This window comes from Halomonas sp. 111 (assembly GCF_052379685.1).
In the GTDB taxonomy this organism is placed as follows: domain Bacteria; phylum Pseudomonadota; class Gammaproteobacteria; order Pseudomonadales; family Halomonadaceae; genus Vreelandella; species Vreelandella citrativorans.
Genome location: NZ_JBQSYV010000013.1, coordinates 1 through 115,343, shown reverse-complemented (window position 1 = coordinate 115,343; position 115,343 = coordinate 1). Strand labels below are relative to the sequence as shown.

General features: G+C 54.7%; 98 protein-coding genes and 3 tRNA genes (1 of these 101 running past the window's edge). 73 read left to right on the top strand and 28 right to left on the bottom strand.

The window, feature by feature from the left end; genetic code table 11:
* On the bottom strand, positions 1-118 hold the beginning of the coding sequence (locus ACT3T7_RS11445) for an E22 family MetX-like putative esterase (protein ID WP_444631115.1). Its footprint begins 1,037 nt before the window's first position; the window shows 118 of its 1,155 coding nt (coding positions 1-118); it begins with the start codon at positions 116-118; its stop codon lies off the left edge, out of view.
* Positions 119-403: 285 nt separating this feature from the next.
* Between ACT3T7_RS11445 and ACT3T7_RS11440 the strand changes: the two genes are divergently transcribed.
* Positions 404-1,381, top strand: a complete 978-nt coding sequence (locus ACT3T7_RS11440) for a ribonuclease Z (RefSeq protein ID WP_444631114.1) — start codon at positions 404-406, stop codon at positions 1,379-1,381.
* Here the strand turns inward: ACT3T7_RS11440 and ACT3T7_RS11435 are convergent.
* From ACT3T7_RS11435 to ACT3T7_RS11420, 4 genes are read right to left on the bottom strand one after another with little or no spacing between them, the layout of a single operon-like run.
* On the bottom strand, positions 1,364-2,224 hold the full coding sequence (locus ACT3T7_RS11435) for a hypothetical protein (RefSeq protein ID WP_444631113.1): 861 nt from the start codon (positions 2,222-2,224) through the stop codon (positions 1,364-1,366). The two genes, ACT3T7_RS11440 and ACT3T7_RS11435, sit on opposite strands and share 18 nt — an antisense overlap.
* Positions 2,221-3,822 (bottom strand): acyl-CoA synthetase, encoded by a 1,602-nt coding sequence (locus ACT3T7_RS11430; RefSeq protein WP_444631112.1) that lies wholly within the window; start codon positions 3,820-3,822, stop codon positions 2,221-2,223. Before ACT3T7_RS11430 ends, ACT3T7_RS11435 begins: the two co-directional genes overlap by 4 nt.
* Complete coding sequence (locus tag ACT3T7_RS11425; RefSeq protein ID WP_444631111.1) at positions 3,819-4,988, bottom strand: acetyl-CoA acetyltransferase; 1,170 nt, start codon at positions 4,986-4,988, stop codon at positions 3,819-3,821. Before ACT3T7_RS11425 ends, ACT3T7_RS11430 begins: the two co-directional genes overlap by 4 nt.
* Complete coding sequence (locus ACT3T7_RS11420; RefSeq protein WP_192526545.1) at positions 4,988-5,827, bottom strand: IclR family transcriptional regulator; 840 nt, start codon at positions 5,825-5,827, stop codon at positions 4,988-4,990. Before ACT3T7_RS11420 ends, ACT3T7_RS11425 begins: the two co-directional genes overlap by 1 nt.
* Positions 5,828-6,003: 176 nt before the next feature.
* Between ACT3T7_RS11420 and ACT3T7_RS11415 the strand changes: the two genes are divergently transcribed.
* From ACT3T7_RS11415 to ACT3T7_RS11400, 4 genes are all read left to right on the top strand, one after another.
* A complete protein-coding gene (locus ACT3T7_RS11415; RefSeq protein ID WP_192526546.1) occupies positions 6,004-7,014 on the top strand; it encodes a DctP family TRAP transporter solute-binding subunit in 1,011 nt (336 codons plus the stop codon).
* Positions 7,015-7,089: 75 nt separating this feature from the next.
* On the top strand, positions 7,090-7,581 hold the full coding sequence (locus tag ACT3T7_RS11410; RefSeq protein ID WP_192526547.1) for a TRAP transporter small permease: 492 nt from the start codon (positions 7,090-7,092) through the stop codon (positions 7,579-7,581).
* Positions 7,574-8,923, top strand: a complete 1,350-nt coding sequence (locus ACT3T7_RS11405; RefSeq protein ID WP_193055310.1) for a TRAP transporter large permease — start codon at positions 7,574-7,576, stop codon at positions 8,921-8,923. Before ACT3T7_RS11410 ends, ACT3T7_RS11405 begins: the two co-directional genes overlap by 8 nt.
* A 21-nt stretch (positions 8,924-8,944) precedes the next feature.
* Positions 8,945-9,718 (top strand): SDR family NAD(P)-dependent oxidoreductase, encoded by a 774-nt coding sequence (locus ACT3T7_RS11400; protein WP_193055311.1) that lies wholly within the window; start codon positions 8,945-8,947, stop codon positions 9,716-9,718.
* 68 nt (positions 9,719-9,786) lie between these two features.
* Here the strand turns inward: ACT3T7_RS11400 and ACT3T7_RS11395 are convergent, their stop codons facing one another.
* On the bottom strand, positions 9,787-10,959 hold the full coding sequence (locus tag ACT3T7_RS11395) for a UbiH/UbiF/VisC/COQ6 family ubiquinone biosynthesis hydroxylase (protein ID WP_444631110.1): 1,173 nt from the start codon (positions 10,957-10,959) through the stop codon (positions 9,787-9,789).
* Positions 10,960-11,114: 155 nt separating this feature from the next.
* Here ACT3T7_RS11395 and ACT3T7_RS11390 point away from each other — a divergent pair, with 155 nt between their 5' ends.
* Positions 11,115-12,017, top strand: coding sequence for an NAD-dependent protein deacetylase (locus ACT3T7_RS11390; protein ID WP_444631124.1), 903 nt, complete (start codon positions 11,115-11,117; stop codon positions 12,015-12,017).
* Here the strand turns inward: ACT3T7_RS11390 and ACT3T7_RS11385 are convergent.
* On the bottom strand, positions 11,951-12,562 hold the full coding sequence (locus tag ACT3T7_RS11385; protein ID WP_172118649.1) for a DNA-3-methyladenine glycosylase: 612 nt from the start codon (positions 12,560-12,562) through the stop codon (positions 11,951-11,953). The two genes, ACT3T7_RS11390 and ACT3T7_RS11385, sit on opposite strands and share 67 nt — an antisense overlap.
* Before the next feature lie 52 nt (positions 12,563-12,614).
* Here ACT3T7_RS11385 and ACT3T7_RS11380 point away from each other — a divergent pair, with 52 nt between their 5' ends.
* The 7 genes from ACT3T7_RS11380 (at position 12,615) to ACT3T7_RS11350 (ending at position 19,457) form a co-directional block, all read left to right on the top strand.
* Complete coding sequence (locus ACT3T7_RS11380) at positions 12,615-14,096, top strand: protein adenylyltransferase SelO (protein WP_444631109.1); 1,482 nt, start codon at positions 12,615-12,617, stop codon at positions 14,094-14,096.
* Between the two features lie 53 nt (positions 14,097-14,149).
* On the top strand, positions 14,150-15,196 hold the full coding sequence (dinB, locus tag ACT3T7_RS11375; protein ID WP_444631108.1) for a DNA polymerase IV: 1,047 nt from the start codon (positions 14,150-14,152) through the stop codon (positions 15,194-15,196).
* 178 nt (positions 15,197-15,374) lie between these two features.
* Positions 15,375-16,202: an alpha/beta fold hydrolase gene (locus tag ACT3T7_RS11370; protein ID WP_444631107.1), complete on the top strand. Its 828-nt coding sequence runs from the start codon at positions 15,375-15,377 to the stop codon at positions 16,200-16,202.
* 9 nt (positions 16,203-16,211) lie between these two features.
* The gene (locus tag ACT3T7_RS11365) at positions 16,212-16,463 is read left to right on the top strand and encodes a thiamine-binding protein (RefSeq protein ID WP_193055317.1); all 252 of its coding nucleotides are present in this window, start codon (positions 16,212-16,214) and stop codon (positions 16,461-16,463) included.
* 136 nt (positions 16,464-16,599) lie between these two features.
* Positions 16,600-17,619: a TRAP transporter substrate-binding protein gene (locus ACT3T7_RS11360; RefSeq protein ID WP_444631106.1), complete on the top strand. Its 1,020-nt coding sequence runs from the start codon at positions 16,600-16,602 to the stop codon at positions 17,617-17,619.
* A 29-nt stretch (positions 17,620-17,648) separates the two neighbouring features.
* Complete coding sequence (locus ACT3T7_RS11355; protein ID WP_444631105.1) at positions 17,649-18,128, top strand: TRAP transporter small permease; 480 nt, start codon at positions 17,649-17,651, stop codon at positions 18,126-18,128.
* Between the two features lie 24 nt (positions 18,129-18,152).
* The gene (locus ACT3T7_RS11350) at positions 18,153-19,457 is read left to right on the top strand and encodes a TRAP transporter large permease (RefSeq protein WP_444631104.1); all 1,305 of its coding nucleotides are present in this window, start codon (positions 18,153-18,155) and stop codon (positions 19,455-19,457) included.
* Between the two features lie 66 nt (positions 19,458-19,523).
* Here the strand turns inward: ACT3T7_RS11350 and gabT are convergent, their stop codons facing one another.
* The 4 genes from gabT to csiR form a co-directional block, all read right to left on the bottom strand.
* Positions 19,524-20,798, bottom strand: coding sequence for a 4-aminobutyrate--2-oxoglutarate transaminase (gene gabT / locus ACT3T7_RS11345; protein ID WP_444631103.1), 1,275 nt, complete (start codon positions 20,796-20,798; stop codon positions 19,524-19,526).
* An 81-nt stretch (positions 20,799-20,879) separates the two neighbouring features.
* Positions 20,880-22,094, bottom strand: a complete 1,215-nt coding sequence (locus ACT3T7_RS11340; protein WP_444631102.1) for a CaiB/BaiF CoA transferase family protein — start codon at positions 22,092-22,094, stop codon at positions 20,880-20,882.
* Positions 22,095-22,133: 39 nt separating this feature from the next.
* Entirely contained in the window at positions 22,134-23,312 is a 1,179-nt protein-coding gene (locus tag ACT3T7_RS11335; RefSeq protein WP_444628711.1) for an acyl-CoA dehydrogenase, read from the bottom strand.
* Between the two features lie 146 nt (positions 23,313-23,458).
* Entirely contained in the window at positions 23,459-24,148 is a 690-nt protein-coding gene (gene csiR, locus ACT3T7_RS11330; RefSeq protein ID WP_444631101.1) for a DNA-binding transcriptional regulator CsiR, read from the bottom strand.
* 118 nt (positions 24,149-24,266) lie between these two features.
* Between csiR and lhgO the strand changes: the two genes are divergently transcribed.
* The 4 genes from lhgO (at position 24,267) to ACT3T7_RS11310 (ending at position 29,114) form a co-directional block, all read left to right on the top strand.
* Entirely contained in the window at positions 24,267-25,463 is a 1,197-nt protein-coding gene (gene lhgO / locus ACT3T7_RS11325) for an L-2-hydroxyglutarate oxidase (RefSeq protein ID WP_444631100.1), read from the top strand.
* A gap of 120 nt (positions 25,464-25,583) precedes the next feature.
* The gene (locus ACT3T7_RS11320; RefSeq protein WP_444631099.1) at positions 25,584-26,543 is read left to right on the top strand and encodes a TAXI family TRAP transporter solute-binding subunit; all 960 of its coding nucleotides are present in this window, start codon (positions 25,584-25,586) and stop codon (positions 26,541-26,543) included.
* Positions 26,544-26,572: 29 nt separating this feature from the next.
* A complete protein-coding gene (locus tag ACT3T7_RS11315) occupies positions 26,573-27,070 on the top strand; it encodes a DUF1850 domain-containing protein (RefSeq protein WP_444631098.1) in 498 nt (165 codons plus the stop codon).
* 34 nt (positions 27,071-27,104) lie between these two features.
* Positions 27,105-29,114 carry a TRAP transporter permease gene (locus ACT3T7_RS11310; RefSeq protein ID WP_444631097.1) on the top strand — a complete coding sequence of 670 codons (2,010 nt, stop codon included), beginning with the start codon at positions 27,105-27,107 and terminating at the stop codon, positions 29,112-29,114.
* A gap of 103 nt (positions 29,115-29,217) precedes the next feature.
* On the opposite strand, the gene ACT3T7_RS11305 is transcribed toward ACT3T7_RS11310, so the two are convergent.
* The gene (locus ACT3T7_RS11305) at positions 29,218-31,743 is read right to left on the bottom strand and encodes a penicillin-binding protein 1A (protein WP_172118661.1); all 2,526 of its coding nucleotides are present in this window, start codon (positions 31,741-31,743) and stop codon (positions 29,218-29,220) included.
* A gap of 193 nt (positions 31,744-31,936) precedes the next feature.
* Here ACT3T7_RS11305 and pilM point away from each other — a divergent pair, with 193 nt between their 5' ends.
* The 13 genes from pilM (at position 31,937) to ACT3T7_RS11240 (ending at position 51,056) form a co-directional block, all read left to right on the top strand.
* The gene (pilM, locus tag ACT3T7_RS11300; protein WP_444631096.1) at positions 31,937-32,998 is read left to right on the top strand and encodes a type IV pilus assembly protein PilM; all 1,062 of its coding nucleotides are present in this window, start codon (positions 31,937-31,939) and stop codon (positions 32,996-32,998) included.
* Complete coding sequence (locus ACT3T7_RS11295) at positions 32,995-33,567, top strand: PilN domain-containing protein (RefSeq protein ID WP_444631095.1); 573 nt, start codon at positions 32,995-32,997, stop codon at positions 33,565-33,567. Before pilM ends, ACT3T7_RS11295 begins: the two co-directional genes overlap by 4 nt.
* Complete coding sequence (locus tag ACT3T7_RS11290; RefSeq protein ID WP_172118664.1) at positions 33,564-34,286, top strand: type 4a pilus biogenesis protein PilO; 723 nt, start codon at positions 33,564-33,566, stop codon at positions 34,284-34,286. The genes ACT3T7_RS11295 and ACT3T7_RS11290 overlap by 4 nt, the downstream gene beginning before the upstream one ends.
* Complete coding sequence (locus tag ACT3T7_RS11285) at positions 34,283-34,813, top strand: pilus assembly protein PilP (protein WP_172118665.1); 531 nt, start codon at positions 34,283-34,285, stop codon at positions 34,811-34,813. Before ACT3T7_RS11290 ends, ACT3T7_RS11285 begins: the two co-directional genes overlap by 4 nt.
* Positions 34,814-34,873: 60 nt before the next feature.
* A complete protein-coding gene (gene pilQ, locus ACT3T7_RS11280) occupies positions 34,874-36,913 on the top strand; it encodes a type IV pilus secretin PilQ (RefSeq protein WP_444631094.1) in 2,040 nt (679 codons plus the stop codon).
* Positions 36,913-37,479 carry a shikimate kinase AroK gene (gene aroK / locus ACT3T7_RS11275; RefSeq protein WP_192526567.1) on the top strand — a complete coding sequence of 189 codons (567 nt, stop codon included), beginning with the start codon at positions 36,913-36,915 and terminating at the stop codon, positions 37,477-37,479. Before pilQ ends, aroK begins: the two co-directional genes overlap by 1 nt.
* Complete coding sequence (gene aroB / locus ACT3T7_RS11270; RefSeq protein WP_172118668.1) at positions 37,476-38,582, top strand: 3-dehydroquinate synthase; 1,107 nt, start codon at positions 37,476-37,478, stop codon at positions 38,580-38,582. The genes aroK and aroB overlap by 4 nt, the downstream gene beginning before the upstream one ends.
* A 455-nt stretch (positions 38,583-39,037) precedes the next feature.
* Entirely contained in the window at positions 39,038-43,480 is a 4,443-nt protein-coding gene (gltB, locus tag ACT3T7_RS11265) for a glutamate synthase large subunit (protein WP_444631093.1), read from the top strand.
* Positions 43,481-43,513: 33 nt separating this feature from the next.
* Positions 43,514-44,932 carry an FAD-dependent oxidoreductase gene (locus ACT3T7_RS11260; protein WP_172118670.1) on the top strand — a complete coding sequence of 473 codons (1,419 nt, stop codon included), beginning with the start codon at positions 43,514-43,516 and terminating at the stop codon, positions 44,930-44,932.
* 212 nt (positions 44,933-45,144) lie between these two features.
* Entirely contained in the window at positions 45,145-46,800 is a 1,656-nt protein-coding gene (locus ACT3T7_RS11255) for a CTP synthase (protein ID WP_172118671.1), read from the top strand.
* 11 nt (positions 46,801-46,811) lie between these two features.
* Positions 46,812-47,675 carry a 3-deoxy-8-phosphooctulonate synthase gene (gene kdsA, locus ACT3T7_RS11250; RefSeq protein ID WP_087107934.1) on the top strand — a complete coding sequence of 288 codons (864 nt, stop codon included), beginning with the start codon at positions 46,812-46,814 and terminating at the stop codon, positions 47,673-47,675.
* A 57-nt stretch (positions 47,676-47,732) separates the two neighbouring features.
* The gene (eno, locus tag ACT3T7_RS11245; protein ID WP_444631092.1) at positions 47,733-49,022 is read left to right on the top strand and encodes a phosphopyruvate hydratase; all 1,290 of its coding nucleotides are present in this window, start codon (positions 47,733-47,735) and stop codon (positions 49,020-49,022) included.
* Between the two features lie 642 nt (positions 49,023-49,664).
* Positions 49,665-51,056, top strand: coding sequence for an L-cystine transporter (locus ACT3T7_RS11240; protein ID WP_444631091.1), 1,392 nt, complete (start codon positions 49,665-49,667; stop codon positions 51,054-51,056).
* A gap of 153 nt (positions 51,057-51,209) precedes the next feature.
* Here ACT3T7_RS11240 and fdxA read toward each other — a convergent pair whose 3' ends face one another.
* Positions 51,210-51,533: a ferredoxin FdxA gene (gene fdxA / locus ACT3T7_RS11235; protein ID WP_087107940.1), complete on the bottom strand. Its 324-nt coding sequence runs from the start codon at positions 51,531-51,533 to the stop codon at positions 51,210-51,212.
* Between the two features lie 157 nt (positions 51,534-51,690).
* Entirely contained in the window at positions 51,691-54,279 is a 2,589-nt protein-coding gene (gene mutS, locus ACT3T7_RS11230) for a DNA mismatch repair protein MutS (protein WP_193055334.1), read from the bottom strand.
* 148 nt (positions 54,280-54,427) lie between these two features.
* Between mutS and ACT3T7_RS11225 the strand changes: the two genes are divergently transcribed.
* The 9 genes from ACT3T7_RS11225 to ACT3T7_RS11185 all read left to right on the top strand — a co-directional run bounded on the left by ACT3T7_RS11225 (position 54,428) and on the right by ACT3T7_RS11185 (position 61,581).
* Positions 54,428-54,961, top strand: coding sequence for a CinA family protein (locus ACT3T7_RS11225; protein ID WP_444631090.1), 534 nt, complete (start codon positions 54,428-54,430; stop codon positions 54,959-54,961).
* An 88-nt stretch (positions 54,962-55,049) separates the two neighbouring features.
* The gene (recA, locus tag ACT3T7_RS11220) at positions 55,050-56,111 is read left to right on the top strand and encodes a recombinase RecA (RefSeq protein WP_087107947.1); all 1,062 of its coding nucleotides are present in this window, start codon (positions 55,050-55,052) and stop codon (positions 56,109-56,111) included.
* A gap of 5 nt (positions 56,112-56,116) precedes the next feature.
* Positions 56,117-56,578: a regulatory protein RecX gene (locus tag ACT3T7_RS11215; protein WP_172118675.1), complete on the top strand. Its 462-nt coding sequence runs from the start codon at positions 56,117-56,119 to the stop codon at positions 56,576-56,578.
* Positions 56,579-56,748: 170 nt separating this feature from the next.
* On the top strand, positions 56,749-59,358 hold the full coding sequence (alaS, locus tag ACT3T7_RS11210) for an alanine--tRNA ligase (RefSeq protein ID WP_444631089.1): 2,610 nt from the start codon (positions 56,749-56,751) through the stop codon (positions 59,356-59,358).
* A gap of 98 nt (positions 59,359-59,456) precedes the next feature.
* Complete coding sequence (locus ACT3T7_RS11205; protein WP_087107953.1) at positions 59,457-60,707, top strand: aspartate kinase; 1,251 nt, start codon at positions 59,457-59,459, stop codon at positions 60,705-60,707.
* A gap of 192 nt (positions 60,708-60,899) precedes the next feature.
* Positions 60,900-61,091 (top strand): carbon storage regulator CsrA, encoded by a 192-nt coding sequence (gene csrA, locus ACT3T7_RS11200; RefSeq protein WP_087107955.1) that lies wholly within the window; start codon positions 60,900-60,902, stop codon positions 61,089-61,091.
* Between the two features lie 124 nt (positions 61,092-61,215).
* Positions 61,216-61,308: transfer RNA gene (locus tag ACT3T7_RS11195), tRNA-Ser, on the top strand.
* Positions 61,309-61,325: 17 nt separating this feature from the next.
* Positions 61,326-61,402, top strand: a tRNA-Arg gene (locus tag ACT3T7_RS11190).
* Positions 61,403-61,504: 102 nt separating this feature from the next.
* Positions 61,505-61,581: transfer RNA gene (locus ACT3T7_RS11185), tRNA-Arg, on the top strand.
* Positions 61,582-61,716: 135 nt separating this feature from the next.
* On the opposite strand, the gene ACT3T7_RS11180 is transcribed toward ACT3T7_RS11185, so the two are convergent.
* Positions 61,717-62,724: a tRNA dihydrouridine synthase gene (locus ACT3T7_RS11180; protein WP_444631088.1), complete on the bottom strand. Its 1,008-nt coding sequence runs from the start codon at positions 62,722-62,724 to the stop codon at positions 61,717-61,719.
* A 126-nt stretch (positions 62,725-62,850) separates the two neighbouring features.
* Here ACT3T7_RS11180 and ACT3T7_RS11175 point away from each other — a divergent pair, with 126 nt between their 5' ends.
* The 3 genes from ACT3T7_RS11175 to ACT3T7_RS11165 all read left to right on the top strand — a co-directional run bounded on the left by ACT3T7_RS11175 (position 62,851) and on the right by ACT3T7_RS11165 (position 66,342).
* A complete protein-coding gene (locus ACT3T7_RS11175; RefSeq protein WP_193056492.1) occupies positions 62,851-63,108 on the top strand; it encodes an OadG family protein in 258 nt (85 codons plus the stop codon).
* A gap of 91 nt (positions 63,109-63,199) precedes the next feature.
* Complete coding sequence (oadA, locus tag ACT3T7_RS11170) at positions 63,200-65,008, top strand: sodium-extruding oxaloacetate decarboxylase subunit alpha (RefSeq protein ID WP_193055339.1); 1,809 nt, start codon at positions 63,200-63,202, stop codon at positions 65,006-65,008.
* A gap of 11 nt (positions 65,009-65,019) precedes the next feature.
* Complete coding sequence (locus tag ACT3T7_RS11165; RefSeq protein WP_087107962.1) at positions 65,020-66,342, top strand: sodium ion-translocating decarboxylase subunit beta; 1,323 nt, start codon at positions 65,020-65,022, stop codon at positions 66,340-66,342.
* 73 nt (positions 66,343-66,415) lie between these two features.
* Here ACT3T7_RS11165 and ACT3T7_RS11160 read toward each other — a convergent pair whose 3' ends face one another.
* Together ACT3T7_RS11160 and ACT3T7_RS11155 are read right to left on the bottom strand one after the other, a co-directional pair.
* Entirely contained in the window at positions 66,416-67,048 is a 633-nt protein-coding gene (locus ACT3T7_RS11160; RefSeq protein ID WP_172118679.1) for an IMPACT family protein, read from the bottom strand.
* Entirely contained in the window at positions 67,049-67,486 is a 438-nt protein-coding gene (locus ACT3T7_RS11155; protein ID WP_172118680.1) for a LexA family protein, read from the bottom strand.
* A 268-nt stretch (positions 67,487-67,754) separates the two neighbouring features.
* On the opposite strand from ACT3T7_RS11155, the gene ccmA reads away from it, so the two are divergent.
* The 10 genes from ccmA (at position 67,755) to smc (ending at position 78,046) form a co-directional block, all read left to right on the top strand.
* Complete coding sequence (gene ccmA / locus ACT3T7_RS11150; RefSeq protein WP_444631087.1) at positions 67,755-68,375, top strand: cytochrome c biogenesis heme-transporting ATPase CcmA; 621 nt, start codon at positions 67,755-67,757, stop codon at positions 68,373-68,375.
* A 3-nt stretch (positions 68,376-68,378) separates the two neighbouring features.
* Positions 68,379-69,107, top strand: a complete 729-nt coding sequence (gene ccmB / locus ACT3T7_RS11145) for a heme exporter protein CcmB (protein WP_444631086.1) — start codon at positions 68,379-68,381, stop codon at positions 69,105-69,107.
* Between the two features lie 14 nt (positions 69,108-69,121).
* Positions 69,122-69,868 (top strand): heme ABC transporter permease, encoded by a 747-nt coding sequence (locus ACT3T7_RS11140; protein ID WP_444631085.1) that lies wholly within the window; start codon positions 69,122-69,124, stop codon positions 69,866-69,868.
* Positions 69,868-70,077, top strand: a complete 210-nt coding sequence (ccmD, locus tag ACT3T7_RS11135) for a heme exporter protein CcmD (protein WP_193055343.1) — start codon at positions 69,868-69,870, stop codon at positions 70,075-70,077. The genes ACT3T7_RS11140 and ccmD overlap by 1 nt, the downstream gene beginning before the upstream one ends.
* Complete coding sequence (gene ccmE / locus ACT3T7_RS11130) at positions 70,067-70,543, top strand: cytochrome c maturation protein CcmE (RefSeq protein WP_193055344.1); 477 nt, start codon at positions 70,067-70,069, stop codon at positions 70,541-70,543. The genes ccmD and ccmE overlap by 11 nt, the downstream gene beginning before the upstream one ends.
* Before the next feature lie 49 nt (positions 70,544-70,592).
* A complete protein-coding gene (locus tag ACT3T7_RS11125; protein ID WP_444631084.1) occupies positions 70,593-72,596 on the top strand; it encodes a heme lyase CcmF/NrfE family subunit in 2,004 nt (667 codons plus the stop codon).
* Positions 72,593-73,120 (top strand): DsbE family thiol:disulfide interchange protein, encoded by a 528-nt coding sequence (locus ACT3T7_RS11120; protein WP_172118687.1) that lies wholly within the window; start codon positions 72,593-72,595, stop codon positions 73,118-73,120. Before ACT3T7_RS11125 ends, ACT3T7_RS11120 begins: the two co-directional genes overlap by 4 nt.
* Positions 73,111-73,581: a cytochrome c-type biogenesis protein gene (locus ACT3T7_RS11115; RefSeq protein ID WP_172118688.1), complete on the top strand. Its 471-nt coding sequence runs from the start codon at positions 73,111-73,113 to the stop codon at positions 73,579-73,581. The genes ACT3T7_RS11120 and ACT3T7_RS11115 overlap by 10 nt, the downstream gene beginning before the upstream one ends.
* Positions 73,578-74,468: a c-type cytochrome biogenesis protein CcmI gene (gene ccmI / locus ACT3T7_RS11110; RefSeq protein WP_444631083.1), complete on the top strand. Its 891-nt coding sequence runs from the start codon at positions 73,578-73,580 to the stop codon at positions 74,466-74,468. Before ACT3T7_RS11115 ends, ccmI begins: the two co-directional genes overlap by 4 nt.
* 83 nt (positions 74,469-74,551) lie before the next feature.
* Positions 74,552-78,046, top strand: a complete 3,495-nt coding sequence (smc, locus tag ACT3T7_RS11105; protein ID WP_444631082.1) for a chromosome segregation protein SMC — start codon at positions 74,552-74,554, stop codon at positions 78,044-78,046.
* 147 nt (positions 78,047-78,193) lie between these two features.
* Here smc and ACT3T7_RS11100 read toward each other — a convergent pair whose 3' ends face one another.
* On the bottom strand, positions 78,194-79,363 hold the full coding sequence (locus tag ACT3T7_RS11100; RefSeq protein WP_444631081.1) for a mandelate racemase/muconate lactonizing enzyme family protein: 1,170 nt from the start codon (positions 79,361-79,363) through the stop codon (positions 78,194-78,196).
* Positions 79,364-79,462: 99 nt separating this feature from the next.
* On the opposite strand from ACT3T7_RS11100, the gene ACT3T7_RS11095 reads away from it, so the two are divergent.
* From ACT3T7_RS11095 to ACT3T7_RS11080, 4 genes are all read left to right on the top strand, one after another.
* Positions 79,463-80,341: a LysR family transcriptional regulator gene (locus ACT3T7_RS11095; RefSeq protein WP_193055351.1), complete on the top strand. Its 879-nt coding sequence runs from the start codon at positions 79,463-79,465 to the stop codon at positions 80,339-80,341.
* A 512-nt stretch (positions 80,342-80,853) separates the two neighbouring features.
* A complete protein-coding gene (gene zipA / locus ACT3T7_RS11090) occupies positions 80,854-82,608 on the top strand; it encodes a cell division protein ZipA (protein WP_442353073.1) in 1,755 nt (584 codons plus the stop codon).
* Positions 82,609-82,717: 109 nt separating this feature from the next.
* Positions 82,718-84,754, top strand: a complete 2,037-nt coding sequence (gene ligA / locus ACT3T7_RS11085) for an NAD-dependent DNA ligase LigA (protein WP_444631080.1) — start codon at positions 82,718-82,720, stop codon at positions 84,752-84,754.
* Complete coding sequence (locus ACT3T7_RS11080; protein WP_172118191.1) at positions 84,751-85,023, top strand: YheU family protein; 273 nt, start codon at positions 84,751-84,753, stop codon at positions 85,021-85,023. The genes ligA and ACT3T7_RS11080 overlap by 4 nt, the downstream gene beginning before the upstream one ends.
* Here ACT3T7_RS11080 and mnmC read toward each other — a convergent pair.
* Together mnmC and ACT3T7_RS11070 are read right to left on the bottom strand one after the other, a co-directional pair.
* Positions 85,017-87,014, bottom strand: a complete 1,998-nt coding sequence (mnmC, locus tag ACT3T7_RS11075; RefSeq protein WP_444631079.1) for a bifunctional tRNA (5-methylaminomethyl-2-thiouridine)(34)-methyltransferase MnmD/FAD-dependent 5-carboxymethylaminomethyl-2-thiouridine(34) oxidoreductase MnmC — start codon at positions 87,012-87,014, stop codon at positions 85,017-85,019. The two genes, ACT3T7_RS11080 and mnmC, sit on opposite strands and share 7 nt — an antisense overlap.
* Positions 87,015-87,170: 156 nt before the next feature.
* Complete coding sequence (locus ACT3T7_RS11070) at positions 87,171-87,470, bottom strand: YciI family protein (RefSeq protein ID WP_172118189.1); 300 nt, start codon at positions 87,468-87,470, stop codon at positions 87,171-87,173.
* Between the two features lie 199 nt (positions 87,471-87,669).
* On the opposite strand from ACT3T7_RS11070, the gene ACT3T7_RS11065 reads away from it, so the two are divergent.
* From ACT3T7_RS11065 to ACT3T7_RS11055, 3 genes are all read left to right on the top strand, one after another.
* Entirely contained in the window at positions 87,670-88,611 is a 942-nt protein-coding gene (locus ACT3T7_RS11065) for a PHP domain-containing protein (RefSeq protein ID WP_444631078.1), read from the top strand.
* Between the two features lie 64 nt (positions 88,612-88,675).
* Positions 88,676-89,299: an L-threonylcarbamoyladenylate synthase gene (locus ACT3T7_RS11060; RefSeq protein WP_444631076.1), complete on the top strand. Its 624-nt coding sequence runs from the start codon at positions 88,676-88,678 to the stop codon at positions 89,297-89,299.
* Between the two features lie 229 nt (positions 89,300-89,528).
* A complete protein-coding gene (locus tag ACT3T7_RS11055) occupies positions 89,529-90,305 on the top strand; it encodes a 5'-nucleotidase, lipoprotein e(P4) family (protein ID WP_172118187.1) in 777 nt (258 codons plus the stop codon).
* Positions 90,306-90,359: 54 nt separating this feature from the next.
* Here the strand turns inward: ACT3T7_RS11055 and ACT3T7_RS11050 are convergent, their stop codons facing one another.
* Together ACT3T7_RS11050 and ACT3T7_RS11045 are read right to left on the bottom strand one after the other, a co-directional pair.
* Entirely contained in the window at positions 90,360-91,235 is an 876-nt protein-coding gene (locus tag ACT3T7_RS11050) for an ion transporter (RefSeq protein WP_444631075.1), read from the bottom strand.
* An 88-nt stretch (positions 91,236-91,323) separates the two neighbouring features.
* Positions 91,324-92,241: a CYTH domain-containing protein gene (locus ACT3T7_RS11045; protein ID WP_444631074.1), complete on the bottom strand. Its 918-nt coding sequence runs from the start codon at positions 92,239-92,241 to the stop codon at positions 91,324-91,326.
* 137 nt (positions 92,242-92,378) lie between these two features.
* Here ACT3T7_RS11045 and ACT3T7_RS11040 point away from each other — a divergent pair, with 137 nt between their 5' ends.
* A complete protein-coding gene (locus tag ACT3T7_RS11040) occupies positions 92,379-93,059 on the top strand; it encodes a TIGR00153 family protein (protein ID WP_193055358.1) in 681 nt (226 codons plus the stop codon).
* 9 nt (positions 93,060-93,068) lie between these two features.
* A complete protein-coding gene (locus tag ACT3T7_RS11035) occupies positions 93,069-94,334 on the top strand; it encodes an inorganic phosphate transporter (RefSeq protein WP_172118183.1) in 1,266 nt (421 codons plus the stop codon).
* Here the strand turns inward: ACT3T7_RS11035 and ACT3T7_RS11030 are convergent.
* The gene (locus ACT3T7_RS11030; protein ID WP_442353539.1) at positions 94,290-94,565 is read right to left on the bottom strand and encodes a hypothetical protein; all 276 of its coding nucleotides are present in this window, start codon (positions 94,563-94,565) and stop codon (positions 94,290-94,292) included. The two genes, ACT3T7_RS11035 and ACT3T7_RS11030, sit on opposite strands and share 45 nt — an antisense overlap.
* Here ACT3T7_RS11030 and argA point away from each other — a divergent pair.
* A complete protein-coding gene (gene argA, locus ACT3T7_RS11025) occupies positions 94,523-95,839 on the top strand; it encodes an amino-acid N-acetyltransferase (RefSeq protein ID WP_444631073.1) in 1,317 nt (438 codons plus the stop codon). The two genes, ACT3T7_RS11030 and argA, sit on opposite strands and share 43 nt — an antisense overlap.
* Before the next feature lie 169 nt (positions 95,840-96,008).
* Here argA and ACT3T7_RS11020 read toward each other — a convergent pair whose 3' ends face one another.
* Positions 96,009-96,863, bottom strand: a complete 855-nt coding sequence (locus tag ACT3T7_RS11020; protein ID WP_444631072.1) for an SDR family oxidoreductase — start codon at positions 96,861-96,863, stop codon at positions 96,009-96,011.
* Positions 96,864-97,588: 725 nt separating this feature from the next.
* Between ACT3T7_RS11020 and ACT3T7_RS11015 the strand changes: the two genes are divergently transcribed.
* The 3 genes from ACT3T7_RS11015 to ACT3T7_RS11005 all read left to right on the top strand — a co-directional run bounded on the left by ACT3T7_RS11015 (position 97,589) and on the right by ACT3T7_RS11005 (position 99,969).
* Positions 97,589-98,254 carry a hypothetical protein gene (locus tag ACT3T7_RS11015; RefSeq protein ID WP_444631071.1) on the top strand — a complete coding sequence of 222 codons (666 nt, stop codon included), beginning with the start codon at positions 97,589-97,591 and terminating at the stop codon, positions 98,252-98,254.
* Between the two features lie 93 nt (positions 98,255-98,347).
* The gene (locus tag ACT3T7_RS11010; protein ID WP_444631070.1) at positions 98,348-98,785 is read left to right on the top strand and encodes a phage holin family protein; all 438 of its coding nucleotides are present in this window, start codon (positions 98,348-98,350) and stop codon (positions 98,783-98,785) included.
* A complete protein-coding gene (locus ACT3T7_RS11005; protein WP_444631069.1) occupies positions 98,782-99,969 on the top strand; it encodes a DUF3618 domain-containing protein in 1,188 nt (395 codons plus the stop codon). The genes ACT3T7_RS11010 and ACT3T7_RS11005 overlap by 4 nt, the downstream gene beginning before the upstream one ends.
* A gap of 115 nt (positions 99,970-100,084) precedes the next feature.
* Here the strand turns inward: ACT3T7_RS11005 and ACT3T7_RS11000 are convergent, their stop codons facing one another.
* Positions 100,085-101,020: a MurR/RpiR family transcriptional regulator gene (locus ACT3T7_RS11000; RefSeq protein ID WP_444631068.1), complete on the bottom strand. Its 936-nt coding sequence runs from the start codon at positions 101,018-101,020 to the stop codon at positions 100,085-100,087.
* Positions 101,021-101,213: 193 nt separating this feature from the next.
* Between ACT3T7_RS11000 and ACT3T7_RS10995 the strand changes: the two genes are divergently transcribed.
* Both ACT3T7_RS10995 and ACT3T7_RS10990 read left to right on the top strand, forming a co-directional pair.
* Positions 101,214-102,539 (top strand): aspartate aminotransferase family protein, encoded by a 1,326-nt coding sequence (locus tag ACT3T7_RS10995; protein ID WP_444631067.1) that lies wholly within the window; start codon positions 101,214-101,216, stop codon positions 102,537-102,539.
* Between the two features lie 38 nt (positions 102,540-102,577).
* Positions 102,578-103,150: a carboxymuconolactone decarboxylase family protein gene (locus tag ACT3T7_RS10990; RefSeq protein WP_444631066.1), complete on the top strand. Its 573-nt coding sequence runs from the start codon at positions 102,578-102,580 to the stop codon at positions 103,148-103,150.
* Positions 103,151-103,344: 194 nt separating this feature from the next.
* Here ACT3T7_RS10990 and xseA read toward each other — a convergent pair whose 3' ends face one another.
* A complete protein-coding gene (xseA, locus tag ACT3T7_RS10985; protein WP_444631065.1) occupies positions 103,345-104,685 on the bottom strand; it encodes an exodeoxyribonuclease VII large subunit in 1,341 nt (446 codons plus the stop codon).
* 109 nt (positions 104,686-104,794) lie between these two features.
* On the opposite strand from xseA, the gene ACT3T7_RS10980 reads away from it, so the two are divergent.
* On the top strand, positions 104,795-105,307 hold the full coding sequence (locus ACT3T7_RS10980) for an opioid growth factor receptor-related protein (RefSeq protein WP_444631064.1): 513 nt from the start codon (positions 104,795-104,797) through the stop codon (positions 105,305-105,307).
* 20 nt (positions 105,308-105,327) lie between these two features.
* On the opposite strand, the gene ACT3T7_RS10975 is transcribed toward ACT3T7_RS10980, so the two are convergent.
* The gene (locus tag ACT3T7_RS10975) at positions 105,328-106,080 is read right to left on the bottom strand and encodes a hypothetical protein (RefSeq protein WP_444631063.1); all 753 of its coding nucleotides are present in this window, start codon (positions 106,078-106,080) and stop codon (positions 105,328-105,330) included.
* A 106-nt stretch (positions 106,081-106,186) separates the two neighbouring features.
* The gene (locus ACT3T7_RS10970) at positions 106,187-107,917 is read right to left on the bottom strand and encodes an SWIM zinc finger family protein (protein WP_444631062.1); all 1,731 of its coding nucleotides are present in this window, start codon (positions 107,915-107,917) and stop codon (positions 106,187-106,189) included.
* A gap of 216 nt (positions 107,918-108,133) precedes the next feature.
* Here ACT3T7_RS10970 and guaB point away from each other — a divergent pair, with 216 nt between their 5' ends.
* The 5 genes from guaB to ACT3T7_RS10945 all read left to right on the top strand — a co-directional run bounded on the left by guaB (position 108,134) and on the right by ACT3T7_RS10945 (position 115,265).
* The gene (guaB, locus tag ACT3T7_RS10965; RefSeq protein ID WP_172118172.1) at positions 108,134-109,603 is read left to right on the top strand and encodes an IMP dehydrogenase; all 1,470 of its coding nucleotides are present in this window, start codon (positions 108,134-108,136) and stop codon (positions 109,601-109,603) included.
* A 94-nt stretch (positions 109,604-109,697) separates the two neighbouring features.
* Positions 109,698-111,275 (top strand): glutamine-hydrolyzing GMP synthase, encoded by a 1,578-nt coding sequence (gene guaA / locus ACT3T7_RS10960; RefSeq protein WP_444631061.1) that lies wholly within the window; start codon positions 109,698-109,700, stop codon positions 111,273-111,275.
* 461 nt (positions 111,276-111,736) lie between these two features.
* A complete protein-coding gene (locus ACT3T7_RS10955) occupies positions 111,737-112,945 on the top strand; it encodes an ABC-three component system protein (protein WP_444631060.1) in 1,209 nt (402 codons plus the stop codon).
* Complete coding sequence (locus ACT3T7_RS10950; protein WP_444631059.1) at positions 112,942-113,412, top strand: three component ABC system middle component; 471 nt, start codon at positions 112,942-112,944, stop codon at positions 113,410-113,412. The genes ACT3T7_RS10955 and ACT3T7_RS10950 overlap by 4 nt, the downstream gene beginning before the upstream one ends.
* Positions 113,409-115,265 (top strand): DUF3732 domain-containing protein, encoded by a 1,857-nt coding sequence (locus ACT3T7_RS10945; RefSeq protein ID WP_444631058.1) that lies wholly within the window; start codon positions 113,409-113,411, stop codon positions 115,263-115,265. Before ACT3T7_RS10950 ends, ACT3T7_RS10945 begins: the two co-directional genes overlap by 4 nt.
* The last annotated feature ends 78 nt before the right edge of the window (positions 115,266-115,343 follow it).

The following is a 115,343-nucleotide window of genomic DNA, read 5'->3' as shown; positions in this document are numbered from 1 at the left end:
CTACTGTCACGTTGGGAATCGTCTCGCCGTTTTGAGCCGTGAAGCTGTCGATCTCAAAGGTTTGTTTCTCGACGACGCCGTCCCATGCCCATAGGGGGGGAAGATATAAGCAGGCCAAGGCCCGCTATCATGAAAGAGGATAGTTGTGTGCGGCGCATGGGGCTTCCTTTGCTGAGAGGTTGTGATTGTTATTGGCTGCTGGTGGCGACCCTACTCAGCATAGTCAGCGCTCGCGTATTTTGAACACATTTCATTTGCTAGCCTGCTGCTGCATCATGCGCTTGGTGACAGACAGGCGTTCGATCAGTTTTTGCTTAAAGCCTCAGGTACTGAAATGCCCATTTATTCAATGAATCCTTAGCCTTGGTTTCAAAGCTGGCGCACAAAAGAGAACTAACAAGATATGAAGTTACTATTCCTTGGCACCTCCGCCGGTGTGCCCACCAAAAGCCGAAATGTGACTGGCATTGCTTTGCGCGAGAGCAAGGGCAAAGGCTGGTACCTGATTGATTGTGGAGAGGGCACCCAGCATCAGGTTTTGCGTACGAAGCTGTCGTTTCATTCATTAAACGCCATTTTGATTACCCATGTGCACGGCGACCACTGCTACGGGCTGCCGGGCATACTGGCGAGCGCGGGAATGAACGGCCGAAAAGCGCCACTTACCATTGTCGCACCCGCAGGCATCAAAGCGTGGTGGGAGGCTACTTGCGAGGCGACGCAGCTAAGCTTGCCTTTCGCGCTGGAATTTATCTGCTCAGATGACCTGCCGAGCATTGAGTTTGAAAACATGGCGGTTGCCACGTTCAAACTCTCCCATGGGGTGGCGTCCTATGCCTATGCGTTGACAGAGAAAAACGTCGACGCTGCCTTGGATATCGAAAAGCTCATCCAGAAGGGGATTCCCAGAGGGCCGTTGTGGGGGCTGTTGAAAAAAGGGGTCGATATTGAGTTCGCGGGTGAGACATTAACAAGCCATGAATTCTTACTCCTCAAACACAGACCCAGAAAAGTGGTCATCGCGGGGGACAATGCCCAGCCTGAGCTGTTGTGGGAAGCGTGCGCAGGGGCGCAAGTGCTGGTGCATGAAGCCACGTATACTCAGGAAATGGCCCAGAAGGCGCTTGAAGTAGGGCATAGCTACGCCAGGCTTGTGGCTGATTTTGCCGAATCGGTAGCGCTGCCCAACCTGGTGCTGACGCACTTTAGCCCGCGTTATCAGCTCAACCCCCTAGCATCGCCCTCTATCGAGGATATCCGCAAAGAGGCCCAAAGCGCCTATTCGGGCGCGCTTTACCTTGCGCGGGATTTTCTCGAATTTAGCCTAGATAAAGCGGGCCACTTTGCTGAAGTGGCGAGCGAATTAAAAGCGCAGCAATAGCTCACAGGTAACGCAGATAGCGTTACGCCTAGGGGCAAGCGCTCCTTGATGTTGTTCGCCGCCGATACCGACAGAGACTGCTTGAAGTGAGGGTTGCCCATCTTTCAATGTTCCATCGAGTATCAGTATTTCATTCGCGTGGCTTTTAAGCTGGTGGCCGTCTGTAAAACAGGTTTGCACCAGGCTTCCAAGGCCCATGATCTGTGCCGTATCAATCCCGTAGCGTTTAGCGGTTGCTGCGATGGCGGCATTGAGGTCTTGATTGGGGCGTAACGTCAGTAAGAGGGCGTTGGGCTTAGCGGCACTGCTGGCGCTCTGGTAAGGCGCAAAAAGAGGAAATCGGGTTTCTTCATCAGCCGTGACGGCCAAATAGGCGCCTTCTATCGCGATACACGACACCTCAATGTCATTGGCTAATATCGACGCGGGCGCTAGCAGATGGCCAACCGCGGTATGCCCATCGCCTCGCTGCCATATCCCGTGGCAATGCAGAAAAGGTTCACCATCACGCAGGCCTACATGAATGCCTGCGGTGTGTATGTTTGCCGGTGGTGATAAACGGTGCGTTTCACTGTACCAGGCGGCATGTTGCCCACTTGGGTCATCGCCCGGGATGACATAGTGAAGCGTTTGCATCGCTGCATTATTGATCGTTAAGTACGCTGACGAGATGGCCTGCTTTTGAAGCGCTTGGACGATGGCGTCATGTAGCGTTTGGCCGCCTTCAAGCGTGAGTGATCGCTCTTGGGTATGGCAGAGCTGCGCCTGGTAGCGCGTTTGTGCAGGCGTGCCAGGGTGCTCGATATAGCCAAGCGTTGACGCATTGCTGGGTGGTGAACTCATGTTGCCTCCTGTAATTCACCACGCTCCGTTAATGTTTCACGAATGAGCTTTTTAGTGATTTTTCCGTAAGCCGTTTTGGGCATTTCTTCCCAGAATACGTAGCTTTTAGGCATCTTGTAGCGAGCAATGCGCTCACCCAGCCATGCATTCAAGGAGGCAGCATCCAGTGGCTGGCCGGGGTAAAGCACACACACGGCCATGCCGACTTCACCCCAAACAGGATCAGGTACGCCCAATACGGCTGTTTCAGAAATGGCAGGATGGCTAAGCAGCTTCTCTTCAATTTCGCGAGGATAAATGTTGGAGCCGCCCGATATATACATATCCGAAACGCGGCCGGTCAGGTAAATGAACCCTTCTTCATCCCGATGGCCCAGGTCGCCCGTTAAAAACCAGCCATCTCGAAAGCTCTTTTGATTGGCTTCGGCGTTATTGTAGTAGCCCGCAAAAACAGCTGGCCCGATGACGGCAATTTCTCCCGTCTCACCGGCGGCTACTTCAGCACCATTGCTATCCTGAATTTGCACCTGCATGCCGGTACGCGAAAAGCCACAGCTCCCTATTTTCATGTGGTTATCGTCAACGTGGTGAAACGCGGGGGGCAGCACCGTTATATTGCCGGTCACTTCTCCAAGCCCGAAATACTGAACCAGTACGGACCCTAATGTTTCCAGTGCTTTCACCTGGTCGGACCGGTACATGGGCGCGCCAGCGTAGACAACGTAGCGTAAGGAGGAGTGGTCATGCCGCTTTACACTGGAGTGCTCAATGAGCATTTTGACAATAGTGGGTACGGTGAATAGGTTGGTCACGTTCCACTTTTCAACAAGCTGCCAAATCGCCTCGGGGTCAAATTTCTCGTCTGCCGGGAGTATGGTTTTAACGCCGTGAGCGACTTGGGCAAGTTGATGAACGCCCGCGCCGTGCGACAGTGGCGCTACGACGATAGACGCGTCAGAGGCGCTGGTTCCTGGCATCAAGTCACATAAATGATTCGTGACAACGAAGGCCATTTGGCCATGGGTCAGTACGGCTGCCTTGGGGCGCCCGGTGGTGCCAGAGGTAAAGAAAAACCACGCAGGGTCATCGCGACTAACCGCGGCGGTTGGTAAGTGCTGGCCTGAAAAGCGTTCAACCAGCGCTTCGTAATCGACGGCGAAATCACTCTCTCCAATCGAGATCGTCACATCAACAAGAGGGGCGCAAGCGGCGGCGTGACGGGGAAAGCTGGCGCCACAAAGCAGGCCTTTTGCCCCAGAGGATTCGGCCAGGTAAGCCACCTCGTCGGGCGACTGACGATAGTTGGTCGGCACCCATACGGCGCCTATTCTCCAACAGGCAAACATCGCTTCAAACATTTGGTGGCAGTTGGAGGACTGAACCAGTAAACGGTCACCCTTTTGCAGGCCCATTTCATGACTGAGCGCGTACGCAAACGCTTGTGAGCGCTCTTCCATCTGTTTCCATGTCCAAGTCTTTTCGCCCCACACAAAGCCAATCTCGTTCGAGAAACGGCGCGAGCTTTCGGTGAGAAGGTGAGACAGGTTCATCACTCGGGTAGAAACAGGCATGACGCTGTTGTGTTCATTCAGGCTCATTTCACACGCTCCAGAATAGACACGTAATTAGTGACCGCCGCGCCGCCCATATTGAAAACACCTGCCAGGTGCGCATTGGGTATTTGCATCTGCTCCGCCTCACCCATTAGCTGCATGGCGGCCATTACATGCATGGAAACACCGGTAGCGCCGATAGGATGACCTTTGGCTTTTAGCCCGCCTGATGGATTGACGGGCAAGGCGCCATCTTTTTGCGTGATACCTTCCTGAATAACACGATAGCCTTCGCCCTTTTTGGCGAGCCCCATGGCTTCGTACTCAAGCAGCTCGGCAATAGTGAAACAGTCGTGTGTTTCGACGAGGGATAAATCCATAATATTGACGTCAGCGCTTGCGAGCGCTTTCTGCCAGGCCATTGACGCCCCACGAAACTCCAATACGTCTCGTCTTGAAAGCGCCATTAAGTCATTGGCTTGCGTTCGCGCTCGAAAGGCAATCGCACGCTTTAATTGAGCGGCCGTTTCGGCATCGGCAATAATCATGGCCGCTGCGCCATCCGAAATGAGCGAGCAGTCTGTGCGACGCAAAGGACCTGCGACCGTCGGGTTGCGCTCAGAAACGGTGGCGCAGAAATCGACGCCGATATCTTTGCGCATTTGGGCATAGGGGTTAAACACACCGTTCGCGTGGTTTTTGGCTGCGATCATGGCGAGTTCGTAGGAGCGGTCCCCATAGGTTTGGAAGTAACGGTCAGCAATTTCGCCGAACACCCCCGCAAACCCCCCCGCAATATGGGCTTCTTCACGGTGATAGCTGGCGCTTAGCAGAATGTTGCCCACTTCAGCAGTGGGCGTTGCCGTCATTTTTTCAGCGCCGATGACCAGGGCGATGCGCCCACGCCCAGACTCTATAAAGTCGAGCGCGCCATGCAGCGCTGCGCTGCCTGTTGCGCAGGCATTTTCGTAACGCGTGGCGGGCGTGTGCGCAAAGCGCTCGTCGCCCATCGCCACCAGGGCTGCTTGGAAGTCCTGAGCCGAGAAACCGTTGTTATAGACACCGACAAAAATGCCGTCGATAGCCTCATGATCGACGCCTGCATGAACGAGCGCATCCTGAACCACGCTTTGCATCAGCGCTTGGGTGTCGGGTTCGGGCAATTTTCCAAAAGGGGAGTGGGCCCAACCGACGATCTGTGCTTTTGTCATTATTTGCTCCTGGCGAGGGGAGTGGGAGATGTTTGATGTCTTGTAAATTCAGCGGCTAACAGATGCTCAATCGCTAACGCCTCTTCTTTTAATCTCGGCACAAGCGTTTGGGAACGACGTGGTTCCTGCATACGGCTCTCTATCGCTGCTAGCGAAAGTGAGCCGGCCAGTACGCCATCAGGCCAACGTAGGGCAATGCCGATTCCCCATGAATCCGCAAACACCAGCCCAGGGTTAACGGCATAGCCCTGCAACCGCGTTTCGTTCACCAGGTTTACCATATGCTCTGGAGCCAGTTGGGGGTACTGCTGTTCAAGGAGCGGGCGTTGTGCATCTAATACGTGGGTAATTTCAGCGTCAGGCAGCGCTGCCAACATGGCGAGTGAGCCTGCGCCTACTCCCAGAGGATGATAGGCGCCTTGCACAAGGGCATGGGTCCGAATGGGATAAACGCCGTCTTCACGATACAGACACAGCGAGAAGTGGCCTCGGCGGATAGAAAGACAGGCGGCATCTTCCGTTCGCTGCGCTAAACGAGCGACATTGCACGTAGCCAGTCGCGTCAGGTTATGTTGCTCGGAAGCTCTGTGGCCCAGCAAATAGGCTTCTGGGCCTAATTGATAATGATGATTAGCGGGCGATTGCTCTACCATTCCTGCATTAATAAGTGCCAGCAGCAATCGTCTTACCGTGGGCTTGTTTAAACCACTGTGCCTGGTTAAATCGGCCAGTGAGCTGCCTTCGGCTTGTCGAGCAATCAGGCTTAATAACCCCAGTGCACGGTCGACGCTTTGTGCACCAGCGGTTGTGCTCTCCGTTATTAAGGCTTTGTGTTCCATATTATGGACCGATTGTTGTTTTAATGGCGCGTGTATTGAGCTTATTTTGCTGATACTTTGACTTTCTGGAGTGCTTTTGGCAAATTTTTATTGTCGTATATATAACGAATGGTCCATATTGTGGATTATAACAATCAAGTGCGTTAGCACGGATACGCCACGAGGAATAGAACATAATGAAACGCCATGCTTTTTTAAAAACTGTCTGGGCCACCTCTGCTGCAAGCTTGCTTTTTGCCAGTGCGGCATCCGCTGAAACATTAAGGCTTTCTCATAACACCGGTGACACCACCACGTGGCATGAAGCCGCTGAACTCTTTAACGACTTGTTAAATGAAGCCTCAGAAGGCGAACTGTCGGTTCGTACGTTTCCTAACTCGCAGTTAGCGGGTGGCGACCAGATGCGCCAGTTTGAAATGGTGGGTAGGGGCGCTATTGATTTAGTGATGACCTCCGCCATTAATGTCACGCCGTTAATACCTGAAATGGCTGTTTTTTCACTGCCTTATCTCTACGACGGTTATGATCAGGTAGACGCCACCATGAACGGCGAGCCGGTTAAGTTGCTTGAAGAGATCATGGATGAAAAGGGCGTTAAGGTGCTGGCCTGGGGTGAAAGCGGTTTTCGTGAACTGACCAATAGTAAACGGCCGATTCGTAGCCCTGACGATATGCGCGGGTTAAATATGCGCGTGGCAGGTCCTATGTATGTTGATGTTATGGATGCATTGGGCGCCAACCCGCAGCAAATGCAGTGGGTCGAGACGATCTCGGCATTGCAGCAAGGCGTTGTTGACGGTCAGGAAAATGGAATTGGTGCCGTTATCATTCCCCAGCGTATTTATGAAGTGCAAGACTATATAACGCTCTGGCACTACTCGTATGACCCTATCTTTTTAGGCATTTCCAAGCAGCGTTGGGAAAGCTTCGATGCTGAAACGCAGGAGATGGTTCAGCAAGCGGCTGACCAGGCCATGGCGCATCAGCTCGCCATTACACGCGAAAATACGGCTGAGGGCGTCGACTTCCTTCGTGAACAAGGCATGGATATTACCGAATTGACCCCGGAAGAGATCGAGGTATTTAGGCAAGCAACGGCACCTGCCTTTGATATCTGGGCTGAAAGAGTCGGTCCTGACATCGTTTCCAGCTTTGTCGAAACGATAGAAAGTTCCAAGCAGCAATAACGAATAGCATTTACTGACAATAACTCTGACTAACCTTAGTCAGAGTTATTGGTGTCAGTATAGGGTCAATGCCTTATGAAATTTATAATTAACGAATTTGAAAAAATAGTATGCACTGGCCTCTTCTTGAGTATGGCGCTACTTGGCTTCGCTAATGTCGTTGTTCGATACGGTACTAACTACTCGCTTGCCGCGACAGAAGAACTTCTTACCAATGGGTTTTTGATATTAACTATTTTTGGCGCGGCGATTGCGGCAAGGCGGGGTGAACACTTGGCGGTAACTGTTCTCTATAACGTATTGCCAAGGCACGCTAAAACAGTCGTCTTTATGTTGTCTGTGCTGCTGTCTGTAACGTTACTATGCATGTCAGCCTATTTCTCCTGGGAAGTGTTAAGCAATCAGTTTAATAGTGGAACCCGCTCTTACGGCCTAGGGTTACCCGCCTGGTACTACCACGTTGCGATACCTTTTGGCTTTATTCTCATTGCTATTCGATTTTTGCAGCGTGCATGGCAAGAAATGAACGGCAACGTGGAACCCACGATCGGAGGCGCAGATGTTTGATATCTTCGGCACGCTTTCGACAGGTTCACAGATGATTAGCGTCTTTTTCCTGCTGCTTTTGTTGAGGGTGCCCGTCGCATTCTCACTCGGTCTGTCCGCTATTTATGCCATGTGGCACATGGGGTTTGGATTAGATCTCGCCGGTGATTTGATTGCGACAGGTATTACCAAATTTTCATTATTAGCGATTCCCTTCTTTATTCTTGCTGGAACGTTGATGGGAAGGCTTGGAATCGCTGACCGGATGATCCGATTTTTCAGAGTACTGGTGGGTGGTCTTCCCGGTGGAATGGGCATCGTCGGTACGGTCGTTTGTTTGTTTTGGGGTGCTGTTAGCGGTTCTGGCCCGGCATCGGTTGCCGCCATTGGGCCCATGATCATAAAAGGCATGGAAGAAGACGGCTACCGCAAGGCCTATGCTGCAGGTTTGGTGTGTACGGGCGCGGCCTTGTCGATCGTTATCCCGCCTTCTATCGGGTTGGTGATTTACGGCGTTATTGCTGAAACCTCAATATCGAAGCTGTTTATGGCTGCCATTTTACCTGGCCTGATGATGGGCGGTTTAATGATAGTGACCCTGCCGTGGGGGCGCGTGAAAAACGCGGGAGCTGCGGGATCATCGGGCCTGTCATCTGAACCTTCCGTTATGTCGATGGGCGATAACCCTTACCCGCAACTGGGCTATGCAGGTCGATTATGGGCTTCCTTTAAAGACTCTTTTTGGGGCTTGCTCACGCCGGTCGTTATTTTGGGAGGGATATACGCCGGTGTGTTTACCCCTACGGAAGCCGCATTAGTGGCCACTATCTATGCGTTGCTGGTGGGTGCGGTCATCTATAAAACATTAAGCATCAAAAAATTGTATGAATCCGTTAGTGATGCGGCGGCATCGTCTGCCGTCGTTATGCTGGTGGTTGCTTACGCAAGCCTGTTTGGTTGGGTGGTGACGGTTGATGACCTGGTAGGCACTTACTCTTCCATGTTGTTAGGCATGAGCAACAATGAGTGGGTTGTTTTATTGGTTATCATGCTGATCCTGCTGATTATTGGCATGTTTATGGATGCGGTAACGGTGATGTTTATTTCGTTACCGGTGTTTCTTCCTATTGTGCACCAGCTTGGCTGGGACCCTGTCTGGTTTGGTGTTTTGGTGATGATTAACCTCTCCATTGGCCTGATAACACCACCTGTGGGTATTAATCTTTATGTCGCTGCGAATGTGACAGGTCTTTCCATTGAAAAAATAGCGCGAGGCACCTTTATTTGTGTTGGCGCGTGTTTGGTAGGGCTCGCATTAGTGGCTTTTTTCCCGCAGATATCCATGCTTTTGGTCAGTCAATAATAACGAGAGAAGAGGTGCTTGATGGTCACTAAAAAAGTTGCCGTTGTAACCGGTGGTGCGCGGGGAATCGGGCTTGCTGCCGTAGAGATTTTTCTTGCAAAGGGTTATGACGTAGCCGTGGTGGACATGAGCTACACGGTTGCCAGCGAATTGGCCGAGACGTACAGCGGCGTATTGCCAGTCGAATGTGATGTTTCTAACCCTGATGATGTTAGCGCCATGGCTGCGGTCATCGAGCGCCAATATGGGCGTGTCGACGCGCTAGTCAATAACGCAGGAATAGCCGCTCTTCATCCGATAGAGGAGACTGGCTTTGATAGTTGGAAAAAAATCATGTCGGTGAACCTGGACGGCACCTTTCTTGTCACGCAGGCCCTGACGCCGCTGATGAAAAAGGTATCCGGAGCGATTGTTAACGTAGCTTCTATCGCGGGTTTGCGCGCCAGTACGTTAAGAACGGCTTATGGTACGTCCAAGGCGGCGGTTATTCATTTAACCAAGCAGCAGGCAATGGAGTTGGGCGAGCACGGTATAAGAGCCAACTGTGTGGCGCCTGGGCCCGTAGAGACGGAGCTATTGGCAAAACTGGTGGAAGCCGCGCCGGAAATGAAAGCAAGCTACCTTGAGACCATACCTCTTAACCGGTTTGGCCAAGAGAAAGAAATAGCCGAGGTGATTGCCTTTTTATGCTCCCCGGAGGGCGGGTATGTCACGGGGCAGACAATTGCGGTTGACGGTGGTTTTCAGTCAGCGGGAGTGGGGCTCACCGCCTTACGAAGTGCTAATAACCCGTAAGTAGCTGGCGCAAGCTCCACTCTTGGCAGCATGCGCCACTGCGTTTACCGACCGGTTATGAAATAAATCTATCCCTTCTTAAACGGATTCAACCCATTGGCCTGTTGCATCATCATGCGCTTGGCGAGTGGGAAGCGTTCGGCCAAATGCAGGCTTAGATCACCCAACTGGCGCAGCGGTTTGGCACCGGTGAACAGGTGGTGGAAGCTGTCGGTCGCGGCGATCATGGCCTGGTTTGCCACGCGGCGCTGGCACTCGAAACGGTGCAGGTTAATGTGGTCGCCCGGGTCGCGGCCTTTAATAACCATCTCGGCCAATGTATCGGCATCGTGCAGGCCAATATTTAACCCTTGGCCTGCCAGCGGATGAACCACATGGGCAGCATCGCCAATTAACGCCAAGCGCTTGCCGATATAGCGGCGGGCGTGCTGGCGTTTAATCGGGAAGCTGGCGCGAGCGACAATGCGGGTCAGTTTGCCCAGCCGCTTGGGGTACGCGTTTTCAATCGCCGCTTTAAGCGCGTCGTCATCCAGCGCTTCGCGGGCTTTGGTCGTCTCATCATGGTCGTACCATACTAACGATGCCCGATGGCCGGGTAGCGGCAGCATGGCGATGGGCCCGGTCGGCGTAAAGTATTGCCAACTCACATCCTGCTGAGGAAGCGCTGTTTCCACGTTCACAATCAGCGCCCGCTGATGGTAGTTATGGCTAGTAACCTCGATGCCCGCTAGCTGGCGTAGCGTTGAACGCGCGCCGTCGGCACCGACCACCAGGCGCGCGCTCAGCATCTTGCCGTTATCCAGTTCGACCACCCGCTTGTCGCCAGCAATCAGCGTATTGATAGGTGCGCAGTGGGTATAACAGGTAACGCTGGGCAGCTCTTGAAGGCGCTGCCAAAGGGTGTACTGAAGCGTTCGGTTTTCAATAAACAGGCCAAAATCGTCCATGCCGCTATCATTGGCAGAGAACACGCTATGCCCAGTGCCGTCCAGGTTGGAGACATCGATATGGCGGAAGGGGCAGCAGCGTTCCTGGGGCAGTTCTGTACCGCTAAGCTTAACAAACGCCAGCGAGCGGGCGTTTAACGATGAAATACGCAGGTCATAATCGCCGCTCATGGGGGTAGGCTCGGCACCTCGCTCGATCAGTCCGATAGCGTAGCCCGCGTTACCCAACCGGGCCGCCAGCGCGGCTCCCACCATACCGCCGCCAACAATAATAATATCGTGATCGCTCTGCATGAGGCGCTCCTTCAATGCGTAGTCAGGCATCGCTGCTAAGTACGCTGAGACCAGGTACGTTAAGACCAAGTACGTTGCATGTGCCCATAATGTCCTACAGTATCGTCGAGATAGGGGAAACTTGCCTAGGGCATCAATTGACGCAGGCCGTGGAAATGGAAAAAAGTGTGGCCCAAGCGGGGTTTGAACTTGCTCGCTTTATCGAGCAGCACCCCAGGTTGTGGGTAATTACCGGCGCGGGTGTGAGTACCGATAGCGGTATTCCCGACTACCGCGACGCTAACGGGCAGTGGAAACGGCCACCTCCTGTTCAGCACGGCGACTTTATGGCATCGCTCAGCGTGCGTCAGCGCTATTGGGCGCGTGCGCTGGTCGGATTTAAAGCGCTCCGCGAAGCCCAAATAAGTGGCGCTCACCAGGCGTTGGCAGCGCTGGAGGCGATGGGGTTTGTAGAGCTTTTGGTAACGCAGAACGTTGACCGCCTTCATCAGCGGGCAGGTTCAAAGCGTGTCATCGACCTGCACGGCCGGGCGGATCTGGTGACGTGCATGACCTGCCATTACCAGATGATGCGCCACGCCATGCATAGCGAAATGGCGCGCATGAACCCTGCCTTTGCGGTACTTAATGCCACGCACGCGCCGGATGGCGACGCTGACCTGGAAACCGATTTCAGTACGTTTCGCGTGCTTGATTGCCCGCGTTGCGGCGGTATTTTAAAGCCGGACGTGGTTTATTATGGCGACGTGGTGCCTGCAGAGCGTCGCCAAGCGGCGCAGGCTGGCTTGAACAAGGCGGATGCGGTGCTGGCCGTAGGCACGTCGTTAATGGTGTTTTCGGGCTACCGCTTCTGTCGTGATGCTCATTCCATGGGCTTGCCCATTGCCTCGCTGTCGCTGGGTGTTACCCGGGCAGATACGCTACTCAGCCATCAATGGCGCGCCCCATTAACGCCGGTATTAACCCATGCTGTTAAGCGGTTGACGCTGGGTCAGCGCGCTTTGGATACCCACGGGTTGCCTTCCAGCCAAAACCGCCAGGGCGCATCACGATCATGAGGCTCGGCGTAGTCGATGCCGACACGCGGACCGCTGGCAATGGGCGTCGAGTGGCTGCCTGCACATACCCACAACTGCTCGGCGCGCGTCATATCGTGGCCGTAAAGTGCTTTATCCACGCCAAGTGCCCGGGTGAGTTTGCCGGGCCCGTTACATAATTGCCTGCCCGGTATACTGCGCCGCTCGCGCATGGCGTGTTCGTTAAGTACGGGTTCAACAGCGCGGATCAGCACCGCACAAGGCGAGCCTTCAGGCTCGGTAACGATATTAAGCAGCCAGTGCATGCCATACACCAGGTACACGTAGGCGTGACCGGGCTGGCCGAACATCGCCGCCGTGCGAGGCGTTAATCCACGGTGGGCATGGCAGGCTGAGTCGTGGGCGCCGCAATAAGCTTCGGTTTCAACAATACGCACCGCCATTTGAACGCCGTCTATGACACGCACTAACCAGCAACCTAACAGGTCGTTGGCGACGGCGACGGTATCGCGTTGATAGAAGTCGCGTGCCACTGGAGGCAAAGGTAACCCGTGAAGAGAGGACATTATCTCACCGCCTGCTTGAGTGAACTGCTAGGGTATTAGGAGATAACGCCCAATGATAGAGGAGGTGACTGTGCTGACGTTTGAGCATTTTTACAAAACACTACCTGAGCCGCTGTGGATGGCGTGCCAGCCCACGCCGGTAAAAGCGCCCAGCTTAATTGCCTTTAATCACTCCCTTGCTCAAACCCTGGGGGCGAGTGAGGTGCCTGATAACGCCACGCTGGCGCAGTGGTTTAGCGGCAATACGCTGCCCCCAGGCGCGGACCCTATTGCGCTTGGCTATGCGGGCCACCAGTTTGGTAATTTTGTCTCTCAGTTGGGGGATGGCCGGGCACTTTTGCTGGGCGAAGTGGTAGACGAGCAGGGCCAGCGGCGGGATATACAGCTGAAGGGCAGCGGGCGAACTCCTTTTTCACGCGGCGGTGATGGCCGCTCGCCCTTGGGGCCTGTGCTGCGTGAGTACCTGGTCAGTGAATTTATGGCGGCGATTGGCGTACCCACTACGCGGGCGCTGGCCGCGGTAGCCAGCGGAGAGGTGGTTAGACGCCAACTACCTGAGCCAGGGGCTGTTTTTACCCGGGTGGCTCGCAGCCACGTGCGCGTTGGCACCTTTCAGTTTGCTGCGGTGCTGCGTAATGAACAGACCCTAAAAGCCCTGGCGGATTACGCGATTGAGCGCCACTACCCAGACGCGGCCCAAGCCGATGATCCTTACCTGGCACTGCTGGAGGCGGTTGTTGCCCGCCAAGCCGCGCTGGTGGCGCACTGGATGAGCGTAGGCTTTATCCACGGTGTGATGAATACTGATAACACCAGCATCACCGGGGAGACCATTGATTACGGTCCCTGTGCCTTTATGGAGCAGTTTGATCAGCAAAAGGTGTTTAGCTCTATTGACGAGGCCGGCCGCTACGCCTTTGGCAATCAGCCCGCGATTGCCCAATGGAACCTGGCCCGCCTGGCGGAAACGTTACTGCCGCTAATGCAGGCGCAGGGCGATGAGGCGGTGGAGCAGGCAACGCAAGCCATTCATCGTTTTACCGATATACATGCCGATGAGCAGCGCAAGCGTCAGGCGGATAAGCTAGGGCTTTCGTCTGATAGCGAGCAAGCCAATACGCTGATGGCGTCGCTTGAAATCCAAATGGCCCAAGGCAAGATGGATATGACGGCAACCTTTGACGCGCTGACCCAGTACGCCGCCTCACCGGGTGCCCAAACTCATGATGCCGTGCTTGCGTTAACCACTCAGCCTGACGCCTTGGGCGCGTGGATAGAAGCCTGGCAGGCCGAGTGTGTTGCTCATCAGGATGTAGCGCGTTGGGAGGCGATGCGGCACGCCAATCCGGTCGTTATTCCGCGTAATCACCGCGTTCAGGAAGTGATTAATGCCGCTTACGAGGGCGACTACGCACCTTTTCATACCTTGCTTGCAGCGGTGACTAAGCCCTTCGAGGATTCACCGGAAGCGCGCCGCCTGGCCGTTCCCGCCACCAGCAGCGAACAAGTATTGAGAACATTCTGCGGGACCTGAACAGGAAAAACCTGTGATAAACTGTGTTTTTTTACAGGTGAGAAGGGTGGCCAGTGCGCAAAATTATCCACTGCGACTGTGACTGCTTTTACGCGGCGGTAGAAATGCGCGACAACCCGGCGCTCAAGGATATTCCCATTGCCATTGGGGGGAGCGTCGAGCAGCGCGGGGTGGTCGCAACCTGCAATTATCCCGCCCGCGAATACGGCATTCATTCCGCCATGCCGATGGCTCAGGCACTGAAACGCTGCCCACATTTAACGCTTATCCGTGGTGATATGGCCAAGTACAAGGAAGTGGCGCGCCAGGTCTTTGCGATTTATCGCGAGGTGACCGATTTAATCGAACCGCTGTCGTTGGACGAGGCGTTTTTGGATGTCTCCGAAGTGACGCTGCACCAGGGCAGTGCCACGCGCATGGCGCAGGCGATCCGCGAGCGGGTTCGACGGGAGGTAGGCATCACCGTGTCGGCGGGGGTGGCACCCAACAAGTTCCTCGCCAAAATCGCCAGCGACTGGAACAAGCCGGACGGCCTGTGTGTGATTACGCCTGATGAAGTGGAGCACTTTGTGCAGGCGCTGCCGGTGAAAAAGATTCATGGAGTGGGCCCACGCACCGCTGAAAAGATGGCGCGGCTGGATATCCATACCTGCGCTGACCTGCGTGCTCGCCCACTTACAGAGCTAGTGGAACAGTTTGGCCGCTTTGGTAAACGCTTGCACGAGCTAAGCCTTGGCCATGACGAGCGGCCGGTTAAAACCCATCGTGAGCGTAAATCGGTAAGTACCGAGCAGACCTATGCCAAGGACCTGCCCACGCTTGCGGAGTGCCGCCAACAACTCCCTGTGCTGTTAGAAGATTTAGAGCGCCGCTATGCCCGCTTGGACCCACCGCCTGGCGTAAGAGGGTTAATGGTCAAGGTGAAGTTTAACGATTTTACCCAAACCACGGTGGAGCATGCCGACCCCGCGCCCAACCTTGAGCAGTTCGAGACGCTGTTGAATGTTGGTTGGGCGCGCGGCGAGCGCCCGGTGCGTCTGCTGGGGGTGGGGTATCGCCTGGCAGAAGCCGCACCGGCCGAGCAGCTCTCTCTGTTTTAGAAATCAGCGGCTACCGATATTTTGTTAGCCTGTTAAACCTTATGTCGATTGACGCTCTTTAGTCCGCACGTTAAAACGGTTGTATGAAAACGCTTGTATGAGAAAGATTGTATGAAAACGGTATTGCCACGTGTACTGGCGACCATAACGGCGGCGTTAAAGGCCCAAGAGTTTTTTTATGACAACAACCCCCGTACGGCCTCATCTGATGTTTGCCCATGCCAATGGGTTTCCTGGGCTGAGCTATAAAAGCCTGCTCGAACCCTTGGCCGATACCTTTGAGATCCACCCCGTAGATCGGCTAGGGCATCATCCGGACTACCCGGTGAACCACAATTGGGCCAACCTGGTGGATGAGCTATTAAGCTATCTGCCGGATACCGAAGCACCCCTGCTAGGCGTGGGGCATTCGCTGGGCGGCACGCTGATGGCCATGGCGGCCGACAAGCAGCCCGAGCGTTTTTGCGGGGTGATCCTGCTCGACCCGCCGTTGATGCTGGGAGCCGATGCCTGGGCCATGAAAGTGGCCAAGCGTTTTGGTTTTATAGATCGCATCACACCGGCAGGTAAGACCCAGGGCCGGCGCAGCGTATGGCCAAGCCGCGAGGTGATGGCTAAATCCTTAAGCCAGCGCGGCCTCTTTAGCCGCTTTACCCCGGCAGCGCTTAACGACTACATTGAAGCAGGTACCCGGCTTTTAGAGGATGGCAGCGCAGAATTGACGTTTGATCCGCGTGTCGAGGTGGAGATTTTTCGCCACTTGCCGGACCACCTTTCGCGCTTGCCGAGCCGGGTAGGCGTGCCGCTGGCGATTATTGCCGGTCAGGAGTCGGATTTGCTTACCGCAGCGCGTATCAAACGTTTGAAGCGGAAAGGCTTAACCGTGAGCGACACGCTAGGAACCCATATGTTTCCGATGGAGCACCCCGACGAAACACGGTTAGCCATTCTGGCCGCTTGGCAGCGCTTTTCGAGCGCAGCGGGTAGGCCACCACACACAGCGTAAGGAGGCGTTATGTATCTTTCTGTGCAGCTTAGCTACTACCCGCTGGGCAATGATGTTAAACCGCTGGTAAAAGACGTGGTCAAGCGCCTTGAGGCGACGGGGCTAGAGGTGTATCCCAACCGCATGAGCACTCAGATATTTGGTGAGTTCGATGCGGTGATGGCAGCCTTGAGCGATGTGATGAAATGGTCGTTTGAGACCTACGGCAAAGCGGTATTTACGGCCAATTTCCTGGAGGGCGATCGACGACCCCGTGATTGAGTTACGGCCTATCTTCCCAGATCCGTTATCACGCAGTGTCGCTATTTGACGCTTTTATGTCGCTATAGGAAACAGTTGGCTGGCCAATGAATGTAGTTTAAGAAATACCTTCAATAATAAATAGTAGGATCATTGAATGATTTCTAAAGCTGCTGCGAAAAAAAATGGGCTTAAGCCGGTAATAAACACATCTCTTCTATTAGGTTCGTTACTGGTGAGCGGCTACGCTTTTGCTCAGTCAGCTAATATGGACTTTTCCAATGAATATAATGCGAACTCCATACACGCCCAAGGCGATGCCTATTTTATTGATAAAGTAGGAGAGCTTACGGATGGCGATATCAATATTACGCTACATACGGGTGGTGCTTTAGGCTTTAATTCAGGTGACCACTTTTATGCCGTTGCCGATGGCGCCGTTGATATAGCCGATACGCTTTCGGGTACCATGAGTGGGATTGACTCTATCTTCCTGCTCTCTTCCTTGCCCTTTATTGTTGAAAACGTCGAAGATGCGCGACGTTTATATGAAATAGCGAAACCTCATTACGAAGAAGTCTTTGAAGATAATGGCCAGATACTGCTTTATGCATCACCTTGGCCGCCGAGCGGCGTCTGGTCCAAGACGGCAATAGAGAGTCCGGGTGACCTGGAAAGCTTAAAAATCCGCACCTTTGATCGCAGTGGAACGGAAACTTTCCGCAATGTAGGCGCTTCACCCGTCAGCCTGTCCTGGGGAGATGTAGTGCCTCAGTTGGCTACCGGTGGAATCAGTGCTGTATTAACCTCGGCAGAGGCGGGCGCGAATGGCAGTTTCTGGGAGCATCAGAACCATTTTGCGGGAGTTCAATATGCTATCCCGCTCAATATGGTACATATGAATAAAGGTGTATTTGAGGCATTGAGCGCTGAACAGCAAGATGCACTTCTTGAAGCCGCCAACCTCACTGACCAGCACAATTGGGCGGCTGTTGAGACCCGTACCGAAGAAAACTATCAAACGCTTGGTGAGCATGATGTAACCATCAATGATCCGGTGTCAGCTGAGTTGCTTAGCGCGCTTTCGGACGCATCAGCCAGCGTTATTGAGAATTGGCTACAAAACACTGGTGATGTGGGGCAATCAATCCTGGTTGAGTTTAGAGGCGAGCAATGATGTTTCTGAAGAGCATGGAGCGAGTCTCCATGCTGCTTAATAGAATCGGCGCTGTGATTGCCATCGTACTGATTATTTATATGCTGGCCCATATTCTTCTGGAGATAGCGCTGAGATTTTTTGGCCAATCCACCTATATCCTGGATGAGTATATTGGCTATGCCGTTGCCACCATGTCGTTTCTAGGCCTTCCTTACGTACTTGAGAAAGGTGGGCTGATCAGAGTCTCCCTTCTGCTTGAACGTATCCCTATGAATAAGCGGTGGCCGCTTGAGCTCTTCAGTAGCCTGGTAGCCGCTGGCTGCTTTCTATGGATATCTACGTTCTGGCTGCAGAACGTTCAGCGGAGTTTTAGCCGAGGGGTGGTCAGTGAGACGCTCGCTGAAACGCCTATCTGGATACCCGAGGGCGCGATACTGATTGGTATGTGGCTGATCTCTTTTTCGCTTCTTGTCAGAGCCCTGAAAATACTGATGTTGCGCTCTCAGTATTTGCCTGTAGCTGAATAAGATTTAACTGATGGGAAGTCATGCATGGATATTTTTTGGACGGCTATAGGCGTTGCGGTTCTACTGCTTTTCTTTCTGACCATGGGCATGTGGATTTTTGCTGCCATGATGGCAGTGTCTATCGGCTCTCTTTGGCTGTTTGGAGATTTTAGTGCAGATCGCATTGGCCTGATTTTTTCTCGGATTTTATATCGGGCTAGCAACAGCTGGGAATTATCTGCCATTCCGCTGTTTATCCTGATGGGAGAGTTGATATTTCGCTCGAATATCTCGGAGCGTTTGTTCAAGGGACTTGTACCGATTACCAGCCATTTGCCCGGCGGAATACTCCATACCAACGTTTTGGGCTGCACATTATTTGCAGCCGTGAGTGGCTCCAGCGCGGCTACAACGGCCACCATTGGTAAAATTACTACTCAGGAGCTGAAAGAGAGAGGCTATGACAGAAACCTTTCGATTGGTTCTCTGGCAGGCGCCGGTAGTCTCGGCCTGTTAATTCCTCCATCAATCGTGATGATTGTCTATGGAGTGCAAGCGGAGGTATCGATCAGTCAGCTGTTTATGGCAGGCGTGGTGCCTGGGCTTTTGATCGCTTTTCTCTACAGCTGCTATATCTGTTTCAGGTCCTGGATGTCGCCATCCTTAACGCCTAAAGCCGTGGTGTCTGAACAGACTATCTGGCAATCCTTTGTGTTGCTGTTGCCCATATTATTGCTGATCTCCATTGTGATTGGATCAATCTATAGCGGCATTGCAACACCATCAGAAGCAGCGGCAGTGGGCGTGGCAGCTACTCTGATACTATTGGGATTTGAAAGACAGCTAAACCTCAGGCTATTTGTTGAAGCATTTCGCGGGACGTTAATCACCACCATCATGGTGTGTAGCCTGCTGATCACAGCAACGCTTCTATCCACGGCGATGGGATATCTACATCTACCGCGCGAGTTGGCAGGTTGGATCGCTGAGCAGAACTTCAGTCCCATGGTGTTGCTGTTTGCGCTAGCCATTTTCTATATCGTGCTGGGGCTCTTCCTGGACGGTATTTCGATTACCGTAATGAGTTTGCCGATTACGCTCCCCATCGTTTTGCTGGCAGGGTTTGATCCAATCTGGTTTGGTATTTTTCTGATTATCATGATTGAACTTGGTCAGATTACCCCGCCTGTTGGCTTTAATCTCTTTGTACTGCAAAGCCTGACAGGTGAAAGCATCAGCCGTGTTGCATGGGCATCACTGCCGTTTTTCCTGCTCATGTGTGTTGCTGCCATGCTGGTGAGCATCTGGCCGCAAATTGCCCTTTGGTTGCCAAGATTTATGGCAGGGTGACGGCAGATAAACACCCAACGCGCCGCTCAATTTGAGCGGCGCGTTTGTTTTCCACACGTGGTCGTTCTAAACCAGCGATTCCAAACATGACTCGATAATATCCAGCCCTTCGTTCAAAACGTCGTCTTCGATGGTAATGGGCATTAAAAAGCGGATGGTATTGCCGTACATCCCGCAGGAAAGCAGAATCAAACCCTCTTCGCGGGCTTTTTTGCATAATGCGCTGGCAAGCTCTGCATTGGGTGCTCGGGTAGTTTTATCAGCAACGAGTTCAAAGGCGGCCATGGCGCCCATGTGGCGAACATTAGCGACGCTTTCGTAACGTGCCTGCCACTGATTAAAATGCTTGGCCAGCTTATCGCCGAGGGCTTGGCTTTTCTCCAGGATGTTCTCTTTCTCAAACACCTCCATAACGGCAAGTGCGGCAGCGCAGGCGGTTGGGCTGCCTGTGTAGGTGCCACCCAATGAGTTGGGGCCTGAGGCGTCCATTATTGTATCGGTGCCTACCACGGCTGAAATTGGCATGCCGTCGGCCATGCTTTTGGCCATGGTCATGATGTCGGGCTCAACACCGCTGTGCTCAATGGCGAACATCTTGCCTGTGCGCCCAAAGCCAGACTGCACCTCGTCAATAATCATCAGAATGCCGTGCTCATCACAGATGTCGCGGATCTTTTTAAGAAAGGAGGCCGGTGCCGGGTAAAAGCCGCCTTCGCCAAGCACTGGCTCCAGGATGATGGCGGCGGTATTGGACGGGCCCGCGTCGGTTTTAAGCGCCATCATCAGGCCGCGAAGGGCTTCATCTTCACTGACACCGTGATAATCGACCGGGTAGGGCGCCCGAAATACGGTGCCTGGCATGGGGCCAAAATCGGTTTGATAGGGCGCTACTTTGCCGTTCATCGCCATGGTGAAGAAGGTGCGGCCGTGGTAGCCGCCATCAAAGCAGATGACGTTAGCGCGTCCGGTCGCTGCGCGGGCAATCTTGACGGCATTTTCCAGCGCTTCGGCGCCGGAGTTGGCCAGCATTACCTTGGCGTGGCCACGAACCGGTACCAGGTGGCTAAGTTTTTCGGCTACGCGAACGTAGCCTTCATAGGGCATGACCGTTTGGCAGGTATGCATTACCTTGTCGAGCTGTGCCTTCACCGCGGCAACCACTTTAGGGTGGCGGTGGCCGATGTTCAGGACGCCTATTCCGCCAGCAAAATCGATAAATCGGTTGCCATCAGCATCCCACACTTCGGCGTTTTCGGCATGGTCGGCAAACGCTGTGGCAGGGCTCGCTGCGCCGTTGGCAACGTATCTCCGCTTTAGTTCGTTTAGCTCAGCATTGCTCATGGCTCAACTCCTATCTAATAAGGGATAGGCTTTCAGCATAGTGCGTAATTAATAGGCGTAAACACCGTATACGCCGAGCAATCAAATAATACCTGCCTCACGCAGTGCCTGTTGTTGGGCCGGGCTAATGCCGATGTCGTTTAACACACGTTCAGTATGCTCACCCAAGCCTGGCGGTGCTGTGCTGGCGCTTATGGAGTGACCATTGACGCGAATAGGGTTAGCCACCAGGTCCACCTGGCCCGACTGTGTGTGGGGCAGGGTCTGTTTTAAGCCGCGCGCTTTTACATGCGGGTCATCAAATACGCGGTCCAGCGTATTGATGGGGCCGCTGGGCACGCCTGCTGCTTCAAAGGCGGTGAGCCATGTATCCATGGTTCGCTGAGCAAGGGCCGCTTCGAGTAGGGGCACGAGTGTTTCACGGTGGTTAACGCGGGCACCGTTGGTGGCGAAACGCTCATCGAGCGGCAGATCGCTTAGCGAGAGCACCTCACAAAAGCGCGCAAACTGTGCGTCATTGCCTACGGCCACAATGATGTGTCCATCCGCGGTCGCAAACGCTTGATAGGGCACGATGTTAGGGTGCGCATTGCCCAAGCGTTGAGGCACGTTGCCGGAGGTTAAGTAGTTAAGCGCTTGGTTGGCCAGCACGCCTACCTGGACATCCATCAGCGCCATATCAATATGGCAGCCGACGCCGCTGTCACGGCGTTGATAAAGCGCTGCCAGCACAGCGTTGGCGGCATACAGGCCAGTAAAAATATCGGTAAACGCCACGCCGCTCTTCACCGGGCCGCCACCGAGTTCACTGTCGGGTTTGCCGGTCAAACTCATGATGCCGCCCATGGCTTGAATCATGAAGTCGTAGCCTGCGCGGTGGGCGTAGGGACTTTGCTGGCCAAAACCGGTAATCGAGCAGTAGATCAGTGCCGGGTTAAGCGCTTGCAGGCTGGCGTAATCCAGGCCGTATTTCTTCAGGCCGCCGACTTTAAAGTTCTCAAGCAGCACATCTGACTGGGCAACGAGCTGCTTGATCAGCGTTTGGCCTTCTGGCCTGGCCATATCAATCGTTACCGAGCGTTTCCCCCGGTTGGCGCACAGGTAATAAGCTGATTCTGCGGTGTTTTCAAGCCAGGGAGGTCCCCAGTGGCGCGTGTCGTCGCCGCTGCCTGGGCGCTCGACCTTCACTACATCAGCCCCCATGTCCGCGAGCATTTGGCCACACCAGGGCCCGGCCAGTACGCGAGAAATATCGAGTACCTTAATGCCCGCCAGCGGTTTGGTTACGTTGCTCATGATGATTCCTGTGGCCTATTGTGGTTTGTGCGCGGCAGCTTAGAAAAATGCCTGAATGCCGGTTTGAGAGCGGCCAAGAATCAATGCGTGAACATCGTGGGTACCTTCGTAGGTATTCACCGACTCCAGGTTCACCATATGGCGAATTACCCCATACTCGTCGGAAACGCCGTTACCGCCGTGCATATCTCGCGACATGCGCGCAATATCCAGCGCCTTGCCGCAGTTGTTGCGTTTGATCAGCGAAATCATTTCCGGCGCCCAGTTGCCGCTATCCATCAGACGACCCACCTGAAGCGCGGCCTGAAGGCCCAGGGTAATTTCCGTTTGCATATCGGCCAGCTTTTTCTGGATCAACTGGTTAGCCGCCAGCGGGCGGTTAAACTGCTTGCGGTCCAGGGTGTATTGGCGGGCGGCGTGCCAGCAGAATTCAGCAGTGCCCATTACACCCCATGCAATGCCATAACGCGCTTTGTTCAAACAGCCAAAAGGCCCTTTAAGGCCGCTGACGTTAGGCAGCAGGTTCTCTTCAGGGACAAAGGCGCCGTCCAGTACGATTTCACCGGTAATCGAGGCGCGAAGCGACACCTTGCCTTCAATTTTTGGGGTGGAGAAGCCTTCTGTGCCACGTTCAACGATAAAGCCTTTGATCTGGTTGTCGTGGGCAGCCGACTTGGCCCATACCACGGCGATATCGGCAATGGGGCTATTGGTAATCCACATTTTGGCGCCGGTTAACCGATAGCCGCCGTCGACTTTTTCCGCGCGGGTAATCATGTTGCCGGGGTCGGAGCCGTGGTCGGGTTCGGTAAGGCCAAAACAGCCGACCATTTCACCGCTGGCAAGCCTGGGCAGGTACTTTTGTTTCTGCTCTTCTGAGCCGTACGCTTCAATGGGATACATCACCAGCGACGACTGTACGCTCATGGCTGAGCGGTAGCCGGAATCGACACGCTCCACTTCTCGGGCTATCAAGCCGTACGCAACGTGGTTAACGCCTGCACCGCCGTACTCCGGGGAAACGGTCGCGCCCAGCAGGCCCAGTTCTCCCATTTCCGTCATGATCTCGCGGTCAAAGCGCTCTTCACGAAATGCACTTAATACACGGGGCTGCAGGTTGTTTTGGCAGTAGTCGTGGGCGGCATCGCGAATCTGGCGCTCTTCCTCTGTGAGCTGGTGCTCCAGCAATAGCGGGTCGTCCCAATTGAAGTGTGTCATTACGTAGTCTCCTGAGAATTCTTGAGGGGAAACAGGTTCGCGTCGACACATCTTAGCGCCCACGCCGATCCAGCGATCTACTTTGAAAGCCATTCCAATTTATCGCCGTTATTTAAAAATATCTACATTTTTTTGAAATGAAGAATTTATTGGATGCCGCGAGCCTTAAGCACTTGCGTAATGATGGGGACTGGTGTCATCAAGTGGTCGCGCATTAACGTGTCAGCCTGCTCGGCATTGCGGGCCAAAATAACCTCAACAAGGGCGGCGTGCTCTTGGCGCTTTTGCGCTAGTGCAGTGGGCGACATAACGGTTTCCTGTAGCCACAAGTGGCGGTAACGTTCTACCTGATCAAACAGAGTGTGGCGCATTTGCAGCAGGTGAGGGGAGTTGCAGCCACTGGCAATCGCGGTATGGAACGCCTTGTGACGTGCATCCCAGCCATCAAGTAGTTCATCGGGTGAGCTGATATCGGTTACCCTGGAAAGCCGGTGTGCCGTGGCTACCACCGAGGCTTCCCACTCATCGTCGCCCCGCTCGATGGCCAGGCGCAAAATAAGCCCTTCCAGCTGGGCACGTGCGTCGTAAATATCATTAAGCTCAGCAAGTGACATGGGCGCTACGCGGTATCCCCGCTGGCTAATAGCCACGACCAAGCGGTCGGCTACCAGTTGCGAAAGCGCCTCCCGTAGCGGCCCGGTGCTAACGCCGTAATGCTCCTTTAAGCGGCTCATAAGGAGCTTCTCTTCAGGCGCATAGCGGCCTCGGATAATGTCGTGCTTGAGCGTGCGGTAAGCGTTAATCGCTAAATTTTGACGCGGCGCATCTGGCTCCATGGCAATCTCCATTGCTATAACGTCGGCTCGCTGGTGAAAGGGTGGCAAACCGGCGAAGATATAAGAATAGCGGCTATTATTACTAAAAATTAACACTTTGGCATAAGAGGCGTGATTGATGTGGGATTTCATCATTATTGGCGGCGGAATCCTTGGGATGTCTACCGCAATGCAACTGCAGCAGACCTACCCTGATAAGCGTCTGCTGGTGCTTGAAAAAGAGCACGGCCCCGCTCAGCACCAATCCGGCCATAACAGCGGTGTTATTCATGCCGGGGTGTACTACACGCCAGGCAGTTTGAAGGCGCGGTTTTGTCTTGAGGGCAACCGAGCAACGCGGGCGTTTTGTGATCAGCATGGGGTCGATTACGCCATTTGCGGCAAGCTGCTGGTGGCTACCGATGCCCTTGAAATCCAGCGCATGCAAGCGCTTTGGGAACGTACTGCGGCCAATGGTCTGGAGCGTGAGTGGCTTAGCGCGGAGGCGCTTAAAGAGCGTGAGCCGAATATCCGTGGCGAGGCCGCTATTTACGTCCCTTCAAGCGGTATCGTCGACTATGCCCAGGTGACTCGTGCCATGGCCGCTGAATTTGAACGTCTTGGCGGGAAAATTCGCTATGGCGTTGAGGTGAAAGGGTTGGAAGAGCGCCGTGCCGAGGTGGTGGTCACCACTTCCAGCGATACGTTGAGCAGCCGCTATCTGGTGACCTGTGCCGGGTTAATGGCTGACCGGGTGATCCGCATGCTGGGTCAGAAACCAGGCTTTACCATCTGCCCGTTCCGGGGGGAGTACTACTTACTGCCCGAGCAGCATAATCATATCGTTAACCACTTGATTTACCCTATTCCGGACCCGGGCATGCCGTTTTTGGGCGTGCATTTAACCCGAATGATCGATGGCCGGGTAACGGTCGGCCCCAACGCGGTATTAGCGTTAAAGCGTGAAGGCTATCGAAAACAGGATATGTCGCTACGCGATATAGCTCAGATGTTGTCCCATCCCGGTACTTTAAAGGTATTGGGCAAGCACCTTAAGCCAGGAATCGGGGAGATGAAAAACTCGTTCTATAAGCGTGGCTACCTGGAGCTGGTCCGCAAATATTGCCCTGATATCACTATTGATAACCTTCAACCTTACCCCGCAGGCGTTCGCGCCCAGGCTGTATCCCGTGACGGTAAGTTGGTCGATGACTTTTTATTCGTCAATACACGGCGGACGGTGAACGTAGGCAATGCTCCTTCGCCAGCGGCAACGTCAGCGCTTCCTATTGGGGCACATATTACTCAGCAGGTCGTGGCACTATTGTCCCATTAACATCAACGCAACAGCCGTGCTAACGTCACGTGGCCGCCGCTGCGAATGCAGCGGCAAGCACAACAAATATTCTGATCGTCACGCATACTTATAAGTCCAAGCCGGACGGAGGCAACTCGCATGCAAACACTAAAATATGCAGCCGCAGCATCGCTGCTCGCCATAGCACTGCCCGCCAGCGCCCAACAGCTTTCTATCGCCACTGGCGGTACCGGGGGCGTTTACTACCCTATTGGCGGCGGCCTGGCTGAAATGATCAATAACCATATTGAAGGTGCTCAAGCGACGGCGGAAGTGACCGGCGCCTCGGTTGAAAATATGGGACTCATCATGCGCGGCGATGCCGACCTTGCCACTGCGCTTGCCGACACTGTGTATCAAGCCTATACCGGCACCGGTGACTTTGAGGGCCGACAGGTTGAAAATACCCGCGCGCTAGCATCTATCTACCCCAATGCGGTGCAGTTGGTGACGCTTGCCGAATCCGATATTCAAAGCATCAGTGACCTGGCGGGTAAGCGAGTTTCGGTTGGCGCACCGGGTAGCGGCACCGAGCTTAACGCTCGCGCCGTACTGGAATCCAATGGCATTAGCTACGAAGACTTTACTCCTCAGCGGCTCAATTTCAACGAAACGGCCGATGCCATCCGCGATGGCGATATTGATGCTGGTTTCTGGAGTGTTGGCCCGCCCACCAGCTCCATTCTTAACCTGGCCGCCACGCGCGACATTCGCTTGATCAGCCTGTCCGATGAAGAAATTGCCAACGCGCAGGAAGAGGAAGCGGTGTTTGCTCCCTATGAGCTTGCCGCTGGCATGTACGACGGCATGGACGAAGCCGTTCAGACCATCGGCATCCCCAATGTCCTGGTGGTTAACGCCGAGATGGATGAAGAGCTTGCCTACCAACTGACCCAACTGCTGTTTGAGCACACCGATGAGCTGATTGCCGTCCACCCCGCCGCCAACGACACCACGATTGAGTTCACCATGAACTCAACGCCCGTGCCGCTGCACCCGGGCGCAATTCGCTACTTTGAGGAAATGGATGTCGAAATTCCGGACCGTTTGCGTCCGTAACGACGCCTTCATCTAACGGAGCATTCGTCATGCAGTGGCAGCAAAAACTGATGGCGCTCCTGTTGGTCTGCTTACCGTTCGCCGAGGCTGGGGCTGCCCCCGCCTCGGCGTCTGCGTACCTTACGGTTACCACTGAAGATGGCGAAACGCTGTTGGAGGAAGCCGTTCCTGAAGGCGTGCGCTGGTGCATTCAGTGGCAGCATTCGGTTGAACACTTCACAGTGCTGGATTGCTATCGCAACGCCAACGGTGTCATGCAGCTTGAGCGCAGCCACCAGCCCGACTTTGCCGCAGGACTTGGGCATATTGTGGGTCGAGGTGAGCAAGTGTCTGATGGCCAGGGCGGCTACTGGATCAATGCGATTAACGAGCCTGTCATCAATAACCGGTATGTACTTCGAGTCGGTGCTAATGCGGTCAACCATCAAGTGGTATGGCCCGATGGCGAGCACCCTGACATTAGCCTGAGCGAGCAAGCGGCAGGGCAGCGAGTCATCATCCAACTGGGTGAGCCAGAGCGCTTCTAAAAGAAACAAGCGAGACAACACTTCCGAGGACTTCATGAACGAATCCACTCCACCGCCGGTATTAATGCCGGGCGGTAATGCGATTCAACCCCGCCTGGTGCTGCGGTGTATCACCATCGTGGCTGTCGGGCTTTCCCTGTTTCAGCTCTACTCCGCCGGTATTCAGCCGTTGGGGCTGTTTTACCAGCGCGGTATCCACCTAGCGCTGATTATGCTGTTAGCGTTTTTAATGTTCCCGGTTTTTGGGCCGAACCGTAAGCGAGGTGTACTTGGCTGGGGAATTGATCTTGTCTTTTTAGCGGGCGCGCTGATTACCGGCGGCTATCTTGTGCTGTTTTTAGACGAGATTATCAATCGTGCGGGTTTCTGGAGTGAAACCGATATTCTGGTGGCCTGCATTGCGACGGTCACGGTATTGGAAGCCAGCCGCCGTGCCGTGGGCTTCGGGATGACGATTATTGGCGTGCTGGCTATCATATACGCCTTTGCTGGGCCACGCGGTGAGCTGCCTTGGCTTGGAGAGTGGCTGCCCGGTATTTTAAATCATCGCGGCTATTCTCTGGACCGAGTAGCAGGCCAGCTGTACTTGGGTCAGGAAGGTATCTTTGGTTTGCCGTTAGGGGTTGCCGCGACCTACATCTTTATCTTTGTGCTGTTTGGGGCGTTTTTAGAGAGCACCGGGGCGGGAAAATTCTTTATCGATATGGCTTACGCTGCAACGGGCCGCCAGCGCGGCGGCCCGGCGAAGGCGGCTGTGCTGGCGTCGGCGGGCATGGGGTCTATCTCGGGTAGCGCGATTGCCAACGTGGTCACCACGGGCGCGTTTACTATCCCGCTGATGAAAAAGCTGGGCTATCAGCCCAGGCAGGCGGGAGGAATTGAAGCCGCTGCCTCCACTGGTGGGCAAATTATGCCGCCGTTGATGGGCGCAGGCGCCTTTTTGATAGCCGAGTACACCAATACGCCGTACCTGGATATTGTCAAAGTCAGTATTTTACCGGCGATCATGTACTTCGCGACGGTGTATCTGTTTGTACATATTATTGCCCTTAAACAGGGAATGCAGGGCATGCCGAGAAGCGAGCTGCCGAAAATGCGCCAGGTCATGAAGGATGGCTGGCATTTTCTGCTGCCGCTGGCCGTGCTGGTGTGGCTACTGGTAATGAACCTTTCGCCCATGCGGGTCGGCTACTACGCGGTGATTACCATGATTGCCGTGGCGGTTTTACGTTACGCGTTATGGTACTTCTTTGTCGCGCCTGGCCAAGGCCAGCCGGTGACATTCAGGCGGACCCAAGAGGTGGTTTGGATCGGCCTAGTGAAGTTGGTGCAGGGCCTTGAACTGGGCGCACGCAATGCCGTGGCGGTTTCCATGGCGTGTGCGGTGGCGGGTATTATCGTGGGTGTGGTTGGGTTAACCGGCCTAGGGCTTAAGTTCTCCTCCATGATGCTCGCTTTCTCGGGCGGCAATCTGGTACTTGCCTTGGTCATGGTGTTGTTGGCAAGTCTGATTCTGGGTATGGGCCTGCCGGTCACTGCAAGCTATATCGTGCTGATTGTTCTGGTGGGCCCGGCGCTTACGGCGGAGTTTGGCGTGCCGCTACTGGTGGCTCACCTGGTAGTATTCTGGTACTCCCAGGACTCTAACGTGACGCCGCCCATCGCCTTGGCAGGGTTTGCCGGGGCTGCAATCGCGGGCAGTAAACCGATGGAAACCGGCTTTCAGGCGTGGAAGTTTGCCAAGGGGCTTTATCTCATTCCGCTGTTTATGGTGTTCAATCCGGAGATTATTGTCGGCGGCCCGGTGCCGGTGGTGGTCTGGAATGCCGTCATTGCGATTTTTGCGTTGTGCGCCTTTGCCGCCGCCCTTGAAGGGTACTTGTTTACCCGTATGGGCTGGGTGCCGCGTCTTGCCATTGGCGCCGCTATTGTGGGGGTTTTCTACCCCAGCTTGATCACCGAGATTGCCGGTGTTGCCGTCATGATCGTTGCGATTGGCACAAACTGGCGAGCCAGTAAGCATGAAGCGCCGAGTGTTGCATAGCGCTTAAAACGATGGCGAAAGCTGGATGTAAAAAAGCCCGGAGACCATTAGGTTTCCGGGCTTTTGCGTTTCTTGAGTTAGCGGTTACTGGCTTCAGGCTTACTTAGAAGATGGATTCCGCTGTACCCGAGCCTTGTGAGCCGCTGGCCTCTTCCAGCTCGCGGCTAATTCCGCGCGGCTGGTAGTCGGGCAAGTGGTCGCGGTGGAAGAACTCGCTGATGCCTCCCGGCTGGTTGTCATGTAAGCGTCGGCCTGAGTTAGGGTCTATCCGCGCAGTCACCACCGTGTCAGGACGCTCAGGCACGGCGGAGGGTGTGCCTTCAAGCGCCTTGCCCATAAAGGCGTTCCAAATAGGCAGTGCAGCGTTGGCGCCATACTCGGCAATGGTTTCGTTGCTGTCTTTGCCCACCCAAACGGTCGTCACCAGGTCGGTGTTAAAGCCTGCAAACCATGCATCACGCTGGCTGTTGGTGGTGCCGGTTTTACCGACGATATCTTCACGGTTAAGACTCAGCGCCCCACGGCCAGTACCCGAGGTAATAACATCACGCAGCATATCGCGCAGAATGTAGGTGGCCGCTGCGTTGGCAACGCGTTTGGCAACCGGGTATTCACGGCCATCAATCTCAACAGTTTCCTGTCCCTCTGCACAGCTGGGGCAAGCCACTTGGGGTGTCGCTTCATCAATGAGCTCGTGATCATCATTGCGAGTTACGCGTTCAATAAACCACGGCGCCACCTGAAAGCCGCCATTGGCAATCACGGAGTAGGCGTTGGTCATTTCCATGGGCGTTAGACTTGCGCTGCCCAAGGCCAAAGAGAGGCCATGAGGCAGGCGGCCTGGCGCGAAGCCAAAACCTTCCAGATAGTTAATCGTATGATCAAGCCCCATTGCCTGTAGAACGCGAATAGTGACCAGGTTGCGCGAACGAGCAAGCGCCGGGCGCAAGCGCATTGGTCCTGCGAAGTCGCGGCTGGAGTTAACAGGGCGCCAGAGCGAGTTACTGCCGTCGTCCAATACAACAGGCGCGTCATTGATCACAGTGGAAGCGTTCATTTCGCCATCTTCAAGTGCCGCAAGGTAAATGAAGGGCTTGAAAATAGAACCCGACTGGCGCTGTGCCTGAACCGCGCGATTAAACTTGCTGGCGTTAAAATCAAACCCGCCCTGCAAGGCGAGAATAGCGCCGGTACGTGGGTCTTGAGCAACGAGCGAGCCTTCTGCATCTGGCCGCTGAGAAAGGCGTACGGTGCCATCCTGAGTTTCGAGAATGCGAACCAGGTCACCGCGTACGGCAATCTGGTCGGCAGAGCTTGGCTCAGCACCACGACTGCGCGGGCTGTTATAGGTACGTGCCCAGCTTAGGCCGTCCCAGTTAATGGTTTTCAGCTCGCCACCACGGGTAAGTACCTGCATTTCACGACCACCGCTTTCCACGACGATGGCGGGTTTTAGCAGACCATAGTTGGGGGTGCGCTCAAGCACCTGCAGCCAGTTACTGACATCACCTTCAACGCCGGCGATTTCCGTTTGGCTACGCTCGGCGGCCTGGCGGGCTGTCTGACGAATTTCAGGCGACTCGGCAAGCTCTTCTTCCAGCCCCTGTGTTGCTGTACGCTCTTGGGCTTCAACGAGACTGGGAGCTATATCGTGCTGTTCAGCGCCCCGCCAGCCGTGGCGTAAATCATACTCAAGCAGGCCATTGGCCAAGGCCTCGCGGGCAAACGGCTGAAGCTCACTGTCCAGCGTCGTATAAATGCGGTAGCCGCCGGTGTACGCCGCATCGCCAAAGCGCTCAATCGCATATTGACGCGCCATTTCTGCCACGTAAGAAGCATCTACTTCGGTTTGGGTGAAGTGACGACGTGCAGTAACCGGCTCCTGTACGGCAGCCTGATAAGTGGTGTCATCAATAAAGCCCAGCTCGCGCATACGGAACAGAATCCAGTTGCGACGAATCAGTGAGCGCTCGGAGTTGGCCAGCGGATTAAACGCGGAAGGCGCTTTAGGCAACCCGGCAATCATGGCCGTTTCTGCAAGCGTCAGTTCGGAAAGCGGCTTGTCGTAATAGGTATCGGCAGCGGCTGCAATGCCATACGCTCGATTTCCTAAGAAAATTTTGTTAACGTAAAGTTCGAATATCTCATGCTTGCTGAGCAGTTTTTCCATCTGCAGAGCCAGCAGAATTTCACGCAGCTTACGAGTAAAGGTTTGGTCAAGCGTCAGCATATAGTTACGCGCGACCTGCATAGTGATGGTGGAGCCGCCTGATTGAATGGCACCACTTCGGGCAAGCTCAACGGCCGCCCTTGCGAGTCCTCGAGGATCAACCCCCGAGTGCTCAAAGTAATTGGTGTCCTCGGCGGCCACCAGAGCGTTGACCATGTTCTGAGGTATTTCGTCGAAATCAACGACGATGCGCCGTTCCTCACCAAACTCACCGATTAACTTACCGTCATTGGTGAAAATTCGTAGAGGTGAGTGAAGCTCGAAGTCTTGCAACTGACGAACATCAGGTAAGCCAGGCGAAAAATAGATAGCCGCGCCCACCATGGCTAACGCGGCGGCCCCGACTAACGACACGATAAGAAAGAACAGCGACAGAATGAGGGTTCGCAAAAACGTCATGAACAGAGGGCACCCATGAAAAGGAGAATAGGATCGGCATCCAAGCGGCCGTATCGCGCAATTGGCTGCCATTATAGGAAGGCGAGGCAGCGGCCACCAGTGTTGATATGCCGTAAATATAACGGCGCGTTACCTGACTAGCGCGTTATGCCACTACTTCTTGGGCATGTCAGATGGCAGGAATAAACTCATAATGCGCCTGTTTAAAGCCAGTAAGGGATTGATCGGCATCGATATTACATCGACCGCCATCAAGCTGTTGGAGCTTAAAAAGAGTCACGACACCTACCAAGTGGAAAGCCATGCGGTTTGCTCACTTCGTGACGGTGCAGTGGCTGAACGGCGTATTCAGGACATTAATTACGTCACAGATAGTTTAAAACGTGCCATTGACCACGCCAAGCCCTCTACGCGTAATGCCGTGGTAGCACTTCCTGCCAGCATGGCGATTACTAAAATGCTCACGTTTGCTGCTGAGTTGAACGAGCAGGAAATCGAGGAGCGTTTGATGATCGAATCAGACCGTCATCTGCCTTTTCCGTTCAATGAAGTGGCGTTTGATTTTGCATGCATGGGGCCTGCTCCCTTGGCTGCGCATTTACAACAAGTAATGTTGGTGGCTTGTCGTCAACAGGATGTTTGGCAACTGACAGAACCCTTAGTACGCGCAGGGTTGGAACCCGTTGCGGTGGACGTCGAAACCTTTGCGATTGAACGTGCCTTTGCTGCGCTGCGCCCTCAGATATCAGCGGCGTATGACTCTGACGCAAGCGTTGCGTTGGTCGATATCGGGGCGCAGACAAGTACGTTTCGCGTTTTTCATAATGCACGCACCGTTTACGTCCGCGAAAACCTGCAGGGCAGCGAACCGTTAACCGCCGCGACTCAAGAGCGATACGCGCTCAGTCGAGAAGATGCCTTATGGGCTCGGCAGCATGGCGGCTTGCCAGATGATTTTCAGGACGTGGTCCTGAAGCCTTTTCTGGATGCATTCGCACAAAGCATTGCGCGAGCCTTGCAGCTTTATATCGCCACCAGCCGCCAATCGCCTGTGGGTCATATCGTGCTAGCCGGTGATATAAATGCGCTGCCGGAGTTAGCGACCTTTATGGCTGATGCTTGTCAGCTACCGGTGACGCCGCTAAATCCGCTGCAGACGATGCCGGTCAACAAACGCGTGGATAGGCAGGCGCTTACTCTGAATCTCCCCGGCTTGCTGACCGCAAGCGGCCTTGCGATGCGGGCACCTTTATGAGCATTACGATCAACCTGCTGGCTTGGCGGGAAGAGCGCCGAGAACAGTACACGCGACGCTTTTATACGGTCATGCTGTTGTTACTGATCGCCGGTATCGCGCTGGGTAGTGGGATTTCGCATGTCTATCAGAGGATGCTGGGCGCTCAGGAGCAGCGCAATGCGTATATCGCTGCTCATATAGAGCGTTATACACATGAAATTAGTGAAGCTGAACGCACTGTTCTGCAGGGAGAACAGCTGCGCCAGCAGTTAACCCGCTTCCAGCGCCTGCTTCAACAGCGGACACAGACGGCTCAGCTGTTTAACGACCTTGCCGCAAGTCTTGGCGAGGGCGTGGTCTTTCAGCACCTTGAACAGCGCCATAATCGGCTAAGCGTATCCGCAGTCGCAGAAGATGAGCGTCAGATAACCGAGCAGTTACGTCGTCTTGCTGAAATGCCGGGGTTTGATATTCCGGTACTCTCCGAAATGGCCAGTGATCCGCAGGGCAGCGGTAGAACCTTCCACTTTGAAGTAACCCTCACCCAGCCGAGCGTTTCTTTGGTCGATTCTGGAGTATCGCCATGAAATCAGGGGCGCCGCTATACCTGCTGCGATGGGGAAAAGTGTGGCAGCAAGAGTGGCAGCGTTTGCGTGCGCTTGACTGGCAGACGCTTGATTTACGTGATGCAGGCGCATGGCCCTGGTTATTAAAAGTGCTTAGCGGCGGGCTGGTGTTTCTAATGGCGTTAGTGGCGACTTGCGCATGGCTGGTGAGTGAGCATCGTGCGTCGCTGGCACAGGCGCAGCAACAAGAGATAAGGCTGTTAAGCGATTACCGCAGCAGCGTTCACGCCGCCGGTTTACTGAACGGTGCGCGTACCCAGCTGGCTGGCCTGGAGGAGCAAATGACCCGGATGCGTGCCCTGTTAACACCCCCGGCGGCGCTTTCATCTTTACGGGATAGCATTAGAGACGCTGCTGATGAGAACCAGCTCACCATCAATGATATTTATCTGCGTCCTGTCGTCAGCCAAGTGTCAGAACATCCTATTGAGATTCAGGTAGTAGGCGACTATCACCAGTTGGCGCAGTTTATTAATGATATTAGTCAGCTGGAATACCTTGTCACGCAGCATGACATTACGCTTGCGCCGATTGATCAAGCTGCGAGCAGATTGTCCCTGTCGTTTGTGGCTAAGGCCTATAGCGACGCTGATGCTGTTAGCCAGGATGAAAGCGAAGAGGCTGAAGGCGAAAAGGGTAGCGGCGAAAATAGCTTAAATCGGCGGGAGGAAGATCAGTGAAGTGGCTTGCCCGCGTGATGAGCTGCCTGGTCAGCGTCGTTTTGCTTTCTGGTTGTCATGGGCCTGAGCTTGATCAACTGGATGACACGCTCTCAAGGATTCGCCAAACCCCAGGCACTCCCTCCGCTTCGCGTATTGAGCCACTGGTTGTATATCCCGTAGAGGCGTATGGCTACTCAGACACGCGCAACCCTTTTCAGGCAGTGCAGTCGCCTTTGCAGATAGCTGACGTAAACCAGGATGCCCCGCTGGTGCCTGACGCACAGCGAACCCCCGGGCCGCTTGAGCGTTTCTCTATTTCGGAGCTTCGCCTGGTGGGCACGCTGGTTATGGGAGAGCGCCATGTCGCGTTGATAGAGACGCCGGATGGGCATGTAACCAGTGCTCGTACGGGAGACCATGCGGGTAGCAATGGCGGGCGTATCACGCATATTGAGGCGCACAAAGTTCGTATTACCGAGCGCATTACTACTCATCAGGGGTGGCAAGAGCAGCAGGTTCTCCTTTCGCTGACATTGCCGCCATGATCAATCCAGGCGACTCGGTGAGCTTACCGAAAGCCTCTTTTTTTCTTATCGGAGCACGCCATGGCCGTGGTTAGTCGAATCATTATGCTTGTGTGGGTGGTACTGCCTTGGCAGGCAGTGGCGTCGGTGCTGACCGATATTGACGTACATCCAGTTAGTGCTGGCGCCGTGGATATTGATCTGCACTTCAGCGGTGGCGTCGCCAACGTTCAGGGTTATAGCTTGGAGGCTCCGCCACGCCTGGCGCTGGACCTGGCCAATACACAAAATGGCTTGGGTCATCGCCACATTGAGGTAGCGCGTGCGGGTGTAGAGCACATTAAGGTATTGGAAGGCAGTGGCCGTACGCGGTTAGTTATCGGCCTGGCCAACTCGTCGAATTACACCTCCCGGGTAATGGGGGATCGGCTACGAATTTCCTTGCGTGAATCGACAACGCTTGAATCGCCAATAGAGGGCTCCATTGAAGCCCTCCAGGGCCCACAGATTAGCGCTATTGATTTTGAGCGTGGGGCTGGTCAGGCAGGTCGCTTGCTGGTGACGTTTGACCGCGAAGGCGTCGTTGCAAGCGTTCAGGAAAGCGGCCATTCGAATGTATCGGGCGGCGAGGTAATTGCCACGTTGCCTAACGTAACGCTGCCGGATGCGCTTAGCCAGATTTATGACGTTGCCGATTTTGCGACACCGGTGATGCGAATTACCCCTCACGTTGATGCGCAGGAAACGCGTTTGGCACTTACCATCGACGGCCCCTATGCCATGCTCTCTTCACAACATGGCCGTGTGCTGAGTATTGAAGTACAGCCTGCTGCCCAGCAACGCTTGGCCGATCATGAGCTCCCGCAAGACAGTTTTAGTGGTGAGCGGATAAGCCTGAACGTCCAGGATATGGAGGTACGTGCGGTGCTGGTAACGCTTGCTGAATTTACGGGGCTTAACCTGATTGCCAGCGAAAATGTGACTGGACGTATCACGCTGAACCTTAATGAGGTGCCCTGGGATCAAGCGCTTGCCTTGATGTTAAAAAGCCAAGGGCTTGCAAGTCGTGAGCATGGCAACGTTATCCTGGTGGCGCCTGTCGCCGAGCTTGCTGAGCTCGAACGCCAGGAAATGGAGGCTCACCGCTATCATGAAGCGCTGTCACCAACCATTGATGAATTTATCGAGGTTAAGTATGCGCGTGCTGAAGATCTTGCTCAGTTGCTGCAGGGTGAGGATGGCTTTGGGCTTCTGACCGAGAAAGGGCGAATCAGTGTCGACCCAAGAACCAATGCCTTATTGGTTCAGGACACGGCGAACCAGGTAAGTATTATCAAGCGTACTTTGGAGCGCCTGGATGTGCCGGTGCGTCAGGTGCAAATTGAAGCACGCATCGTTATCGCCCGGGATACCGCCTCTCGAGCGCTAGGCGTTAACTGGGGCGCTTCGACGACGCGAGGTTTTCAGGCGTTGGATAACGGCAATTTTGGCCCGCGCAATATCAACCCCGATGGCTTGAACCGTGCCCGCAGCGGTTTAGCGGTAGACCTGGGCGCGCCTTCAGGGCCAGGTACAGGATTTAGCTTTGGTTACTTGTCCGGCGACATTTTGCTGGACCTGGAGCTTCGTGCGCTGGAAAGTGAAGGCAAAAGCCAAACCATCTCGCAGCCAAGGGTCATCACGGCCAATCAGCGTACGGCAATTATTCGCCAAGGCGAGGAGCGCGCATTTCAGAGTGTCGATGCGCAGGGAAACCCCGATACTGAATTTAAAGAGGCCGAGCTTTCGTTGGAAGTGACACCGCAGATCACGCCGGATAATCGTATTATCATGGACCTGGTGGTGAAAAATGATAGTTTCAGGGAGTCGGGGTTTGGCGGAGAACCGCCCATCGATACCAATCAAATTGAAACGCAGGTGCTGGTCGATAATGGCCAAACGGTTGTATTGGGTGGCATTTTGACCACGGAACAATTAAACCAAATGACCAAAACCCCGCTTTTGGGTGATATTCCTTTGCTCGGACACCTGTTTCGCTATACCGAAGAGAGCAATGAAAAGGTAGAGTTGTTAGTCTTTATTACTCCACGACTACTTGACGATGGCTTGGCGGTTCGCTGATGCAGGATTTACCCAACCTTTTTTTGATCGGCCCCATGGGGGCTGGTAAAAGCACAATAGGTCGCTTGTTGGCGGCAGAGCTTACGCGCACATTTTATGATAGCGACCACGCCATACAGGATCGCTGCGGTGCGGATATCCCGTGGATCTTTGATGTAGAGGGTGAACCCGGTTTTCGCCAGCGTGAGCTGCAGATGATCGATGAGCTGACAAGGCTCTCCTGCGTGGTGATGGCAACAGGCGGCGGCGCCGTGCTGCACCAGGATAATCGCCGGATGCTGCGTGAGCGCGGAACGGTGATCTACCTGATGACCACGGTTGAACAGCAGCTTAAACGCACGGCGAAAGACCGTAATCGCCCGCTTCTTCAGTGCGCAAACCGGGAGCAGGTGCTCAACGATATGTTTGCTGCCCGCGACCCGCTTTATCGCGCCACCTCGGATATTTCAGTGCGCACGGATCGGCGTAGCCCGCGCGCCGTAGTCAATGAGATATTGCGCCGAGTGCGGCGTTTGACCGACCCGCTGGAAAATAGCGCCACGCTTAACTCAAAGGTATCCCAATGACACAGCCCGCCAGTGCTCAGCGTACACTTCATGTTGCGTTGGGTGATCGCAGTTATCCGATCCATATTGGCGCCGGCCTGCTGAGCGACCCAGAGGCGATAACGCCCTATCTGGCCGGTAAGCAGGTGATGGTGGTGACGAATGAAACCATCGCGCCCCTTTATCTGGAGGCGCTGTGCGCCAATCTTCCTGACGATGTGGAGGTGCGTACCGTCGTTCTACCTGACGGGGAGCAGTACAAGAGCATTGAGCAGGTTAGCCGCATTTGGGACGCGCTGTTGGAGGCAGGGTTTAACCGCCGCTGTACGCTGATTGCGTTAGGCGGCGGCGTAATTGGTGACATGGCTGGATATGCCGCCGCGTCGTACCAGCGTGGCGTGGCCTTCATTCAGGTGCCCACCACGCTGCTTTCCCAGGTGGACTCTTCTGTCGGAGGGAAAACGGGCGTTAATCACCCGCTTGGCAAAAACATGATTGGTGCTTTCTGGCAGCCGAAAGCGGTACTGATCGACATTGCAACGCTTGCGACGCTGCCCGAGCGAGAGCTTTCTGCCGGGCTTGCTGAAGTTATCAAGTATGGCTTTATTCGTGATGAAGCGTTTCTTGGCTGGCTTGAGGCCAATATGGCCGCGCTGCGTCATATTAGCCCCGACGCCATTGTCGAAGCCATCGCACGCAGTTGCCAGATTAAAGCCGACATTGTGGCCGATGACGAAACGGAGCAGGGCGTGCGCGCATTGCTCAATCTTGGTCATACCTTTGGTCACGCGATTGAGGCCCACCAAGGGTATGGCAACTGGCTGCACGGCGAAGCAGTCGGTGCAGGCATGGCCATGGCGGCTGCCCTTTCTCAGCAACTGGGGCGTATCAGTAGTGCGGATTTAACGCGTATCCAGGCGGTGATTGAAAGCGCTGGTCTTCCTCTTCATGCCCCAGCGGATATGCTAAGTGACGACTTTTTAGCCCGGATGCGTCTGGATAAGAAAAACGTGGATACCAGACTTCGGCTGGTGCTGCTAAACGCTACCGGCGATGCATGTGTTGATGACACGACGCCAGAGGCGTTAGTGCGTGCTTTGTTGGATAACTACCCACGGCTGTAACCCGCCTGTAAACGTATTTTGTGCTCACTAAGCCCACCGACAAGGTGGGTTTTTTTATGGCCCGATATTACCAGGCGATGCGCCGGATAATGTTATTAGCATGCCGTATGCACTATCGGCATGGCTATATTAGGGGTGCTTAGACTAAAGTTTAACGCTCGGCATCCTTCGTTGAAATATCGTTATATGGCTTTTTAAGTGTTTGAAGTGTATGCATTTTTCGTTGAGGGGTGGTTTGCAACTATAGGATTTGAAAAGACTTTTCGGGGTTTTGATGTTGGCGGTGATTGCGCTGGCGGGGAGCAAGTCGCTATGCTGAGCGACCATTTTCTTGCGGCAGTGAATCGGGGAAACACCCAGTTATAGGCGGGTAGAGGTTTTTGTGTGAAAAGAAAAACCGTCTATTAAATCATAATAACGCTGCTAATAAAATACCTTTAACTAGAGGCACGCCCATGAATAAAGGTCTTCACCAGCCCGGCGAGTTTCGCGATAACTGTGGCTTTGGCCTTATTGCCCATATGGAAGGGCAGGCCAGTCACGATTTGCTGAAAACCGCTATCGAATCACTCACCTGTATGACGCATCGGGGCGGGATTGCCGCTGACGGTAAAACCGGTGATGGCTGTGGGTTGCTGCTTAAAATGCCGACCCGTTTTATGCGCGAAGCCGCACAAGACGCGCTGGAGATTACGCTGGGCGACCAGTTCGCCGTGGGCGTTGTTTTTCTACCCAACGATGATGCCCGTGCCGAGGCTGCGCGCGAGACGTTTGCGCGCGAATTGGGTGCTCGTGGCCTAAATGTCGTCGGCTGGCGCGTTGTGCCCACTGATTCAAGCGTTTGTGGCCCCATGGCGCTTGACTGCCTGCCGCGTATCGAGCAGGTCTTTATCGAGCCCGGTGAGAGCGAGCAGTTCACTGTTGATCTGTTTATGGCGCGCCGTTATACCGAGCAGGCTTTACGGGCCGAAGAAGACTTTTATGTCGCATCGCTCTCCTCTGACGTGGTGTCGTATAAAGGCCTAGTCATGCCGGAAGATCTTCCGGCGTTTTATAAAGACTTAAACGACCCGCGTCTGGAAACCGCTATCTGTGTTTTCCACCAGCGCTTTTCAACCAATACGGCGCCGCGCTGGCCGCTGGCACAGCCGTTTCGACTGTTGGCGCACAACGGTGAAATCAATACGATCGAGGCTAACCGCGGTTGGGCGAACTCACGCAAGGCCAACTTCGTTAACGAGCGACTGCCCGATATCGCACAGCTGGATGAAATCGTTAACACCACGGGTTCCGACTCTTCCAGCATGGACAATATGCTGGAAGTACTTCTGACGGGAGGGATGGAGCTGCACCGTGCGGTGCGCATGATGGTGCCGCCTGCCTGGCAGAACGTTGAAACCATGGATGCTGAGCTGCGCGCCTTCTACGAGTACAACTCCATGCACATGGAGCCGTGGGATGGCCCGGCAGGTGTGGTCATGACTGATGGCCGCCAAGCGGTGTGTATGCTGGACCGTAACGGCCTGCGTCCCGCTCGTTGGGTCATCACCAAAAACGGCTATATCACCCTGGCATCTGAAATTGGTACTTACGGTTACAAGCCTGAGGACGTGGTCGCCAAAGGCCGCGTAGGCCCTGGTCAAATGCTGGCGGTTGATACCCAAACCGGCGAAGTGCTGCATACCCGGGATATTGATGACCGCCTGAAGTCTGCTTATCCCTATAAGCGCTGGCTCAAGCAGGAAGCCAACTATCTGGAATCCGCGCTCACCGAGCTTGCACGCTTCCAGACCATGGAGGCTGATGCGCTGAACGTGCACCAGAAGATGTTCCAGGTGACGTTTGAAGAGCGTGACCAGGTGCTGCGTCCGCTGGCCGAAAGTGGCCAGGAAGCCGTGGGTTCCATGGGTGATGACACCCCCATGGCGGTGCTTTCTAGCCGTCCGCGCCTGTTAACCGACTTCTTCCGCCAGAAGTTTGCTCAGGTAACCAACCCGCCGATTGATCCGCTGCGTGAAGCCATCGTGATGTCGCTGGAAACCTGCTGCGGTGCTGAGCTTAACGTTTTCAAGGCAACGCCTGAGCACGCGCATCGGTTGATCCTGACTACACCGGTACTTTCACCACGTAAATTTACCGCGCTGGTTAGCCAGGACGACCCGGCCTTTGCAAGCCACACGCTGTCAATGGGCTACGACCCGGAACAGCAGAGCTTAAAGCAGGCGCTGAATGCGCTCTGCCAAGAGGCCGAAGCCCAGGTGAAAGCGGGTAAGGTGATCCTGGTACTTACCGACGCGGAGCTGCCCAAGGGCATTATTCCTATTCAGGCGCCGCTCGCCGTTGGCGCGGTGCATACGCACCTGGGCCGCCTGGCATTGCGTCCCAACGCCAATATTATCGTTGAGACTGGCTACGCCCGGGATGCCCACCAGATGGCCGTGCTGTTTGGTATCGGTGCGACCGCCGTGTATCCGTGGCTTGCCTATCAGATTATGGCCGATATGCACCGTACGGGTGAGCTTACCGGCAACCCGGCCGACGACCGTGAGAACTATCGCAAAGGCTTGCAAAAAGGCCTGTTCAAGATTCTCTCTAAAATGGGCATCTCAACGCTGGCCTCCTATCGTGGCTCCATGCTGTTTGAAGCCGTAGGCCTTTCTGATGACGTGATGGATACCTGCTTTGCAGGCATGGCATCACGTATTCAGGGCGCGGGTTTTACCGAGCTGCAAATGCAGCAGGAGCTGTTGGCCAAGGATGCCTGGATTACCCGTAAAGGTATCTCCCAAGGCGGTATGTTCAAGTATGTGCATGGTCATGAGTACCATGCCTATAACCCTGATGTGGTGAAGTCGCTGCAGGCTGCCGTGCAGGAGGGCAGCTACGCCAAGTGGAAGGCGTTTGCTCAGCTGGTTAATGAGCGCCCTGTTGCCACTATTCGTGATTTGCTGACGCTAAAGCCTGCCGCGACGCCGTTGCCGCTTGAAGAGGTCGAGCCGGTTGAAGCGCTGCTGCCGCGCTTTGATAGTGCCGGGATGTCGCTGGGAGCGCTCTCTCCTGAAGCGCACGAGGCGCTGGCCCAGGCAATGAACGAGGCGGGCGGGCGCTCCAACTCGGGTGAGGGCGGCGAAGACCCGGCCCGTTACGGGACGATCCGCAGCTCTAAAATCAAGCAGATTGCCTCGGGGCGCTTTGGGGTAACGCCTGCTTACCTGGTCAATGCAGAAGTGCTACAGATTAAAGTCGCCCAGGGCGCGAAGCCGGGCGAAGGTGGCCAGCTACCTGGCGGCAAGGTCAACCAACTTATTGCGCGTCTGCGCCACGCGGTGCCTGGCGTCACGCTCATTTCACCGCCGCCGCACCACGATATTTACTCGATTGAAGACCTCGCGCAGTTGATCTTTGATCTTAAGCAGATCAATCCGGATGCGCAGGTGTCGGTCAAGCTGGTATCTGAGCCGGGGATCGGCACCATCGCCACCGGCGTTGCCAAGGCTTACGCCGACCTGATCACGGTGTCCGGTTACGATGGTGGCACCGCAGCAAGCCCGCTGACCTCTATCAAACATGCGGGCTCCCCTTGGGAGCTGGGCCTGCCTGAGGTGCATCAGGCACTGCGTATCAACGGCCTGCGCGACAAAATTCGCCTGCAAACCGACGGCGGCCTCAAAACCGGTCTGGACGTCATTAAGGCGGCCATTCTGGGGGCGGAAAGCTTTGGTTTTGGTACCGCACCGATGGTGGCGCTGGGCTGTAAGTTCCTGCGTATTTGCCACTTGAACAACTGCGCCACCGGGGTCGCTACTCAGGACGACTTCCTGCGCGGCGAGCATTTCCGCGGCACGGTGGATATGGTCAAAAACTACTTCCGCTTTATCGCTGAAGAAGTGCGTGAGCTGATGGCCATACTGGGCGTGCGCCAACTGACCGACCTGATCGGGCGTACTGACCTGCTGGCAGTGCTTGAAGGCAACACGGCAAGCCAGCGCAAGCTCGATCTGATGCCGTTATTGGCCAATGACTTTGTACCCGCCGAAGCGCCTCAGTTCTGTACGGTGAGCCGTAACGTGCCGCACGACCCGGGGGCCAAAAACCAGGAAGTGTTGGCGGCGCTGAAAGACGCTATTGAGCATCAAACCGGCGGTGAGTTCAGCTTTACGATCACCAACTGCGACCGCAGCGTTGGCGCACTTTCCTCCGGCGCTATCGCCAAGCGTTATGGGGAAGAGGGGCTGGAAAACGCGCCCGTTACTGCACACTTTACCGGTGTGGCAGGGCAGAGCTTCGGCGTCTGGAATGCCCGAGGCCTGAACCTGTACCTGGAAGGCGATGCCAACGACTACGTGGGTAAGGGCATGAACGGCGGCAAGATCGTCATCGTGCCACCCTGGGTCAGCCAGTTCGAAAGCTATAAAACCGCGATTATCGGTAACACCTGCCTGTATGGCGCAACCGGCGGCACGTTGATGGCTGCGGGCACCGCTGGCGAGCGTTTCGCGGTGCGTAACTCCGGCGCCACGGCGGTGATTGAGGGCGCAGGCGACCACTGCTGCGAATACATGACCGGCGGCCTGGTGTGCGTGCTGGGTGAGACGGGCGTTAACTTTGGCGCAGGCATGACCGGTGGGTTCGCTTACGTGCTGGATGAAGACCGTACCTTCGTGGACAAGTACAACCACGAGCTGGTCGAAATTCATCGCGTCAGCACCGAAGCCATGGAGGCCTATCGTCGCCACCTTCGCGAGCTGATTAGCACCTACGTCGAGGAGACGGGTTCTAGCCGTGGGGCAGCGATTTTAGAAGACTTTAGCGACTACTTGCGTCACTTCTGGCTGGTGAAGCCAAAAGCGGCGAGCCTGGGTAGCCTGCTGGATCAATCTCGGCGTCAGCCGCAATAAACCGCCTGTGTCTACGCTTCGAGGAGAAATATCATGGCTAACCGTTTAAACAACGATTTCCAGTTTGTTGATGTGGGTCGTCAGGACCCACAGAAAAAAGCCGCCCATACGCGTGCCAAAGAGTTCGCCGAGATTTACGAGCCGTTCAAACCCACGGATGCGGCAAGCCAGGCGCACCGCTGTCTGCACTGCGGCAACCCGTACTGCGAGTGGAAATGCCCGGTTCACAACTATATTCCCAACTGGCTGCAGTTGGTGGTGGAAGGCAACATCATTGAAGCTGCGGAGCTGTCGCACAAGACCAACTCGTTGCCGGAAGTGTGTGGCCGCGTCTGCCCGCAAGACCGGCTGTGTGAAGGCGACTGTACGCTTAACGACGGCTTTGGCGCGGTCACCATCGGCTCGGTTGAGAAGTACATTACCGATACCGCGTTTGCCATGGGCTGGCGCCCGGACATGTCCAAGGTCGTGTGGACAGATAAAAAAGTCGCCATTGTAGGCGCAGGCCCTGCCGGGCTTGGTTGCGCTGATATTCTGGCGCGCAACGGCGTTAAACCCGTGGTGTTTGATAAGTACCCGGAAATCGGTGGCCTGCTAACCTTCGGCATTCCTGAGTTCAAGCTTGAAAAGAACGTCATGGAGCGTCGCCGGGCGGTGTTCGAGGAAATGGGCATTGAATTTCGTCTGAACACTGAAATCGGCACGGATATCGAGTTCGACACGCTGCTTCAGGAGTACGACGCGGTTTTCCTGGGCATGGGAACCTATAAGTACATGGAAGGCGGCTTCCCCGGGGAAGACTTGCCCGGCGTATATAAAGCGCTCGATTTTCTGATCGCCAACGTCAACCGCTGCCTTGGGTTTGAAAAAGATCCCAGCGATTACATCTCAATGGAAGGCAAGCGCGTTGTGGTGCTTGGCGGTGGTGACACCGCCATGGATTGTAACCGCACCTCTATTCGTCAGGGCGCTGAGAGCGTTACTTGTGCTTATCGCCGTGATGAAGAGAACATGCCCGGTTCACGCCGTGAGGTGACCAACGCACGTGAAGAGGGCGTCGAGTTTCTGTTCAACCGCCAGCCGGTGGCGGTGGTGGGCGAAGATAAGGTCGAAGGCGTCAAAGTGGTGCGCACTCGCTTGGGCGAGCCTGATGAAAATGGCCGCCGCCGTCCTGAGGTGGTGCCGGGTTCTGAAGAGACTATTGTCGCCGATGCCGTGGTCGTGGCATTTGGTTTTCAGGCAAGCCCTGCGCCCTGGTTTGAAGGTTCGCGGATTGATCTGAATGAGCGTGACCTGGTGAAAGCCCCCGAGCACGGTCAGTACGCTTTCCAAACCAGCAATGAAAAAATCTTTGCCGGTGGCGATATGGTGCGCGGCTCCGACCTGGTCGTGACCGCTATCTATGAAGGGCGCCAAGCGGCAGAAGGCATCATGAACTACCTGGGCGTTTAAGCGATGAGCAGGCCGTGCTGCTACGGCCTGCTCATGGTGTATGGAAGCAGGCTTCAGCCAGCGATTGTTGGAGGCGGTGCTCAAAACAGAAGCTATGGCTTATCCGATATTGACAGTTCAAATTGAGCCTTGGGGCGTAGTCTGCTATTCTGTCGTCCCATCCTGGTGTGGCTTTCTGTTACGCCTTTTGATCACGTTTCGACAGGTTTTCCATGACACGATATATCTTCGTGACCGGCGGCGTTGTGTCCTCTCTTGGCAAGGGCATCGCGTCGGCCTCGCTGGCGGCGATTTTAGAGGCCCGCGGCCTTAAGGTCACCATGCTCAAGCTCGACCCGTACATCAACGTGGACCCGGGCACCATGAGCCCGTTCCAGCACGGCGAGGTGTTCGTCACTGAGGATGGCGCCGAAACCGATCTGGACCTTGGCCACTACGAACGCTTTATTCGTACCAAGATGACCCAGCGTAATAATTTCACCACTGGCCGTGTTTACGAGCACGTGCTGCGCAAAGAGCGCCGTGGTGATTACCTGGGCGGCACGGTGCAGGTAATTCCGCACATCACTGATGAAATCAAGCAGCGCGTTTATGCCGGCGGTGAAGGCTTTGACGTGGCGCTGGTGGAAATTGGTGGCACGGTCGGCGATATCGAATCGCTGCCGTTTTTGGAATCCATCCGTCAGATTCGCAGCGAGCTGGGCGCTAACCGCGCACTGTTTATGCATTTGACCTTGGTGCCCTATATCAAGACAGCCGGTGAGACGAAAACCAAACCGACTCAGCACAGCGTTAAAGAGCTGCGCTCCATCGGTATCCAGCCGGATATTCTGATTTGCCGTAGCGAAGTTGAGCTGGAAGAGAGCGAGCGTCGCAAAATCGCGTCGTTCACCAACGTTGAAGAGCGTGCGGTCGTTCCGCTTCAGGATGCCGATACGATCTATCGCATTCCGTTGATGCTCCACGAGCACGGCCTGGACGATATCGTGTGCGACAAGCTGCGTCTGGAAGCCGAGCCTGCTGATCTTTCCGAGTGGGTAAAAGTGCTGGATGCCAAGCTAAACCCGCTGAAGTCGGTCAGCATCGCCATGGTCGGTAAGTACATGGAGCTGCTGGATGCGTACAAGTCGCTTAATGAAGCGCTGATCCACGCTGGTATTCAAGGGCGTATCAAGGTCAACGTCGACTACATCGACGCTGAAGACATCGAGCGCCACGGCACTGAGCGTCTGGCAGGTAAAGATGCGATTCTGGTACCTGGCGGCTTTGGTGAGCGCGGCGTGGAAGGCAAAATTCTGACCGCCCAGTTTGCGCGTGAAAATAACGTGCCTTATCTGGGCATCTGCTTAGGTATGCAGGTAGCGGTGATTGAGTTTGCGCGTAACGTGGCGGGTTGGAAAGATGCCAACTCCACCGAGTTTACCCACGATACTCAGCACCCGGTGGTCGGCCTGATTACTGAATGGCTGAACGCTGAAGGTAAAATCGAGCTGCGTGATGCGGCGTCCGATTTGGGCGGCACCATGCGCCTGGGCGGCCAGGTATGCCACCTGACCTCGGGCAGTAAAGCACGCGAAGCCTACGGCTCTGATGAGATTGTCGAGCGCCACCGTCACCGCTTTGAAGTCAATAACCAGTTTATTGATGAGCTGGAAAAAACCGGCCTGGTGATTTCGGGTAAAAGTGTCGATCAGTCACTGGTCGAAATGGTTGAGCTTGCGGATCACCCCTGGTACGTGGCGTGTCAGTTCCATCCGGAGTTTACCTCCACCCCGCGTGACGGGCATCCGCTCTTCTCGGGTTTTGTGAACGCAGCGCTTGAGTACAAAACAGCGCGTACCAGAACTCACACGACACCTCAGGAATAAGGGGGAAGCCAATGTCTTCTCAAGCACCTTTCCAAGAGCGTCATATCAACATTGCCGGCCTAACCGCCGGCAATTCTTTGCCTCTCATGTTGCTGGGAGGCATGAATGTACTGGAGTCGGCAGAACTTGCCGATGAAGTCGCCCAAGCCTACGTTAGCGTGACGCAAAAGCTCGGCATGCCTTATGTGTTTAAGGCAAGCTTTGACAAAGCCAATCGCAGCTCGATTCATTCGTACCGTGGTCCAGGTATCGAGAAAGGCTTGCAGATACTCGCTGACATTAAGTCGCGTTACGGTGTGCCGATCATCACCGATGTCCACGAACCCTGGCAGGCGGCTCAAGCGGCAGAAGTGGCGGATATTATTCAGCTGCCTGCTTTCCTGGCACGTCAGACGGATCTCGTGGTAGCGATGGCCAAAACCGGTGCGGCGATCAATATCAAAAAGCCGCAGTTTCTGGCGCCTCATGAAATGCGCCATATTCTCAGCAAGTTTCAGGAAGCCGGTAATGATCGCCTGATGCTGTGCGAGCGCGGTTCAAGCTTTGGCTATAACAACCTGATTGTCGATATGCTTGGGTTTGGCGATATGAAGCAGACTGGCTACCCAGTGTTCTTCGACGTTACCCATGCGCTGCAACGCCCCGGCGGGCGTGCTGATAGTGCGGATGGGCGGCGTGCCCAGGTCGCCGAGCTTGCCCGTGCAGGCGTTGGCGTCGGGCTTGCGGGGCTGTTTTTAGAAGCGCATCCTGATCCGGATAACGCCAAGTGCGATGGTCCCTGTGCGTTGCCGCTTGACCAGCTTGAGCCATTTTTAACGCAGCTATCTCAGCTTGATTCATTGGTGAAAAATTTTGCGCCGTTGACCATTCGCTGATCACGGCCATCATGCGATACATAACCTTCTAATAGACCGCCAACCAAGGAGACTGTCATGACCAAAATTGTAGATATCAGTGCACTGGAAGTACTCGATTCACGCGGTAACCCGACGGTGCTAGCGCGTGTGCGCCTTGAAAGTGGGGCAACGGGTGAAGCCTGCGCACCCAGCGGTGCTTCGACCGGTTCGCGTGAAGCGCTTGAGCTACGTGACGGTGACAAAGCACGCTATCTCGGCAAAGGTGTACTGACAGCTGTCGATGCGGTCAATGGCAAAATCCGTGAGGCGCTGCTCGGTATGGACGCGCGCGATCAGCGCGGTCTGGACGATGCCATGCTGGCGCTGGATGGCACTGACAACAAAGCCACTCTGGGTGCGAATGCAATTCTCGCGGTATCGCTGGCGGCCGCTAAAGCCGCGGCTAACGCCAAGGGCGTGCCGCTTTATGCACACATTGCCGAGCTTTATGGTCAGCCAGGTCAGTACAGCATGCCCGTGCCGATGATGAACATCATCAACGGCGGCGAGCATGCGGATAACAACGTGGATATTCAGGAGTTTATGGTGCAGCCGGTCGGCGCCAAAAACTTCCGTGAAGGCCTGCGTATGGGCGCTGAAATTTTCCACGCGCTGAAGAAGGTACTGTCTGCCAAAGGCCTGTCTACCTCTGTGGGCGATGAGGGTGGCTTTGCCCCTGACCTGGCGTCCAATGCGGATGCCTTGGCTGTTATCAAGCAAGCGGTGGCGGATGCTGGTTATTCGCTAGGCAGTGATGTCACGCTGGCACTCGACTGCGCGTCGTCTGAGTTCTACAAGGATGGCCAGTACAATCTTTCCGGTGAAGGTAAAAGTTACGATGCACAAGGCTTTACTGACTACCTGGCAGGCTTGTGTGAAGACTATCCGATTGTCTCTATTGAAGACGGTATGGATGAGTCGGATTGGGATGGCTGGAAAGCCCTCACCGACAAGCTGGGCGATAGAGTGCAGCTGGTGGGCGACGATCTGTTCGTTACCAATACCAAAATTCTTAAGCGCGGTATCGACGAGCAGATTGGTAACTCGATTTTGATCAAGTTTAACCAAATCGGTTCGCTGTCTGAAACGCTGGACGCCATCAAGATGGCTCAGGATGCAGGCTTTACTGCGGTTATTTCGCACCGCTCCGGTGAAACAGAAGACACCACCATTGCTGATTTAGCGGTGGGCACCTGTGCAGGCCAGATTAAAACCGGCTCCTTATGCCGCTCTGACCGGGTTGCCAAATATAACCGCTTGTTGGTGATTGAGTCAGAACTTGGCGATGTCGCTTATCCCGGCTTGAAGGCTATCAAGGGCCAATAACGGGATTTGTTAGCTGTCTTGTAAGAAATGTCTCAAGATTTTGTAAGACATGTCCTACAAAAACCGACGAAAATCGCTCGACGTGGGTAGGAAAAGTAGAAAAATTTCGTCTAATTTAAGTTTATCTAATTGATTTTAAGTTGTTTTTTATTGAAGGGCAGGCCACTTAGGCTTGCCCTTTTTGTTATAGGCCGCCTTGAGATGACGTTGTTATCTGCCACAATGCATTCAGGACAGGGGAGGCAGGGATGCTTTAGACAGAATGCAACGCAATGGGGTGTAAACAGGCCCACCGAATGACACACTGAGGTGAATTTCGGTAGGGAAGCGGCCTGAGGAAGTTGACACATGGAGCGGTCAGAGGAAGTGTTTGGAGCGGGCGACCTAAGGGTCGCCTTTTTTTGTGTTTACGTTTTATACCTACTTACGTTGAATACCTGGCAAGAGGGTTGTCCCCGGTGTTTCTTGCAACCGGCCGACGCAACCAGCCAAATGATTCCTAGGTTATAAGTAAAATCCATTTTTATTCTTCTTCGCTATTACTTACCATGGCCCGCAGAATTAGCAGGCTATGTTTCTGCTGCGCTTGTCACACGGTACATCGTTGATGTGCCGTTTTTTGTTATTCAGGAGGTGCGTTACATGCATGGGTTGATTGCGATCAACGTGTTGGTCTTTATACTGGCGATTGCACTGCTGGCGCGCTGGCAGCGGCGTGGTGCCAGCCTGTCTCGCGTGGTGCTTGCAGGCCTGGTCGTTGGGGTGGTGCTTGGCGCGCTATTGCAATGGGGATACGCCGGTTCAGAGGTGCTTGAGGGCACCATCGACTGGGTAAACCTGGTGGGCGGTGGCTATGTCCAACTGTTAAAAATGATCATTATGCCGTTGGTGCTGGTGACCATTTTATCTGCTGTTACGCGCTTACATGATGCCAGTGCGCTGGGCAAGATTAGCCTGGGGGTACTTGGCATGCTCATGCTGACAACGGCGATTTCTGCGGTTATCGGCATTAGCATGACTCAACTGTTTGGATTGTCTGCCGAGGGGCTGGTACAAGGCGCTCGCGAGCTGGAGCGCGGCCAGGCGATTGTCGAGCGCAGTGTTCAGGTGGCAGACCTGACCATCCCACAGCTTCTGCTCTCGTTTATTCCCAGCAATCCGTTTCAGGATTTAGCGGGCGCACGACCCACCTCCATTATCAGTGTGGTGATCTTTGCAACGTTTCTCGGCTTGGCCGCTCTGGGCATCAAGCGTGAAAATGCAGTGATTGGCGACAAGCTTATCGAAGGCATCGATATTGTGCAGAAGTGGATCATGCGTTTGGTGCGCATGGTGATCCGCCTTACGCCCTACGGGGTACTGGCGTTAATGGCCAAAGTGGTTTCTACGTCGAACCTCAACGATATCTTTAATCTGCTCGGATTCGTCGTTGCCTCCTACGTTGGCTTGGCACTTATTCTGGTCATGCATGCGCTATTTTTGATGGGCGCTGGGGTTAACCCCAAACGCTATTTTCAGAAGGTCTGGCCGGTACTCACTTTTGCCTTTACCTCACGTTCAAGCGCGGCCACGATTCCTTTGAATATCGAGGCGCAGGTAGACCGGATTGGCGTACCCCCTGCGATTGCCAACTTTTCCGCCTCCTTCGGAGCGACCATCGGCCAAAACGGCTGCGCGGGGCTTTATCCGGCCATGCTGGCCATGATGATTGCGCCCACGGTGGGGATTGATCCGTTTTCACTGGAGTTTCTGGCAACGCTGGTACTGGTCGTGACGCTGGCCTCTTTCGGCATTGCCGGTGTTGGCGGCGGGGCAACCTTTGCCGCGATCATCGTGCTCTCAACGCTTGACCTACCGATTGCTTTGGCGGGGCTTCTCATCTCGATTGAGCCGTTGATTGATATGGGCCGCACCGCCATCAACGTCAATGGTTCAATGACGGCGGGTACGGTGACCAGCCGTTTGCTCAAGCAGCACGACGCGGCTATTTTTGCTTCCAACGATGACCAGTTGGACGAGCCGAAAGCAGCGTAATCCAACCGGCAAGTTAAGCAAACTACACAAAGCCGCCTTCGGGTGGCTTTTTGCGTTTGTCGAGTGCGTTATCCTTGAAGAGGAGGGACAAGCAGACATAAAAAAACCAGCGCGAACGCTGGTTTTTAAGCCGATGGCTAACGACACGGTGTGTTATCGCTCCAGCTTGTCGATCTTGCCGCTCTTGCCATCCCACTCTTCGGCATCTGGCAAGGCATCTTTCTTTTCAGCGATGTTGGGCCACACTTCGGCCAGCTCAGCGTTGATCTCGATAAACGGTTCTTGCCCATCCGGCAGCTCATCCTCTGAGAAGATGGCTTCGGCCGGGCACTCAGGCTCGCATAGCGCACAATCAATGCACTCATCCGGGTGAATCACCAGGAAGTTGGGGCCTTCATAAAAGCAATCGACCGGGCAAACCTCTACACAGTCGGTGTATTTGCATTGGATGCAGTTTTCGGTAACGACAAACGTCATCGCGCTATCCCTCTTGCGGGACCGGGGGAGGTCCCGGTCATAGGTCAATCATGAATGGTTATAAAACGGCTGTTTCTTATAAGCTAAAAAGTATGGGCGACATTCTAGTGGCGCCCATACCTCACGGCAAGCACTTGGCTATCTTCTCTTGCACCGGTTACAACAAATCTCGCCATTGATAGACCAACGCCAGTGCCTCGCGGGGCGATAAATCATCAATGTCGGCACGCTCCAGTGCTTCTAAAACCGGATGTGGCGCACTGGCAAATAGATCGTTTTGCTGGGGTGACGGGCTATTGGCAGGAGCCTGTTGTGCCGGGCCTGGGCGCGCCTGATGAGTGTCTACATCGCGCTGTTCCAGGGCAATCAACTTTTCACGGGCGCGCTTGATAACGTGGCTTGGAACACCGGCTAGTTGGGCGACCTGTAAGCCGTAGCTTTGGCTAGCCGGGCCTGCCTCAATGCGATGCATAAACACAATGCTATCGCCATGCTCTGTAGCGGTTAAATGAATGTTTTCCACGCCTTCGGCCTGCTCGGGAAGGGCGGTCATTTCAAAGTAGTGTGTAGCAAAGAGCGTCAGTGCCTGCGCCTGCGCCAAGTGCTCAGCGCTTGCCCAGGCCAGGGAAAGTCCGTCGAAAGTACTGGTGCCCCGGCCGATTTCATCCATCAGCACCAGGCTATGCTCTGTGGCATTGTGCAAAATATTAGCCGTTTCGGTCATCTCGACCATAAAGGTGGAGCGCCCACCGGCAAGGTCATCCGAGGAGCCTATGCGGGTGAATATCCGGTCGACAGGACCAATCTCAGCCGCATCGGCAGGCACAAAGCTACCGCTATGGGCTAGCAGCGCGATTAAGGCGGTCTGGCGCATATAGGTCGATTTACCGCCCATATTGGGGCCGGTAATAATCAGCATGTGACGATCAGGCGACAGCACAACGTCATTGGGCACAAACGGCTTGTCGCTGACTTGTTCTACCACTGGGTGGCGGCCAGCGGTAATGCTAATGCCGGTCGCGTCGCTCAGGGTCGGGCGCACCCAGTTAAGCGCATCGGCACGTTCGGCAAATGCACACAGTACATCAAGTTCGGCAAGCGCCCGGGAAGTGCTTTGTAGCGCCATGAGATGTTCGTTGAGTTCGCTTAGCAGGCGTTCATACAGCCACTTTTCACGGGTCAGTGCGCGTGACTTGGCGGAAAGCGCTTTGTCCTCAAACTCCTTGAGCTCGGGGATAATAAACCGCTCGGCATTTTTCAACGTTTGGCGGCGGATGTAATCAGCCGGTGCTTGCTGGGCCTGGGAGCGGGGGAGCTCTATAAAGTAGCCGTGCACCCGGTTGTAACCCACCTTGAGGTTGGCAAGGCCAGTACGCTCACGCTCACGTAACTCCAGTTGAACCAGGTAGCTGCCAGCGTTTTCGGCCATGCCGCGATGTTCGTCAAGCTCGGCATCATAGCCATCGGCAATCACACCGCCATCGCGGATCACCACCGGTGGGTTCTCGATCAACGCCCGGCTCAACTGGTCGGCGATATCTGGATAGGGGCGAATATGCGGACGCAAATTATCCAGCGTACTGCCGCTTTCTACGCCACCTAACTGCTGCTCAAGTGCTGGCAACGTATTAAGGGCGTCTCTTAAGCGGGCCAGGTCGCGTGGGCGGGCGCTATAGAGCGCGACGCGGGCCAAAATACGCTCTACATCACCCACATCATTGAGTGTGTCGCGTAGCGTCATGTATGCAGCATCGAGGCTTAAAAGTGCCACCCCCGCCTGGCGACCCTGCACGGTTTCACGCTGGCGTAGGGGGCGATTCAACCAGCGCTTTAAAAGCCGCGACCCCATGGCGGTGGTGCAGGTGTCCAGTACGCTGGCAAGCGTGTTGTCCGTGCTACCGCCAAGGTTGATATCGATCTCTAAATTACGCCGGCTGGCAGCATCAATGACCACCGCATCATCACGGTTTTCAACGCTGAGTGCCGTTACGTGGGGCAAGCGCGAACGTTGAGTATCACGGGCATAATCAATCAGTACCCCGGCGGCCACCAGGGCGGTGGTAAGGTGGGCGCAGCCAAACCCACGTAGGTCCTGAACTTCAAATTGGTCGCACAGGCTGCGATTGGCGCTTTCCAAATCAAACAGCCACTCGCCCTGGCGACGCAAGCTGCGCTTCTGCGACCACACGTCGGGTAGTGTCAGGCTCTCAGGAACCAGTAGTTCGGCAGGTGAAAGGCGGGTCAGCTCGGCAAGCATTTCGGCTTCGCTCTCGACTTCCAGCACGCTAAAACGCCCGCTGGATAGCTCAAGCCACGCAAGCCCCCAGCGGTCACTGCCGGGTGCCAACGCAACCAGCACGTTGTCGCGCCGGGCATCCAGGAGCGCCTCATCATGCAGTGTGCCGGGTGTTACGATGCGCACGACTTGCCGCTCAACCGGACCCTTGCTGGTTGCCGGGTCACCAATTTGCTCGCAAATGGCCACGGATTCACCGGTAGCCACCAAGCGGGCCAGGTAGCCTTCGGCGCTATGATAAGGAACGCCCGCCATCGGGATGGGTTTGCCACCGGATTGGCCGCGCTGGGTAAGCGTGATATCCAACAGCGCAGCTGCGCGCTTGGCATCATCAAAAAACAGCTCGTAGAAGTCCCCCATCCGGTAGAACAGAAGGACGTCAGGGTGTTCGCGTTTGATCTTCAAATACTGCGTGATCATGGGCGTATTGGGGGGGATGGCCTGTGACATGGGCGTCCTGATTGAGCGTGGCGTAAGCGCATTTCGCTTACGGCATGTTCATTAAATAAAAGCGTTAAATACGTTCTTTGAGCGATTTCGTTGAGAAAGCTAAACGCAGTATTCTACGCTGACTGATATCTTACATGAAGGAGCGACCATGACGCCCAGCATAACGAGCCTAAAAAATCTGGATTTGTCCCTGCTGGCGCAGCGGCTTGGAAAGCTTTGCCAGCAGTTGGATATAGAGGTGACCACGGCAGAGTCGTGTACCGGTGGCGGCATTGCCAGTGCGATCACCTCGGCTGCAGGCAGCTCGGCCTACTTCACAACGGGTTACGTGACGTATGCTAATGCGGCTAAAACGCGGCTGATCGGCGTCTCAGACGTTACACTACACGCCCATGGCGCTGTCAGTGAAGCGGTGGTGAATGCCATGGTAGCCGGTGCCTGCCGTGATAGTGGCGCGCAGTTGGGCGTAGCGGTCAGTGGTGTGGCAGGCCCCGGGGGCGGCAGCGATGAAAAGCCGGTGGGTACGGTGTGGTTGGCCTGGGGCGATGTTAATCACCAGGACGCCAAATGTTTTCATTTTCCCGGTGATCGCCAAGCGGTACGCGAGCAGGCCGTTCGCGAGGCGTTGGCAGGGCTGGTGGCGCGCCTGGATATGTTGGCTGAGGGTCAGGAAGAGAAATAATCGTTAAAAACCACGTTGAGGATTTGTTTAGCGACGAATTTTTGGCATAATACTGGTTAATTATACAGTCTGTGATGAGGGTGTTTGCATGGCTCAGGATGACAACCGTACGAAAGCGCTAAACGCCGCACTTAGTCAGATCGATCGTCAGTTTGGTAAAGGCACGGTGATGCGCTTGGGTGACGCGCCTCGCGTTGTGATGCCGTCAGTCTCCACTGGCTCGCTGGGGCTGGATATTGCGCTTGGCATTGGAGGATTACCCTTTGGCCGAGTAGTCGAAATCTTTGGCCCTGAATCCTCCGGTAAAACCACCCTGACGCTTTCCGTGATTGCTCAAGCACAGAAGCAGGGCAAGGTGTGTGCGTTTGTTGATGCCGAGCATGCGCTTGATCCAAGCTATGCGGAAAAACTGGGTGTTAACCTCGATGATCTGCTGGTTTCCCAGCCAGACACGGGTGAACAGGCGCTTGAAATCACCGATATGCTGGTGCGCTCAGGCGGCGTTGACGTGATTATTATCGACTCCGTGGCAGCGCTTACTCCGCGTGCGGAGATCGAAGGGGAGATGGGGGATACCCACGTAGGCCTGCAAGCACGTTTGATGTCTCAGGCGCTGCGTAAAATCACCGGTAATATTAAAAACGCCAACTGTTTAGTGGTCTTTATCAACCAGATTCGCATGAAAATCGGCGTTATGTTTGGTAGCCCGGAAACCACCACAGGCGGTAACGCACTGAAATTCTACTCCAGTGTTCGGTTGGATATTCGCCGCACCGGCTCGGTGAAATCGGGCGATGAAGTCACCGGTAACGAAACGCGCGTTAAAGTAGTTAAAAACAAGGTAGCACCGCCGTTCCGTCAGGCCGAGTTCCAGATTCTTTACGGCAAGGGTATCTACCATGCCGGTGAGGTGGTCGACTTGGGCGTACAGTGCAACCTGGTCGACAAGGCGGGTGCCTGGTATAGCTATAAAGGCAGCAAAATCGGTCAGGGCAAGGCAAACGCGGCTCAGTACCTTGAAGAGCATCCGGCCATTATGGAGGAGATCGAAAGCCAGATCCGCGAACAGTTGCTTGCCAAGCCTGACCCCAAGAAAGAAGAGGCATCGGCTGCTGATGTTGCCGCCGATGCTGACGACGACCTGCTGTAACGCTTATGTTTGCTTCGTCACGTGATGCCACCCCACGCGACATCGCACTACAGCTGCTATCTCGGCGCGAGTACTCTCGCGCTGAGATAGCGCAAAAGCTAAAACAAAAAGCCGTTGATACCGCTGACATTGAGGCGTGCCTGGACACCCTTGAAGAGCAGGGGCTTCAGTCAGACGTCCGCTTTGCTGAAAGCTTTATCCGTTCACGCATTATGCGCGGTCAGGGCGTGATACGGATTAAAGGCGAGCTGCGTCAACGCGGCATCAGCCAGGAAATAGTGGCAGAAACCCTCGCTACCGTAGAAGAGAATGAAGGTGTCGATTGGTTTGAACTGGCCAGTGATACCTTATCGCGACGCTTTTCCTCCCCCGGTGAATCCCCCAAAGAGCGGGCCAAACGAGAGCGCTTTCTAGCGTCACGAGGCTTCGATTTTGAACAAATTCGTTACGCGCTCTCTTGCCTGTAAAGCCTTCTTTCATCACTATTGTGGGTTATCGATTTCTGACGTCTTTAGCTCTTAGCCATTAACTGCCGCTTTAGTCGTTAGACAACTGCGCTATAATGGCGCATTTGCGACCCCAGCGGGTAGCGGCGACAGCGCCCTGGGGCATCATGCTTTATTGTTACGGATACCCTATGAGAAGCGCAGAGATTAGACAGGCCTTTTTATCCTTTTTCGAAGAGCAAGGGCATACCATTGTGCCCACAAGCTCTCTGGTGCCAGGTAACGACCCGACATTGCTGTTTACCAACGCGGGCATGGTGCCGTTCAAAGATGTGTTTCTTGGCCGTGACCCACGCCCTTATGTGCGTGCCACCTCATCTCAGCGCTGCGTGCGTGCCGGTGGCAAGCATAACGACTTGGATAACGTTGGCTATACCGCACGCCACCATACGTTTTTTGAGATGCTGGGTAACTTCAGCTTTGGTGATTACTTCAAGCGGGACGCTATCCGCTTTGCGTGGACGTTTTTAACCGAAACGCTGGGTCTGCCTAAAGAGAAGCTGTGGGTCACCGTGCATATTAGCGATGATGAGGCCGAGCGCATCTGGAAAGATGAAATCGGCATCGACCCGGAGCGCTTCTCCAGGCTGGATGAAGATAACTTCTGGCAAATGGGCGATACCGGCCCCTGCGGCCCCAGCTCAGAAGTTTTCTTTGATCACGGCCCTGACGTATGGGGTGGTCCTCCCGGTAGCGCGGACGAAGATGGCGACCGCTACATTGAGATCTGGAACCTGGTCTTTATGCAGTTTGATCGCGATGCCCAGGGCACGCTGAACCCGCTGCCCAAGCCCTCTATTGATACCGGCATGGGGCTTGAGCGGGTAGCGGCCGTTATGCAGGGCGTGCACTCCAACTACGAGATCGACCTGTTCCAGAATTTGCTCCAGGCGGCCGCCAAGGCGACCGGGCATGCCGATATGGCAACGCCTTCGCTACGCGTTATTGCGGACCATATTCGTTCGTGTGCATTTTTAATCGCCGACGGCGTGCTGCCTTCAAATGAAGGCCGTGGTTATGTGCTGCGGCGCATTATCCGCCGAGCGGTTCGTCATGGTCACAAGCTGGGTGCCACCAAGCCGTTCTTCTATACCCTGGTGGATGCACTGGATGCCGAGATGGGCGATGCCTATCCCGAACTGCGTGAGGCGAGTGCTCAAATTGCCCGTATTTTGCTGAAAGAAGAGGAGCAGTTTGCGCGCACGCTGGACCACGGCATGGGCTTATTGAACGCTGCTCTTGAGGAGCTTGATGGCAACGTGCTGTCGGGTGAAACCGTGTTCAAGCTGTATGACACGTACGGTTTCCCGTTTGACCTTACGGCGGATGTTTGCCGTGAGCGCGGTGTGACGTTGGATGAAGTTGGTTTCCAGCGCGAGCTTGACGCTCAGCGCGAGCGTGCCCGTGCGGCCAGCCAGTTTGGCGCCGACTACAGCGCCTCTATTGAGCTGGATGGCGAAACCCAGTTTACGGGGTATGACCAGCTTGAAGATCAGTCCACGGTAACTGCTATTGTGGATAGCGAAGGCAACGCCCTTGTCGCGCTGGAAGCAGGCCAGAAAGGCACTGTCGTATTAGATCGTACCGCGTTTTATGGTGAATCGGGCGGCCAGGTGGGTGATACCGGCTACTTATACGTAGAGGGCGGCCGCTTCGAAGTTACCGATACACAAAAGCAGAACGGTCATCATCTGCACCAGGGCGTGATGATAGAAGGCACGTTGAACGTGGGAGCCAGCGTTCGTGGCGAGGTTGATGCCAGCTTGCGCTCTGCGACCATTCGCAACCACTCGGCCACTCACCTGCTGCACAAAGCCTTGCGCATGGTGTTGGGCGATCACGTACAGCAGAAAGGCTCGCTGGTAAATGCTGAACGTCTGCGCTTCGATTTCAGCCACTTCGAGCCTCTGAGTGCTGATCAGTTGGCAGAGGTGGAGCGTCTGGTTAACGAGCAGATCCTTGCTAATGCGCCGACGTACGTTGAGCAGATGAGCCTGGAGCAAGCCAAGGCCAAAGGGGCTGCGGCGTTGTTTGAAGCCAAGTATGCGGAAAATGTTCGCGTATTGACGATCGGTGCTGACGGCTTTTCGATTGAACTGTGTGGCGGTACTCACGTTGCACGAAGTGGTGATATCGGCTGCTGCCATATCGTCAGTGAAGTAGGTATTGCCTCTGGCGTGCGGCGCATCGAAGCCATTACCGGCGAGAATGCGTTGGCCTATTTCCGCGAGCAGGAAGCGCGCGTGCAGCGGTTGGGTGATCGCTTGAAAACCAAGCCCGAGCAGGTGGAAGCCCGCGTCGAGTCATTGGTCGAGCGTAATCGCAGCCTGGAAAAAGAGCTTGAGCAGTTGAAGGCTAAGCTGGCAAGCGCTGCGGGTAGCGACATGCTGAGCCAGGCGCAGGAGATCGGCGGCGTTAAGCTGCTGGCGACTCAGTTGGAGGGAGTATCCGGTAAGGATCTGCGTGGCGTGCTCGACCAACTTAAAAACAAGATTGGCTCTGGCGTTATTATCCTGGGCGTTGCCGATGAGGCGGCGGGCAAGGTAAGCCTGATTGCAGGCGTGACTCAAGACCTGACCGAGCGCGTTAAAGCCGGTGAGCTGGTTAACCATGTCGCCTCTCAAGTTGGCGGTAAAGGCGGTGGTCGTGCTGACATGGCGCAGGCGGGTGGCAGTCAGCCAGAAGCGCTGGCTGGCGCGTTAAGTAGCGTCCCCGCGTGGCTGGAAAACATACTTAGCTAATCACAAAGGCCGGTGGCAATTATCTGCAACCGGCCTTTTGCTAACGTAATATAACTACTTTCATCCTCCATTCCCGAACGAATAGGAAAAAACGGCATATGGCACTATACGTACAGAAGTTCGGTGGCACCTCGGTAGGTTCTGTTGACCGTATCAAAGCCGTGGCGGAAAAGGTCAAGGGCTTTCGTGACCAGGGCCACCAGGTCGTGGTCGTGGTCTCCGCCATGAGCGGAGAGACCAACCGGTTGACCGATATGGCCAATGCGCTTAATGATGACCCTGCCCCGCGTGAAATGGATATGCTGCTCTCGACCGGTGAGCAGGTAACTATTTCATTACTCGCCATGGCGCTCCAGCAGGTTGGCGTTGCGGCCACTTCGCACACCGGTGCCCAGGTCGGTATTCATACTGACAATGCTTACACCAAAGCGCGTATTCAGCGCATTGAAACCGAAGACCTTAAGGCTGACCTCGACGCAGGCAAGGTCGTGGTTGTGGCTGGTTTTCAGGGCGTTGATGAAGACGGCAATATCACTACGCTAGGACGTGGTGGCTCGGACACTACCGGGGTGGCGCTTGCTGCGGCACTCGGCGCCGATGAGTGCCAGATCTATACTGACGTTGATGGGGTTTACACCACTGACCCCCGCGTATGCACCAAGGCACAGCGCCTGGAGTGCATTACGGTGGAAGAAATGCTGGAGCTTGCAAGCCTGGGCTCCAAAGTGCTGCAAATTCGTGCGGTAGAGTTTGCGGGCAAGTACAACGTTCCCCTACGGGTACTGTCGAGCTTTGAAGATGGCCCCGGTACCCTAATTATTGCAGATGCTGACCAAGACGAGGACTCCATGGAAGAACCGCTGATTTCCGGTATCGCGTTTACCAAAAATGAAGCCAAGCTGACACTGCTGCACACGCCCGATGTACCAGGTGTTGCGTCGCGCATTCTTGGCCCTATCGCTGATGCCAACATTGAAGTCGATATGATCGTGCAGAACGTAGCACCGGCGGGTGACTACACCGACTTTACCTTCACCGTGGCGAAGGGCGACTACAAGACCACCAAGAAGCTGCTTGAAGAAACGGTCATTCCTGACCTGGGCGGCGGTGAGCTGCGTGGCGATGACAATATCGCCAAGGTATCCCTGGTCGGTGTTGGCATGCGCTCTCACGCCGGTGTTGCCTCGAAGATGTTCCGCGTTTTGGCTGATGAAAACGTCAATATCCGTATGGTTTCCACCTCTGAAATTAAAATCTCAGTGGTGATTGATGAAAAGCATATGGAACTTGCCGTTAACGCGTTACACAAGGCATTTGGCCTGGATAAGTCAGACATAGAATCTGAATAACATTTCTGCCTTAAACCTTCTACGCTGAAAAGGTACTCGCTACTTGCTGGTGGTGAGCTTTCTTTCAACGGGAGGTTTGGGTGTCATGGAGTCAGAGGCATTGGTTAGCGCGCCGCTATGCCGCATAATGGCTTAGTGGCGCCTCTGGTGGACACAACCCGTTGTATAAAACGTCTGAGAAGGAGATCAGCCATGCTCATCCTAACCCGCCGAGTTGGCGAAACATTGATGATAGGTGATGAAATCACCGTCACAGTGTTAGGTGTGAAAGGTAATCAAGTGCGTATCGGCGTCAATGCGCCGAAAGACGTGGCTGTACACCGTGAAGAGATCTATCAGCGCATCCAGCGCGAGCGTAGCAGTGAAGAAAGCGAAGCAGAATAAATGGTCGCTTTTATCGCGCCCAATACAGGGCGTATCAACGGTAAGATGAAGCTGGCGCGAAAAAAATCGGCATAGGACTAGACAGCAGTCGCTGAAATCGGTAACATTCGCGCCGTGCTGTTGAGGAGAGGTGGCCGAGTGGCTGAAGGCGCTCCCCTGCTAAGGGAGTATAGGGTTTATAGCCCTATCGAGGGTTCGAATCCCTCTCTCTCCGCCAGCCGCACATTAGAAGATGCGCCCGTAGCTCAGCTGGATAGAGTACCTGACTACGAATCAGGGGGTCGGAGGTTCGAATCCTCCCGGGCGCGCCATCTTCTAACCTGATGTAAGGCGGAAGCCTATAAGTATTTCATTACAAGTATTTAAGCATAAGCACTTCATCATGTTTAGTAATGAGTATTTACATCACTAAAGCGCCCGTAGCTCAGCTGGATAGAGTACCTGACTACGAATCAGGGGGTCGGAGGTTCGAATCCTCCCGGGCGCGCCAGATTCTAAACCCGTTCTCTTTTATGAGAGCGGGTTTTCTGTTTTCTAGCCTGACCAGGGCGGCTCGCGCTTTGGTTTTGGATCGTTTTAAGCGCCCCGCATTGCGAGGGCGCTTTTTTTTGGTCAATGCGCTTGCTTAGTGGCAGCTGACAGCCGCCTCAGGGTGCGCTGTGTCGATGACCAGGCTTTTAAGCAGGGTATCAAGGTCTGTTAGGCGTTTAACGCGCTGAAAGTGCTGGTTGGCTTCTTCATTGCCCTGACGCATCTGTGCGAGCCACTGCTTTACCAGCGAGACCACAACTCGGTCGGGTAGATGCTGCCGCTGAAGGTGCGCGTACTCCTTGATCACGCTGGCACGCATTGGCCATGTGGTTTCAGGCAGTCGTTCGCCGGTTCGCTGCCAGTGCCGGATACGTGGCGCAAGCCAGGGGTCTGCTAGCGCGCTACGGCCTAACATCACATCTCTGCAGCCTGACAGGGTGCGCGCTTTCCAGTACGCCTCCAGCGTCCATATATCGCCATTGGCAACCACGGGTATCGATACCTGCTGGCGCACTCGGCCGATCCACTCCCAGTGGGCCGGAGGGCGATAGCCTTCATCACGTGTGCGGCCGTGAACAACCAGACGAGCGGCACCGCCTGCCTGGGTCGCCTGGGCGCAGGCGACGGCTAAGCGCCGGTCTGAAAAGCCCAGGCGGATTTTAGCAGTGACCGGAATTTGGCCCTCAAGTGCTTCGGAGACGGCCTTCACTGCGTGGTAGACGCGTTCAGGGCGGCGTAGTAACGAGGCGCCTCCATCATGCCGATTAACCAGCTTGGCCGGGCAGCCGAAATTCAAGTCCACGCTGACAGCACCCAGCGCTAGCGCCTGGCGAGCGTTTTCAGCCAGCGCCTTGGGGTCAGAGCCAAGCAGTTGCAAATGCACGGGAATGCCGCTGGCGGTCGCAACAGGGCGGTTGGTAAGCTCAGGGCAGTGCTTGTAAAACACTCGGGGCGGGAGGCGCGTGTCGACCACGCGGACAAATTCGGTAACGGTCCAATCAAAGCCTGCCTCACGCGTTAATAAGTCGCGGGTGAGGGCGTCGATAACGCCCTCCATCGGGGCGAGGCCAATTTTTCCGTTTTGTAGTAAATTAACAACCATGACTTCCACTATGGCGCGATTGCGTTTTATGCTGGGTGTGGCAGGTTAGTGTATTACTTTGACGGCGCCAAGGGACTTTTAGAACCCTTTAAGCGTTAATTTATGCTCTACAACAAGAGAGACATTATGCAGAATGCAGAACTACTCCAGGAGGGGCTCGCAATTATGGGGCTTGGGATGGGCTTTGTTTTTGTTTTTCTTACTATTTTAGTCATTAGCGTTACGTTGATGTCAAAACTGTTAGGACGTTTTCAGCCGACGCCTGTGCCGACGTTAGCAGGTACAAAGCCTTCGTCTGCTCCCGCGTTGAGTGGCGAGGACGAGGAAGTGACTGCAGTTATCAGTGCTGCGGTGCATCGTTACCGCTCATTAAAGCGTCACTAATCGGTAATTTTTTAGTCAGCCTATCCCCTTATTTGCCTTTATTTTGTTAGTTTTACTACATATCAATAATTTTAACGTGTGAGCTACTGCTATGAATGAGACAAAACGCCCGCTGGGAATTACCGATGTGGTACTGCGTGATGCCCATCAATCACTGTTTGCGACCCGCTTGCGTCTGGACGATATGCTGCCCATCGCTGAAAAGCTGGATCGTGTTGGCTACTGGTCGCTAGAGACCTGGGGTGGCGCCACCTTTGATGCATGCATTCGTTATTTAGGCGAAGACCCATGGGAGCGTATTCGGGCATTAAAAGAGGCGATGCCCAATACGCCTCAAGCCATGCTACTGCGTGGTCAAAATCTGTTGGGCTATCGCCACTATGCGGATGACGTAGTCGATAAGTTTGTCGAACGGGCCAAAACCAACGGCGTTGATGTGTTCCGTGTGTTTGATGCCATGAATGACCCGCGCAACCTGAAGCGCGCGATTAAAGCGGTTCGTCAGGTGGGTGGGCATGCGCAGGGCACTATTTCCTACACGGTAAGCCCGGTACATACCCTGGATAGCTGGGTCGATCTAGCGACCAATATTGCCGAAATGGGCGCAGACTCGCTGGCTATCAAGGATATGGCGGGGCTGTTAACGCCTTACACCGCATTTGAGCTGGTAACGCGGCTGAAGAAAAATCTGTCTATTCCTGTTCACCTGCATTGCCATGCCACGACAGGACTTTCCACTTCCACCATTCTTAAGGCAGTCGAGGCCGGTATCGATAACGTCGATACCGCGATTTCGTCCATGTCGATGACGTATGGACATAGCCCCACAGAGTCCGTTGTTGCGATGCTCAAGGATACCGACCGTGATACCGGGCTGGACCTTGAACTGTTGGAAGACATCGCGGGCTATTTCCGTGAAGTACGTAAAAAGTACGCTGCTTTTGAAGGTTCGTTACGCGGCATCGATTCGCGCATTCTGGTGGCCCAGGTGCCAGGCGGCATGCTGACCAATATGGAAAGTCAGCTGAAAGAGCAGGGTGCGGGCGACAAGCTGGACGATGTGCTTGGCGAAATTCCTCGTGTGCGTGAAGACCTGGGATTTATTCCGCTGGTGACGCCCACGTCGCAAATCGTCGGTACCCAAGCGGTAATGAACGTGATGATGGGCGAGCGTTACAAGTCCATTTCCAAAGAGGTGCAGGCGCTGCTGAAAGGCGAATACGGCGCGGCACCCGCCCCCTTTAATACCGAGCTTCAAGCCCGCGTGCTGGAGGGCGGTCAGCCGATTACCTGTCGCCCGGCGGATAACCTTGCACCTGAAATGCAAAAGCTGGCGGCAGAGCTTAAAGAGAAAGCCGGCGCCGAGCAGGTACGCTTGGCAGAGGGCGAGTGTGAAATAGATGATGTCCTCACCTACGCCTTGTTCCCGCAAATCGGTCTGAAGTTTCTTAAAAATCGTGATAACGCGGACGCTTTCGAACCTGCGCCCCAGGTGGCTGGTAGCGAGCCTGCCAAGCCTCCGGTGGTTACTCAAGACAGTGCGCCAGAGGCGGCACGTGGCCCTGAAACCTATACCGTAAAGCTCAATGGCAAAGCGTTTGTAGTGGAAGTTTCTGAAGGCGGCGATATTGGCCAGGTGCAAGAGCAGTCGCCTGCGCCTGCGGCGAGCCCCGCCCCGGCGGCCAGCCGTGGTGAAGCCATAGAAGCACCGCTTGCTGGCAATATCTTCAAGGTGAATGTGCGCCCTGGCGACCAAGTAGCGGATGGGGAAGTGGTCATCATTCTTGAAGCTATGAAAATGGAAACCGAAATTCGCGCCAGCAGTGCCGGCACGGTATCGAAAGTCAATGTTAGTGAAGGCGACAGCGTAGCTGTTGGCGACGTACTGATTGAGCTTTAAGGGCCTCGGGAATGGATAAGCTAGTCACGTTATGGGAGGGCTCGGGGCTTTATAACCTTGAGCTTGGCCAGGTGGTCATGATCGGGGTCGGGCTGCTGCTGCTCTATTTGGCGATCCATAAGAAATTTGAGCCGCTGTTGTTGGTGCCGATTGGTTTTGGGGGGATTCTTGCCAATATTCCCGAAGCTGGCCTTGCGATTTCAGCGCTGGACCAGGCCATTGAGGTTGGCAAGCCTGCCGTGCTTCAGCAGGTTGGTGCCGCGCTGGGCGTAATGCTGGATCCTTTGGCAGGTATTGATGCGTGGCGTGAAACGCTCAAAGTGGTTGCCCATGGTGAGGTAGCGCCAGAGCAGCTGCGTGCCGCTAAGGATATTGCGACAAGCGTCGGTTACAGCAATGGCATGCTGTATAACTTCTATTCAGTGGCCATTGCATCGGGTATCGCGCCGCTGTTGATCTTTATGGGCGTGGGCGCCATGACTGACTTTGGCCCGCTGCTTGCCAACCCTCGTACGCTGTTTCTAGGTGCTGCGGCCCAGTTTGGTATTTTCGCCACGCTGTTTGGTGCTGTTGTGCTGACCTCCATGGGCATCATGGACTTCTCGCTGAACCAGGCGGCAGCGATCGGGATTATCGGCGGCGCCGATGGGCCAACGTCTATCTATGTGTCCAGCGTGCTTGCGCCAGAGCTATTGGGTGCTATCGCGGTGGCGGCCTACGCGTACATGGCGCTGGTGCCGTTAATCCAGCCACCTATCATGCGGCTGTTAACCACTGAAAAAGAGCGTCAGATAAAAATGACGCAGCTGCGGCCCGTCTCCAGGCTGGAAAAAGTGATTTTTCCACTCATGCTGTTGATCTTGGTCGCGCTGTTTCTACCCGACGCAGCACCGCTTCTGGGGATGTTCTGCTTTGGTAATTTGATGCGCGAATGCGGCGTGGTAGAGCGGCTTTCGGATACCGCCCAGAACGCGCTGATCAACATCGTGACGATCGTTCTAGGGCTTTCTGTTGGCTCAAAGCTGATGGCGGAAAGCTTCTTGACGGTGGAAACCCTCGGGATTCTGGGGCTGGGTATCGTGGCCTTCGGAATTGGTACCGCCGCCGGCGTGTTAATGGCCAAGCTGATGAACCTAATGAGCCGTATGCCGATTAATCCGCTGATAGGTGCTGCCGGGGTATCTGCTGTGCCTATGGCGGCGCGCGTGGCTAATAAGGTCGGTCTGGAATCCAATCCGCATAACTTCTTGTTGATGCATGCGATGGGGCCAAACGTGGCAGGGGTAATTGGTTCTGCCGTGGCTGCCGGGGTAATGATTAAATATTTGGGATAAATAGACAGGATTGACGGGGAAGCAGAAGTGCCCCATGCACGGCTTACGGTTTACACCGTAAGCCGTTTTTGGTTTAGGGGGCGGGTGCGTTTACCGGAGTAACGTCCAGCGTGCACTTTAGGCGATTTTCCAAGGGGGAAAGGTCGAACGTATGGTCGCGGGGCCAGCCAATGGTGAGCTGAACACCTTCGCCATCGTAGTTGACGTGTTCAATGGGGATGGCCTTTTCGTCGCACCAGGCGCGGGCGATAGCCTCGCTGGCAAAGGTAAGGCGTAGCGTGTAGGCGTCTCGCTCAATCACTTCACGCGTCGGTAAGGTTTCCAACGCATGGCTGATGGCTTGAGCGTAAGCCCGTGCCAGCCCGCCGGTGCCTAGCTTGGTGCCGCCGAAGTAGCGCGTCACGACACCGCCGATTTCACCCATTTGGCTGCCTTGAAGTACCTGGTACATTGGCCGACCGGCCGTGCCGCCCGGCTCGCCATCATCGGAAAAACCAATCAGTGTTTGCTCCCCGGGCGGCCCAGCAATATAAGCCGTACAGTGATGGCTGGCATTGGGGTGAGCAGCTCTTGCCGCTTCAAGAAGTGCACTAAAAGCGGCCACATCTGGCGCATGGCATAGCCACGCCAGAAACTGGCTTTTTTCGACCTCTATTTCGGCGGTATGCCACTGCGAGGCAGCTAAATCAGGAACTTGATAACGCAATCAGTGCTCCATAAGGCCATAAGAATTGGCAGCAAGGTCGTTGGCACTATCCTGCGCCACACCCATTACCATTCCTAACACTTGAATATCGCGATTGTGCAAAAAGAGATCCGGCGCTTGGGTGTCGGCAGGCCATAAATGTACGCCAAAGCGACTGATCGAGAGCTGCTTCAACGCAACAGGCTGCTGATTGATGTGAGCGACGGCGGTTTCTTCGTGGGTATCGCATTGAAAACGCCGAATAATAATGACATCTCCATCAAACAAGTTGCAATCACGCATTCGGTTGCCGCGTATTTTGAGGGCGTAGGTATTGTGCCGCGTTCTGCGTGGTGCTGTTTTAAAGGCGCGTGCCGATTGAATGCCTTTAGGTGCGCAGGACGCGCTGCTCAATACGGTAGAACCGGCGTGAGTTGGTGCTGACATCGATATATTCATAGGAAATTCTCCAATGCAGCGCCCTTTCCCTAGGCGTTTAGTAGTGGCAAGCCAGCAGGTTGTTGGCATGTCTTTTCATACAGTGTTTTAGTATACAGCTGTTTTTGCATACAGTGGTAGTGCTGTTTTTATCCAGTGCCTTTGGCTACTCAAGATGCTGGTTCCGTCGGCACGCTTGATGCATTCTCACGGCCGCTGCGATTGGCTGGAGATAACGTGGCTTTCCGTGTAGAGTTTTGGCTAACTATCAACCTGTTGGGAGACGCCTTTGAGCCTGTGCCTGCAAGCACGACAACTAGCCTGCGAGCGTGATGGGCGCTGGCTATTTGAAGGGCTCGATCTCACGATTCGCAGCGGTGACATCGTTCGAATTGAAGGCCCCAATGGCAGCGGCAAGACCACGCTGTTAAAGCTGCTGGCAGGTCAACTGAGTGATTACCAAGGCGAGCTTTTCTGGAACGGCGCGCCACTTCGCAAGGTGCGTGAACATTATCTGGCCAACCTGCTGTATCTGGGACATTCACTAGGCATCAAGGCCGGGCTTTCACCGCTTGAAAACCTGGCCTGGTACCAGGCGCTAAGCGGCGAGCGGGGTAATGAATCGCAGCGCCTGAGCGCTTTGGAGCAAGTAGGGCTTGGCGGCTTTGAGGACGTATTGGCCGGCCAGCTGTCGGCGGGTCAGCAGCGCCGTGTGGCGCTGGCCCGGTTAACGCTGACGCGTCGTCCACTCTGGGTGCTTGACGAGCCGTTTTCCGCCATTGACCACCAAGGCGTAGCCGCGCTTGAAGCGCAGCTTTCAGCTCACGCTCAAGCTGGGGGGAGCATTCTGGTAACCACTCACCATGGGCTGAATGCTTCGCCCGCCGCTCGCTGTATTCAACTGGGATAGACAATGACGCAGGGGCAGAAGGCGACCACTACACTACTTGAAACGCCGGTGCCGGGCGGGCTGTGGATCGCCTTTACCGCTACCCTGAAGCGTGATGTAACACTGATGTTCAGACGCCGCGGCGAGCTGTTCAATCCGCTGGTCTTCTTCGCGCTGGTGATAACGCTGTTTCCAATCGGCATTTCACCCGACCGCACCGTACTTGCGCTGATCGCGCCAGGTCTTTTGTGGGTAGCGGCGCTTCTGGCGGCGCTTTTGTCGCTGGATAGCCTGTTTCGCACCGATTATGACGACGGCAGCCTTGAGCAGATGCTGCTCGCGCCTCAGCCGCTAGCCGCGCTTAGCCTGGCCAAGGTACTTGCCCACTGGTTGTTGACCGGGCTGCCGCTGGCACTGGTCGCGCCGCTTCTAGGTGTGACGCTGGCCCTGCCTCCGGGCAGCTATGTGGTGCTTGCGCTTTCGCTTTTGCTGGGCAGCGCCAGTTTGAGCCTGCTTGGCGCGATTGGTGCGGCGTTGACCGTCGGTATCGCACGGGGTGGCGTACTGCTGTCGCTGCTTATACTGCCGCTGTATATACCGGTGCTTATTTTTGGGGTCGGGGCGGTGCAGGCTGCTGTCATCGGAGAAGGTGTCGCGGCGCACCTGGCCATGCTCGGGGCCCTGCTGGCCGCGTCGCTACTGTTGGCTCCCTGGGCGATTGCCGCCTCGCTACGCATCAGTATCAACGGTTGAGGACAGAACACGCCATGTGGACCTTTATTCATAAATGGGGCTCGCCCAAATCGTTTTATGCAATGAGTGCAAAGGTGCAGCCCTGGTGCTGGGCAGTCTCCCTGGTACTCATTGCGACCGGTACGGTATGGGGGTTAGCCTTTGCACCCACCGAGGTGAATCAGGGGCAGGGCGATAGCTTCAGGATCATTTATGTCCACGTGCCCGCCGCCTTTCTTGCCCAGTCGGTGTTTGTTTCGATGGCGGCGGCGAGCCTGGTCTTCATGGTATGGAAGATCAAGGTGGCGGATATGGCCGCGACAGTTATGGCGCCGTTTGGGGCGGTGATGACGTTTGTGGCGCTTTTTTCCGGAGCGGTGTGGGGTGTGCCCACCTGGGGTACCTGGTGGATGTGGGATGCCCGACTGACCTCCATGCTGATTCTGTTGTTCCTGTTTCTGGGGGTGATCGCCCTGCGCAGCGCTTTTACCCGTCGTGAGGGGGGGGCAAAAGCGGCTTCGGTACTGGCCATGGTTGGGGTCATCAATATTCCGATTATCAAGTACTCGGTGGACTGGTGGTTTACGCTCCACCAGTCGGCGACCTTTACGTTGACGTCGCGGCCCCTCATGCCCACGGAAATGTGGCTGCCGTTACTGATCATGGTGCTGGGCTTCTACTGGTTTTTTATCGCTCTTACACTGATGCGTACGCGGAATGAAATCCTGCGTCGGGAAATTGATAAGCGTTGGGTCAGGGATTTGATCAGGGAGGCGCGGTAATGGCATTTACATCGTTTGGCGCGTTCTTGGCCATGGGCGGACACGGCCCTTACGTGTGGGCGGCCTGGGGCGTCACGGCACTTTTGATGGTTGCCTGCATCATTCATGCTCGTTTTGAGCGCCGCCAACTGGCCAGTGCTGTAAAACGCCGTGCCCGGCGTGGTGACCGTCATCCACCCCATCAAACGAGACATGCTGATGACACCTAAACGTCGCCAGAAGCTAGTGATCATTCTCGGCGCGCTGGCGCTAGCCGCCGTGGCGGTAGGCCTCACGCTCTATGCCCTGCGCGCTAATATCAACCTGTTCTACAGTCCGGTGCAGATTGCCCAGGGTGACGCGCCCATCGAGCGGACAATCCGTGCAGGCGGTATGGTAAAGGAGGGCTCGGTTGTCCGTGACCCGCAAAGCCTGAATGTCGAGTTCCTGGTAACCGACTACGTGGACGAGCTTGCGGTGGCCTATAACGGCATCCTGCCGGATCTGTTTCGCGAAGGGCAGGGCGTGGTAGTGGTAGGCAAACTGTCTACAGACGGGCGGTTTATCGCTGACAAGGTGCTTGCTCGCCACGATGAAAACTACATGCCGCCCGAAGTGTCGCAAGCGTTAGAAGAGGCAGGTTACTCGCCTGCTGATTATCAGGACCAACCGGTTGAAGCAGCCAAGCGTGAATAGGTTGAGCCAATGTCCTATACCCTAGAGTCCGTGTCATGCTGGAGTGCCGATGTTGGTAAAATTGATCCCTGAGCTTGGGCACTTCGCGTTAATTATTGCCCTGCTAATAGCAGTATTGCAGGGCGTAATGCCGTTAGCCGGGGCGGCCACGCGCAGGCCGCTTTGGATGGCATATGGTCATCCCATGGCCACGGGGCAGTTTCTGTTTATCGCAGTGGCTTATATGTGCCTAACCGCCAGCTATGCGCTGGATGACTTCAGCGTGGCGAACGTCGCCAACAACTCCAACTCGCTGTTGCCCTGGTACTACAAGCTCAGTGCGGTGTGGGGCAACCACGAAGGGTCGGTGCTGTTGTGGAGCCTGATGCTGGCGGGCTGGGGGTATGCCGCTTCGCGCTTTTCAGGCGGCCTGCCTCGCGACATGGTAGCGCGGGTACAGGGTGTGATGGGCTTGATTAGCGTGGGATTTTTACTGTTTATCCTGCTGACGTCCAATCCCTTCGAGCGGCTTTTGCCCAATGTGCCTCACGATGGCGCGGACCTTAATCCGCTGCTTCAGGATATTGGCTTGATTGTTCACCCGCCGATGCTCTACATGGGCTATGTCGGGTTTTCCGTCGTGTTTGCCTTCGCCATTGCCGCGCTGCTGGGTGGGCGGTTGGATGCGGCCTGGACGCGCTGGGCGCGCCCCTGGACCAATATTGCCTGGGCCTTTTTGACGGTGGGTATTGCATTGGGCAGTTGGTGGGCCTACTACGAACTTGGCTGGGGAGGCTGGTGGTTCTGGGACCCGGTAGAAAACGCCTCGCTGCTGCCCTGGCTAACCGGCACCGCGCTGATCCATTCGCTGGCCGTCACCGAAAAGCGCGGCTCGTTTAAAAGCTGGACCGTACTGCTGGCCATTTTTACCTTTTCGCTATCGCTGCTGGGTACCTTTCTGGTGCGTTCTGGTGTACTTACCTCGGTGCACGCGTTTGCCAATGACCCCTCACGCGGCTTGTTTATTCTGGTGCTGCTGACGATCACCGTGACGCTTTCTCTACTGATATTTGCGCTGCGCGCGCCCCGCGTGAGCCATCATGCGAGCTTCAACTGGCTATCACGAGATTCGCTGCTGCTTATCAACAATATTCTATTGGTCATCATGACCGTGACCATTTTGCTGGGCACGCTCTATCCGCTGATTTTAGACTCGCTCAAGCTGGGTAAAATCAGCGTGGGCCCGCCGTACTTTAATGCACTTTTTGTACCGCTGACGGTTGTGATGTGTCTCTTTATGGGGCTTGGTCCGGTCGCTCGCTGGAAGAGCATGCCAGCCAGTGAACTGCGCCGTAAGTTGTGGCTTGCTGGCGTCGCTGCGCTGGTGCTGGGTATGGTGTTGCCGCTGATATACACCGGTAAATGGAACCTGTGGGCCTCATTGGGTATTGTGGCTGCGCTGTGGATCGTGCTGCCGATTGGGAAGGACATGTGGGATAAAACCCGCCACGGCGCCAGCCGCCTGGCGGGTTTGCGCAAGCTTTCCCTGGCATATTGGGGCATGGTGCTCGGGCACGTGGGAATTGCAGTGACGATTATTGGTGTGGCCGTGGTGTCCAACTATGCCACTGAGCGCACGGTGCGTATGGCGCCGGGCACCGAGCTTGACGTCGCGGGCTATCAGTTCACGTTGACGGAGCTTAAAAGCCGCCGAGGCGCCAACTTTATGGCCGATACGGCCGTCATTCAGGTGCGCAATATCGAATCAGGGCGTGGTTTTATTATGCGCCCTGAGAAGCGCTTTTATCTGGCAACGGGTATGCCCATGAGCCAGGTCGCGCTACGCCCCGGCCTGTTTCGGGATCTTTACGTTGCCATGGGTGAAGATTTGGAGGATGGCAGTTGGGCCATGCGCATTCAATATAAGCCTTTTGTACGCTGGCTTTGGTTGGGCGGTTTGTTGATGGCGTTAGGCGGCATACTGGCAATAGTGGATAAGCGCTATCGCCGAACCAGAACGGCCGACCGTGCCGACGTGGCCCGCTCGCCCAAAACGCAGGAAGCCGCGCTATGAGCCGTCGACTATGGCTGTTACTGCTACCGCTGGGTTTTCTTCTGGTGGCGCTGTTTTTATATCAGCGTTTGCAGCATGACCCGTCAGCCCGGGACTCGGCGCTGATGGCACGTGAGTTCCCGACATTTGAGGCCTCCACGCTGCGTGATGAAGGCCGCCTGGTTGATCAAACGCTGCTCCAGGGGGAAGTCTCACTGGTTAATGTGTGGGGCGAATGGTGCCCGGCCTGCAAGCAGGAAATGCCCCAGCTTTTGGCATTGGCCGACCAGGGTGTTCGTATGGTCGGGGTGAACTATCGCGATACCCGCGAGAAGGGAATGCACTTTTTAAACGAGTTTGGCGACCCGTTTGAAGTGAATATCTTTGACCCTGACGGCAGCCTAGGCTTTGATCTCGGCGTTTATGGCGCGCCGGAAACGTTTCTGGTCGATGCCGATGGGATAATTCGCTATCACCATAAAGGCGATATCTCGCCTCAGGATATGGCCGAGCGTATTTTGCCGGAGGTAGCCAAATGGCGTTAATACGGACCCTGGCCGTGCTCTTCCTGCTGCTGTTGTCGGCAAGCGTTGTGGCGGAGGGAATCGAGCTGCGTGAGTTTGACGACCCGGTGCTGGCGCAGCGTTATCACGCATTAACCGCGTCCATGCGCTGCCCGCTGTGTGAAAACCAGGCCATCAATGATTCGAACTCGCCTATCTCCGCCGATATGCGCGAACGGGTGCATCAAATGCTGCAGGATGGGCGCTCCGATAGCGAAGTGATCAATCACATGGTCGAGCGCTTTGGTGACTATGTTCTCTATAATCCGCGCCTGGAGAGCCGCACCTATCTTCTGTGGGGGCTGCCCATCGGGTTAGGCGTCGGGGGTGTTTTGATCGTGCTGCTGATTGTGCGTGCACGGCGCCATGCGTCTGCCAAGGCGCTAAGTGCTGAAGAGCGCGCTCGGCTGGATGCGCTGATTCAGCGCAGGAGATCCTCATGACGCTTTTATGGGTCGCCATGGCGATTGTCATATTGCCAGCGATTGTCTTGCTACTTTCCCCGCTGCGTAAGGCGCATGCGCTTTATGACCAGCAACGCGCATATGAAGCCAACGACACTTCGGCCGAGCAGAACGTGGCCATTTTTCAGCGTCGGCTTGCCTCGTTAGAGGCGGCTCATGCGCGTGGCGATGTTAGTGCCGCGCAGTTTGAAGAAGGAACGCTGGAACTTGAGCGTAGCCTTCTGGAAGACACTGCCACGCTGGCCGTACGACCGCTACAATCGCCCCTTGCCGGGCGTTTAGCTGTGCCATTGATTGCCTTGAGTGTGGTGGCCATCAGTCTTTTTTGGTACCTGGAAGAGGGGGCCGAGGGTGATCTTGCCCTGTATGGCGTTCAGCAGGAATTACTCAACGACCCCGGCGCTACTCCAGACACGTATATTCGTCGTATGGAAGAGCAGGCCGCGCTTCAGCCGGGCAATGCCAACGTGTGGGCCTCGCTGTTTCCGCTGTATCGCGATACCGGCCAGGAAGATAACGCCATCGATGCGCTGGAACGGCTCATCGCGCTGGAAGGCCGGCTCCCTGCACTGCTCGCCCAGCTTGCGCAAATTCGCTTCTTTATGGCAGGACGTGAGCTGACCCCGGATGTGCAGCGTTTGGTGAATGAAACGCTGGCTCAGGACCCACGCCAACCAACGGTGCTCGGTCTGTTAGGCATTCACGCGTTTGATAACGGCGATTACGAGGGCGCAATGGACCGCTGGCGGCGCGCGCTGGCAACGGTCAACGATCCGAACACGGCCGACTCGCTACGCGAAGGTATCCGCGCGGCCCAGGAACGCCTGGCCGATACATCCGAAACAGCGGCGGCTGATGAGCCCTGAGCCAATCACCGCTGCCGAAGTCGTTATGAATCATGTATTTTGAATACGTCTCATGTTTATAAATAATTTTTTGTAGGATTGGCATGCGCTTAACCTCTATCCGCCTTGTTGGATTCAAGTCGTTTGTCGATCCGGTCACGGTGCCCTTCGACGGTAATATGACCGCGATTGTCGGCCCCAATGGCTGTGGCAAGTCCAATATTATCGACGCCGTGCGCTGGGTGATGGGCGAGTCCTCCGCTAAAACCCTGCGTGGCGAGTCCATGGCCGACGTTATCTTTAATGGCTCGACTGGGCGCAAACCGGTGGGCCAAGCGTCTATTGAGCTCAAGTTCGACAATCGCGACGGCACCATGGGTGGCGTGTATGCCCAATACGCGGAAATCGTGGTCAAACGGTTAGTGACCCGCGACGGCCAGTCCAACTACTTCTTCAATGGCCAAAAGTGCCGTCGACGGGATATCGCCGACCTGTTTATGGGCACCGGGCTTGGCCCGCGCTCCTATGCGATTATCGGCCAGGGCATGATCTCGCGATTGATTGAAGCTCGCCCCGATGATTTGCGTTCAACGCTTGAAGAAGCCGCGGGCATTTCCAAATACAAGGAGCGCCGCCGCGAAACCGAAAATCGTATGCGGCGCACCCAGGAAAACCTTGAGCGTTTGGACGATATTCGCGAGGAGCTGGATAAACAGCTTGAGCGCTTAAAGCGCCAGGCCGAGGCGGCCAAACGCTATCAGGAGTTAAAGCAGCAGGAGTACCGGCTTAAGGGCGAGCTGGCACTGCTACGCGGGCGCACCTTGCGGGCAGAGCAGTCGCAGCAGGAGAGCCGGGTTCGTGAGCTGGAAATCTCAGTTGAAAAAGATGTGTTTGGCGTACGCCAGTGTGAAACCCGCCTGGAGCAAGCTCGTGAGCAGCACGATGAGCTGGCCGAGGTACTGGAGCGCCACCAGCAGCAGTTTTTTGAAACCACCACGCGCATTGCACGGCTGGAGCAGGATCAGGCCCACCGGCGTAGCCGTGAGGCCCAGCTAGCCAGCGATATTGCCACTGCACGGCGCGAACTGGATGAGCAACGCCTGGTGAGCGAAGGCGACCGGGAGCGTCTTGCCGCCATCGACGAACGCTTTGAGGATCTGGCGCCCGAACACGAAGCGCTGGAAGAGCAGCTGGACGCCCTGGAACAGGCCTTGGCCGATGCTACCCCCGCCATGGAAGCCGCCGAGCAGCAGTGGTCGGACGCCGAAAATCGCTGGCGCGATGCCAGCCGCGAAGCCGACCGCAGCCAGGACCAGCTGCGCGATTTAGAGCAGCGTATTCAACGCCTACAGGCAGAAAGCCAGCGGCGGCGTCAGCAGCGCGGCGATTTGGCGGATTTGAGCGCGCTACGCGAAGAGCACGCTCAGTTTCAGGCGCAGTTGGAAGAAGCTGAAGAGCGTTCCGAAGCCTTCACCCAAACGCGTGAACAGTGGCAGCAGCAGTACAGCGATGCCAAACAGCGTTATCAACAGGCAACGCTTACCCGTGATGATAAACGCGCTGAATTGAGCCAGCGCCAAGGTGAACTGGCCTCGCTGCAGACCCTGATGGATGCCGCGCTGGCCGACCACGACCCGGACATGGAAGCAACTCTGGCAACCCACGGGCTAAGTAATGCCCCCCGCCTGGGTGAAACCCTCAGCGTGACACCCGGTTGGGAGACGGTCATTTCCTGGCTGTTGGCGCCCTGGTTGAATGCTCGCCTGGTCGCAAGCCACCAGCTTGCCGCGTTGCCGCAGGCGCTGGCTACCGACTGGTGTTTGATTGATGAGCAAGCGCCCGCCGCTTCAACCCAGGGCCAGCGGCTGGATTCACTGGTAAGCGGCGCTGGTGCGATAGGTGAATGGTTAGCAAGTATTCACTACGTTGAGTCCGGCGCCGAGGCTGAGCAGCTTGCGCCCGGCCTTGCAGCGGGAGAAAGCGTTGTTAGCCGTGATGGCGTTTGGCGGGGGCCCGGCTGGCTGCATCAGCAGGCCAATGGCGAAGGCGTTGATGCCTTACTGGTAACGCGGCGCCGTTTCAAGGAGCTGGACGCCCTGCGCGAGCAGGATGAAGACGCGCTGGCGCTGGCTGAAGAGCGGTGCGAAGCGACCAGTGAGACTATTGAAGCCCTGGAGCTTTCCCGTGAACAGCAGGCTGAGCAGGAGCGTGGCCATGCTGCAAGCGTTCAGCAGTTGGCCATTAAAGAGCGTAGCGCTGCCCAAAAGCTGGAGCATTTGGAGAGCCGGGCCACCGAGCTTGATGCGGAGCTTGGGCAACTACAAGAGGATGAGGCAGCGTTAACGCTTACCCTGGAGGAGCAGCGTGCTCGTTGGAATGTGGCGATGGAAACGCTGGAAACCACTGCACAAGCACGCGAAGAGGCCAGCGAGCAGCGTGGCCGCCAGCGCGAACAGCGCGACCAACTGACCCAGCAACACGGCCCGTTAAAAGCGCAGCAGCAAACGCTGGCGTTAGAGCGAGAGCGGTTAACCGCTGAGCGGAGTAGTTTGCGCGCCCAGCAGACGCGCTCAAGCGACAGCGAAGAGCGCTTGACGCTACGCATAGCAGAGCTAGAAGCGTCGCGGGAAACGCTACTTGAGCCGGACGAGTTGGTCGGTGAAGAGCTTGAAGAGCTACTACATCAGCGTGAGCAGCAGGAGCGCCGCCTTAACGAAACGCGCCAGCAGGCACAGTCGCTGGCAGAACAGCTGCGCAATGATGAGCTGGCCCGCCAGCAGCACGAACGCAATCTTGAACAGAGCCGCGAGCAGCTTCAGCAGCGGCGTATGGATGTTCAGGCGCTGGCGCTAAAAGCGGCCACGCAAGATGAGCAGTTGGCCGAACTGGGGCATGACGCCGATGACCTGGCCGAGAACCTGCCCAGCGATGCCAGTGAACAGGTTTGGCAGGAGCGTTTGGAAAGCACCGGCGAGAAGATACGCCGCTTGGGCGCCATTAACCTGGCAGCGATTGAGGAGTACGACCAGCAGGCCGAACGACGCAACTATTTGGAAGCCCAGCACGCCGAACTGACCGAAGCGCTGGAAACCCTGGAGCGAGCGATCAAGCGTATCGACCAGGAAACGCGGGTACGTTTTAGGGAAACGTTTGATCAGGTGAATAGCGGTTTGCAGGAACTCTTTCCCCGCGTATTTGGCGGTGGGGCGGCCTGGCTAACGCTTACCGGTGATGATCTTCTGGAAACCGGGGTGGCGATCATGGCGCGTCCGCCGGGCAAGAAGAACAGCACGATTCATCTGCTCTCCGGTGGGGAAAAAGCACTGACTGCGCTTTCGTTGGTGTTCTCGATCTTCCAGCTCAACCCTGCGCCGTTCTGTATGCTCGATGAAGTTGACGCGCCGCTGGATGATGCCAACGTGGGTCGATACGCCAAGCTCGTAAAAGAGATGTCGGAAAACGTTCAGTTCATCTATATCACCCACAACAAGATTGCCATGGAAGCCGCCGAGCGCCTGATGGGGGTGACCATGCAGGAACCCGGCGTGTCGCGCCTGGTATCGGTGGGGATTGATGAAGCCGCGGCGTTGGTGGATTAGACCAGCGAAGGTTTGTATGAAAAGTCGCCGAGCGAAGACCAGACAAGGCAAAAATCAGTGAAAAAACGGAGTTTACATTTGTAAATGAGTATTTTGAGCTGATTTTTAACGCCGTATGGTCGAGCGTAAGCAGTTTTCATGCAAAGCTTAGCCTTCGCCCAGCTCGCGCATCACTGCATACAGCCTGGATTTGGCTTCAAAGCCTACGCCAGGAATATCGGGCAGGCCGACGTAGCCATTTTCAACCTGAATGCCGTCAGCGAAGCCACCAAACGGCTGGAAGACATCCGGATAGGATTCGTTGCCGCCCAGGTGCAAGCCTGCGGCGATATTCAGTGACATTTGGTGACCACCGTGGGGTACGACGCGGCGTGATGACCAGCTAAGCTCATCCATCACTTTTAGCGTGCGCATGTACTCCACCAGCCCGTAGGAGAGGGCGCAGTCGAACTGCACGAAATCGCGGTCGGCACGCATGCCGCCATGGCGTAGCAGGTTGCGGGCGTCCTGGTGCGAGAACAGGTTTTCGCCGGTCGCCATGGGTAATTCATAGTGGTTGGCAAGCTCCGCCTGAAGCGCGTAATCCAGCGGGTCACCGGCTTCTTCGTACCAGAAGAGGTGATACGGCTTCAGCGCTTCGGCGTAAGCAATTGCCGTTTTCAGGTCAAAGCGCCCGTTAGCATCTACTGCCAGGCGGCTGCCATCGCCAACAACTTCAAGCACGGCTTCGATACGCCGAATATCTTCCTCAAGCGGTGCGCCGCCAATCTTTATTTTTACCACGTTGTAGCCACGCGCCAGGTAGCTGCGCATTTCATCCTGCAGCCTGGTGTGGTCTTTACCAGGATAATAGTAGCCGCCAGCCGCATACACCCAGACCTTGTCGTCGGCTTGGCCGTTACGATAACGCTCGGCAAGCAGCTGGTAGAGCGGTTTGCCCTCGATTTTGGCGACTGCATCCCAAATTGCCATGTCGATCGTGCCTACCGCGACCGAGCGCTCACCGTGCCCGCCGGGCTTTTCGTTTTTCATCAGGGTGTCCCAGATAGCAAACGGGTCCAGGTTGTCGCGGGCGTGATCAATGAGCGTGTCGGGGTTGGCCTCGGTGATTCTATCCAGAAAGCGGTCACGCATGAGCGCTCCCTGGCCATAGCGCCCGTTGGAGTTAAAACCGTAGCCAATCACGGGTTTACCGTCGCGTATCACATCAGTGATGACGGCCACGACCGAACAGGTCATTTTGGAAAAATCGATATAAGCGTTGGCAATCGGGGAGGCAATCGAAACGGTTTTCTCGCGAATATCCACAATACGCATGGCAAGCTCCTTGGTGGTTAAGTGCTTAACCCTATGCGTGACAAGGGGGGCTGCCCAATGCTATTACTAAGTGCTCCCATGCTGAAACGGCATTGCCCCATGGAACTCGTCTGGTTAGAAGACTTTACCGCCCTTGCCGAGCACGGCAGTTTTGTACGTGCTGCAAACGCCCGACATATTACCCAGCCCGCGTTCAGCCGACGGATCCGCGCGTTTGAACAGTGGATGGGCGTTAGCCTGTTTATTCGCACCCCACAGGGCACCACGCTCACCGACGCCGGTAAACACATACAGGCCAGTGCGTTTGACGCGATTGGCCGACTGTACCGCTTGCGGGCTGAAGCACAGCAAATTGCCGGAGAAGCGACCCGAACGCTGCAGTTTGCAGCGACGCACTCGCTGTCATTTACGTTCTTCCCCCGTTGGATAAGAGCCCTGGAGCAGGGAGCGCCCATGGAGGCCGTGCGCCTTCACTCGGATACAATGTCCACGTGTGAGCAGTTGTTGTTACAAGGTGACTGCCAGTTCTTGTTAAGCCATCGGCATTGCGCTGTTCCCTCACGGTTATCGCCTGACCAGTTTGAGAGTATAAAGGTGGGCGAGGATTCGCTGATTCCACTGGTGGGAAAAGAATTAAGCAGTTCTCAGTGCCTGGAAGTGTTGCCTTACCTGGGATATACCGATGCTTCGGGATTAGGCCGTGTTGTTAACCACTGGCTTAATGAAAATGCCACCTCTCTTATAAGTGCGCCTCGCTTTACCAGCCACTTGGCCGCGGTGTTGATGTCCATGGTATTGGAAAATAAAGGCTTGGCATGGATACCTAAAAGCCTTTCAGAACAAGAGATTAGCGATGGTCGGTTAGTGCGTGCATTGGATGATTCGTGGGATATACCGTTAGAAATACATCTGACCCGACCACGTGTATTAGCCAGCCACTTTGCGAACGCATTCTGGCAAAAGCTGTCCAACGGTTAAGCAAATAACTGCTACAACTGTTAACAAATTGAGTAGAAATAATAAAAAAATGTGTAAAAACGCTCAACTTATCTATATTGATCATTATAAAATTGTGGTTAATGCTATGGTAGATTTACCTTGAACTAGTGTGGCTGAGCTGGATTAAAGCCTTTTGCTGTTTTTATATACAGTAGTGGCAGGTTGGTTGTTAAGCTCGCTTCGCTTTAAGAATTAAGTAAACATTAAGTAAGATAGATGCAGTACATATACACCAGGATTAAAGAGCAGATTCACGACCTGAATAATAGCAACTGAGTCTGATCACGATGAACGTCAATATTGCTTAGAAAACGTCAGGAACTGTACTTAGGAACTGTGCTTAGGAACCGTGCCATAACGTAGAAATCGCTAAAAAATGGCTCTATTTATAGTAACCGCGCTATGCTAGTGGTATTTATTTACCACCTGAAAGGTTTTCACTCAGGTATGGCGCTTTAGTAACCGGTTAAATGACCCATGGAATGTTCGACATGGAACTAAGAGAATGGTTAATCATTTTAGGACTGGCGTTGGTGTCGCTCATCGTAGTCGACGGTGTACGACGACTCCAACGCCAGCGGCGCGTCCCTCGTTTGGACCAGGCGGTTAAGGACCTTCCCGAGGCGAAGCTAACCGAGCTGGATGATGAGGCTAAAGAAGCCGAAATTAGCTGGGAGCTTCCGAACGGTGGCGCACGTGTCGTTAAACCTGCGGACTATAGTGGGGTCGGCGCGAAACCCAAGTTGGAACGTCAAGACCATCCAGGGCCTTCCAGAGTGCTATCCGAATTTAGGCGCTCCTTTGCCAATGCGGTCCCTAAGCGTAAAGCGACTGCTCCGCCAGTGGATACAGCAGCATCTGCACAGCCTCAGCGCCAGGCCGCTGCGCCTAAAGCACGCCCGGCTGACATTGATCGTCGAGAGCCAAGCATCTTCCCGAATAGCGACGCTCCAGCTGACGTGAGCCAGGTTGAACCCCAGCCAACGGCACAAGCCAATCCTGTTAACACTCAGCCGGTAGACAAAACAGCGTCAGAAGCGCATGCGCCTATTGCCGAGCAAGTGCCAACCCAAAGCAAGCCACACACTGGAGAGCCGTCTATCTCCCTATCTACTGCCAACGAAGAGTCCGTTGCTGCGAAAGAAGAGCCTGTCGCGGTGAATGAATCCGTCGCGGTGAATAAGGAGAGCCCCGCTGAGCCGGTCCTCGCTGTTGAAACAGACGCCGATCCTGTGTTGCGTGCAGAGCCAGAAGATGCCGCTTCGGCCAGGGCGCCCAAGCGTCGTCAACTGCGTGAAGATACGGCCGGCGAGTATGACGAGCTGGATGATGATGCCGTTGATGAGTATCGGCTGGTCGATTTTGAGGGTATGGGCCGCTCGCTTAAACGTCGCCTGATACAGCGTCGTCAGGAAAAAGCCCGTAAGAAAGCTGAAAAGGCCAAGCGTGCTGAAGCCGCCGCCAAGCTGAAAGCAGAGCGCAAAGCGCTTGAAGCCGAGCAGCGCCGTGAAGCAAAAGAAGCTGCCGAGGCAGAAAAAGCCCGCATTGCCCAGGAACAGGCCGAAGCCCGCGAAGCCGCCGAAATTGCTGCGGAAGCGCAACGGGCCGCTGCACGCCATGACGAGTCTGAACCTGCTTATGCGCATGAAACATCAGCGGATCAGTACGATGACTATGAAGCCTACGATGAAGCGCCGGTGCGTGGCTCGCGTGATAATGTCGTACGTGCTCACCCAACGCTTGAAAAAGCGTTGCGTCATGATGTGCCGGGTGAACATGCCAAAGAAACATTGACCAACGCCGATGAGGTGGTGGTTATCAGCGTGCTCTCCCGGGACCCGGAAGGCTTCGATGGCAGCAAGTTGCTGGATCTCATTATGGCGTGCGGCCTACGCTACAGCCGTGCCATGGGTGTGTTCCACCGCTTTGAAACAGAAAGTGACGACAGCGAACTTCAGTTCTCAATGATTAACGTTGTTAAACCCGGCACATTCCCTATTGAAGAGATGGGTGAGTTTGTAACGCCAGGGATCACCTTCCTGATGCCCTTGCCTGGAGCAGTCGACAGCTCTGCAGCCTTTGAAGCCATGGTGGAAACCGCTATGGTCGTGGTTCGCCATATGAGTGGCGAGCTGAAGGATGAAAATCGCAGCGTCATGACGGCTCAAACCATTGAGTTTGCCCGCCAGCGGGTGCATGAGTTTGAACGCCGCCACCGCCTGCATCGCCACATGCAAGCCCACTAAGTAGCGCTTGCTGTTAAACACCCGCCTTCTTGCAGAAGGCGGGTGTTTTTGTTCCAGGATGTGTCTTTTTTGTGATTGATTTTAGCCCGTACGATGGAAACCAACGTTAATGAGTCAGCCTGACCCCCAAGTGCTGGAAGCAGTCACCCAGCTGCGCGCCGAGCTTGATGAAGCCAACTACCGTTACTACGTATTGGATGAGCCAACGTTATCAGACGCTGACTACGACCGGAGACTGCAACGCTTAAAGCAGCTGGAAGCTGAAAACCCAACGCTCGTCTCTCCGGATTCACCGACTCAGCGCGTGGGTGCTGCCCCTGCTGATGGGTTTCCTTCGGTCGCCCACGCCATCCCCATGCTCTCGCTGGATAACGCGTTTAGCGGCGACGACATCGTGGCCTTTGCTGAGCGCGTCGCAGAGCGCTTGGAGTGCGCAGCAGATGACGTGGAGTTTACCTGTGAACCGAAGCTTGATGGCGCTGCGGTATCGCTGGTGTATGAGCAGGGCGTGCTGGTGAGTGGCGCCACCCGTGGCGATGGCCGCACTGGGGAGGGCATTACCTCTAACCTGCGTACGCTGCGCTCGGTGCCTTTAAAGCTAATGGGCAAGCAGATCCCTGAGCTTTTGGAAGTGCGCGGTGAAGTCATCATGCGCCACCAAGGCTTTGAAGCGCTTAACGAGCGTGCACGCGAGGAGGGCAGTAAGGTATTTGCCAACCCGCGTAACGCCGCTGCCGGTAGTTTACGTCAGTTGAACCCCGAGATTACTGCTACCCGCCCGTTGGAGTTTCATGCCTATCAGGCGGCGCGTCTGGAACCGGACATGGGCGACACCACGCATAGCGCACTAATGGATCGACTGGTAACGCTGGGCTTTCGCGCCAGCGCGGAGCTAAAGGTGTTGACTGGCCCGCAGGCGGTCGTTGAGTATTGCGAGCAGTTGGGTGAGAAGCGCGACCAGTTGGGCTACGACATCGACGGCGTGGTGATCAAGGTGAATGCACTGCGCTATCAGCGTGAACTTGGGTTTGTGGCTCGCGCTCCCCGCTGGGCAACGGCGTTTAAGTACCCCGCTCAGGAAGAGATCACCACGCTTAACGACGTTGAGTTTCAGGTAGGCCGTACGGGTGCCATCACGCCAGTGGCAAGGCTTGAGCCCGTTAGCGTCGCAGGCGTTACCGTATCCAACGCGACGCTGCACAACGCTGATGAAATCACCCGCCTGGATGTCATGATTGGCGATACAGTAGCTATTCGCCGCGCAGGCGATGTGATTCCCCAAGTGGTCCGGGTCGATAAGGAAAAACGCCCAATAGACGCGCAGCCGATTGTGTTCCCCGAGCACTGCCCGGTGTGCGGTTCGGATATCGAACGCGTGGCAGGCGAAGCGGTAGCGCGCTGCTCGGGTGGGCTTTTCTGCGCTGCCCAGCGTAAAGAAGCGCTCAAACACTTCTCCAGCCGCAAGGCCCTGGATGTAGATGGCCTGGGCGTCAAACTGATCGACCAACTGGTAGAGCTGGATTGGGTGAAAACACCTGCCGACCTGTTTCACCTGACGGTTGAGCAATGGCAGAGCTTGCCGCGTATGGGCGAAAAATCGTCCATTAATCTGGTCAACGCGCTGGATAAAGCTCGTCATACGACGCTCGCTCGGTTTATCTACGCGTTGGGCATTCGTGAAGTGGGGGAGGCCACCGCTGCCAACTTGGCGAGCCATTTTGGAACGTTGCAAGCGCTTCAAGCAGCCGAACAGGCAGCGCTTGAGGCGGTCAACGATGTTGGCCCCATTGTGGCGGCCCACGTGCATACCTTTTTCCGCCAGCCCCATAACCAGGAGACCCTGGCTGCCTTGATTGAGGCAGGCGTCACCTGGCAGGAAGCCGACGTTACCCAAGGCCCTACACCGCTAGAAGGTCAAACCTGGGTACTGACGGGCGCCATGGAAAGCATGACCCGTGACGAGGGCAAGGCTCGGCTGCAGGCGCTTGGCGCCAAAGTAGCGGGTAGCGTTTCGAAAAAGACCACGGCGCTGGTTGCCGGTGAAGCGGCCGGTAGTAAGTTAACCAAAGCGGAACAGCTGGGCGTAGAGGTTGTGGATGAAGCCACCTTTATTGAACGCCTTGCGCAGTGGGAGCAGAGCGAATGAGCCGTTTCATTGAAGTACCCGCCCGCATGTTGCCGCCGGAAACCCTCGATGCGTTGCTGGAGGCGTTTGTTACCCGGCAGGGTTATGACACCACCGATACCGGCACGGGGATGAAAGGGTGGGTCGACGAGCTGAAACAGCAGCTGGCGCGCAGCGAGCTGATTATTGCCCATGACCTCAAGCTTGAAATGACCGAAGTAATGACCCTGGCGCAGTGGCGTTCCTTCGGTCGTGATCTGGCAGATGATGAGGAAGAGGGTGACTACTGACCGCGAATAATCGCGCTGATAATACGCCGCCCGGGATGAAGATGGTCGGCCAACTGAGCTTCAAGCGGCATGGGGTCGCCAAGCAGCCGGGAGGCAATAAGCTCGGCGCTTAACGGCGCACTGGAAAGCCCCCGGGAGCCGTGGGCGGTAGATATCCACAACCCTGGGTAGTGCTCACCCGGGGCGTTTGGCACTCGCGAGGCATCTTTTGCCAGCACGGCATAGGCTGACTGCCAGGCCGATGTGTTGGGGACTGGGCCTGCATAGGGCGTTTTATCAGGGCTTGCCGCGCGTACCGCCGCACGCCCTTCAAGCGCCTGTGGAGTCAGGTGGGCGCCTGCGCTTTCAAGTTCTGCCACCAGCGCTGGAAGCGTTTGGCGAAGCTCATCAATATTGCGCTGGTGGTCGGTATCGGTCACGTCGGTAGAAGCATTGTTGGGCACGAAGCTTGCCCCAAAGGTAAGTACCCCTTCAATGGCGGGCGACGCATAGCCACCGGCGCATACCACCCGCTCAGGGCCTTTTACGCCTGCGGGCAGTCTCACCTCGCTGACCTGGCCGCGCACGCGTTGGAGCGGCAGGCTGGCCGTTTGAGCATACGTATTGGCGTAGTGAGCGCTTGCAATCACCACCTGGTCTGCACTTATCGTATTTCCATCAGCAAGTGCCAGCTGCCAGCGGTCATCTTCACGCGTAAGGGACGTGACATCGCCTTGTCTCAGCGTGATATTAGGCGTTTGGAGTAAGTGCTCACATAGCGCTTTGGGTCGCACCCAGCCTGCGTGTGGATAAAACAGGGCGTGTTCGGCTTCAATGGCCACACCGGCTTTCTCACTCAACCCTTGGGTAAGCGGCGACACCACGCTTTCGGGAAGCGCATGCTGCTCGCTAAAGCGCTGCTGGCGCTTGGCCTCTTTGGCGTTGGTGGCCAGTTGCACGACGCCGCAGGGTTGCCAAAGCGTTGGAACCTTGAGCTGATTAAGCCAGCGCTGGCTGTATAAAAGGCCGGAGAGATAAAACCGGCTTTGGTGGTTGGTGTCGGCCGCAAGCTTCACATAAAGCGCCCCCTGGCGGTTACCCGAGCCGCCTGCACCGGGTGCTTTACGCTCGATTACCGTCACATTAACGCCACGCCTGGCAAGTGCTGCCGCCACGCTGCACCCAGCGATCCCTGCCCCGATAACCGCCACCTGCTGCGTGGGAAGAGGCGCTGGCGGCGTAAACCAGGGCGTTGCCTCACGGCGCTTATCGGTAGGCGGTGTGTCAATCATGCCTGCCAGTATTTCGCGCTTACGCCCGCAGCCCGGGACTTTTTTCCAGCTAAAGCCTGCCGCTTTCAAGCCCCGCTTAACAATGCCCGCGCAGGTGAACGTGGCAAAGGTGGCCCCTGGCCGAGAGCGCGCCGCCATGGCTTCAAACAGCTCGGGCTGCCACATTTGTGGATTTTTAGAAGGCGCAAAGCCGTCCAGAAACCAGGCATCGACCTGACCATCTAAAAGCGTCAGCCGCTCGGTGGTATCGCCATAATGCAGATCCAGCGTCACGCGGTCGCTCAGGTGCAGGCGGTGTACGCCGCTAACGGGTGAGGGCCACTGCTCGCAAAGCCGCTGTGAATAACCGGCAAGCGACGGCCAGGCGCGTAGGGCGCGCTCAAGCGATACCTGATCCAGGGGATACTTTTCTGTGGATAAAAAATGCAGCCGTGCCCCGGCGGGCGCGTGCCGCTCAAAGCAGGCCCAGGCACATAGCATATTAAGGCCCGTGCCAAAGCCGGTTTCCCCGATCACAAAGGCGCGCGTGTTTTCCCAAGCGGAAAATCGCTCAGGCAAGCGGTTGGTATTTAAAAAAACGTGCTCGGTTTCTTCAAGACCGCCCTCACGGGAAAAGTACACGTCATCAAAATCATCCGAGTGCGGTGAAGTGTCACTCCAGGTGAGTAATGGCGCGCTTAACGCCGCTAAAGGGGGTAGATCAGTAAGGCGTTGAGGCACGCGGATATCCGTAATGACTGAAGTGGTTAAAAAATAATCAATTTGTTAATCAGGGCGCTATCTCTGGCTTAGCGAAAAGCGTCCGCCGGGTTTGCACAGAGTTTTCCACAGGCTCTGTGAATTAGCAGGCGGACCCTCCACACTCGCCCTAATCGGTCAAGGCAAAACTTTCTTGAACGGCTTAACAATTACCTTGGCATAGACACCCGCAATGATGTATGGATCGGCGTCAGCCCAGCCCTGAGCGGCTTCCAAACTGTCGAATTCAGCCACCACCAGGCTGCCGCTAAAACCCGCGTCGCCGGGGTTTTCAGTATCCGCAGCGGGGTGCGGGCCCGCGAGCACCAAGCGACCTTCATCGCGTAGCGTTTCCAGGCGTGCCAAATGGTCCGGGCGGGCCGCCAAGCGGCGTTCAAGGCTATTCGATACGTCTTCACTAATAATGGCGTAGAGCATGGGGGTAACTCCTTAAAAGCATGTAGTAAAGCGCCCTATGCAGCATTGACCGCATCCACATAAGCGCGCACCATGGCGAGCGTTTGTAAATCGTCCCACGCGCAGCGCTGTGAACACCAGGTCTTTTGAACACGGCACATTATGACTGTTCGTGGTAGACATCCCTATTCTGACAAACTCGCCACATGACGTCATGCCCATGCCTTTACTTCCTGCAACGTTACTTCCTGCGGTGTTTGATGCCGATCAGCGCTACACGGCTGACCTGCATATGCACTCAACGGCGTCGGATGGCGCGTTAACCCCCACGGAGTTGGTGTCGCTGTGCGCAGCGCGTGGCCTTACCCACATGGCGCTGACAGACCATGACACCATGGACGGCATCGACGAGGCCGGCAAGGCAGCGGTACAAGCCGGGCTATGCCTGGTGCCTGGCTGCGAGTTATCCACTCGCTGGCAAGGTATTAACATCCACGTCGTGGCGCTGATGCCCGGTGGCCTGCAAGGCCCGCTGGTTGAAGGGCTTGAACAGCAGCGGCTGGCGCGTATTCAGCGCGCAGAAGTGATCGCCGAGCGGTTAGAGAAAGTGGGCCTTAAAAACGCCTTGGAAAAAGCCCGTGAGCAGGCAGGCAGTGACCGCCCGCTAGGCCGACCTGATTTTGCCCGCGCGTTAGTGGCCGAGGGGGTTGTGGCCGATTGGGCCACTGCGTTTAAACGCTACCTGGGCAGCGGTAAAAAAGGCGATGTTAAAGCTCACTGGCCAGAAATCAGCGAAGTCGTCGAGTGGGTGGTGGCCTCTGGTGGCGTTGCGGTGATTGCCCACCCTTTACGCTACGGCTTAACCCGGCGTAAGCGAGGGCAGTTAATGGATACCTTTCAGGCCGCAGGCGGTGACGCGGTTGAATTGGTCAGTGGCCAGCAGAATCCGGATGTCACCCGGGACCTGGCCCGTCAAATGGTCGAACGAGGGCTTTACGCCTCGTTAGGTAGCGACTTCCACTTTCCCGGCAGCCACGCCGCCCCTGGCAGCATGAGCATGGTACCGCGCACGGCCGCGCCGCCCATTTGGCAGCACCCTCGCTTAGCGCATTTACGCAATGCCCCCGCTGGTCCATTAGCCGCTGCGTCAGCTATGGTATGAGTAAGCGTTTGATAAAAGCGAATACCCTAATGGACTGAAACGCGCCCACGGGCAGGAGCAGACAATGAGCCAATATTTCCAGATTCATCCAGAAAACCCACAAAAGCGCCTGATTGATCAAGCGATCGAGATTATTCGCAAAGGCGGTGTGGTGGCTTATCCCACTGACTCAGGTTACGCGTTAGGCTGCCATCTGGGCGAAAAGAAGGCCATTGAAAAGATCAAGTGGTTGCGCTCGCTGGATGACAAGCACAACTTTACGCTGATGTGCTCGGACCTTTCGGAAATTGGCACCTACGCCAAGGTAGATAATGCGGTGTTTCGGCTGCTGAAAGCGCATACACCAGGACCGTACACTTACATTCTGGATGCCACGACAGAAGTCCCGCGTCTGCTGCTGCACCCCAAACGGCGTTCCATTGGCGTACGCGTACCTGATCACCGGATTGCTCATGCGCTGCTGCAAGCGCTTGGCGAACCGCTAATGAGCGTTACGCTGATTCCGGTGGGGGAGGACCTTCCCATGAGCGACCCAGAGGAAATTCGTGACCGCTTTGAAGTGCATTTGGACCTGATTATTGACGGTGGCGCCTGCCACCTGGACCCCACCAGCGTCATCGACCTGCGAGAGCTACCGCCCAAAATTGTCCGTGCCGGACGCGGTGACACGGCTCCCTTCGCCAACTGACTTACCCACGCCATGCTCTGGCAGCTGCTAGGCATGGCGCGATCTGTTTATCTGCACTCCCGATGTAAATCTATCGTCACCTTTCATGCCAGTTATACTCTATTTTTATTATTTGAATGACCAATAAAAATAAATTAGGCTAAAAACGCCAAATGTTCATAATAATTTTTTATAAATTGAGTGGAATTCGCTTTCCGCCCGATCATCATAAAAAAATGGAGAGTGCTTAATGACGATGTTCCGTTATCGCAGTGCCGTTATTGCTTCGGCTTTCGCAAGTCTGGCAGCGTTACCTGTGTCTGTTAATGCTGTGGCCAGCGACAGTGCCGCTTGTGAGATGAATGAGTACGCAATGGGGCTTCGCTACCAGCAGCAGGCTGCCGAAGTCATCGCGTTGCAGCGGCAGGGGTTCGAGCTGGCAACGTACCGCTTGAAGGACCAGATAGCTGCCCATGGTGAAGACGCTGAGCTGGCTATCATTACCGATCTTGATGAAACCGTTATTGATAACAGTGCGTTATTGGTGCGCGATATGCAGGCGTGTCACGACTTTACGACTTGGGACACGTGGAAACACTGGGAGCGCGAAGGTGAGCCGAGCCTGATCCCGGGCGCCAGAGCTTTTTTGGAATTTGCTGATGAGCAGGGCGTTGCCATCTATTATGTCTCTGACCGCTATGAGGAAAACAAGTCGGCAACGCTAGCCACTCTGGAGACGTTAGGGTTACCCCAAGTGTCCGAGCAGAGCGTTATGCTGCTGGGGCCGCCCAAAGGCGAGCGTCGGGCCGTCGTGGCCGAGCAGTACGCGCTGGTGATGCAACTGGGCGATACGCTTCACGACTTTTCTGACGTGTTTGCTGGCGTTGAGCTGGAGGAGCAGAAACGGCTGGTAGATGAAAACGCTGAACGGTTTGGGCAGGACTGGATCGTGTTCCCCAATGCGACCTATGGCAGCTGGCGCAACGCTGAGCTTGATGTCTGGCAGGCTCCCTTCGAAGACAATTAAGCAAGACATTAAGCAGAGGCCGCCTGAACCGGCGGCCTTTTTCGCTTGAGGCGATTACATCTCTTCAGTCTGTTTCTCTTTGCGCGGGTCTTCACTGTTTTCATCCAGCCAGGTGCCACAACGAAGGCAGTAGAGTGCGTCTTTTTCGTGACGGTCGTGGCCGCATCCTGGGCACGCTTCATCGGAGTAGCGGTCTTCACGGATAGAGCGGATGACCTGGGCTGAAAAAATGCCGGTAGGCACGGCGATAATCGAGTAGCCAATCAGGATGAGAAGCACAGTAATCGCTTTGCCAAGCGCTGTGCCCGGCACGATATCGCCATACCCCACCGTGGTAACGCTGACCACCGCCCAGTAGATCGACATGGGAATACTGGTAAAGCCGCTTTCCGGCGACTCGATGGTATACATCAGCGCGGCAAACATGGTGACAACCATAAAAATACTGCAGAAAAACAGCAGTACCTGGCGCACGCTACGCTTTAATGCTTCGATCAGCAGTCGTCCTTCGCCCACAAATTCCATCAGGCGCAGGATACGGAAAATGCGCAGCACGCGGAGTATGCGAATAATCACCAGCGCATGAAAGCCGGGCATCAGCAGTACCAGCCAGGCTGGCAGGATGGAGATTAGATCGACCACGCCATAAAAGCTTTTCAGATAGACAGTGGGACGTTCAAGGCAGTAGATGCGTACCGCAAGCTCCACGGTGAACAGAATCGTAAAGCCCCACTCCAGGTAGTAGAAAAGCCAGCCATACTCCTGGGAAAACTCCTGAACACTGCCGAGCAGAATGACGGCGACGCTGCCCAAAATCATCACAATCAGCGCAATATCGAATCCCTTGGCAGTGGGCGTGTCGGACTCGAAAATAATGTGAAACAGCTGTGTGCGAAGCCCTTCCGCGGCAGGGGTCAGGTTAAAACTCATGGCGATCCTGAAGAAATGAGCAATCACTTATCACAGTGATTAGGTCTATGGGCAAACGTGCTTGAATCTATCTAAAACAACGTGAAGGTTAGCTTAGCTCGCGTTGCAGCGCTAAACGATGGGAAAGCGTCAGGAGCGTTACGCCATAGGCAATACGGGGTTGACCAGCGTCATCTAGCGCTGTGGATAGGTGAGCCGCCTGGGACTTCATGTCCTCGGGCAGTGATGCGTGTTCGGCCAACCGGGTCAGCGCCTCATGGGTAAGGTTTAGGAACGGGCGCTGCTGGTTGTCGTGGTAGGCATCAAGGGCAAGCGTTGCCCGGTGTAGCCATTCAGCAGGTGTCGTGGCGTTAGGAAGCGGCCACTGTTGGGCGCGCAAGGCGTTACCCCGCGATGCCTTGCTGCTATCAGATGGGCGAAGCGGAACCTGTTCTGCTAGCGCAATCGCCAGCGACCAGAGCGCTTGCGGGTCACCGTTTTTAAGCTCCAGTTCTACTTCACAAATGGGCGTGCGGTAGTCACCACTTTCAATTTCGCCTTCATCCAGTACCAGCTCAATCTGGCTGCCCTGCCAGTCGAGCTGCCAGCTATATCGGGTAAAGTCGGTGCGCAGTATGGGGGCTAGATGCGTTAGTCGTTCTCTGAGCACTTTGTGGGCAGGCCCATTATTGACTGGCTCGTCGCTGAAAGGTGGCAGTGCGGCGAGACCTGTCTGGTCGAGTTCAGCGCATGCGACCGGCCACTCCCACTCCTGGCGGCTGGATAATCCGCCACCCCCCTGGCCCGCCGTTTTTACCGTTTGCAGCACGCGGCCATCAACTTGACGAAGACGCACTGCGATTCGTGCGTTGGCCATGTCATGGGTCGGTGTGTCGAAGTAGGTATTGGCTAAGGTCTGGATTAACGGTGTTTTTGTGTCGAGCAAAGGGTGGTGCTTGAGCGCCTCAATACTGGCTTGGGCAAGCGCAAGTTTTATCTCTACTTCGATTGGTGTTGCATTTTTCATGACAATAGCCACTCTTAAACGTGAAGTACTGGTTAAATTTTTGCTACCAATATGAAGTTTTCATGACGGCGGCGAGCGCACTCTTTATACTGGCGTCGCCATTTCCAGGCTCCCCCGAAAACAGGCTAAAAGGCTCTATGGTTACCTCCAACCCTTTTTCCGCGATGTTTGGCCGCTCGCCATTCCAGCCGCTGCTGGCCCACATCGTTAAGGCCAATGAATGCGCCGACCAACTGTTACCGTTTTTTGAAGCATCGCTTGCTGGCGATTGGGATACCGCCACTGAGCTGCGTGAAAACGTAACCCGTTTAGAACACGAAGCGGATGTGCTGAAAACGGATCTACGGCTCAACCTGCCCAGCACCATGTTTCTGCCGGTTTCACGGTCTGATCTACTGGATTTGATTAGCGTCCAGGACAAAATCGCCAACAAGGTGCGCGACATTACCGGCATTATGCTAGGCCGTAAAATGCGCGTGCCTGATGAGCTCGCTGATCCGATGCGCGATTATATGGCGACTAGCGTGGCATGTGTGGCCCAAGCGCGCCAGGCCCTTGAAGAGCTGATGGAGCTTTTAGAGTCAGGCTTTGGGCGTAACGTCGCGGATGTTATGAGCAACATGATCCGTGAGCTGCATAACCTTGAACACCAGGCAGACAGTCAGCAGGTGGCCATTCGTCGCCAGCTGTTTCAGCTTGAAAGCCAACTACCGCCCGTCGATGTGATCTTTCTTTACAAGATTATCGAATGGGTGGGTGAAGTGTCTGACCGTGCTGAGCGCGTAGGCAGTCGCTTGCAGATTTTGACCGCACGCTAAGGGAAACCAATGCAAATTATTGCCCAGTACGGCGAGATATTTATTATTCTGGCCTGTTTATTTGGCTTTTTCATGGCGTGGGGCGTCGGCGCAAACGATGTTGCCAACGCCATGGGAACGTCGGTGGGGTCGAAAGCGATCACCATCAAGCAAGCCATCATCATTGCTGTTATTTTCGAATTTTTAGGCGCCTGGCTTGCCGGTGGTGAGGTTACCGCCACCATTCGTGGCGGCATCATCGATCCCAACCTGCTTGAAGCCAACCCACAGTTTTTGGTTTACGGCATGTTGTCAGCGCTGTTGGCGGCAGGCATTTGGCTGATGGTCGCTTCTGCCCGTGGCTGGCCAGTGTCGACCACACACTCCATTGTTGGCGCCATTGTCGGTTTCGCGGCGGTAGGGTTAGGCGTTGATGCGGTGGCCTGGGACAAGGTCGGCCAGATTGCCTCTAGTTGGGCTATTTCTCCGCTGATTGCCGGTACCATCGGCTATATGCTGTTTAAGTCGGTACACCACTTGATTTTCGAGAGTTCAGATCCGTTAGCGGCGGCCAAGCGCTATGTGCCGGGCTATATATTTTTGGTCGGCTTTATTGTTGCCATGGTGACGCTGACCAAAGGCCTTTCCCATGTTGGTCTGCATCTTAGCTTCAGCGAAAGCCTGCTGCTTTCGATTCTGATTGGTGTGCTGATCATGGGCCTTGGCATAGTGATGCAGCGGCGTATCAAGTACACCAAGAACGCCAATGACCACTTTGGCTATGCCAATGTTGAGCGTGTTTTCGGCGTGCTGATGATCTTTACCGCGTGTGCCATGGCCTTTGCTCACGGTTCCAACGATGTCGCCAATGCGGTGGGGCCGCTGGCCGCCGTCATAAGTGTCGTGCGCAGCGAAGGTATGATTGATAGCGCGGCGTTGGTGCCCTGGTGGGTGCTGATATTGGGCGGCGCGGGTATCGTCGTTGGTCTGGTGACGTATGGGCGTCGGGTAATTGCGACCGTGGGCACCGGGATCACCGAGCTCACCCCTAGCCGTGGCTTTGCCGCAACGCTGGCTGCGGCGAGTACCGTCGTCGTTGCCTCGGGCACGGGCCTGCCAATTTCAACGACCCATACGCTGGTTGGCGCGGTGCTGGGTGTCGGGCTGGCGCGCGGTATGGCGGCACTTAACCTGCGCGTTATTGGCACCATTGTTGTCTCGTGGTTGATTACCCTGCCCGCCGGTGCAGGCTTAGCGATTGTGTTCTTCTTTATGTTTAAAGGCATGTTCGGCTAACGGTGTAACAGGCGGCGCCACCCGGCGCACGCCCGCACGAAAAGCCTCAAGATCAGCGGCACCTTCATGCAGATTTGCGCTAGCCGATTTGCAATAGAAGGTGCCGCTGTTTTTTGCGCTCTGGTAAAGTAGCGCGAGTAGTGTTGTAAACGTCGTTTTTTCTTTCACCTGCTGCCGGAGAGCGGCCCTTGGATAAGCATTTCCCCTTTGTTGATTGGTTTCGTAACGCATCCCCCTACATTAATGCGCACCGGGGGCGAACCTTCGTCATCTTGATTGAAGGAGAAGCCATGGCGTCTGGCCGTGGGGAGCAATTGATCCAGGATTTAGCCCTGCTGCATACCTTGGGCGTGCGCTTGGTGGTGGTATTTGGCACCCGCCCGCAAGTGCAGGAAGCGCTTGGCCAGGCCGGTGTTGAACCCATGTGCATTAACGGACGCTGGGTGGCCGACCGCGCCGTAATGACCCATGTAGAGCAGGTCGCTGCCCACCAGCGGCTTTGGCTTGAAGCACGGTTATCGCTTGGCCTGCCCAGCACGCCGCTTCACGGTGTAGAGCTTAGCGTGATTTCCGGGAACCTGGTCACCGCCAAGCCCTTGGGCGTTCGGGAAGGGGTGGACTTTGATCATAGCGGCGAAGTACGCCGCGTTCGGGCTGGCGCCATTGAAGGGCTGCTCGACAAGGGCTCGCTGGTGCTCCTGCCGCCGCTGGGTTTCTCAAGCACCGGCGAAGTGTTCGACCTTGACGCCGCGGAAGTGGCCCAGCATGCCGCCGTAGCGCTCAAGGCCGACAAGTTGATCCTGCTGGGCGAATCAGAAGGCTTACAGGATGAAGGGGGCGCCTTACTGCGCCAGCTAACGCCTGCCGATGCTGAGCCCCGGCTTGAGAGCGCGCTGCCCGGCAGCGAGCTTGCCCGCCACCTTCAAGCTGCGTGTAACGCTGCACGAGAGGGGGTGGCCCGCACCCACCTGTTGTCGTGGCGCAATCACGATGCGCTGCTGGGTGAGCTTTTTACCCGCGACGGCGTGGGCACCATGATTACCCAGCACCGCTATGAGCAACTACGCCCGGCTAAGCTCAACGATATAGCAGGGCTTCTGGAGCTGCTTGAACCGCTGGAGCGCCGCGGCATGCTAGTGGCGCGCTCGCGTGAGCGTTTGGAGCATGAAATTGATGACTATATGGTTATCGAGCGCGATGGCATGGTGATTGGCTGCGCCGCGCTGCACGTGTTCCCTAACACCACGGTTGCCGAGTTGGCCTGCGTGGCTGTGCACGGTAACTACCGCGGGGGCGAACGCGGTGAGCGCTTAATGGAAGCGCTGGAGCGCCGCGCACGCCAACGCGGTGTTAGCGAAATATTTGTATTAACCACCCACACGGCCCACTGGTTTGTGGAGCACGGCTTTCAGACCGCCAGCCTTGAAGAGTTACCCCCTTTAAAGCGCGAAGCCTATAACCACGCACGTAAATCGAAGGTGTTACTGAAAGCGCTGAAAGTTTAGCGAGGTCAGATCAATAACGTAGCGTGTGGTAAGCGCAGCGCACCCGCGGGAGCAGCGCGCAGCGGTGCCGGGGTTGAAGTTTGATGGTGCACTTGGGCGGCAAAGCCGCTCAGCTCTCTTGCATCTTTTGGCCTTTAACACCTTTTGGTTTTTAACACCTGTGCCGGGCTTACGTATTTAAAATAACCCCACCGTTAAGGTGTAGGGTCTGCCCCGTCATGTACGAAGACTCTTCACTTGCCAGGTACACATAGGCAGGCCCCATTTCGCTCGGTTGTCCGGCGCGATTCATGGGTACTTGCCCGCCAAACTCGGCGACTTTCTCATCGTCAAAGCTTGCGGGGATCAGCGGTGTCCATACCGGGCTTGGGGCAACAGCGTTCACCCGAATGCCGCGACCGACCAGCGACATGGCAAGCGAGCGCATTAACCCTTGGATGGCCCCTTTAGTGGCGCTGTAATCGATCAGCGTGTTGTTGCCTTTAAAGGCATTAATGGAGGAGGTGGCAATAATGGTATCACCTTCCTCCAGATGAGGTAACGCTGCCTTGGAAAGGTAGAAATGGCTAAACAGATTGGTCTGAAAGGTGCGTGTTATCTGCTCGTCGGGGATCTCGGTCAGATCGCTCCAGTCGTACTGTTCGGCCGCATTGTTGACCAGAATATTAAGCTTGCCGAAGTGGTCCAGCGTTTTTTTAACGATGTCACGACAAAAGGCGGGGTCAGCTACATCGCCCTGTAATACCAGGCAGCGGCGACCTTCCGCTTCCACCAGGGCTTGCGTATCTTCGGCATCTTTAGGCTCTTTAAGGTGAACAATCACGCTATCGGCGCCTTCACGAGCGTAATGTACCGCTACCGCGCGCCCAATACCGCTATCACCGCCGGTAATAATGGCTACCTTATCAACAAGCTTATCGGTGCCTTTATAGCTATCACGAATAAATTCAGGTTCCGGACGCATTTCGTGCTCATCACCGGGCTGTTTGTTCTGGTGTTGAGGCGGCTGTTTCTGATCGCTCATGTGCAGTGACTCCTTGTTGGGACGTTAATCCTTCCTCTACGAAAAGCCGTGGCCTAATCGTATTCCTGCGTTACTTACACTAGCGCAAGGTTTTATCAAGAGCCAATTCAAGTATTACCGTAACGTTTGATTTATAAAAGATTGAATTGTTATAAAGTTTGGGGTTAATGGCTGAAGGGTTTTTTTATAGGCTTGAGCTGGTATAGATGAATTGTTTGTCCTTTTAATCTTTTTTATCAACCATGTGATGCGTTTGTTGAGGTTTGATATTTATTTAAGTAGATATTTAAAGGATGGGTTAGGTGTTTTAGACCCTGATGAACAAAGGTCATCAGCTTGATAGGATGCCGCTATTCATGCCTGCTGGATGTGAGGAAAAGCAGCAGTGGTGGGAGGTCGAGGCGGATTGGTTGATGTTTGTTAAAGGCTGGTTTTTGCTTTTAATTAAATGTTTTTTGATATTGGTTAAATAGCGGTGCCGTAAGGGTGTGCCCAAGGTTATAAATTGACAGGGAGTGTTGGGTAACTATAGTAAAAAAGCCGATTTATATTAAATGACTATTTAGGTGGTGAGCTCGTTATCTAGTGCGTGTGTTTAATTGATTAGCGGTTCAGTTCGTTTTGTTTCAAGCCACTGTTTGTTAACTGCTTGTTAATAAGTGTTTGTTAGTACGTGCTGGTTAACAAGTACGTTAACGCGTGAAACGACAAGGAGGAAGTAACAAATGAATGATTATGGAAAACAGGCTGACCCAGGTTCTTCAAATACTGACTCGCTCAAACAGCAAGGGCGCGATGCGGCACATGATGTAGGTGAAGCGGCTCAGCATCAGGCTGAAAGCTTTTACAATCAGCAGCGTGATACCGCCACCGAGCAGTCGCAAAAATTTACCAGCGCTTTTCGTAAGATGGCTGATGAGTTTGATCATCAAGATCAGCCGTACTTCTCACAACAGGCGAGAAAGTTTGCCGATACAGCTGATCGTTTTTCAGACAAGCTACGCAACAAGGACTTAAACAGCATCTGCCAGGAAGCGAAAAGCTTCAGTGAGCGTGAGCCTGCCTTGTTCTTTGGCGGGGCAATTGCGGCTGGGTTTTTGGTGACACGCTTCTTGCGTAGCTCAGGCAAGCATTCGCACTCACCTGGCGGTTCAAGCCGTTATTCAAACGGCCCAAGTAGTTATGCTCATCCGTCATCGGGTGCTTATTCAAGCCATGAGTCTCCTACGCCTGAGAACCCGGAAGGTGGCGTGATGGGTGGGGCAACTTCGCGTGCCTCTGACCCCACACAGCAACGCTCAGCGCCTACGGCAACGCCCGGCGGCACGGCTGATACCACTACTGCTAGGCCAGATTCAACCAATCAGCCCGGTGGCTCCGGTCGGCTGTAGCTGGCCTGTGTAGCCGCCAGCTGTGGATCAGCCTGTCGCCAGGTTTAAAAGATTGAGTTGAACGCCCTTAATCAAGGGCAAGAGAGGTTATGAATGGATTCAGATCACAATACGCCCCCACAAGGCGCGTCGGTCGGCTCGCTTTTATCGACGGTGATGCAGGAAATAACGTCGTTAGTGCGCAACGAAACCGAGCTTGCCAAGGCAGAGGTGTCGGAAAAAACGCATCAGGCCATGATCACCTTAGCGGCCATTGCGGTCGCAGGCGCGGTGCTTTTAGGCGGCTTTCTCACGCTGCTTGCCGCCCTTGTCTTTATGCTCAATGAGGTGCTTCCTCCTGATATGACGCCTTGGCTCTCTGCCATTATCGTTGGTGTGGTGGTATCGGTAATTGGCATCGTGATGCTTAAAAGTGGGCTTGCCAAACTTCAGGCGCGCAACCTGGTGCCTGACCGCACGTTGCATAGCCTACAGGCCGACAGGGTGCTCGCCAGAGAGCATAGGCATAACGTCAGGGAGGATTTGAAATGAGCGATCACAGCCATAACGACAGCCACAGCGATATCCATCATCAGCGCGACCACCATGACCATCGCGACCACGACCATCGCAGCACCGAAGAGATTGAAAAGGACATTCATCGCTCGCGTGAACGCCTTGACGCCACGCTGCATGAAATTGAGGAGCGCTTCTCTCCTCAACAGCTGTTAAACAGCTCTTATGACTATATTCGTCATGGCGGTGCTAACGAGTTTGCATCCAACTTGGGCGCAACAATCAAGCAGCACCCGCTGCCGTTTTTGATGACTACTGCCGGTCTTGGCTGGTTGATGCTTTCCCAGCGTCACCCGAACCATGAACGGCGCCATCAGCATGCATCTTCGCACCGCTATGCCGATGAACATGCGGTGAGCGGTTCTCACGGCTCGCCGGGAGTGCCGGTTCATGAGGGCACGCATACCGATGATGGAACGCCTATCTATAGCGGTACGCCAGGCTACGTTGCCGGTAATCCAGCACAGCATGGCAGTAGCAAAGGCCGTATGAGCAGCATGAAAGAGGGCGCGAAAGACAAGGCTCATCATATTAGCCAAAAGGCCAGAGATACCGCTCACCAGCTTGGCGACAAAGCACATCATCTTGGCGAAAAGGCACAGCACATGGGAGGCAGTATGCGAGACACCACATCCCACCTTCAGCACGGCACGCGGGATCACCTGCACAACATGTCGGATCGCGCTCGCCACGCGGGCAGTCAATCCTCTGAGTTTATTCAGGAGCACCCGCTGGTGGTCGGTGCGCTAGGGTTTGCGCTAGGTGCTGCGTTAGCGGGGCTGTTCCCCACGACGCGTAAAGAGGATGAATACATGGGCGAATACCGCGACCGCGCCTTGCACAAGGCATCCGAAGCGGGCCACGAGCAGGTGGATAAAGCCCAGCAAAAGATTCATGAAAAAGCCGAGCACATGAAAGAAGATGCGCATTCTGACCACACGCATTCGACGTCCGGCCAGCCTTCAGCGTCTTATGCAACGCCGGGCACGCCATCAGGCAGTAGCCCCACAGGTCATGGCTCAGCTTCAAGCATTAGCGCAAGCACCACGGGCGCCACGCCGAATACGGCCAAGGGAGTCACCGAACCCGGCCTTGCAGGCTCCAGTACGCCCTCCGGTAATACGCAAGACAACGACACCTTGACGCCGCCCAGGCGTTAATCAGGCAAGCAGACGCTCTTATCTTGTCGCGCAGTGCCCGGCCTTGGCTGGGCACTTTTTTATGGGCAGCATTAATGCTTTTTTTTGCGCCCGAAGCCAGCCAAAGCGGTAGCGTTCACTCTCGCCGGGGGAGCGCATTCGAGTAGGTATTAAGATGCGCAAGGTGGTCATCGGCGTCCTGCAGTGCTTCTAGCGTGGCAGGGCGGTCACGCTCGGCCAGCAGTGTGCAGAGCACTTCCGAAACGGCCAGCGCAGGGGCCAGAGTATGAAAGAAGCTGTAGCTCTCGGTGGCGCAGTAAACCGTATGCTCGGAAATACTCACCAGCGGTGATACCTCGCTATCGGTGATCGAGAGAACCGCCAGGCCTTTATCTTTTGCTAACTGCGCAAGCGTTAGTGTATCGCGCGCGTAGGGGTTGATGGATATGACCAGCAGCACCTCATCCGGTTTTGCACGAATCAGGGCATCGCCCCCCGTGCCAGCAGGCCCATCAAGATGTACCGAGCGCTCGCCCAATAGCGACATAACGTAATGAAAATGCCAGGCCACCGCATGGCTTGAACGTAACCCCAGCACATAGATTTTTTTGGCTGCCGCGAGCCTTTCGGCCATGGCGGTTAAGCGCTGCAGCGGCTCAGGCTCGCAAAGCGCGGCTATCTGGGTGCTTAACCCATGCAGCATGTGATGCGCAATATCACTGCCTGGCGCGCTTACCGCCTGACCATCACGTTGGCGCACCTTGGCCGCAAAGCCATCGTTTCGCTGACGCACCGTTTGTGCATAGTGGGCGCGAATTTCGTTATAGCCCTGAAAGCCCAGCACTTTGGCAAGCCGCGTCATGGTCGCCGGTTGAACTGCCGCCAAGCGCGCCAGTTCGCGCATGGACACCAAGGCCACTTCTTCCGGATGCTCAAGTACGTAGCGCGCGGCCTGTTGCAGTTGGGCGGACATACCATCGAACTGCGCAATGATCTGCTCTCTTAACGGATCGCTCTGGGATACAGGGCTTTTTGACGCAGAGCTTTTTGATGTAGGGCTTGTTGATGACATAGCAGAGCTGCCTCTTGAATACGCCCAAGGGCTTTAGATGATTGCGCACGAGGGTAGGGGCGCTTTTCGATAAAATAATGATCCAATTGTTTTAATTTTTCAATTAAAGATTTGTATGTTGCATTGGCGCCCTCGGTCGTGTCACTCTTGTTCTAAATAGGGTGGTTGATGGTCATCTGAAGAGGAAAGGGCTATGACGCGTATTCTTCACCGCAGTATTGGTCAGGCGTTACCGCATGCGGCGTCAGCACAGGGCGTTTATATCACTGATACCGAAGGCCGCCGCTACCTGGATGGTTCGGGTGGGGCGGCGGTGACGAGTGTGGGGCACGGCCATCCGGAAGTGCTGGCGGCCATGCGCGCCCAGATTGATAACCTCTGCTACGCCCATACCGGCTTTTTCACCACGGATGCTGCCGAGGAGCTGGCCGAGCAGCTGGTGAACCTGTCGCAAGACGGGCTGGATTATGTCTATCTGGTATCCGGCGGTTCAGAAGCGGTAGAGGCCGCGTTAAAAATGGCTCGCCAGTATTTTGTCGAAACCGGCAGGCCAGAGCGGCGGCATATTATTGCCCGGCGCCAGAGCTATCATGGCAATACCCTGGGCGCGCTTGCCACTGGCGGCAACGCCATGCGTAGGCAGCAGTTTCAGCCGCTTCTGCCTCAAACGCACCATGTTTCACCCTGCTACGCCTACCGTGACAAGGCAAGCGACGAATCTTTTGAGGCGTACGCAGCAAGGCTTGCCGATGAGCTTGAGGCCAAAATTCTTGAGCTGGGCCCTGAAAGCGTCATGGCGTTTGTGGCCGAACCGGTGGTGGGGGCGACCCTTGGCGCGGTGGCCGCTGAGGCCGATTACTTCAAGCGGGTGCGGAAAATCTGCGATCAGCATGGCGTACTGCTGATTCTCGATGAAGTCATGTGCGGCATGGGGCGCACGGGCACTCTGTTCGCCTGCGAGCAGGACGGCATAACGCCGGATATTCTCACCGTGGCCAAAGGCCTGGGCGGCGGCTACCAGCCGATTGGGGCCGTGCTGTTGTCATCCGCTATTTATGAGAGCTTCGCCAACGGCTCTGGGCTTTTCCAGCATGGGCATACGTATCTTGGTCACCCGGTCGCGGCGGCTGCGGCGAACAAGGTTGTCGAGATCATCGCGCGGCCTGAAACACTGGCGAATGTAAACGCCATGGGCGCGCGCTTGCAAAGCGGCCTTGAAGCAGCGCTTGGCGCATCACCTTACGTGGGCGATATTCGGGGGAGGGGATTGTTTCGTGGCATCGAGTTGGTGGCCGACCGCGAGCTAAAGACGCCGTTTGATCCCGCTCGAAAAATTCACGCCAGGATCAAGCGCCAGGCCATGGCACGGGGCCTGATCAGCTATCCCATGGGCGGTACCATTGATAGCGTGTATGGCGATCACGTGCTGCTCGCGCCGCCGTATACGATTAATGCAGATGAGATTGATCTCCTCATTGAGCGGATCACCCAAGCGATTGACGCCGCAATAGCCGAATAACGGGCGCGATAGCCAAATAATACAAGAGGAAATGCACCATGAAGCAGTCCCCCTGCCCGCCGATGAGCGACGCCGATTGGCCTGAAGCGTTTACAGAGTTACGTGAAGGTTTTGCAGGCGCGATGAACGTCTACCGCACCATGGCACACCATCCGGCCCTGCTAAACGCCTGGGCGCCGTTGCGGCAGCACGTGGTGAAGGACAATGCCTTGGGGCCCGAGTTAACCGAAGTGGTGATTCTACGTGCCGGTTTTCGCCTGGGGTCGGCCTATGAGTGGGCCCACCATGTCAGCCGTGCGCTGGCGCTAGGATTTTCTGATGCGAGGATAAACGCTATTCGTGGCGTGCCTGAATCAATTAACGGCGTTGATGGCCTGATTGTTAGCGCGGTAGATGCGCTACTCGACAAGCGAATGCTGGCAAGCGATCAGGAAGAAACATTGGCCGAGGCGATTGGGCGTGAAGCCGTGATCGACCTGATGGCCATGGTCGGCTTCTATTCGGTGCTGGGGTATTTGCTCAAAACTTACGACACGCCGATTGATGAGGGTATTCAAGAAGAAGCGCGGTTGAACCCAGCGCTGTTTTCGCTAACACCGCCGCCTGTATAGCAAGCTAAGGTCTCGGGCAGCCCTACGCGGGGGCGCTGTGAACCCTTCCCTGGGCGCTACTTTCGCCATCTGACCGCCATGGATGGTGGGAATGCCGGAAACGCCGGGAGCTGTTTTCCGGCCTTGGCGAAAGACCCCCGCTACGGGCTGCCCGAGACCACGCAGTTACTCACGTAGGTATCTTCAATACATCCCTACTTAAACCGCCGCTTTACCTCGACACTCAGCCTGCCTTCACCCAAACGCAGCGAGAGTTTCTGGCCGGGTTTAGTCTCCTCGGCGCGGCGCACGACTTGGCCCTTGTCATCCTGGGCAATCGCATAGCCCCGGCCCAGTACAGCCAGCGGGCTAATCGCATTAAGCTCCCGTGCGGCGCTGGTTAAACGCGCCTGCTGACGTTGAAGCTGGCGCTGCATGGCGTTTTCCATACGGCGGTGCAATTGGCCCACCCGTTCGCTTTCTGCACGATGCAAACGCGCCATGCCCTGGCTCGCCAAGCGCTTGCCCAGCTGCGTTACGCTTGCCTGCTGCTGAGTAAGCGTTTGCTGCATAGCGCGATTTAAACGCTGGGCAAGGGTCGCCACGTGCTGGCGCTGGCGGTTTAGCTGCTCGCCGGGATGGCGAAGCCGTGCGCGCAGGCTATCCAACTGCTGGCTGTCGCGCTCCAACCGGCGCTGCATGGCGCGGTGCAGGCGGTGTTGTTGATCAACTAGCTGGCGCTTCAAGGCGTGTTGGTCCGGCACCAGGCGCTCGGCGGCAGCGGAAGGGGTCGGGGCGCGAACATCGGCGGCAAAATCGGCAAGCGTGACATCCACCTCATGGCCCACCGCCGACATCACCGGCAGGCGTGAATGAAAAATCGCCCGTGCCAGGTGCTCGTTGTTAAACGCCCACAAATCTTCCAGGCTGCCGCCGCCCCGGGTGATTAACACCACATCGCGCTCAGGGTCCAGCCGTGCCTGGCGGTTGAGTAGCCCAAGTGCTGCGATCATCGCGGGGGCGGCTTCTACCCCCTGAACCGGTACCGGGATTAGCGTTACATCTGCCGAGGGCCAGCGCGCCGCTAAAACGGCCAGCACATCACGAATGGCCGCGCCGGTAGCTGAGCTTAAAATCAGAATTTTGCGCGGTGGAAAGGGCAGGGGGCGCGTATTGGCAAACACGCCCTCGGCATCCAGCTGGGCTTTGAGGCGCTCAAACGCGGCCAGCAGCTCGCCAAGCCCCGCCGCCTGCACGGCTTCGGCAATCAGTTGGTAGTCACCACGCGGCTCAAACAGCGACACCCGCCCGCGCAGTTTTACCTGGTCACCATCGCGCATTGGCGCCGATACAAAACGCGCCCGCTGACGAAACAGCGCGCAGCGCACCTGGGCGCGGTCATCTTTAAGCGTGAAGTAGATATGCCCGGACGCCGGGCGCGAAACGTTAGAAAGCTCGCCTTCCACCCACACCTCGCCCACATCGCGTTCAAGGGTTTGCTTGGCGCGCTGGTTGAGTTGGCTGACGGAGAGTGCAGTGGGCGTTGGTGCGTTCATTGCTATCCCTTGCTTTAGGGAACCCAGGAATCTTGACGGCTAGTCGAGTAAAGTGGTGTCGCTACTTCAAGGTATCATTGTATTACCGAGGGAATCACGAGGAAATGCTATGAGTCACCAGCTTACACCGCTGATCGCTTTTTACCGTAGCGAGGCACCAGATCATAAAGGGCGCTATATCAATGCCATTTGGGCTTTGTCGCACTTTTGGTTGGAGCACACCCATGATTATATTCAATGGCTTTTTCCCATTCCTGAAGCTGGTCGTTTTAACGGTTTTGCCCCGCGACTGACTGATGTCGAGCGTGAAGTATTTCACGACGAGAGTGCGTTACGCGAGCAGCAGCGCGTGTCGTTGGATGTGATGTTACGTTTTTTGGGTTTAGTGCGGGATGGGCTCACCATTACCGCCCAACCGAGCCTCAATATCCGTGATCATGTTTGGCTCAAAGCGGGTGGGCATAATCACCTGCGCATCTCGCGGATGATTCGTTCTTTGGCACTTTGCCACCAGTGCGATCTGGCGCTGGCTCTTCAGCAAGCCGTCATACACATTGGTACCGAGGAGGGCATCGTCTCGAATGCCTCGATCCAGTATTGGAGCGTGGCACATAAGGAGTAGCCTGTATTATTCGGTTATTGTTACTGGCATGCCGCAATAATAGAAAAGCCGTAAAGCCTTACGTCTGGCGTTCCTTCAACGAGACAGCCTCTTCGGCGTGATGTGGTCACTGGGTCTGTCAGTGGCTGGAAGTAGCTGAAGTGGTGGCTCGCGGGGTCATCACTATCCACGTCGGTATCTAGCTGAGATACGATCCTTTCGTGTGTTGCAGCGCTGAGTGCTTCCCATTGCTCCATGTTGCCCTTCTGTCTGTTATCTACATGCAGGTAGAGGGCGATAGGGAGCTTGATAACCTTCTTCTTTAGTGCTTTTCCCAGGCTTGTTTCATCAAGCTCGATGAGCTGATTGACGGCTTTTTGCCACGGGCGAACGAGTCGCTGTGTAGTTGTTGTGTACTCTTCACCAGGTTGACGACCATTCACAGAAGCACGAATGACTTTCAGTTCGACGAGGAAGCTGGTGCTGCGATAGTCGAAAATGATATCCACTCGGCCTTTGCCGCTGGCGTCATCTGTCTGACGAGATACCTGTACTTCAGTGGCAATGTGGCCGATCTGGCTATTAAAGCCATCACTGAGCAGCGCCTTGATAAAGGTACCGTAGAGTTCCCGCTCATTGGGAATACGTGTATTGCGAATGAAATGACGCGTATCTGGATCGTCAAGCGCTTTCCCCAACGCACTGCATAATATCACCATCATATCGCGCGAAACACGTGCCCCCGTGATGTTATCCGGATTGCTGTAGTAGAGCTGCCTGGGTTGGTCTGCCATTGTTATTACCTTTTATTAATAATAAACAGCATGATACACCTTGTAGCCATATTATTCGCTCAAGGGTCTGTTTGGCGCGCTGGTTGAGTTGGCTGACGGCTACCTCTTATTTGAGCATGTCTGGAAAGGCTTCATTCAACCACTTAATAAAGTTCCGTTTGGCTTTAAATTCGCTATGTAGCTGCGTCAGCATGTGCGCGAAAGCGCTGTATTGAGCTGGCGTTTGCAGGCTCTTTTTCAGCTCTTTCAGTAATGCGATGCCTTGGCGATAGCCCTGCTTATTGGTTTGTTCTACATATAGCCGTACCAGCCGCAGGTAGAGCGGTATCTGGGCATCGGGAGAGGGCAGGGCTTTGGCTAATTGGTACAGCAAATGCGCTGATACTTTATGCTCAGCGCACAATGCTTGGGCATCGTCCAAACGACCCTCGTGCAAGTAAATTTCCAATAAGCTGTCTTTTGCCCGTTGTACTTGGTAGAAAGGCATCTTCTCCGACGGTTGGGTGATGCATTTTAATAACCAGTCACAGGCCCGTTGGCGATAATCGGTGGCTAGCTGATGTGCTTCTATTAGCGTTACTAGCTGCCGGTAATCTTCCAACTGCTGGGTATGCTGATAGATCCCCCACTGTTGCTCTGCCGCCGCGTCTGCTTCGCCGCGATGCAGCTTTAGGCGTATCTCAAGCCGGTTGCGTTCAAGCCGCCAGCGATGGTTGTTTTTTGCCTCGCACTCAGCAGCATACGTTAGCCACGCTGCCACTTGGTCCCAAGCTTCATACGCTATACACAGCTCAGCAGCCTCTAGGCAGTCCTTCTCATCGCTGATGGTTTTCTGATACAGCGCCAGTATTGCGGGCAGGTCACCGGCGGCTTGCGCACGTTTGAGTAACGGCTCGCGCAGGCGAGTCAATCGGTAGCGATCATCCCATTTCATGGTGGCTGTTTGGTTCGGCAGTTCATCCAGGGCTTGTTGCAGGCGCTCATGATAGGCATTTTGGCTCGCTTGGTTCAGCACATCCAAATAGGCATCAGGAATGGGTGGGTAGCGATCCTCTTCCCCGCCAAATGATTTTTCATAGAGGTAGTCTGCTAGTTTGTCGGCAGGCCAATCGAGCCGCTTTACGGTCTTAATATGCAAGGTGTGCAAGAGGTGTTCGCAGTGGAAACGGAAGCCGCCGGAGTCATCAATGGTTTCCAGCGCTTTATCCATGCGCGCGAGTGCGTAGTCCACCAGTGCCAGGCTTTTTACTGAGGGGAGTTGCGGCACTTGTTCGGCCAACTGTTCAATAACGGCTTCTGCCTTACTGAAATAGTGGCTTACTTGAGAATAGCGGAACAACCCACGATTGATGGGAAACGCAGCGGTGATGCGTTTTTTCAGCGCTTTATGATCCAGCACGCCAAGTGCTGCATCCGCCTTCAACGACCACTGTTGGTACAGCACAGGGTCATTTTCAATAAGCGATAACAGAGCCTCGACCAGCGAGGGTTTGTCTAACGACCCAACGTAAGCGTGAATGCGATCTGAAGTGTCGCCTTCTACCCGTTGTGCTTGCTTGGCTTGCTCTGCGCGGAACGCTAGCGCAACGGCCACGCAGTGCTTGCAGAAATCAATGTCTTCGGAGGCAGGGCAATTACAACCTCCGCTCAAACCTTGCTTGGTTAACGTCAATGCCACATGGTAAAGCTCGCTGCCCTCGACGTCAGCGCTAATGGTGGAACCGCTTTTATCCCAATGGATCACCATGCCCTGTTGGTAATATTGAACCCCTCGGGAAAAAGCCGCATCACCCGCCAACATAACCAGCTGTGAGTCTGAAATTAACGTCTCATCCATTGTCGCCACCCGACATTTCTATAGAGCTAAATGACGTATAGGTTAACATTAACTGCAGGGTAATGGCCGTCACAGAGTATGCGCTAGCAGTGAGCCAAGCAGGAGTAGTGACGTTGAATAGGGGCAGTAGCATTGCTGGGGAACCCCTCAAAACGCTATAATGGGGGATTAACTTTTCACGCCCCTTCTTCCCACATCAAATTGGGTGTTGCCGCTATGCTACGTATGGCCCAAGAAGCGCTTACGTTCGATGACGTACTTCTCGTTCCTGGCTTCTCCGATATCCTCCCCAAGGATGTCAGTCTCAAAACTCGCCTGACCCGTAATCTCTCGCTTAATATCCCGCTCGTTTCTGCTGCGATGGACACCGTGACCGAAGCGCGTCTGGCGATTGCGATGGCTCAGGAAGGCGGCATCGGCATCATTCACAAGAACATGACCATGGCCCAGCAGGCCACGGAAGTGCGCAAGGTCAAAAAGCACGAAAGCGTCATTGTTAAAGACCCGGTCACCGTTAGCCCCAAGGCCAAGCTTGAAGACCTTCTCGCCATGGCGAAAGAGAACGGTTTCTCCGGCTTCCCGGTGGTGGAAGGCGAAACGCTGGTAGGTATCGTGACCGAGCGTGACATGCGCTTCCAGCCGAACGTCGGCGACAGCGTGGCCGATATCATGACCCCGCGTGATCGGCTGGTTACCGTTAAGGAAGGCACTGACCTTGAAGCCAGCAAAGCCAAGATGCGCGAACACCGCATTGAGAAAATGCTGATTGTCGATGACGCCTTCCACCTGCGTGGCCTGGTCACCTTCCAGGATATCGAAAAAGCCCGCACCTACCCGATGGCCGCTAAAGACAGCGATGGCCGCTTGTTAGTAGGCGCCGCCGTAGGCACCGGCCCAGAAACCCCGGATCGTGTTATCGCACTGGCGGAAGCAGGCGTGGACGTGATCATTGTCGATACCGCCCACGGCCATTCCCAAGGCGTTATTGACCGCGTTAGCTGGATCAAAGAGCACTATCCGGACATTCAGGTCATCGGCGGCAACATTGCCACCGGCGCCGCTGCCAAAGCATTGGCCGAGGCGGGTGCTGATGGTGTGAAAGTGGGCATCGGCCCGGGCTCCATCTGCACCACGCGCATTGTGGCCGGTGTGGGCGTGCCGCAAATCACCGCCGTTTCCAATGTGGCCGCCGCGCTTAAAGAGTATGACATTCCGTTGATTGCTGACGGTGGCGTACGCTTTTCTGGCGACCTGGCCAAGGCAATTGCCGCTGGCGCAAGCGCGGTGATGGTCGGCGGTTTGCTGGCCGGTACCGAAGAAGCACCGGGCGAAGTCGAGCTGTTCCAGGGCCGTACTTATAAAGCCTACCGTGGCATGGGTTCCATGGGCGCCATGGCGCAAAACCAGGGCAGCGCCGACCGCTACTTCCAGGATAAGGACGCCGGTGCCGAGAAGTTGGTGCCCGAAGGCATCGAAGGCCGCGTACCGTATAAAGGCATGATGAGCGCCATCGTTCACCAGATGATGGGCGGGCTGCGCGCCTCCATGGGCTACACCGGCTGCCGCGATATTCAGGAAATGCGTACCAAGCCGGAATTTGTCCAGATTACCGGTGCTGGCTTTAATGAATCCCACGTTCACGACGTGCAGATCACCAAAGAAGCTCCCAACTACCGGGTGAGCTAACCAGCGCTTTAAGTAACACGGCGGCGGGCATTGCTCCGCCGCTTGCTTTTCGGCCTTACCAGCAGCACCTCCACTGCTTACTCGAGATACCGCCATGAATGATATCCACGCTCACAAAATCCTGATTCTCGACTTCGGCTCACAGTACACCCAGCTGATCGCCCGCCGGGTACGCGAAATTGGCGTATTTTCTGAGGTTCGCGCCTTCGATATCACCGAAGAAGAGATCCGCGAGTACAACCCCAACGGCATCATCCTAGCCGGCGGCCCGGAGTCCGTGACCGAGCTGGATTCCCCGCGTGCGCCGCAGTGCGTGTTCGAAATGGGCCTGCCCGTGTTTGGCGTTTGCTACGGCATGCAGACCATGGCAGAGCAGTTGGGCGGTAAGGTGGAAGGCTCCAACAAGAGCGAGTTTGGCTATGCGCAAATCCGCATCGATGCTGAAAACGCACTCTTCAAAGACATCAAAGATCACGTAGACACCGCAACCGGCAAAGCCCTGCTGGATGTGTGGATGAGCCACGGCGACAAGGTCGCCCAAGCGCCTGCCGAGTTCACCATTACCGCTTCCACACCCAGCTGCCCGATTGCGGCGATGGTCTGGGAAGAGAAGCAGTTCTACGGCGTACAGTTCCACCCGGAAGTGACCCACACCCTGCAAGGTCAGCGGATTCTTGAGCACTTCGTGCTGGATATCTGTAAAGCTGAAAAACGCTGGACGCCTGCCCAAATCATCGAAGACCAGGTACAGCGCGTACGCGAGCAGGTAGGCGACCGCCACGTACTGCTCGGCCTTTCCGGCGGTGTAGACTCTTCCGTAGTCGCCGCGCTGTTACACAAAGCGATTGGCGACCAGCTGACCTGCGTATTCGTAGATAACGGCCTGCTACGTAAAGCGGAAGGCGACCAGGTCATGGAAACCTTCGCCAAGCACATGGGCGTCAAGGTTATCCGTGTAGACGCCGAAGACCTATTCCTGGGCAAGCTTGCAGGCGAGAAAGACCCGGAAGCCAAGCGCAAAATCATTGGCAACACCTTCATCGACGTGTTCGATGAAGAAGCCAGCAAGATTGAAGGCGTCGAGTTCCTGGCCCAAGGCACCATCTACCCGGACGTGATCGAATCCGCCGCCTCCAAAACCGGCAAAGCGCACGTCATCAAATCCCACCACAACGTGGGCGGCCTGCCGGAAACCATGAAGCTGAAGCTCGTCGAGCCGCTGCGCGAGCTGTTCAAAGACGAAGTGCGCAAGCTTGGTTTGGAACTCGGCCTGCCCTACGACATGGTCTACCGCCACCCCTTCCCGGGGCCGGGCCTGGGCGTACGTATTCTGGGGGAAGTGAAGAAAGAGTACGCCGATATCCTCCGTGAAGCCGACGCCATCTTCATCGAAGAACTACGCGCCTCCGGCTGGTACGAGAAAACCAGCCAGGCATTCGCCGTGTTCCTGCCGGTTAAATCGGTAGGCGTAGTAGGCGACGGCCGCCGCTACGAGTGGGTCATCGCTATCCGTGCGGTAGAAACCATCGACTTCATGACCGCCCGCTGGGCGCACCTGCCTTATGAGCTGCTGGAGACTGTCTCCAACCGCATTATCAATGAGTTGGGTGGGGTTTCACGGGTGACTTATGATGTGAGTAGTAAGCCGCCGGCTACTATTGAGTGGGAGTGAGTGCTTACTTTCTAGCTCTATTCGCAAACCCGCCGAAAGGTGGGTTTTTTAGTTTTATGCCACTACACTGGTAATTAACACAGTTTAATCTCGATTACGAAAGTAAAGATGAGTAATTCTTTATTTATGTCGGAGCTATATTGAATATCATTCTCTTTTTTGCGTATATATTTTTGAAAAGCCCGTTTCCCTAAATTTTAGTTACCGATTTCTAGCGAGTCCATCAGTAACGCGTCTACAGTCATTGCGTTAATACAAGGGGTGCTACCTCCAGCGTGGTCACATGGCGATAAGTATAACTTTAGTCGGGTAATTTACCTCTTTCCTTGCGTGCGATTTTTTATTAGGTATTCTTATTATTTCAATGGGCTTGCAGCAGATGCTGTGGCGTGGCTTCATACGTGACTAGATCAGTGCATAGTTAAATATGCCACGCCGATGGGGCAATGAGGTCAAGAATAGTGGCTAATCAAAAAAGCTTTACTGAAAAAACTAATGCTGATAATAAAGAAATCGGCTTTCACTACCAGTATTATTATTTTATTTATCGGCTTTTAAACTTGAAGTCTGGACAGTCTGTAGGCCTTGAAGTTAAAGATGATGTCCATACTGATTTAGATAACGATGCACAAATACTGTTTCAACTTAAGCATACAGTTCAAAGCGGCACTACCGGAAGAACAATTGCTCTTACAGAACTAGATGGAGATATCTGGAAAACTTTAAATAATTGGGCAAAGATTATTTCAGATGAAGTCGTGGGCCGTAAGTGTACGCTTGAGCAAATAAATTTCATAAAAAAAACTGAGTTCCATCTAGTAACAAATAAATCAGAAAGCAAAAATAATAAACTTTTAGATAACTTGGAAGCTTTCAGAGAAAAGAAATTAAGTTATGAAGAGTTGTATCGTTATATAAGCTCATTGCACGTAAAAACCAAAGATAAAAATATTAAAGACTATATAAGTGCAGTTCTTTCTCTTGAAAGTGATGTTTTTCAATTGTATATGAGTAAAGTTTATCTTGAGATGGATGTGGCCGATATTCACGAATTGATAAAAAAGTCAATAAGGGAGAAAATGGTTGAAAGTTCAAAAATAGAAGAAGTGTTTGAAAGGCTTGATTCTAATATAAGGACTGATAATTACATAAATGTGAAGCAAGGCAAGAAAATAGAGCTGAGTTTCGATTCTTTCTATAGTCGATATAGAACTATTTTTTCTGCATCTAGAGAGCCACTTCAATTAGATAAACCATTTGTTCCAGATTATCCTGATGATGTTTTTTCACAAGTGTTTATAAAGCAACTTATTGCAATTAAAGCTATGAAAAATGATGATGTTGAAAGGGCATTTGAGTTTACTACTAATAAATTGAAAATAGTACGTTTTTTAGACGAGTGGCTTCAGTCGGGAGAGCTTGTCTCCGATGAGATATCGGCCTTTCATAATGATGTAAAATTAAAATGGAACAACGCCTTTGACCACTGGTGCGAGAGCTGTCTTGATCATGAGGTTATTAGTAAAGCAAAAAGCCTACTTTATGACCTTCGTCGGATAGAGTTTTTTATAGCAAACAGTAAACTTAATACAGAATTGAGTAATGGCGAGGTTTACCATCTGTCGGATAAAAATCAGATTGGGTGGCATAGAGACTGGGAAGTACTATGATTGAAAAAATAGATAGGGCTGATAAGTTTTTTTGGGACGGCTATAATAACGTCGGCATAGGTGTAGTAGCAATTGCATCAGTACTTAATTATTCTGGTAGTCTTACTGTTCCAAAGGCGCTATTGGTTATTCCGATGATTATACATCAACCCACCTTGGCCCATATGGCACATAAAAAAGTGCAGTCGAGAGGGTCAGCTGCTCTTGCAACAAGTTGGCCAAAACTATTTGTTAACTTCAACGAACGATTTGAGAGTTGCCTTCCTTTATCAGTTAATTCAATACAGCTTCTCGTGCATCTTAATTATGCAAATTTAGGTCAGACTATTGTACGCCGAGATTGTTTAGAAATAGATAAAGAATTTGGACAGCGTGCTCAAAAAATAGAACAAGCAGCCCAAAAAATTTCTGAGCTTCTTCATGAAAGCGAAGAAGAACTTTACTTAAACTTTAGGGTGCATCTGTGAATTTTGGAATTGACGCTATAGCATTGTGGTCTCGAAAAGATGAGATTCGCGTATTAGAATTTGAGCGCAATAAAGTCAACGTTATTACTGGTGAAAGTCAAACCGGTAAATCCACTATTTTGAAGATTTTTGACTATTGTTTTTTGGCAAGTGAGCACGATATTCCTCATGATGTCATCAATGATAATGTGAGTTGGTACGGAATAAAATTTTACATTAATAAAAAAGACTTTTTCCTTGCCAGGAAGAGCCCCAATGAAAACGAGGTTTCAGCTGATTATTATTTTTCATCTTTAGGGAAGGTGCCTGAAATACCTTCTCCAAATATAAGGCAAGAGGATCTTCGTACTATTCTTGAAGCCGAATTTTCAATTGATGATCGAGTACGAATGCCGTTTGGAGGAAAGGTTTTAAAGCCCGGTTCTAAGATTTCTTTTCGGTACTTTTTTCTTTTTAATTCTATTTCAGATGATATTATAATTAACAGTAAGAATTTTTTTGACAAGCAAGAAATAGATCGCTATCGCGAAGCATTGCCAAGAATTTTTGACCTTGCTTTAGGGATTGATGACCTAGAGAATATTATTTCTCGAGAGCGTAAAGATTTTTTGTTTAAGGAATTAGCTAAATTAGAAAGAAAAACGCTTTTATTAGTAGATAACAAAAGCTCGTTTACTAACGAAATACAAAATATTGCAGCAAAAACTGCAGAATATGGTCTTACTCCTGAGCTTGATAAGGATATAACCGCCACTAAGCTGCTTGAGATATTGGATAGATCAAGTTTGTTTCCAAACTATGATGCTTCTACAAAACGTAGATCTGATATCAATTCAGAACTGTTTTCTATCAATAGACAAATCCGAAAGTATTCGCAGTTTAATGAAGAGTACAAAAGTTACAAATCAACTATTAAAAAATCTCAAGATAGTTTAAAGCCTTTAAAAGTATTGATGGAGCGATCTGGTGAGGTAGTTAAATCAGAAGTTTTTGATGAGCTGATCAGTAGTCTGCAAGTCGATCTCCATAAAATTAACGAAGCTATTAAAGCCAGGCGTCCAGTTGAAAGTCAAGTTAACGAAACGGTTAATCAGCTTTTAAGTAAAAAAACATTACTAACCGAAGAGCTTCAGGTGCTACCTGAAATGCCCCGTTCATTTAATCAATTACAGGACATGTGGTTCTTTTTAGGAGAAGCGAGAGGAAAACTCAGTGTTTATTCAAGTATTGATGTAAAAAGAAACAAAAAGCCTGTGCCATACTCTTTAGAAAGTATTAAGGATGAATACAATAATACTCATGTTAAAGATGTTGAGGCAGAGCGTATAGCTACCATAAACCTTATAGATGAGGTGGCAAATGAATTGAAAAGGCAGACTGAAACAGCATTAGAGAATTATGCCTCTTGGTATGCAAGTTTTAATTATAAAGAAAAGAAAATACAATTGAGAAAGCCAAAGTCAACCTTGATTGAGAATGTCGGTAGTAGCTCTAATCACATGTTTTTACACCTTATACACTTTTTATCCCTTCATGAGGTTGCTATCAATAAATGCTCAAAATTTGTTCCTAGTTTTCTGATAATTGATCAGCCTAGTCGTCCATATTGGGGTGAAGATGAGGACTCAAACCCTGAAAATCTAATTCACAGCGACAAAGTCAAAATAAGAACTGCTTTTGAGATGATTGATAAATTTATTGAAACTATTAATAGTGAATATAAGCAAGAATTTCAAATGATTATGTTTGAACATGTGCCGCCCTTAATGTTCGAAGATCTACATAATATTAATCTCTTGCCAACATTTCGAGATGGTAATGCACTTATCCCTCCCAGCTGGAGAAGCGTTTAAATAACTAATGCTTAACTATGTGCACGGTTTTTGTTCTCAGGGATTTTGTTTTAAATAACAATTAGCTAATGTTTTAGT

Coding starts and splice junctions, on each gene's coding strand:
- ACT3T7_RS11440 (WP_444631114.1), top strand. CDS start 404: ATGAAGTTACTATTCCTTGGCACCTCCGCCGGTGTGCCCACCAAAAGC.
- ACT3T7_RS11435 (WP_444631113.1), bottom strand. CDS start 2,224: ATGAGTTCACCACCCAGCAATGCGTCAACGCTTGGCTATATCGAGCAC.
- ACT3T7_RS11430 (WP_444631112.1), bottom strand. CDS start 3,822: ATGAGCCTGAATGAACACAACAGCGTCATGCCTGTTTCTACCCGAGTG.
- ACT3T7_RS11425 (WP_444631111.1), bottom strand. CDS start 4,988: ATGACAAAAGCACAGATCGTCGGTTGGGCCCACTCCCCTTTTGGAAAA.
- ACT3T7_RS11420 (WP_192526545.1), bottom strand. CDS start 5,827: ATGGAACACAAAGCCTTAATAACGGAGAGCACAACCGCTGGTGCACAA.
- ACT3T7_RS11415 (WP_192526546.1), top strand. CDS start 6,004: ATGAAACGCCATGCTTTTTTAAAAACTGTCTGGGCCACCTCTGCTGCA.
- ACT3T7_RS11410 (WP_192526547.1), top strand. CDS start 7,090: ATGAAATTTATAATTAACGAATTTGAAAAAATAGTATGCACTGGCCTC.
- ACT3T7_RS11405 (WP_193055310.1), top strand. CDS start 7,574: ATGTTTGATATCTTCGGCACGCTTTCGACAGGTTCACAGATGATTAGC.
- ACT3T7_RS11400 (WP_193055311.1), top strand. CDS start 8,945: ATGGTCACTAAAAAAGTTGCCGTTGTAACCGGTGGTGCGCGGGGAATC.
- ACT3T7_RS11395 (WP_444631110.1), bottom strand. CDS start 10,959: ATGCAGAGCGATCACGATATTATTATTGTTGGCGGCGGTATGGTGGGA.
- ACT3T7_RS11390 (WP_444631124.1), top strand. CDS start 11,115: ATGGAAAAAAGTGTGGCCCAAGCGGGGTTTGAACTTGCTCGCTTTATC.
- ACT3T7_RS11385 (WP_172118649.1), bottom strand. CDS start 12,562: ATGTCCTCTCTTCACGGGTTACCTTTGCCTCCAGTGGCACGCGACTTC.
- ACT3T7_RS11380 (WP_444631109.1), top strand. CDS start 12,615: ATGATAGAGGAGGTGACTGTGCTGACGTTTGAGCATTTTTACAAAACA.
- ACT3T7_RS11370 (WP_444631107.1), top strand. CDS start 15,375: ATGACAACAACCCCCGTACGGCCTCATCTGATGTTTGCCCATGCCAAT.
- ACT3T7_RS11365 (WP_193055317.1), top strand. CDS start 16,212: ATGTATCTTTCTGTGCAGCTTAGCTACTACCCGCTGGGCAATGATGTT.
- ACT3T7_RS11360 (WP_444631106.1), top strand. CDS start 16,600: ATGATTTCTAAAGCTGCTGCGAAAAAAAATGGGCTTAAGCCGGTAATA.
- ACT3T7_RS11355 (WP_444631105.1), top strand. CDS start 17,649: ATGCTGCTTAATAGAATCGGCGCTGTGATTGCCATCGTACTGATTATT.
- ACT3T7_RS11350 (WP_444631104.1), top strand. CDS start 18,153: ATGGATATTTTTTGGACGGCTATAGGCGTTGCGGTTCTACTGCTTTTC.
- gabT (WP_444631103.1), bottom strand. CDS start 20,798: ATGAGCAATGCTGAGCTAAACGAACTAAAGCGGAGATACGTTGCCAAC.
- ACT3T7_RS11340 (WP_444631102.1), bottom strand. CDS start 22,094: ATGAGCAACGTAACCAAACCGCTGGCGGGCATTAAGGTACTCGATATT.
- ACT3T7_RS11335 (WP_444628711.1), bottom strand. CDS start 23,312: ATGACACACTTCAATTGGGACGACCCGCTATTGCTGGAGCACCAGCTC.
- csiR (WP_444631101.1), bottom strand. CDS start 24,148: ATGGAGCCAGATGCGCCGCGTCAAAATTTAGCGATTAACGCTTACCGC.
- lhgO (WP_444631100.1), top strand. CDS start 24,267: ATGTGGGATTTCATCATTATTGGCGGCGGAATCCTTGGGATGTCTACC.
- ACT3T7_RS11320 (WP_444631099.1), top strand. CDS start 25,584: ATGCAAACACTAAAATATGCAGCCGCAGCATCGCTGCTCGCCATAGCA.
- ACT3T7_RS11315 (WP_444631098.1), top strand. CDS start 26,573: ATGCAGTGGCAGCAAAAACTGATGGCGCTCCTGTTGGTCTGCTTACCG.
- ACT3T7_RS11310 (WP_444631097.1), top strand. CDS start 27,105: ATGAACGAATCCACTCCACCGCCGGTATTAATGCCGGGCGGTAATGCG.
- ACT3T7_RS11305 (WP_172118661.1), bottom strand. CDS start 31,743: ATGACGTTTTTGCGAACCCTCATTCTGTCGCTGTTCTTTCTTATCGTG.
- pilM (WP_444631096.1), top strand. CDS start 31,937: ATGCGCCTGTTTAAAGCCAGTAAGGGATTGATCGGCATCGATATTACA.
- ACT3T7_RS11295 (WP_444631095.1), top strand. CDS start 32,995: ATGAGCATTACGATCAACCTGCTGGCTTGGCGGGAAGAGCGCCGAGAA.
- ACT3T7_RS11290 (WP_172118664.1), top strand. CDS start 33,564: ATGAAATCAGGGGCGCCGCTATACCTGCTGCGATGGGGAAAAGTGTGG.
- pilQ (WP_444631094.1), top strand. CDS start 34,874: ATGGCCGTGGTTAGTCGAATCATTATGCTTGTGTGGGTGGTACTGCCT.
- aroK (WP_192526567.1), top strand. CDS start 36,913: ATGCAGGATTTACCCAACCTTTTTTTGATCGGCCCCATGGGGGCTGGT.
- aroB (WP_172118668.1), top strand. CDS start 37,476: ATGACACAGCCCGCCAGTGCTCAGCGTACACTTCATGTTGCGTTGGGT.
- gltB (WP_444631093.1), top strand. CDS start 39,038: ATGAATAAAGGTCTTCACCAGCCCGGCGAGTTTCGCGATAACTGTGGC.
- ACT3T7_RS11260 (WP_172118670.1), top strand. CDS start 43,514: ATGGCTAACCGTTTAAACAACGATTTCCAGTTTGTTGATGTGGGTCGT.
- ACT3T7_RS11255 (WP_172118671.1), top strand. CDS start 45,145: ATGACACGATATATCTTCGTGACCGGCGGCGTTGTGTCCTCTCTTGGC.
- kdsA (WP_087107934.1), top strand. CDS start 46,812: ATGTCTTCTCAAGCACCTTTCCAAGAGCGTCATATCAACATTGCCGGC.
- eno (WP_444631092.1), top strand. CDS start 47,733: ATGACCAAAATTGTAGATATCAGTGCACTGGAAGTACTCGATTCACGC.
- ACT3T7_RS11240 (WP_444631091.1), top strand. CDS start 49,665: ATGCATGGGTTGATTGCGATCAACGTGTTGGTCTTTATACTGGCGATT.
- fdxA (WP_087107940.1), bottom strand. CDS start 51,533: ATGACGTTTGTCGTTACCGAAAACTGCATCCAATGCAAATACACCGAC.
- mutS (WP_193055334.1), bottom strand. CDS start 54,279: ATGTCACAGGCCATCCCCCCCAATACGCCCATGATCACGCAGTATTTG.
- ACT3T7_RS11225 (WP_444631090.1), top strand. CDS start 54,428: ATGACGCCCAGCATAACGAGCCTAAAAAATCTGGATTTGTCCCTGCTG.
- recA (WP_087107947.1), top strand. CDS start 55,050: ATGGCTCAGGATGACAACCGTACGAAAGCGCTAAACGCCGCACTTAGT.
- ACT3T7_RS11215 (WP_172118675.1), top strand. CDS start 56,117: ATGTTTGCTTCGTCACGTGATGCCACCCCACGCGACATCGCACTACAG.
- alaS (WP_444631089.1), top strand. CDS start 56,749: ATGAGAAGCGCAGAGATTAGACAGGCCTTTTTATCCTTTTTCGAAGAG.
- ACT3T7_RS11205 (WP_087107953.1), top strand. CDS start 59,457: ATGGCACTATACGTACAGAAGTTCGGTGGCACCTCGGTAGGTTCTGTT.
- csrA (WP_087107955.1), top strand. CDS start 60,900: ATGCTCATCCTAACCCGCCGAGTTGGCGAAACATTGATGATAGGTGAT.
- ACT3T7_RS11180 (WP_444631088.1), bottom strand. CDS start 62,724: ATGGTTGTTAATTTACTACAAAACGGAAAAATTGGCCTCGCCCCGATG.
- ACT3T7_RS11175 (WP_193056492.1), top strand. CDS start 62,851: ATGCAGAATGCAGAACTACTCCAGGAGGGGCTCGCAATTATGGGGCTT.
- oadA (WP_193055339.1), top strand. CDS start 63,200: ATGAATGAGACAAAACGCCCGCTGGGAATTACCGATGTGGTACTGCGT.
- ACT3T7_RS11165 (WP_087107962.1), top strand. CDS start 65,020: ATGGATAAGCTAGTCACGTTATGGGAGGGCTCGGGGCTTTATAACCTT.
- ACT3T7_RS11155 (WP_172118680.1), bottom strand. CDS start 67,486: ATGAATATATCGATGTCAGCACCAACTCACGCCGGTTCTACCGTATTG.
- ccmB (WP_444631086.1), top strand. CDS start 68,379: ATGACGCAGGGGCAGAAGGCGACCACTACACTACTTGAAACGCCGGTG.
- ACT3T7_RS11140 (WP_444631085.1), top strand. CDS start 69,122: ATGTGGACCTTTATTCATAAATGGGGCTCGCCCAAATCGTTTTATGCA.
- ccmD (WP_193055343.1), top strand. CDS start 69,868: ATGGCATTTACATCGTTTGGCGCGTTCTTGGCCATGGGCGGACACGGC.
- ccmE (WP_193055344.1), top strand. CDS start 70,067: ATGACACCTAAACGTCGCCAGAAGCTAGTGATCATTCTCGGCGCGCTG.
- ACT3T7_RS11125 (WP_444631084.1), top strand. CDS start 70,593: ATGTTGGTAAAATTGATCCCTGAGCTTGGGCACTTCGCGTTAATTATT.
- ACT3T7_RS11120 (WP_172118687.1), top strand. CDS start 72,593: ATGAGCCGTCGACTATGGCTGTTACTGCTACCGCTGGGTTTTCTTCTG.
- ACT3T7_RS11115 (WP_172118688.1), top strand. CDS start 73,111: ATGGCGTTAATACGGACCCTGGCCGTGCTCTTCCTGCTGCTGTTGTCG.
- ccmI (WP_444631083.1), top strand. CDS start 73,578: ATGACGCTTTTATGGGTCGCCATGGCGATTGTCATATTGCCAGCGATT.
- smc (WP_444631082.1), top strand. CDS start 74,552: ATGCGCTTAACCTCTATCCGCCTTGTTGGATTCAAGTCGTTTGTCGAT.
- ACT3T7_RS11100 (WP_444631081.1), bottom strand. CDS start 79,363: ATGCGTATTGTGGATATTCGCGAGAAAACCGTTTCGATTGCCTCCCCG.
- ACT3T7_RS11095 (WP_193055351.1), top strand. CDS start 79,463: ATGGAACTCGTCTGGTTAGAAGACTTTACCGCCCTTGCCGAGCACGGC.
- zipA (WP_442353073.1), top strand. CDS start 80,854: ATGGAACTAAGAGAATGGTTAATCATTTTAGGACTGGCGTTGGTGTCG.
- ligA (WP_444631080.1), top strand. CDS start 82,718: ATGAGTCAGCCTGACCCCCAAGTGCTGGAAGCAGTCACCCAGCTGCGC.
- ACT3T7_RS11080 (WP_172118191.1), top strand. CDS start 84,751: ATGAGCCGTTTCATTGAAGTACCCGCCCGCATGTTGCCGCCGGAAACC.
- ACT3T7_RS11070 (WP_172118189.1), bottom strand. CDS start 87,470: ATGCTCTACGCCATTATTAGTGAAGACGTATCGAATAGCCTTGAACGC.
- ACT3T7_RS11065 (WP_444631078.1), top strand. CDS start 87,670: ATGCCTTTACTTCCTGCAACGTTACTTCCTGCGGTGTTTGATGCCGAT.
- ACT3T7_RS11060 (WP_444631076.1), top strand. CDS start 88,676: ATGAGCCAATATTTCCAGATTCATCCAGAAAACCCACAAAAGCGCCTG.
- ACT3T7_RS11055 (WP_172118187.1), top strand. CDS start 89,529: ATGACGATGTTCCGTTATCGCAGTGCCGTTATTGCTTCGGCTTTCGCA.
- ACT3T7_RS11050 (WP_444631075.1), bottom strand. CDS start 91,235: ATGAGTTTTAACCTGACCCCTGCCGCGGAAGGGCTTCGCACACAGCTG.
- ACT3T7_RS11045 (WP_444631074.1), bottom strand. CDS start 92,241: ATGAAAAATGCAACACCAATCGAAGTAGAGATAAAACTTGCGCTTGCC.
- ACT3T7_RS11040 (WP_193055358.1), top strand. CDS start 92,379: ATGGTTACCTCCAACCCTTTTTCCGCGATGTTTGGCCGCTCGCCATTC.
- ACT3T7_RS11035 (WP_172118183.1), top strand. CDS start 93,069: ATGCAAATTATTGCCCAGTACGGCGAGATATTTATTATTCTGGCCTGT.
- ACT3T7_RS11030 (WP_442353539.1), bottom strand. CDS start 94,565: ATGCGTTACGAAACCAATCAACAAAGGGGAAATGCTTATCCAAGGGCC.
- ACT3T7_RS11020 (WP_444631072.1), bottom strand. CDS start 96,863: ATGAGCGATCAGAAACAGCCGCCTCAACACCAGAACAAACAGCCCGGT.
- ACT3T7_RS11015 (WP_444631071.1), top strand. CDS start 97,589: ATGAATGATTATGGAAAACAGGCTGACCCAGGTTCTTCAAATACTGAC.
- ACT3T7_RS11010 (WP_444631070.1), top strand. CDS start 98,348: ATGGATTCAGATCACAATACGCCCCCACAAGGCGCGTCGGTCGGCTCG.
- ACT3T7_RS11005 (WP_444631069.1), top strand. CDS start 98,782: ATGAGCGATCACAGCCATAACGACAGCCACAGCGATATCCATCATCAG.
- ACT3T7_RS11000 (WP_444631068.1), bottom strand. CDS start 101,020: ATGTCATCAACAAGCCCTACATCAAAAAGCTCTGCGTCAAAAAGCCCT.
- ACT3T7_RS10995 (WP_444631067.1), top strand. CDS start 101,214: ATGACGCGTATTCTTCACCGCAGTATTGGTCAGGCGTTACCGCATGCG.
- ACT3T7_RS10990 (WP_444631066.1), top strand. CDS start 102,578: ATGAAGCAGTCCCCCTGCCCGCCGATGAGCGACGCCGATTGGCCTGAA.
- xseA (WP_444631065.1), bottom strand. CDS start 104,685: ATGAACGCACCAACGCCCACTGCACTCTCCGTCAGCCAACTCAACCAG.
- ACT3T7_RS10980 (WP_444631064.1), top strand. CDS start 104,795: ATGAGTCACCAGCTTACACCGCTGATCGCTTTTTACCGTAGCGAGGCA.
- ACT3T7_RS10975 (WP_444631063.1), bottom strand. CDS start 106,080: ATGGCAGACCAACCCAGGCAGCTCTACTACAGCAATCCGGATAACATC.
- ACT3T7_RS10970 (WP_444631062.1), bottom strand. CDS start 107,917: ATGGATGAGACGTTAATTTCAGACTCACAGCTGGTTATGTTGGCGGGT.
- guaB (WP_172118172.1), top strand. CDS start 108,134: ATGCTACGTATGGCCCAAGAAGCGCTTACGTTCGATGACGTACTTCTC.
- guaA (WP_444631061.1), top strand. CDS start 109,698: ATGAATGATATCCACGCTCACAAAATCCTGATTCTCGACTTCGGCTCA.
- ACT3T7_RS10950 (WP_444631059.1), top strand. CDS start 112,942: ATGATTGAAAAAATAGATAGGGCTGATAAGTTTTTTTGGGACGGCTAT.